At 72.4% G+C, this 113,364-nt stretch carries 92 protein-coding genes (2 of these 92 running past the window's edge); 43 read left to right on the top strand and 49 right to left on the bottom strand.

Annotated features, from left to right (window positions below; translation table 11 throughout):
* Nucleotides 1-638 carry the 3' portion of an AI-2E family transporter gene (locus FGE12_RS15880; RefSeq protein ID WP_228530814.1) on the top strand. Its footprint begins 490 nt before the window's first position, so only the last 638 of its 1,128 coding nucleotides appear in the window; its start codon lies beyond the left edge, outside the window; the stop codon is at nt 636-638.
* Between the two features lie 19 nt (nt 639-657).
* On the opposite strand, the gene FGE12_RS15875 is transcribed toward FGE12_RS15880, so the two are convergent.
* Both FGE12_RS15875 and FGE12_RS15870 read right to left on the bottom strand, forming a co-directional pair.
* Nucleotides 658-1,965 carry a pre-peptidase C-terminal domain-containing protein gene (locus FGE12_RS15875; RefSeq protein ID WP_153867309.1) on the bottom strand — a complete coding sequence of 436 codons (1,308 nt, stop codon included), beginning with the start codon at nt 1,963-1,965 and terminating at the stop codon, nt 658-660.
* A 167-nt stretch (nt 1,966-2,132) separates the two neighbouring features.
* On the bottom strand, nt 2,133-3,767 hold the full coding sequence (locus FGE12_RS15870; protein ID WP_153867308.1) for a sigma 54-interacting transcriptional regulator: 1,635 nt from the start codon (nt 3,765-3,767) through the stop codon (nt 2,133-2,135).
* A 307-nt stretch (nt 3,768-4,074) separates the two neighbouring features.
* Between FGE12_RS15870 and FGE12_RS15865 the strand changes: the two genes are divergently transcribed.
* The 5 genes from FGE12_RS15865 (at nt 4,075) to nrfD (ending at nt 10,635) form a co-directional block, all read left to right on the top strand.
* Nucleotides 4,075-4,629: a peroxiredoxin gene (locus FGE12_RS15865; protein WP_153867307.1), complete on the top strand. Its 555-nt coding sequence runs from the start codon at nt 4,075-4,077 to the stop codon at nt 4,627-4,629.
* A gap of 6 nt (nt 4,630-4,635) precedes the next feature.
* A complete protein-coding gene (locus tag FGE12_RS15860) occupies nt 4,636-5,160 on the top strand; it encodes a carboxymuconolactone decarboxylase family protein (protein ID WP_153867306.1) in 525 nt (174 codons plus the stop codon).
* A gap of 210 nt (nt 5,161-5,370) precedes the next feature.
* Nucleotides 5,371-8,622 (top strand): formate dehydrogenase, encoded by a 3,252-nt coding sequence (gene fdh / locus FGE12_RS15855; RefSeq protein WP_153867305.1) that lies wholly within the window; start codon nt 5,371-5,373, stop codon nt 8,620-8,622.
* A gap of 7 nt (nt 8,623-8,629) precedes the next feature.
* Nucleotides 8,630-9,460: a 4Fe-4S dicluster domain-containing protein gene (locus FGE12_RS15850; RefSeq protein ID WP_153867304.1), complete on the top strand. Its 831-nt coding sequence runs from the start codon at nt 8,630-8,632 to the stop codon at nt 9,458-9,460.
* Nucleotides 9,461-9,465: 5 nt separating this feature from the next.
* Nucleotides 9,466-10,635 carry an NrfD/PsrC family molybdoenzyme membrane anchor subunit gene (nrfD, locus tag FGE12_RS15845; RefSeq protein WP_153867303.1) on the top strand — a complete coding sequence of 390 codons (1,170 nt, stop codon included), beginning with the start codon at nt 9,466-9,468 and terminating at the stop codon, nt 10,633-10,635.
* 7 nt (nt 10,636-10,642) lie between these two features.
* On the opposite strand, the gene FGE12_RS15840 is transcribed toward nrfD, so the two are convergent.
* On the bottom strand, nt 10,643-11,575 hold the full coding sequence (locus FGE12_RS15840) for a sigma-70 family RNA polymerase sigma factor (RefSeq protein ID WP_153867302.1): 933 nt from the start codon (nt 11,573-11,575) through the stop codon (nt 10,643-10,645).
* A complete protein-coding gene (locus tag FGE12_RS15835; protein ID WP_153867301.1) occupies nt 11,572-12,837 on the bottom strand; it encodes an NAD(P)/FAD-dependent oxidoreductase in 1,266 nt (421 codons plus the stop codon). Before FGE12_RS15835 ends, FGE12_RS15840 begins: the two co-directional genes overlap by 4 nt.
* 181 nt (nt 12,838-13,018) lie before the next feature.
* Between FGE12_RS15835 and FGE12_RS30700 the strand changes: the two genes are divergently transcribed.
* Nucleotides 13,019-13,150 carry a hypothetical protein gene (locus FGE12_RS30700; protein ID WP_255449921.1) on the top strand — a complete coding sequence of 44 codons (132 nt, stop codon included), beginning with the start codon at nt 13,019-13,021 and terminating at the stop codon, nt 13,148-13,150.
* A 91-nt stretch (nt 13,151-13,241) separates the two neighbouring features.
* On the opposite strand, the gene FGE12_RS15830 is transcribed toward FGE12_RS30700, so the two are convergent.
* The 3 genes from FGE12_RS15830 to FGE12_RS15820 all read right to left on the bottom strand — a co-directional run bounded on the left by FGE12_RS15830 (nt 13,242) and on the right by FGE12_RS15820 (nt 24,648).
* Complete coding sequence (locus FGE12_RS15830) at nt 13,242-14,060, bottom strand: DUF5953 family protein (protein ID WP_153867300.1); 819 nt, start codon at nt 14,058-14,060, stop codon at nt 13,242-13,244.
* Nucleotides 14,061-14,070: 10 nt separating this feature from the next.
* The gene (locus tag FGE12_RS15825) at nt 14,071-17,298 is read right to left on the bottom strand and encodes a DUF6310 domain-containing protein (protein WP_153867299.1); all 3,228 of its coding nucleotides are present in this window, start codon (nt 17,296-17,298) and stop codon (nt 14,071-14,073) included.
* A gap of 90 nt (nt 17,299-17,388) precedes the next feature.
* On the bottom strand, nt 17,389-24,648 hold the full coding sequence (locus tag FGE12_RS15820; protein ID WP_194797916.1) for a carboxypeptidase regulatory-like domain-containing protein: 7,260 nt from the start codon (nt 24,646-24,648) through the stop codon (nt 17,389-17,391).
* A gap of 237 nt (nt 24,649-24,885) precedes the next feature.
* Between FGE12_RS15820 and FGE12_RS15815 the strand changes: the two genes are divergently transcribed.
* The 7 genes from FGE12_RS15815 to FGE12_RS15785 all read left to right on the top strand — a co-directional run bounded on the left by FGE12_RS15815 (nt 24,886) and on the right by FGE12_RS15785 (nt 33,572).
* Entirely contained in the window at nt 24,886-27,555 is a 2,670-nt protein-coding gene (locus FGE12_RS15815; RefSeq protein WP_153867297.1) for an ABC transporter permease, read from the top strand.
* Between the two features lie 46 nt (nt 27,556-27,601).
* Nucleotides 27,602-28,882, top strand: coding sequence for a pyridoxal phosphate-dependent aminotransferase (locus FGE12_RS15810; protein WP_194797915.1), 1,281 nt, complete (start codon nt 27,602-27,604; stop codon nt 28,880-28,882).
* Nucleotides 28,883-28,922: 40 nt separating this feature from the next.
* Nucleotides 28,923-29,267 carry an arsenosugar biosynthesis-associated peroxidase-like protein gene (locus FGE12_RS15805; RefSeq protein ID WP_153867296.1) on the top strand — a complete coding sequence of 115 codons (345 nt, stop codon included), beginning with the start codon at nt 28,923-28,925 and terminating at the stop codon, nt 29,265-29,267.
* Nucleotides 29,268-29,275: 8 nt separating this feature from the next.
* Entirely contained in the window at nt 29,276-30,325 is a 1,050-nt protein-coding gene (gene arsS / locus FGE12_RS15800) for an arsenosugar biosynthesis radical SAM (seleno)protein ArsS (RefSeq protein ID WP_153867295.1), read from the top strand.
* Between the two features lie 67 nt (nt 30,326-30,392).
* Nucleotides 30,393-31,088: a glutathione S-transferase family protein gene (locus FGE12_RS15795; RefSeq protein WP_153867294.1), complete on the top strand. Its 696-nt coding sequence runs from the start codon at nt 30,393-30,395 to the stop codon at nt 31,086-31,088.
* Between the two features lie 4 nt (nt 31,089-31,092).
* On the top strand, nt 31,093-32,295 hold the full coding sequence (locus FGE12_RS15790) for a YbfB/YjiJ family MFS transporter (RefSeq protein ID WP_153867293.1): 1,203 nt from the start codon (nt 31,093-31,095) through the stop codon (nt 32,293-32,295).
* On the top strand, nt 32,292-33,572 hold the full coding sequence (locus tag FGE12_RS15785; protein WP_153867292.1) for an MFS transporter: 1,281 nt from the start codon (nt 32,292-32,294) through the stop codon (nt 33,570-33,572). Before FGE12_RS15790 ends, FGE12_RS15785 begins: the two co-directional genes overlap by 4 nt.
* Here the strand turns inward: FGE12_RS15785 and FGE12_RS15780 are convergent.
* The 4 genes from FGE12_RS15780 to FGE12_RS15765 all read right to left on the bottom strand — a co-directional run bounded on the left by FGE12_RS15780 (nt 33,562) and on the right by FGE12_RS15765 (nt 37,350).
* The gene (locus FGE12_RS15780) at nt 33,562-33,969 is read right to left on the bottom strand and encodes a hypothetical protein (RefSeq protein ID WP_153867291.1); all 408 of its coding nucleotides are present in this window, start codon (nt 33,967-33,969) and stop codon (nt 33,562-33,564) included. The genes FGE12_RS15785 and FGE12_RS15780 overlap by 11 nt on opposite strands.
* 11 nt (nt 33,970-33,980) lie before the next feature.
* Nucleotides 33,981-35,126, bottom strand: a complete 1,146-nt coding sequence (locus FGE12_RS15775; protein ID WP_153867290.1) for a zinc-dependent alcohol dehydrogenase — start codon at nt 35,124-35,126, stop codon at nt 33,981-33,983.
* 138 nt (nt 35,127-35,264) lie between these two features.
* Nucleotides 35,265-35,753, bottom strand: coding sequence for a hemerythrin domain-containing protein (locus FGE12_RS15770; RefSeq protein WP_153867289.1), 489 nt, complete (start codon nt 35,751-35,753; stop codon nt 35,265-35,267).
* Nucleotides 35,754-35,781: 28 nt separating this feature from the next.
* A complete protein-coding gene (locus tag FGE12_RS15765) occupies nt 35,782-37,350 on the bottom strand; it encodes an FAD-dependent oxidoreductase (protein ID WP_153867288.1) in 1,569 nt (522 codons plus the stop codon).
* Nucleotides 37,351-37,617: 267 nt separating this feature from the next.
* On the opposite strand from FGE12_RS15765, the gene FGE12_RS15760 reads away from it, so the two are divergent.
* Together FGE12_RS15760 and FGE12_RS15755 are read left to right on the top strand one after the other, a co-directional pair.
* Complete coding sequence (locus FGE12_RS15760) at nt 37,618-38,952, top strand: sensor histidine kinase (RefSeq protein WP_370459006.1); 1,335 nt, start codon at nt 37,618-37,620, stop codon at nt 38,950-38,952.
* Nucleotides 38,949-39,353 (top strand): response regulator, encoded by a 405-nt coding sequence (locus FGE12_RS15755; protein WP_194797914.1) that lies wholly within the window; start codon nt 38,949-38,951, stop codon nt 39,351-39,353. Before FGE12_RS15760 ends, FGE12_RS15755 begins: the two co-directional genes overlap by 4 nt.
* Nucleotides 39,354-39,428: 75 nt before the next feature.
* On the opposite strand, the gene FGE12_RS15750 is transcribed toward FGE12_RS15755, so the two are convergent.
* Complete coding sequence (locus FGE12_RS15750; protein WP_370459005.1) at nt 39,429-40,775, bottom strand: TIGR01777 family oxidoreductase; 1,347 nt, start codon at nt 40,773-40,775, stop codon at nt 39,429-39,431.
* 68 nt (nt 40,776-40,843) lie between these two features.
* Between FGE12_RS15750 and FGE12_RS15745 the strand changes: the two genes are divergently transcribed.
* Nucleotides 40,844-41,803, top strand: a complete 960-nt coding sequence (locus FGE12_RS15745) for an L-threonylcarbamoyladenylate synthase (RefSeq protein WP_153867284.1) — start codon at nt 40,844-40,846, stop codon at nt 41,801-41,803.
* Nucleotides 41,804-41,921: 118 nt separating this feature from the next.
* Here the strand turns inward: FGE12_RS15745 and mutM are convergent, their stop codons facing one another.
* Nucleotides 41,922-42,788: a bifunctional DNA-formamidopyrimidine glycosylase/DNA-(apurinic or apyrimidinic site) lyase gene (mutM, locus tag FGE12_RS15740; RefSeq protein ID WP_153867283.1), complete on the bottom strand. Its 867-nt coding sequence runs from the start codon at nt 42,786-42,788 to the stop codon at nt 41,922-41,924.
* A gap of 167 nt (nt 42,789-42,955) precedes the next feature.
* Here mutM and FGE12_RS15735 point away from each other — a divergent pair, with 167 nt between their 5' ends.
* Together FGE12_RS15735 and FGE12_RS15730 are read left to right on the top strand one after the other, a co-directional pair.
* Nucleotides 42,956-44,527 carry a YdiU family protein gene (locus FGE12_RS15735; RefSeq protein WP_153867282.1) on the top strand — a complete coding sequence of 524 codons (1,572 nt, stop codon included), beginning with the start codon at nt 42,956-42,958 and terminating at the stop codon, nt 44,525-44,527.
* A 21-nt stretch (nt 44,528-44,548) separates the two neighbouring features.
* On the top strand, nt 44,549-46,321 hold the full coding sequence (locus tag FGE12_RS15730) for a DUF885 domain-containing protein (RefSeq protein WP_153867281.1): 1,773 nt from the start codon (nt 44,549-44,551) through the stop codon (nt 46,319-46,321).
* A gap of 3 nt (nt 46,322-46,324) precedes the next feature.
* Here the strand turns inward: FGE12_RS15730 and FGE12_RS15725 are convergent, their stop codons facing one another.
* Nucleotides 46,325-46,906 (bottom strand): hypothetical protein, encoded by a 582-nt coding sequence (locus FGE12_RS15725; protein WP_153867280.1) that lies wholly within the window; start codon nt 46,904-46,906, stop codon nt 46,325-46,327.
* Between the two features lie 154 nt (nt 46,907-47,060).
* Here FGE12_RS15725 and FGE12_RS15720 point away from each other — a divergent pair, with 154 nt between their 5' ends.
* The gene (locus FGE12_RS15720) at nt 47,061-47,447 is read left to right on the top strand and encodes a DUF423 domain-containing protein (RefSeq protein ID WP_153867279.1); all 387 of its coding nucleotides are present in this window, start codon (nt 47,061-47,063) and stop codon (nt 47,445-47,447) included.
* A gap of 316 nt (nt 47,448-47,763) precedes the next feature.
* Here FGE12_RS15720 and hemH read toward each other — a convergent pair whose 3' ends face one another.
* From hemH to FGE12_RS15690, 6 genes are all read right to left on the bottom strand, one after another.
* Nucleotides 47,764-48,828, bottom strand: coding sequence for a ferrochelatase (hemH, locus tag FGE12_RS15715; RefSeq protein ID WP_153867278.1), 1,065 nt, complete (start codon nt 48,826-48,828; stop codon nt 47,764-47,766).
* Between the two features lie 7 nt (nt 48,829-48,835).
* Nucleotides 48,836-49,219, bottom strand: coding sequence for a Co2+/Mg2+ efflux protein ApaG (gene apaG, locus FGE12_RS15710; protein WP_153867277.1), 384 nt, complete (start codon nt 49,217-49,219; stop codon nt 48,836-48,838).
* A 72-nt stretch (nt 49,220-49,291) separates the two neighbouring features.
* Complete coding sequence (locus FGE12_RS15705; protein ID WP_194797913.1) at nt 49,292-50,251, bottom strand: TerC family protein; 960 nt, start codon at nt 50,249-50,251, stop codon at nt 49,292-49,294.
* A gap of 92 nt (nt 50,252-50,343) precedes the next feature.
* Complete coding sequence (glgX, locus tag FGE12_RS15700; protein ID WP_153867276.1) at nt 50,344-52,518, bottom strand: glycogen debranching protein GlgX; 2,175 nt, start codon at nt 52,516-52,518, stop codon at nt 50,344-50,346.
* A complete protein-coding gene (gene treY / locus FGE12_RS15695; protein ID WP_153867275.1) occupies nt 52,515-55,670 on the bottom strand; it encodes a malto-oligosyltrehalose synthase in 3,156 nt (1,051 codons plus the stop codon). The genes glgX and treY overlap by 4 nt, the downstream gene beginning before the upstream one ends.
* A 192-nt stretch (nt 55,671-55,862) precedes the next feature.
* A complete protein-coding gene (locus tag FGE12_RS15690) occupies nt 55,863-56,183 on the bottom strand; it encodes an SWIB/MDM2 domain-containing protein (RefSeq protein WP_153867274.1) in 321 nt (106 codons plus the stop codon).
* A gap of 151 nt (nt 56,184-56,334) precedes the next feature.
* Between FGE12_RS15690 and FGE12_RS15685 the strand changes: the two genes are divergently transcribed.
* The 5 genes from FGE12_RS15685 to FGE12_RS15665 all read left to right on the top strand — a co-directional run bounded on the left by FGE12_RS15685 (nt 56,335) and on the right by FGE12_RS15665 (nt 65,271).
* Entirely contained in the window at nt 56,335-57,357 is a 1,023-nt protein-coding gene (locus tag FGE12_RS15685; RefSeq protein WP_153867273.1) for an NAD(P)-dependent oxidoreductase, read from the top strand.
* A gap of 98 nt (nt 57,358-57,455) precedes the next feature.
* Nucleotides 57,456-58,121, top strand: a complete 666-nt coding sequence (locus tag FGE12_RS15680) for an HAD family phosphatase (RefSeq protein WP_153867272.1) — start codon at nt 57,456-57,458, stop codon at nt 58,119-58,121.
* A 44-nt stretch (nt 58,122-58,165) separates the two neighbouring features.
* Complete coding sequence (locus FGE12_RS15675) at nt 58,166-59,779, top strand: lactate racemase domain-containing protein (protein ID WP_153867271.1); 1,614 nt, start codon at nt 58,166-58,168, stop codon at nt 59,777-59,779.
* Between the two features lie 18 nt (nt 59,780-59,797).
* Nucleotides 59,798-64,252, top strand: a complete 4,455-nt coding sequence (locus FGE12_RS15670) for an AMP-binding protein (RefSeq protein ID WP_153867270.1) — start codon at nt 59,798-59,800, stop codon at nt 64,250-64,252.
* Nucleotides 64,249-65,271, top strand: a complete 1,023-nt coding sequence (locus FGE12_RS15665) for an NAD-dependent epimerase/dehydratase family protein (RefSeq protein ID WP_153867269.1) — start codon at nt 64,249-64,251, stop codon at nt 65,269-65,271. The genes FGE12_RS15670 and FGE12_RS15665 overlap by 4 nt, the downstream gene beginning before the upstream one ends.
* Before the next feature lie 85 nt (nt 65,272-65,356).
* On the opposite strand, the gene FGE12_RS15660 is transcribed toward FGE12_RS15665, so the two are convergent.
* The 4 genes from FGE12_RS15660 to FGE12_RS15645 all read right to left on the bottom strand — a co-directional run bounded on the left by FGE12_RS15660 (nt 65,357) and on the right by FGE12_RS15645 (nt 70,372).
* A complete protein-coding gene (locus FGE12_RS15660) occupies nt 65,357-66,562 on the bottom strand; it encodes an MFS transporter (protein ID WP_194797912.1) in 1,206 nt (401 codons plus the stop codon).
* Nucleotides 66,563-66,649: 87 nt separating this feature from the next.
* The gene (locus tag FGE12_RS15655) at nt 66,650-68,305 is read right to left on the bottom strand and encodes a nitrous oxide reductase family maturation protein NosD (RefSeq protein ID WP_153867267.1); all 1,656 of its coding nucleotides are present in this window, start codon (nt 68,303-68,305) and stop codon (nt 66,650-66,652) included.
* Nucleotides 68,306-68,562: 257 nt separating this feature from the next.
* On the bottom strand, nt 68,563-69,339 hold the full coding sequence (locus FGE12_RS15650) for an MBL fold metallo-hydrolase (protein ID WP_370459004.1): 777 nt from the start codon (nt 69,337-69,339) through the stop codon (nt 68,563-68,565).
* A 100-nt stretch (nt 69,340-69,439) separates the two neighbouring features.
* A complete protein-coding gene (locus tag FGE12_RS15645) occupies nt 69,440-70,372 on the bottom strand; it encodes a GGDEF domain-containing protein (RefSeq protein ID WP_153867266.1) in 933 nt (310 codons plus the stop codon).
* A gap of 100 nt (nt 70,373-70,472) precedes the next feature.
* On the opposite strand from FGE12_RS15645, the gene glgC reads away from it, so the two are divergent.
* Nucleotides 70,473-71,702 (top strand): glucose-1-phosphate adenylyltransferase, encoded by a 1,230-nt coding sequence (glgC, locus tag FGE12_RS15640; RefSeq protein ID WP_153867265.1) that lies wholly within the window; start codon nt 70,473-70,475, stop codon nt 71,700-71,702.
* A 50-nt stretch (nt 71,703-71,752) separates the two neighbouring features.
* On the opposite strand, the gene FGE12_RS15635 is transcribed toward glgC, so the two are convergent.
* Together FGE12_RS15635 and add are read right to left on the bottom strand one after the other, a co-directional pair.
* Nucleotides 71,753-72,202 (bottom strand): hypothetical protein, encoded by a 450-nt coding sequence (locus FGE12_RS15635; RefSeq protein ID WP_153867264.1) that lies wholly within the window; start codon nt 72,200-72,202, stop codon nt 71,753-71,755.
* Nucleotides 72,203-72,241: 39 nt separating this feature from the next.
* A complete protein-coding gene (gene add, locus FGE12_RS15630; RefSeq protein WP_153867263.1) occupies nt 72,242-73,384 on the bottom strand; it encodes an adenosine deaminase in 1,143 nt (380 codons plus the stop codon).
* Between the two features lie 71 nt (nt 73,385-73,455).
* Between add and FGE12_RS15625 the strand changes: the two genes are divergently transcribed.
* Entirely contained in the window at nt 73,456-74,505 is a 1,050-nt protein-coding gene (locus FGE12_RS15625; RefSeq protein WP_153867262.1) for a PQQ-like beta-propeller repeat protein, read from the top strand.
* 60 nt (nt 74,506-74,565) lie between these two features.
* Nucleotides 74,566-74,889, top strand: a complete 324-nt coding sequence (locus FGE12_RS15620) for a WYL domain-containing protein (protein WP_194797911.1) — start codon at nt 74,566-74,568, stop codon at nt 74,887-74,889.
* A gap of 8 nt (nt 74,890-74,897) precedes the next feature.
* Here the strand turns inward: FGE12_RS15620 and FGE12_RS15615 are convergent, their stop codons facing one another.
* Nucleotides 74,898-75,329, bottom strand: coding sequence for a hypothetical protein (locus FGE12_RS15615; protein WP_153867261.1), 432 nt, complete (start codon nt 75,327-75,329; stop codon nt 74,898-74,900).
* A 206-nt stretch (nt 75,330-75,535) separates the two neighbouring features.
* On the opposite strand from FGE12_RS15615, the gene FGE12_RS15610 reads away from it, so the two are divergent.
* Nucleotides 75,536-77,518, top strand: coding sequence for an OPT family oligopeptide transporter (locus tag FGE12_RS15610; RefSeq protein WP_153867260.1), 1,983 nt, complete (start codon nt 75,536-75,538; stop codon nt 77,516-77,518).
* Between the two features lie 51 nt (nt 77,519-77,569).
* Here the strand turns inward: FGE12_RS15610 and FGE12_RS15605 are convergent, their stop codons facing one another.
* The 4 genes from FGE12_RS15605 to FGE12_RS15595 form a co-directional block, all read right to left on the bottom strand.
* Entirely contained in the window at nt 77,570-77,995 is a 426-nt protein-coding gene (locus tag FGE12_RS15605; protein WP_370459003.1) for an EVE domain-containing protein, read from the bottom strand.
* The gene (locus FGE12_RS30360) at nt 77,992-78,411 is read right to left on the bottom strand and encodes an SRPBCC family protein (protein ID WP_228530813.1); all 420 of its coding nucleotides are present in this window, start codon (nt 78,409-78,411) and stop codon (nt 77,992-77,994) included. Before FGE12_RS30360 ends, FGE12_RS15605 begins: the two co-directional genes overlap by 4 nt.
* 648 nt (nt 78,412-79,059) lie before the next feature.
* Nucleotides 79,060-79,764 (bottom strand): YafY family protein, encoded by a 705-nt coding sequence (locus FGE12_RS15600; RefSeq protein WP_153867258.1) that lies wholly within the window; start codon nt 79,762-79,764, stop codon nt 79,060-79,062.
* A 68-nt stretch (nt 79,765-79,832) separates the two neighbouring features.
* Nucleotides 79,833-80,510, bottom strand: a complete 678-nt coding sequence (locus FGE12_RS15595) for an FKBP-type peptidyl-prolyl cis-trans isomerase (RefSeq protein WP_153867257.1) — start codon at nt 80,508-80,510, stop codon at nt 79,833-79,835.
* A 184-nt stretch (nt 80,511-80,694) separates the two neighbouring features.
* Between FGE12_RS15595 and FGE12_RS15590 the strand changes: the two genes are divergently transcribed.
* The 3 genes from FGE12_RS15590 (at nt 80,695) to FGE12_RS15580 (ending at nt 84,951) form a co-directional block, all read left to right on the top strand.
* Nucleotides 80,695-82,131, top strand: a complete 1,437-nt coding sequence (locus tag FGE12_RS15590) for a radical SAM protein (protein WP_370459002.1) — start codon at nt 80,695-80,697, stop codon at nt 82,129-82,131.
* 94 nt (nt 82,132-82,225) lie between these two features.
* On the top strand, nt 82,226-83,785 hold the full coding sequence (locus FGE12_RS15585; RefSeq protein WP_153867256.1) for a DUF4070 domain-containing protein: 1,560 nt from the start codon (nt 82,226-82,228) through the stop codon (nt 83,783-83,785).
* Nucleotides 83,786-83,880: 95 nt separating this feature from the next.
* Nucleotides 83,881-84,951, top strand: a complete 1,071-nt coding sequence (locus tag FGE12_RS15580) for a S9 family peptidase (protein ID WP_153867255.1) — start codon at nt 83,881-83,883, stop codon at nt 84,949-84,951.
* 10 nt (nt 84,952-84,961) lie between these two features.
* On the opposite strand, the gene FGE12_RS15575 is transcribed toward FGE12_RS15580, so the two are convergent.
* Entirely contained in the window at nt 84,962-85,630 is a 669-nt protein-coding gene (locus FGE12_RS15575; RefSeq protein WP_153867254.1) for a type 1 glutamine amidotransferase domain-containing protein, read from the bottom strand.
* Between the two features lie 11 nt (nt 85,631-85,641).
* The gene (locus FGE12_RS15570) at nt 85,642-86,595 is read right to left on the bottom strand and encodes an aldo/keto reductase (RefSeq protein WP_153867253.1); all 954 of its coding nucleotides are present in this window, start codon (nt 86,593-86,595) and stop codon (nt 85,642-85,644) included.
* Nucleotides 86,596-86,886: 291 nt separating this feature from the next.
* On the opposite strand from FGE12_RS15570, the gene FGE12_RS15565 reads away from it, so the two are divergent.
* The 5 genes from FGE12_RS15565 (at nt 86,887) to FGE12_RS15545 (ending at nt 94,584) form a co-directional block, all read left to right on the top strand.
* The gene (locus tag FGE12_RS15565) at nt 86,887-88,494 is read left to right on the top strand and encodes a S8 family serine peptidase (protein ID WP_153867252.1); all 1,608 of its coding nucleotides are present in this window, start codon (nt 86,887-86,889) and stop codon (nt 88,492-88,494) included.
* A gap of 68 nt (nt 88,495-88,562) precedes the next feature.
* Complete coding sequence (locus FGE12_RS15560; RefSeq protein ID WP_153867251.1) at nt 88,563-88,718, top strand: hypothetical protein; 156 nt, start codon at nt 88,563-88,565, stop codon at nt 88,716-88,718.
* Between the two features lie 88 nt (nt 88,719-88,806).
* Nucleotides 88,807-89,220 (top strand): VOC family protein, encoded by a 414-nt coding sequence (locus FGE12_RS15555; RefSeq protein WP_153867250.1) that lies wholly within the window; start codon nt 88,807-88,809, stop codon nt 89,218-89,220.
* Between the two features lie 218 nt (nt 89,221-89,438).
* Entirely contained in the window at nt 89,439-92,654 is a 3,216-nt protein-coding gene (locus tag FGE12_RS15550) for a TonB-dependent receptor (protein WP_153867249.1), read from the top strand.
* A 148-nt stretch (nt 92,655-92,802) separates the two neighbouring features.
* Nucleotides 92,803-94,584 carry a bifunctional UDP-sugar hydrolase/5'-nucleotidase gene (locus tag FGE12_RS15545; protein ID WP_370459001.1) on the top strand — a complete coding sequence of 594 codons (1,782 nt, stop codon included), beginning with the start codon at nt 92,803-92,805 and terminating at the stop codon, nt 94,582-94,584.
* Nucleotides 94,585-94,655: 71 nt separating this feature from the next.
* On the opposite strand, the gene FGE12_RS15540 is transcribed toward FGE12_RS15545, so the two are convergent.
* Together FGE12_RS15540 and FGE12_RS15535 are read right to left on the bottom strand one after the other, a co-directional pair.
* A complete protein-coding gene (locus tag FGE12_RS15540) occupies nt 94,656-94,991 on the bottom strand; it encodes an HU family DNA-binding protein (RefSeq protein WP_153867248.1) in 336 nt (111 codons plus the stop codon).
* Nucleotides 94,992-95,136: 145 nt separating this feature from the next.
* On the bottom strand, nt 95,137-97,212 hold the full coding sequence (locus FGE12_RS15535; protein ID WP_153867247.1) for a prolyl oligopeptidase family serine peptidase: 2,076 nt from the start codon (nt 97,210-97,212) through the stop codon (nt 95,137-95,139).
* Between the two features lie 114 nt (nt 97,213-97,326).
* Between FGE12_RS15535 and FGE12_RS15530 the strand changes: the two genes are divergently transcribed.
* Both FGE12_RS15530 and FGE12_RS15525 read left to right on the top strand, forming a co-directional pair.
* On the top strand, nt 97,327-97,569 hold the full coding sequence (locus FGE12_RS15530; protein WP_153867246.1) for a hypothetical protein: 243 nt from the start codon (nt 97,327-97,329) through the stop codon (nt 97,567-97,569).
* Nucleotides 97,566-98,402: a hypothetical protein gene (locus tag FGE12_RS15525; protein WP_153867245.1), complete on the top strand. Its 837-nt coding sequence runs from the start codon at nt 97,566-97,568 to the stop codon at nt 98,400-98,402. Before FGE12_RS15530 ends, FGE12_RS15525 begins: the two co-directional genes overlap by 4 nt.
* Nucleotides 98,403-98,408: 6 nt before the next feature.
* Here FGE12_RS15525 and FGE12_RS15520 read toward each other — a convergent pair whose 3' ends face one another.
* Together FGE12_RS15520 and FGE12_RS15515 are read right to left on the bottom strand one after the other, a co-directional pair.
* Nucleotides 98,409-99,347, bottom strand: coding sequence for a phosphotransferase (locus FGE12_RS15520; RefSeq protein ID WP_153867244.1), 939 nt, complete (start codon nt 99,345-99,347; stop codon nt 98,409-98,411).
* A 16-nt stretch (nt 99,348-99,363) separates the two neighbouring features.
* Entirely contained in the window at nt 99,364-100,794 is a 1,431-nt protein-coding gene (locus FGE12_RS15515; protein WP_153867243.1) for a PLP-dependent aminotransferase family protein, read from the bottom strand.
* Nucleotides 100,795-100,910: 116 nt separating this feature from the next.
* Between FGE12_RS15515 and FGE12_RS15510 the strand changes: the two genes are divergently transcribed.
* Together FGE12_RS15510 and FGE12_RS15505 are read left to right on the top strand one after the other, a co-directional pair.
* The gene (locus tag FGE12_RS15510) at nt 100,911-101,360 is read left to right on the top strand and encodes a carboxymuconolactone decarboxylase family protein (protein WP_153867242.1); all 450 of its coding nucleotides are present in this window, start codon (nt 100,911-100,913) and stop codon (nt 101,358-101,360) included.
* A gap of 3 nt (nt 101,361-101,363) precedes the next feature.
* Entirely contained in the window at nt 101,364-102,008 is a 645-nt protein-coding gene (locus FGE12_RS15505) for an HD domain-containing protein (protein ID WP_153867241.1), read from the top strand.
* On the opposite strand, the gene clpP is transcribed toward FGE12_RS15505, so the two are convergent.
* From clpP to FGE12_RS15475, 6 genes are all read right to left on the bottom strand, one after another.
* Nucleotides 101,980-102,582, bottom strand: coding sequence for an ATP-dependent Clp endopeptidase proteolytic subunit ClpP (clpP, locus tag FGE12_RS15500; RefSeq protein WP_194797910.1), 603 nt, complete (start codon nt 102,580-102,582; stop codon nt 101,980-101,982). The two genes, FGE12_RS15505 and clpP, sit on opposite strands and share 29 nt — an antisense overlap.
* A gap of 83 nt (nt 102,583-102,665) precedes the next feature.
* A complete protein-coding gene (locus tag FGE12_RS15495; protein ID WP_153867240.1) occupies nt 102,666-103,100 on the bottom strand; it encodes an SRPBCC domain-containing protein in 435 nt (144 codons plus the stop codon).
* Nucleotides 103,097-103,423: a metalloregulator ArsR/SmtB family transcription factor gene (locus tag FGE12_RS15490; protein ID WP_194797909.1), complete on the bottom strand. Its 327-nt coding sequence runs from the start codon at nt 103,421-103,423 to the stop codon at nt 103,097-103,099. Before FGE12_RS15490 ends, FGE12_RS15495 begins: the two co-directional genes overlap by 4 nt.
* A gap of 83 nt (nt 103,424-103,506) precedes the next feature.
* Nucleotides 103,507-103,986 (bottom strand): hypothetical protein, encoded by a 480-nt coding sequence (locus FGE12_RS15485; protein ID WP_153867238.1) that lies wholly within the window; start codon nt 103,984-103,986, stop codon nt 103,507-103,509.
* 280 nt (nt 103,987-104,266) lie between these two features.
* Nucleotides 104,267-105,013 carry a DUF899 domain-containing protein gene (locus FGE12_RS15480; protein ID WP_153867237.1) on the bottom strand — a complete coding sequence of 249 codons (747 nt, stop codon included), beginning with the start codon at nt 105,011-105,013 and terminating at the stop codon, nt 104,267-104,269.
* A 49-nt stretch (nt 105,014-105,062) separates the two neighbouring features.
* The gene (locus tag FGE12_RS15475) at nt 105,063-106,280 is read right to left on the bottom strand and encodes a helix-turn-helix domain-containing protein (RefSeq protein ID WP_153867236.1); all 1,218 of its coding nucleotides are present in this window, start codon (nt 106,278-106,280) and stop codon (nt 105,063-105,065) included.
* 272 nt (nt 106,281-106,552) lie between these two features.
* Between FGE12_RS15475 and FGE12_RS15470 the strand changes: the two genes are divergently transcribed.
* Nucleotides 106,553-107,209 carry a PQQ-binding-like beta-propeller repeat protein gene (locus tag FGE12_RS15470; protein WP_153867235.1) on the top strand — a complete coding sequence of 219 codons (657 nt, stop codon included), beginning with the start codon at nt 106,553-106,555 and terminating at the stop codon, nt 107,207-107,209.
* 16 nt (nt 107,210-107,225) lie between these two features.
* Here the strand turns inward: FGE12_RS15470 and FGE12_RS15465 are convergent, their stop codons facing one another.
* A complete protein-coding gene (locus FGE12_RS15465) occupies nt 107,226-107,915 on the bottom strand; it encodes a class I SAM-dependent methyltransferase (protein ID WP_153867234.1) in 690 nt (229 codons plus the stop codon).
* Between the two features lie 105 nt (nt 107,916-108,020).
* Nucleotides 108,021-108,365, bottom strand: a complete 345-nt coding sequence (locus FGE12_RS15460; protein WP_153867233.1) for a VOC family protein — start codon at nt 108,363-108,365, stop codon at nt 108,021-108,023.
* A gap of 200 nt (nt 108,366-108,565) precedes the next feature.
* Between FGE12_RS15460 and FGE12_RS15455 the strand changes: the two genes are divergently transcribed.
* Complete coding sequence (locus FGE12_RS15455) at nt 108,566-109,423, top strand: NAD(P)-dependent oxidoreductase (protein ID WP_153867232.1); 858 nt, start codon at nt 108,566-108,568, stop codon at nt 109,421-109,423.
* Between the two features lie 13 nt (nt 109,424-109,436).
* Here FGE12_RS15455 and FGE12_RS15450 read toward each other — a convergent pair whose 3' ends face one another.
* The 4 genes from FGE12_RS15450 to FGE12_RS15435 form a co-directional block, all read right to left on the bottom strand.
* Nucleotides 109,437-110,603, bottom strand: a complete 1,167-nt coding sequence (locus FGE12_RS15450; RefSeq protein WP_194797908.1) for an FAD-dependent oxidoreductase — start codon at nt 110,601-110,603, stop codon at nt 109,437-109,439.
* Nucleotides 110,600-111,058, bottom strand: coding sequence for a VOC family protein (locus FGE12_RS15445; protein WP_153867231.1), 459 nt, complete (start codon nt 111,056-111,058; stop codon nt 110,600-110,602). The genes FGE12_RS15450 and FGE12_RS15445 overlap by 4 nt, the downstream gene beginning before the upstream one ends.
* A gap of 76 nt (nt 111,059-111,134) precedes the next feature.
* Entirely contained in the window at nt 111,135-112,367 is a 1,233-nt protein-coding gene (locus tag FGE12_RS15440) for a DUF1501 domain-containing protein (protein ID WP_153867230.1), read from the bottom strand.
* A gap of 39 nt (nt 112,368-112,406) precedes the next feature.
* On the bottom strand, nt 112,407-113,364 hold the 3' portion of the coding sequence (locus tag FGE12_RS15435; protein WP_228530812.1) for a DUF1800 family protein. The gene runs 587 nt beyond the window's last position; 958 of the gene's 1,545 nt are visible here — the last part of the coding sequence; its start codon lies beyond the right edge, outside the window — the gene reads right to left on this strand; it ends in the stop codon at nt 112,407-112,409.

The raw sequence follows: 113,364 nt of genomic DNA, 5'->3' as shown, positions 1-113,364 counted from the left end.
TCGCGGTGCAGGCGACGATGATGCTCATCGCCTTCTTCTTCTTCCTCGTGGACGGGCGCGCGCTGGTGGGCTGGCTCGAGGACGTGTCTCCGCTGCTCCCCGGCCAGGTGACGGAGCTCTTGGAGGAGTTTCGCAAGGTGAGCGTCTCGGTGATGGTGAGCACCATCGCCACCAGCGGCGTGCAGGCGGTGGCGGCGCTCATCGGCTACTTCATCGCCCGCGTCCCCTACCCCGTCTTCTTCGCGGTGATGACCTTCTTCGTCGCCTTCATCCCGGCCATCGGGGCGGCCGGCGTCTGCCTCTTCGCCGCGCTCATCCTGCTCGCGCTGGGCAAGACGTGGATGGCGCTGTTCCTGGCCATCTGGGGCGTGACGGTGGTGGGCCTGGTGGACAACCTGCTCAAGCCGGTGCTCGCGAAGAAGGGCATGGAGATGCACGGCGCGGTGGTGTTCTTCGCCCTGCTCGGCGGGCTCGCGGTGTTCGGCACGGTGGGCCTGCTCATCGGGCCCCTCATCGTGTCCTTCTTCCTCGCGCTGTTCCGCATGCGCCAGCGCGCGGTGGGCCGGGCGAAGCCGCCGCCCCCGGGCGCCGTGCCCTTGCCGCCGCCGGCCACGCAGACCCTGCCCCACCAGGGGTAGGGTCCGCGGGCGCGCGCCGCTACGGGTCGATGACCGTGGTGGAGGCCGTTACCTTGAGCGAGTAGCTCCCGGTGGCCCCCGAGTAGCCCACCACCTTCACCAGGTAGGTGCCGGCGGAGGGCAGCGTGGCGCTGCCGGTCTCGGGGTTGTTCGCGGTGTAGCCGCGCGCGAGATAGCTGGAGGTGTTGGAGGCCGGGTAGAGGTACCAGTCCAGGTCCGCGGTGCCGCTGATGCTCAGGCTCACGGTGACGCTGCCGCCCGCCTTGGCGTCGAAGCTGAACCAGTCCGCGTCCGTGCTGGAGCCCACCGCGCCGCTCACCGCCACGCCGTTGCCCACGCGCCCGTCCGCGCTCGCCGCGGTGCCGTTGTCCTCGCTCTCCGCGGTGATGGCGGTGGAGCCCGTGGGCGGAGGCGTCGTCGTGGTGTCGCTCGGGATGAGGAAGTCCTTCACCACGGCCATGTGCTGCATGTTGGTCGCGCCGCTGTCGGTAGAGCGCGCGGGCGTAATCTCACTGATGGGCGAGTACACGCGCGTGTCGGCGACGAGGCCGCCTGAGAAGCTGCTCGCGCCGATGACGGTGGCCGTCTGGTAGGCCTTGAGGTCCGCGTCCACCAGCACGTGATCGTAGGGCTTGGCGCGCGCGGCGTTCGTGTTGGTGTTGCCGTTGCGGTCCGCCGGATAGGGGCTCGCGGTGCTCACCACCTGCGAGAAGGTGGTGAGGCAGGCCTCCGAGCGCGAGTCGGTGTTGAAGTCACCGGCGATGGCCAGGTAGTCGCCCGTGGGGATGTTCGCCTTGATGAGGTTCACCAGCTGCTGGGCCTCGCCGTTGCGGGTCGCGGCGTCCGCCGTGAGCAGGTGCACGCTCACCACCCAGAGGTCCTTGGGGCCCGGCACGTCGATGCGCGCCCAGGCGAAGTCGCGGTTGGTGACGGCGGTGTCGTCCCACTCGCCCGCGGCGAGGATGGGCCAGCGGCTGATGACGCCGTTGGGGATCTGCGCGCCCGCCTCGCGGAAGTACGAGAAGCCGGTGCCGAAGGCCGTATTGACGAAGCCGCGGATGGCGGTGGCCGAGTTGTCCCCGTAGTTGAACTCCTGGATCATCACCACGTCCGGCTTCACGCCCTGGAAGATGCGGATGCCCTCGCCGGGGTCGTAGCTCTGCAGGTTGCCGCTCGAGATGTTCGCGGCCATCAGGCGCACGCGCGTGGTGGTGAGCGCGGCCTCGCTCTGGCCCACGGCGTCGGCGGGAGCGTCGAAGTCTTCGGGGCCTCCGCAGGCGGCGAGGGCGAGCAGGAGGGGCAGGACGTAACGGGGCTGCAGATTCATGGTGACCGGCCTTGCCCGCCCGGGAGGGCGCGGGCGCTAGGGGTGCGACGTGCGGTCTGCACCCCGCCCCGGATGGGGCGCCCAGGTGCTCTCCGCGGCCCGGCGTTATCCTCCGGACACCCACACCCCTGCCGTCACGGACGGGTCGAAACGTTCGATCTTGTGCGCTACTCCGTCGCGCTGAAGGCGGGCGCGCGCTCGATGCCCAGCTTCTTCATCCGACTCTGCAGGGTGCTGGGCTTGAGGCCGAGCAGCGCCGCCGCCCCGCCCTCCCCGTAGACCCGGCCCCGGGTGAGCGCGAGCACGCGCAGGATGTGCTCGCGCTGCACGGCGGCGAGCGTGGGCACCCGGCCGCGCTCGAGCGGAAGCGCCACGCTCGCCTGCATCTCCTCCAGCTCCTCCTCGCCCTCCTCCCCGGCCTCGCGCGTGGGCAGGTCGAAGGCGTCCGCACCCAGCTCCCTGCGGGTGGCGAGGATGGTGGCGCGCTCCAGCGCGTTCGCGAGCTCGCGGATATTGCCCGGCCAGTCGTAGGCGGCGAGCCGCTGCAGGCCGTCGCGCGTGACGCGCATCCCGCGCCTCCCCGTGCGCATCGCCTGCTCCTCGAGCAGGAAGCTGCACAGCAGCGGCAGGTCCTCGCGCCGCTCGCGCAGGGGCGGCAGGCGCAGCGGGAAGACGCTGAGCCGGTAGAAGAGGTCCTCGCGGAAGCGCCGCTGGGCAATCGCCTGCTGCAGGTCCACGTGGGTCGCCGCGAGGATGCGCACGTCCGCGCGCACCGTGCGGTCCGAGCCCACCGGCTCGAAGCTCTTCTCCTGCAGCGCGCGCAGGAGCTTCGCCTGCAGCTCCACCGGCAGCTCGCCCACTTCATCCAGCAGCAGCGTGCCCCCGTGCGCCATCTGGAAGCGCCCGGCTCGGTCGCGCGTGGCGCCGGTGAAGGCCCCCTTCACGTGGCCGAACAGCTCGCTCTCCAGCAGCCCCGCGGGAATCGCCGCGCAGTTGAGCGTCACGAAGGGGTGGTCCGCGCGCGCGCTCCAGCGGTGGATGGCGCGCGCGAGCCGCTCCTTGCCCGTGCCCGTCTCGCCCAGCAGCAGCACCGGCGTGTCCGTCTCGGCCACCTGGCGCGCGCGCCGCGCGAGCTCGCGCATCGCGGGGCTGCGGCTGGTCTCCAGCACGCCCTCGCTCTCGCCGCCCAGCTGCGCCTCGAGCAGCTTCGCGTGGTCGTGGTCCTGCTGGTGCAGCCGCTCGAAGGCCGCGCGCTGCTCGGCCGCCTGCAGCGCCGTGGCGAGCATCTGGCCGTACACCTCCACCAGGTCCACCACGCTCTGCGGGTAGGCCTCGCACTCGGCGCGGTCCAGGGTGAGCACGCCGTAGCAGCGCTCCCCCGCGCACAAGGGCACCACCATGCACGCGTGGCCCGGCGGCAGGTCCAGCACGCCGTCGAAGGGATCGCCATCCCCGTGCGCGTGGTCCTCTTCCGTGAAGGCGCGCGCGCGGCGGCTCTCCAGCGCGTCGCGCAGACTGGGGAAGTCCTGCAGGCTCAAGGCGTGCTCGCGCACCTGGGCGCTGGCCAGGGGGCCGCGCGCCGCGGTGGCCACCAGCCGGCCGTCCTTGAGGAGGAACAGCGTGGCCAGGTCGAAGCGCGCCACGCGCCCCAGCCACTCGAGCCCCCGCCGCAGCAGCTCCCCCACCGTGGGCTCGCTGCTCGCCAGCTCGGTCAGGTCCCGCACGTCCGGAGCCAGCGCGTTGGGCACCCTCGCGACCTGGGAGCCCTGAGCAGAAACCTGCGCAACCTTGTCGTCCGCCATGCGTCTTCTCTAGCGTGGAAACACCGAGATTGCAGTGGCGCCTCACACCGACATTTCGTTATCTACCGAGACGTCGGCGGCACCCCAGGGAGCCGGTTTCATAAGCCCCTGGAATCACGGCAGCGGCCCATGTGGCATGGCTGCTGCTTAAGTGAACCTCCGTTGCCGTCTGCAGTCGCAGTCCTCAACACAAGCCGCACTTCCCGGTGGCACTGACCGGTGGGTGCTGACAAGAAGCCACTCAACCCGGACTGGTCCCAGACACGTGGAAAGGGGCCGGCCTCAACCCCCCAAGGAGCACATCCAGATGCTTACCGTTGGCGACAAGATCCCCGAGTTCAAGGTCAAGGCCGTCGTGTCCATGGAGAAGGGCAAGGAGTTCCAGGACATCACGGACAAGGACTACAAGGGCAAGTGGAAGGTCATCTTCTTCTGGCCGAAGGACTTCACCTTCATCTGCCCGACCGAGATCGCGGAGTTCGGCCGCAAGAACAAGGACTTCCAGGACCGCGACGCGCAGGTCCTCGGCGTGTCCACCGACTCTGAGTTCGTGCACCACGCGTGGCGCACCCACCACGCGGACCTGAAGAACCTCCCCTTCCCGATGCTCGCGGACATCAAGCGCGAGATCTCCAGCGCCATGGGCGTGCTGCACAAGGAGGAGGGCGTCGCGCTGCGCGCCACCTTCATCGTGGACCCGGACAACATCATCCGCCACGTGACCGTGAACGACCTGAGCGCGGGCCGCAACATCTCCGAGACCGTGCGCACCCTGGACGCGCTCCAGACCGACGAGCTCTGCCCCTGCAACTGGGAGAAGGGTCAGGAGACCCTCACCCAGAAGCTCGCGAAGGCGGGGTAAGGAACCATGGCCTCGCTCGAAGAGATCCGCGGCTCGCTCGCGGACGCCCACAAGGACACGCGGCTCAACCTCTCCAGCGTCATCGAGAGCAACAGCCTCACGCCCGAGCAGCGCTGGGGCGTGGCGGTCGCGTGCGCCTACGCCGCCCGCAACGAGCGCCTGAAGGAGGCGATCCTCGAGGAGGCGAAGAAGGCGCTGCCCAATGCCGAGCCGGTCCTCGAGGACGCGCGCGCTGCCGCGTCCCTCATGGGGATGAACAACATCTACTACCGGTTCCGCCACATGGTGGGGAAGGAGAGCTACTCCACCAAGCGGCCCGGCCTGCGGATGAACCGCATGGCGCAGGTGCAGACCAACAAGGTGGACTTCGAGCTGGTCTGCCTCGCGGTCAGCGCCATCAACGGCTGCGAGATGTGCGTGCAGAGCCACGAGAAGGTCGTCATCGACGGCGGCCTGACCGAGGACCAGGTGCACGACGCGGTGCGAATCGCGTCGGTCATCCACGCCGCAGCGGTGGGGCTCGAGTCGTAGCCCCGAGCGTCTGCTGAAGCTTCACCTGGGCGCCCCCGCTCCTCTCGAGGACGGGGGCGCTCTTTTTTTGTCCCGCGTCCTCCCTCTCCCCCTGGGAGAGGGTCGGGGTGAGGGAGCCTGGTCTCCCACCAGGCAACCGTGCTCCCCCCTCCTGCCCCCCGGTCCCGCAGTCCCAATCCTCCCGGGAGGCCGTCTCGGGAGGAGCCCCGCATGAAGCTCAAGGATCTGTTGTCGCGCTGGCCCGTGGTGCGGCAGCTGCGCGACCGCGACCCCGCAGGGCTCGGCGAGAGCGCGAAGAGCGCCCGCACCCACGCGCTGCACCCGCGCACGCGGCGCGCCGACCGGGTTGCGAAGTCCATCTGCCCCTACTGCGCGGTGGGCTGCGGGCAGCGCGTGTACGTGAAGGACGAGAAGATCCTCGACATCGAGGGTGACCCGGACAGCCCCATCTCGCGCGGCCGGCTCTGCCCCAAGGGCGCAGCGAGCTTCCAGCTCGTCACCGGCACGCACCGCCTGCAGCAGGTGCTCTACCGGCGGCCCGGCGGGCTCGAGTGGGAGACGCTCCCGCTGGAGCGCGCCATGGACATGGTGGCCGAGCGCGTGAAGCGCGTGCGCGACGAGACGTGGGAGGAGAACTCCCCCTCGGGCGAGTCCGTGCGCCGCACGCTGGGCCTCGCGCACCTGGGCGGCGCGACGCTGGACAACGAGGAGAACTACCTCATCAAGAAGCTGTTCACCGCGCTGGGCGTCGTCCAGGTCGAGAACCAGGCGCGCATATGACACAGCTCCACGGTGCCCGGTCTGGGCATCTCCTTCGGTAGAGGCGGCGCCACCGACTTCCAGCAGGACCTGCAGAACGCGGACTGCATCGTCATCCAGGGCTCCAACATGGCCGAGTGCCATCCGGTGGGGTTCCAGTGGGTGATGGAGGCGAAGGCGCGGGGCGCGAAGGTCATCCACGTGGACCCGCGCTTCACCCGCACCAGCGCGATGGCGGACTCCTTCGTTCCCATCCGCGCAGGCACGGACGTGGCCTTCCTCGGCGGGCTCGTGCGCTACGTGCTGGAGAACGACAAGGTCTTCCGCGACTACGTGGTGAGCTACACCAACGCGGCCAGCGTCATCCGCGAGGACTTCCGTGACACGGAGGACCTGGAGGGGCTCTTCAGCGGCTTCCACGGCGAGGGCAAGTACGACATCCGCAGCTGGCAGTACGAGGGGCTCGAGGGCACGGTGCCGGCGGCCGGCCAGAAGCAGCTCTTCGCCGAGCAGGGCGCGGGCGCGGACGACACGAAGCGCACCCTGGCCACCGAGCACCTGCGCGACGAGACGCTGCAGCACCCGCGCTGCGTGTACCAGCTGCTGCGCAAGCACTACGCGCGCTACACGCCCGCCATCGTGGAGGAGATCTGCGGCGTCCCCGAGGCGCAGTTCCTCGAGGTGGCCGAGGCCCTGTGCCAGAACTCCGGCCGCGAGCGCACCAGCGCCTTCGTCTACGCGGTGGGCTGGACTCAGCACTCCATCGGCGTGCAGTACATCCGCACCGCGGCCATCCTGCAGCTGCTGCTCGGCAACATCGGGCGGCCCGGCGGCGGCATCTTCGCGATGCGCGGCCACGCCTCCATCCAGGGCTCGAGCGACATCCCCACGCTCTACAACATCCTGCCCGGCTACCTCTCCATGCCCAGCGCGGGGCAGCCGGACACGCTCAAGGCCTACCTCCACGCGCACCAGAGCGCGACCGGGTGGTGGAGCGAGCTGCCCAAGTACATGGTCTCGCTGCTCAAGGCGTACTTCGGCGACGCCGCGCAGCCGGAGAACGACTACCGCTTCAACTACCTGCCGCGCCTCACCGGCGACCACTCGCACATGACCACGGTCACGGACATGGCGGACGGCAAGGTGAAGGGCTACTTCGTGATGGGCGAGAACCCCACGGTGGGCTCCTTCCAGGGCACGCTCGAGCGCAAGGGGTTGCGCAAGCTCGAGTGGCTGGTGGTGCGCGACCTGACGCTCATCGAGACGGCGGAGTTCTGGCGCCGCAGCCCCGAGCACGAGCGCGGCGAGGTGCGCGCCGAGGACATCCAGACCGAGGTCTTCGTCTTCCCGGCCGCCGCGCACACCGAGAAGGAGGGCACCTTCACCAACACCCAGCGCCTGCTGCAGTGGCGCGAGAAGGCGGTGGAGGCGCCGGGCGATGCGCGCAGCGAGCTGCACTTCATGTTCCACCTCGGCCGCCGCCTCAAGCGCCTGTACGCGGGCTCCACCGACCCGAAGGACCGCCCGCTGCTGGACCTGAAGTGGGACTACCCCATGCACGGCCCGCGCGGGGAGCCGGACGCGGAGGCCGTGCTGAAGGAGATCAACGGCTACACCGTGCACGACGGAAAGCCCGTGCCCGGCTTCGCGCAGCTGAAGGACGACGGCTCCACCGCGTGCGGCTGCTGGATCTACTCGGGCTGCTACGCGGACGGGGTGAACCAGCCCGCGCGCCGCAAGCCTGGCCAGGAGCAGAGCTGGGTCGCCCCCGAGTGGGGCTGGGCGTGGCCCGCCAACCGCCGCCTGCTCTACAACCGCGCCTCCGCGGACCCCGAGGGCCGGCCCTGGAGCGCGCGCAAGGCGTACGTGTGGTGGGACGCCGAGAAGGCCCAGTGGACGGGCCACGACGTGCCCGACTTCATCAAGGACCGCCCGCCCTCCTACCGCCCGCCGAAGGGCGCCACGGGCACCGCGAGCCTCTCGGGCATCGACCCCTTCCTGATGCAGGCGGACGGCAAGGGCTGGCTCTTCGCGCCCTCGGGCATCCTCGACGGGCCCCTGCCCACGCACTACGAGCCGCAGGAGTCCGTGGTCCCCAACGCGCTCTACCCGCGCCAGCAGTGCAACCCGGCGCGCCGCGAGTGGCGCCGCAGGGACAACCCCTACCACCTCGCCTGGGGCGACCCGCGCTACCCCTACCTGCTCACCACCTACCGGCTCACCGAGCACCACACGGCGGGCGGCATGAGCCGCTGGCTCAGCTGGCTGAGCGAGCTGCAGCCCGAGATGTTCTGCGAGGTGTCCCCCGAGCTCGCGAAGGAGCGCGGCCTGGTGAATGGCGGCTGGGCCACCATCGCCACCGCGCGCGCGGAGATCGAAGCGCGCGTGCTCGTCACCGAGCGGATGCGCCCGCTGCGCATCCGCGGCCAGTGGGTGCACCAGATTGGCCTGCCCTACCACTGGGGCGCGGTGGGGCGCGTGCAGGGCGACAGCACCAACGATCTCACCGTGTACGTCGCGGACCCCAACGTCACCATCCAGGAGTCCAAGGCCTTCACCGGCAACATCACCGCCGGCCGGCGCAGCCGCGCAAGCAAAGCCTTCAGCTGGGAGCGCGCTCCGGAGCTGCCCGCCCACACCCGCATCCCGGACCGGGGCGCGGCCCACGCCGCAGCGCAGCCGCAGCAGGAGCCACGGGAGTAGCCACGCCATGGGTCAAGGTCAGAAGGGCTTCTTCACCGACACCACGCTCTGCATCGGCTGCAAGGCCTGCGAGGTCGCGTGCAAGCAGTGGAACCAGCTCCCCGATGACGGCTTCAACTTCACCGGGATGTCCTACGACAACACGGGACACCTGGGCGCGAGCACCTGGCGCCACGTGGCGTTCGTGGAGCGCTCGGCAGACAGCGGGCCGCAGCGCCCCGTGCCCACCCCGGGCGTGAACACCGCCCTGCCCGCCTCCTTCAGCTGGCTGATGGCGAGCGACGTGTGCAAGCACTGCCAGCGCGCGGGCTGCCTCGAGGCCTGCCCCACCGGCGCCATCATCCGCACCGAGTTCGACTCGGTCTACATCCAGCCGGACGTGTGCAACGGCTGCGGCTACTGCGTCACGGCCTGCCCCTTCGGCGTGGTGGAGCGGCGCGAGGACGACGGCCGGGCCTGGAAGTGCACCCTCTGCTACGACCGCCTCGGCGACGACATGACGCCCGCGTGCGCGAAGCACTGCCCCACCGAGTCCATCCAGTTCGGGGACCTGGACGAGCTCAAGGAGCGCGCGAAGGTGCGGCTCGAGCGCCTGCACGAGCTGGGCGTGAGCGACGCGTACCTCTACGGCGCGGACGCCGAGAGCCAGCCGGGCACCGGCGGCCTCAACGCCTTCTTCCTGCTGGTGGACAAGCCCGAGGTCTACAACCTGCCGCCCGACCCCGTCGTGCCCACCGTGAAGGGGCACCAGGCCTGGCGCCAGGTGGGCTGGGGCTCCCTGGGCATGGTGGCGCTCGCGCTGGGCGCGGTGCTCTTCGGGCGCGGGGCGGGGCGGTGAGGGACATGCGCGAGGACTCGGAGCAAGGGAAGAGCACGCTGCTCGAGCGCATGGAGCGCACGGGAGACGGGCGCAACATCGAGCCCGCGCTGGGGCTGCTCGAGGGCGAGGGCGCGCAGCAGCGCGTGCGCGGGGCCCCCGAGCCGCGGCGCGAGCGGCGCAAGACGGAGCACGCGATCGCCTCTCGCGCGGAGACGGCGGACCCGCTGCACCCCAGCTACTACGGGCTGCCGGTCATCAAGGAGACGGTGTGGATCTGGACCATCCCGCTCTACTTCCACGTGGGCGGGCTCGCGGGCGCCGCGAGCGTGCTCGGCGTCTCGGCGGAGCTGGCGGGGGGCCGCCGCTTCCGCCGGCTCCGCGCGCGCACCCGCTGGACGGGCGCGGTGGGAGACGCCGTGAGCGCGGTGCTGCTCATCACGGACCTCGGGCGGCCCGAGCGCTTCCTCAACATGATGCGCGTCTTTCGCCCCAGCTCGCCCATGAGCATGGGCTCCTGGGTGCTCTCGGTGTCGGGCGCGGCCAACGGGCTCGCCGCCGTGACGAGCGGCTTCGAGGGCGGCGTCCTCGGCCGCAGCGGCGACGCGGCGAGCGTGGTGGGAGGGGTGCTCGGCCTGCCGCTCGCGGGCTACACCGCGGTGCTGCTCGCGAACACCGCGGTGCCGGTGTGGCAGGGCACCCGCTTCGGCCTGCCCCTGCTCTTCATGAGCGCAGGCGTGGCGAGCGCCGCGTCGCTGCTCTCGCTGCTGCCGGGCACGCGCGCGGAGGGGCGCGCGCTGCACCTCTACGGCACCGTGGGGAGCGCGGCAGCGCTCGCGGCGACGTACGCGGTGGAGCGCGAGGCCGCTCGCTCCGAGTCCGTGTCCAAGCACCTGCATGCGGGCGTGGGCGGAGCGCTGTGGCGCGCGGCGAAGGCGTGCACCGCGGCGGGGCTCGCGCTCTCGCTGCTGCCCGGCCGCACACGTGCGAAGCGCGTTGCCGCGAGCGTGCTCACGCAGCTCGGCTCGCTCGGGATGCGCTACGGCATCTTCTACGCGGGCAAGGCGAGCGCGAGAGACCCGCAGGCCACCTTCCGCGCCCAGCGCGAGGGCCTGGGCGCCGCCGAGGTCCAGGGCCAGGTGGGCCCGCGCCCGGACCTGCGCCCCGACCGCTTCCCCCTCCCCGTCGTGCGCTGAAGCGCGTTCAGGGGGCGAACAGGTCCCCGCTGCCCTCGAGCTTGCGCGGGGCCATCTGGGACCAGAGCCGCCGGATGCGCCCCTTCGCGTCGACCTGCACCGCCGTCACCGCCCGCGTGGGATAGGTGGCCAGCGTGGCGGGCTGCGTCCAACGCATGACCAGCGCGGGAAGGCCGTTGAGCTCGCGCCAGGCGAAGGACTCGGGAAGCCCGCGCAGCGCGGTGATGCGCTGGAAGAAGAGCAGCGCGCGCTCGGGTCCCACCAGCGGCACGCGTGCGGCGTTGACCACCCCGCCGCCGTCCTGCAGCACCACCACGTCCTCGGCGAGCAGGCTGCGCGCGGCCTCCACGTCCCCCTGCGCCAGCGCCGTGAGGAAGCCCTCGAGCGCCTCGCGGGAGGCGCGCTGCCGCGCCCCCACCAGCGGCTCGCGGGCGGCGTCGTAGGCGGCCATGCGCGCGTGGGCCCGGTGATGGATGACGCGCACGTTGCCCTCGCTCAGGCCCAGCGCCTCGGCGACCTCGCCCACCTCCTGGTCGAACACGTCCCGCAGCAGCAGCACCGCGCGCTGCACGGGCAGCAGCGCCTCGAGCGCGAGCAGGAAGGCCCAGCTCACGCTCTCGAGCAGCTCGTAGCGCGCCTCGGTGGAGGCGCCGTCCGCGAGCCGCGCCTCCACGCCCGGCGGCACCTCCTCCTCCGTCGGCAGCGGTGAGGGAAGCCAGGGCCCCACGTAGCCCTCGCGACGCCGGCGGCGCAGCCGGTCGCGCGCGAGGTTGAGGGCCACCCGCGTGAGGTAGGGGCGCGGCTCGCCCTGGGGCGGGTGCTCGAGCGCGCGCAGGTAAGTCTCCTGCAGCAGCTCGTCCGCATCCGCGGCCACGCCCGTCATCCGGTACAGCAGGCCCCACAGGTGCCGCGCGTGCGGCCGCTGCTCTGCGCTCTTCATGCAGCGGCCTGCACGGCCACGAGCTCGAGCGCCCGCTGCGCCGCTTCGTGCGCGCTCGCCAGTGCCACGTCTACGAGCAGCCCCGGCTCCGCGCCCACCCAGTCGCCAGCCACCAGCACGCCCGGGCGCGCGGGCGAGGACACCGGCACCCGGGCGCCGCGCCGCGAGGCCTCGGGCAGCGCGTTCATCACGGTGAGCGAGGGCAGGAAGCGCGCGGACTCCACCTCCTCGCGCCAGCCGGGTTGCAGGGTGTCCAGCATCATCTCCAGCTCCTCCCGCGCGGGCGCCGGCTCGTCCGCCCGCAGGTAGCGCGCCGCCTGCACCACCGCGCCCCCGGGAGGCGCGAGCCGTGCGGCCAGCGAGTGCACGGACGTGTACAGCGGCGCGTCCACGCCGAGCAAGATGAGGTGGCGCGGCCGGGGCAGCCGGCGCAGGGCCACGTCGAGGCAGGCGGCGCGCACGGGGCGCACGGGCGCGGCGAGCGCCGCATCCTGCGGGACGAGCTGCGCGGCCTCGGCAGGCGGGACGGCGAGCACCACGCACGCCGCCCACACGCGGCCGCCGTCCGCGAGCTGTACCCCCTGCGCATCCGCGGCCACCGCGCGAGCGCCCGTGTGCCAGGCGACTCCCGCCTCCCGGGCGCGCGCGGCGAGCCCGTCAACCAGCGTCTGCCACCCGCCGTCCACGTAGAGGACGTTGCCGGAGAGCGCGTGCTGCAGCTGGGCCAGCGCGATGCCCGCGTCCAGGTGCTCGGCCTCCGCGCAGTAGGTGGCGAGGCGGAAGAGCATCGCGGCTACGGCGCGCGCGCGGTCGCCGCGCACGCGCATCTGGAGAATTTCGCTGAGCGGCAGCCCGCTGAACGCGCCGTGAGGGGTACGCATCAGCGCCGCGAGCGCCCGCGCGAGCTCGAGCTTCTGCAGCGGGGGGAGCAGGTCCGTGGTGAGCAGGGACACCGGGCCCGAGGGCAGCGTGTGCAGCCGCCCGCCCTGCAGCGCGAAGGCCCCGGCCCCCGGAACGCCGCCCGTGGCCTCGGCGCCCAGCTCCGCGAGGAGCCGCGCGGCCGCGCCGTGGCGGTACAGCGCATGCGGCCCCAGGTTGAAGCGGAAGCCGCCCTGCTCCTGGCTGCGCGCGCGCCCGCCCAGGGACTTCGCCCGCTCGAGCAACACCACGCGCCGCCCCCCGCGCGCCACGTGGACCGCCGCGCTCAGCCCCGCGAGCCCACCGCCCACCACCACCACGTCTGCGTCTGCATGCTGCGCCATCGTGCACCTTCCGGCAGAAGTGCTGCGTCTGCCGTGTCCACGTCTGGCGGGCCCCGCGCGTTACAGCGGCGCAACCCCCGAGGCCGGGACGCGCGGCGCAAAGGCTTGCCCTCGCACGGGCTCTCGCCTAAGCAGGTTTAGCCTGATTTGAAGGCTTTCCATCTCACACAGGTCGAGTCCCATGAACCTTCGCCGCCTCATTGTCCTCCTCGCCGGTGCCACCCTCACCGTCTCCACCTGCGCGCCGTCCACGGGCCGCACCGTCAAGGCCCAGGAGGACATGCAGCACGAGGGCCAGGTCTTCAACAGCTGAGAGCCATGGGCGGGTCACGCTCCGGCGCGACCCGCCCTCTGCTCCACGGGGTGCTCGAGATCTGGCGCTCCGCCCACCCGAGCGCTCCCGCTCAGGCCCCGATGCGCTCGAAGCGCCGGTACGCCCGGATGAGCAGGTCCAGATGCTCGGGGCGCTCCAGGTCCAGCGGCGCCTCGGTGAGCTGCAGCAGCCAGGCGCCCGCGGGCGTGCGGTGCGCCCGCGCGAGCCACTCGGCATCCCGCGCCGGGTCCGGGAAGCCGAGCCACTGCGCAGTCGCGTCCGACCAGTAGTTGAGCCACCCGATGGACGGCGGCGCCACGGCGCAGGACAGGCGCGCCGTGCCGCGCAGGCGCGGCAGCTCCGCCAGGCGGGGCGACTTCGCGAGCAGCGCCTGCACGCCCGGGCGCACGGGCCCCGGGGGAGCGCGCTGCACCTGCAGCGCGAGCACAGCGGACGCGGGCGGCGTCAGCGCACAGGTCCAGGCAGAGAGCGCATCACCCATTGCCTCGACGAGCGCCGGCACGGCCTGCATCGCGACCGAGCCCGGGGTGAAGGCCACGATCACCGTCCCCACCGACTCCCCGCTCGCGAGCTGCACGTCCAGCGCCGGCTGTGCCGTCACCGAGAGCCCGGGCAGCTCGGGGCCCCCGTAGAGCAACACGGTCCTGCGGGCCTGAAGCTGAGCGCCGACCCAGGCCTCCCGGTCCGGGACCTCCACCAGCTGGAAGGCCCTGCGCCAGCGCGGATCGTCGGTGGCCTCGAAGGCCCCCGCGACCTCGCCGCGCCACGCGAGGCGCACGGGCGCCAGCGCGCGCTCGAGCGCCTCGAGCAGGCGTAGCACGGAAGACGCCGGAGCGCCCCCGAGCGGGGCCACCTGGAACTCGATGCGCAGGGGCCCCGCGTTCGTCACGACGCCCTCCTCAGGGCTGGAGGCAGATGCTCTGGACGTTCGCGAAGTCGATCGACGGGGACATCGCCAGCGCGTAGCCGTTGTCTCCCGCAGCCAGGCCGAAGGAGTACTCGCACTTGTGGGCGATCGCCCGCTCCGACGCAAGCTCCGCGAGGTCCGCCGCGTACCACATGGGCTGCAGCTTCTCCTGGCAGAACTTCGAGGTGCAGTTGGCCGGATTGTAGGTCTTCGCCTCCCAGAGCGACCGCTCCAGCGCATTGAAGGCGTCGAAGTTCTTGCCATCCACCCGCGCGTCGTTGCCCGGGTAGTCGTTGGGGGGCACCACGTCCGCGCACATGTTGTGGACCAGGTTGCCGCCGAGGTGCGGCACGGGCTTGGGGATGCAGCAGACGCGGGGCTCGGCCGCGTACGCATTGCTGGGCGCGAGCATGATGCCGAACACGATCGCGGCCAGCCCCGCGGCGAGCGCGGGCTCCGCCGCCTGGGTGCCCGGGCCGAACGCCGCGGCGATCATCGCGAGGATGATGAACGCGGCGGCGAGGTACGCGAGGATCTTGAAGACCGGCACCCGCACCGGCTCCGGCTCCGGCTGCTGGTCGCACGACTCGCCCACGCCGCCGTTCGCGCCGCTGTCGATCATGTAGGCGCCGGCACCCGTCTCGCGGTCCTGGAGGATGTAGCCCACCACCCCGCGCGGCGCGTACTTCGGGATCACCACGATCTTGCCCGCGGCCACCGCCGCCGCGAGCTCGCTGCGCAAGTCCGCGGAGACCTGCAAGGTAGGCAGCACCGCCGCCACGTTGCCCGCATCCAGCGTGTAGATGGGCACCTGCTCGCGGGCGGCGTCGATCAACACCTGGGCAGTCGAGTGGGCCGCCCCCTGGCGCCGCGAGAAAACCTGGTCGATCACCGAGCCCTCCAGGTACGAGCCCTGCACCCCGCTCTGGGACATGAAGCGGAAGCGCTCGTCCGCCGTGCCTCCCGCGACGCCCACCAGCACGTGCTTCACGTCCATCATGGGGCCGTTGAACGAGCCGGAACGCGGCATGCCGAAGAGGTAGCGCACCTGCAGCGGCGCGGCGAAGAGGCCGGCGGAGGGCAGGCGGAGCTTGGTCACGCCGAGCGGGCGCGCGATGATCTCGTCGAACTGGTCGTACTCGGTGAAGTAGCGCAGCGCCACCTGGTGCATGTTCTCCGCCACGCTCAGCTCGTCGCGGGCCTGCTGCCGCGCCTGCACCGCCTCCGCCGTGAGGCCGTTGCCGTCGATGCCGAACACGCTCACGCTGCCGGCGGGGATGTCGTACACGTCCGGGATGCTCGAAGGCTCATTGGCCCCGCCCAGCGTGAGCTCCCAGCTCTGGCTGGTGCCCATGGTGGTCACGCTGCCGGTGGCGAGCACTGCGCCGTCCAGCTGCACCTGCGGCACCACATGCACCAGGTACACCGGCAGCGAGGAGGCGTGGGCGTCCTTGTAGCTCTGGATGAGCTGTGCGTCCGCGGCGCTCGCCGGCGCGTAGATGACGCTGAGGCGCCCGCTGCCCAGCCGCGCGAGGCTGAGCGTGGTCTCCAGGTCCGGGCTCTCCATCGCCCGGTCGAACTCGTTGGCATACAGCCGCAGCGTCACCGTGTGGCGCAGGCCCGCCGGCAGCGCGTTGAAGGTCGTGCCGCGCGCCACCACGTCATAGGGCAGGCTCGCATCCAGCACCTGCGCGCTGCGCGGCGCGATGCTCACCCCGCCCACCAGCTGCTCCAGGCGCAGGTCCGGGTACTTCGCGCTCAGCTGCGCCATCGCCTGCTGCGCCGCCTCCAGCCCCTTGACCTGCGCGTAGTCGGGGAAGAGCTGCGTCACGCTCCCGTCCGCGTTGCGCTGGGCCACGGCGAAGATGTCGTCGAACATGCCCTGCAGGCTGACGTCCGTCTCGGTGCGCAGGTCGAGCGGGGCCACGCGCGTGTGCGGCTTGAACGAGGCGTCCAGGGGTACCCACGTGTCCCCCTGCTTGTTCACCGCCCCGCGCGAGGGCTCGAAGTCCACCAGCGCCTCCACCCACACGTGCTCGAGCTTCAGCGCGGCGATGGTGCCGCCGGCCACCAGCGCCACGTTGGGGATGCCGCCGGTGGCCATCAGCTCCTGGGCCACGCCCACGCTCGGCGCGTCTCCTACCCAGGCGCGCACCTGGGCGGCCGGCACCTGCACCGTGCCATACACGTAGTGGGCCGGCACGTGGGCCGCGCGCAGCAGCGCGATGAGCAGGCTCGCCGTGTCGAAGGCGTTGCCCTGCTTGTTCACCAGGGTCAGCTCGGAGCCCTGCACCGAGCCGTAGGTGGGCACGTAGCGGATGTTGTCGCGCACCCAGTTGTAGATGCGCACCGGGCTGTTGCCGAGCGAGGCCGCGAGCTCGCGCACCGCGGGCGTCAGCTGCACATCCTCGGTGGCGGCGAGGTCCGGCGGCAGATCCGCGTCCAGCGCCGCGGCGGTGCCGGCGGGCGCAGCGGCCGCGCTGCCCGAAGTGGAAGCGCTGGGCGCCGCGCCGAGCGCCGAGACCTTGCCCCCGCGGGCGCTGCTGCTTCGGGTGCGGGCCGCCACCGCCAGGGTCGCCAGGCGGCGGGAGAGAGAGGCCACATCCAGCGCGGGCGCCATCGGCTCGCGGCTCGCCGAGCGCACCGGCAGGTGGGAGGGGTCCACCCGGCGCACGGGCGCCGCGCCGCGGTTGGAGGCGAGCAGCGCGCGCATGCGCTCGGTGAGCGCGTCGCGCGCCGCCGTGCTGCGCGCGCCCTGCACCGCCACCAGATCCGTGCGCAGCTGGCCCACCTTGGCCTGAAAGTCGCGCACTGCCTCGCGGTGGCGCTCGAGCATCAGCGGCGGCAGCTGCCGCGCGGTGAGCTCCTGCTCCACCTGCGCGAAGGAGGCGAGGCTGTCTCGCTCCACCGTGTCCAGCGTCTTGGCCAGCGTGGCCAGCTGCGCGTCGGCCTCGGCGCGCGGGGCCTTCTTCGCGAGCGCCTGGTCCAGCGCGCCGGTCACGTTCTCCATCGTGGCGGCGAGCACCAGCTCCTTGCTGGGCGGCAGCATCGCGCGCGGGCCCGCACCCACCGGGCGGCGCGGCGCCGAGGCCATCACCGCCTCGGCGAGCCGCAGCTGCGGCGGGTGGTAGCACATGCCCAGCATGGTGACGCTCACCAGCAGGGCGTTGAGCTTCATCGTGGAGCTGATGCGGCGCCGCTCGGCGTCAGGCTTCTTCATGAGAGGTGTCCCGAAGGTGGAGCCCCCCGCGGGGGGCCGGCAGAGAGGGGAAAGGGCGGGGGCGGGGGGAGCGGGCTCCCCCCGCTGCAATCACGGCTGCGAGTAGGCGCGGCGCATCCACTGGTCGATGGCGATGCGCAGCTCCACGGCCTCCGCGCTGGAGGTGTCCGCAAGCCGCTCGGTGGCCAGCAGCGCGTCCTTCACCGCGAGCTCCGGCGAGGTGCGCTTGAGCGCGTTGCGCACGTGGGTGGCCGCGTTGCTGAACACCCAGGCATCGTCGCGCGCCGCCTTACCCAGCGCATCCAGCTGGGCCAGCACCGGCTGCAGCGCCTGGGGCGCCGCCACCGCGAGCGCGAGCGAGACGGGCTGCACCTTGCTCTGGCCGCCCTGGCTCGCCGTCACCTGGCCCGCGAGCAGCAGCGGGCCGGGCGTGGTGGGCAGGCGCGCCCAGAAGGTGGAGGCGTGCGTCTCTCCCTCCGCGAGCGGGAAGGAGAAGCCGAGCACCCCACCCGAGACCGCGCCCGGCCCGGGGTCCACCACACGCAGGCCCGCGGGCAGGGCGAGCGAGGCGGCCACGCTCACCGCGATGCCCTGGTTCGCCACCTCGAGCCGCACCGGCACCACCGCGCCGCCCACGGCCGCGAGCGACTCCGGCTGCACCTTCTCGAGCATCGCGCGCAGCACCGTCGCCGCGGTGCTCGCCTGGCCGTCGCGGGTGGCGATGGCCAGCAGGTCCGCGCCCGAGAAGGCCGCCTGCCCCCGCCCGAAGGCGTTGAGCGAGAGCGCCGGCTCGGCGCCGTACTGGGTGGCCGGGAAGTAGGTGCCCAGCCCCTCCGCGCCCTCGAGCAGGAAGCGGATGGGCTTCTCCCCGGAGAGCGTGGGGATGCGGCCGTAGAGCAGCGGGAAGGAGGGCGCGGCGAGGTCCACCGCGCCGATGCCCTCGAGCCGCCCGGTGAAGCAGATGCCCAGCGCGTCGTCGTGGATGTAGTCGCGCGAGTCGTGGCCGCCCGACACGAGCAGCCCCTCTCCGCGGTACACCGCCTCGCGCAGCTCGCGCAACAGCTGGGTGTCCAGCTTCTCGCGCTCGTGGAAGAGCGCGTACTCGGAGTAGTCGCCGGTGCGCAGCTCGCGCGTGAAGGCGTCCGCCGTGTCCGTGAGGGTGAAGGACCAGCCCGCGCGGGTGAGCAACTCCACGAGGAAGCGGCGCTGCGCCACCAGGTCCGGAGCGCTCGCGGGCCCGTTGGGGTCCGCCGTGCCGCCGCCCACGTTGTCCACCAGCACCAGCAGCCGTCCGCGCCCGGCCTGCGAGAGCGCCGCGGTGAAGCGGATGGGGGGCTCCACCACCTGGAAGCCCGCGTAGCCCAGCGTGCGGCGGGTGCCGTCCAGCTCGGCGAGCAGGAGGCAGGCATAGCCGCCCACGGAGAGCCCCTGCGTGGAGACCCCGTGCGTGCGGGTGAGCGGCGCGCTGGCCGTGAGCGCCACCGTCTCGCTCGCCTCGTCCACCACGCGGCCGGTGTCCACCTGCACCACCTGGTGGAGGAGGCGCACCCCGCTCAGGCCCGAGGCCGCGCCGGTGCCCGCGGTGTCGGTGCACAGGTTGCTCTCGCCCAGGTACACGCTGCTCGCGCGCACCGAGACGCTGCCGCTGAGGCTCGCGGCCGGGTGGCGCACCACCTGGAAGCCCGCGGTGGCGCTCGCGAGCGGCTCGCGGGTGAAGGCGTCATCCAGCTGCAGGGTCACCCGGTAGTTGCCCTCGGGCGCGTCCTGCAGCGCGAAGGCGAAGGGCAGGTCCTCGAGCGCCCCGGGCAGCAGCTGGTTCACCGGCGCGCTGCCGGTGAACACCGTGTGGCCGTCCGGCGCCTGCACCGTCACCGTGGCCTGCGAGGCAGGCAGCAGCGCGTTGGGGGCCGCGTTGCGCACGCGCGCCAGCAGCCCCACCCGGTCCCAGGCCTCGTACACGGGCTTGTCGCTCGCCACGCTCGCGGCCGCGAGCTGCGCGGGCGCGTCGATGGAGAAGGGCGCCGATGCGCTCGCGAGCACGCGGCCCGCGGCGTCCAGCACCAGCGCGTCCACCTGGTAGTCACCGGCGAGCGCCGCGCCGCTCTCCCACGCGCTGAGCAGCGGGAGCTGGGCGCCCGGAGCGAGCCCCGAGAAGGGCAGCGCGGGCAGCAGCGCGAGCGGCTCCCCTCCCCCGCGCGGCACGATGCTCAGCGCCACCCGGCCCGAGGACGGGGCCGCGCTGGTGTTGGTCACCGTGGCGGCGAGCTGCACCGTCTCGTGCGCGCCGTAGCGCGGCCGGTCCGTGGCCACCGTCAGGGCCGCGCCGCTGGTGGTGCGCACCACCGGCACCTCCAGGGGCAGCTGCACGGGCTCGTCCACGAAGGAGTTCTTGAAGACGAGGTAGGCGCGGCTCGCGGCCGGGCGCTCCTCGCCCAGCTGCATGCCCAGCAGCCCGAGGTCGAACTGCACCTCGCGCCCATCCCCCGTCACACCCGGCAGCTTCCACAGGTGGGTGGCGCTGCCGCCCGCTCCCGGCGTGGTGGTGGGCGCCACGGAGGCGTTGGCCAGCTGGATGTTGCCCGGCGTCTCCACGTAGAGGTCGATGTCGATGCCGCCGAGGCGATCCAGCGCCTTGGGCATGAACACCATCACGAAGCTGGTGGACGCGAGGCGCGTGGTCAGCCCGTTGTCGTAGTTGTCCCAGGAGCCATCCTGCGTCTGCGCGTTGAGCAGGTAGGTGATGGCGTTGCGGATCTGCAGGTCCTTGGGGCTCGGGTTCGTGTACTCGAGCGCGATGCCCACCAGCGCCGTGGTGAGCGGGTCGCCACCGCCGTTGGAGTTGTAGCGGGACCAGGCGCCGGTGGCCTTCTGGCGCGCGCGCAGCAGCGCCGCCTCGGCGCTCACCTTCGCGTCCAGCTGCGCGAGCAGCGCCGTATCGGTGACGAGCGCGCGCCCCTCCTCGAGTCCGATGAGGCGCATCGCGTGCACGGTGTTGTCGTTGTCCGACTCGGTGTTCGCCGCGAGGTAGCGCACGGCGGGCGTCACCTCGTCGCGCAGCGCACCGAGCGCGAGGGTGTCCAGCGGGCTCGCCACCACCTCGCGGATGGCGTTCGTGCTGTTGTCCACCACGTAGACCCTGTCGCCCACCGCCGCCAGCCCGTACAGGGCGTTCGGTGAGTCGATGACGCGCTCGGCGGTGCCGTCCGGGCGCACCCGCAGCAGGCCACGGCCCGCGGGGGCTGCGTAGTAGATGCTGCCGTCGGCCGCGCGGGCCATGTGCGTGGGCTCGTAGCCCAGGCCGTCCGCGAGCTTGCTCACGCTGCGACTCGCAGCGTCCACGCGCAGCAGCTCCTTCGCGTAGTAGTTGGCGACCACGAGGTTGCCGGCCTGGTCGAAGGCCACCGTGTAGGGGCGGTTGAGGAGGCCGCCGCTCACGTAGGTCTCCACCTGGCCCGCCGGGCTCACGCGCACGACGCGGTTGCCGTCCCAGTCCGGCAGGTACAGCCAGCCGTCCGGTCCGAAGTTCGCGTTGGGGATGTTGCCGGAGACGGCGATGGTGCTGCGGGTGCCGTCGGGGAGGATCTTCCAGATGCTGCTCGCCGAGCCGTAGCGCGTGACGTAGAGCGTTCCGTCCGCCGCCACCGCGATGCCGCGGATGCTGCCCAGGCCGGTGGCCACCGTGGCCACCGCGCCCGTCGCGGGATCCATCCGGGTGATGGTGCCGCCGGTGCGCACCACGTAGAGCATCCCGTCGGGTCCCGTCGCCACGCCCTCGGAGGTGCCGCCCGCGCCCAGCGACATCGCGGCGCCCAGCGCGTAGTCGGGCACCTCGCCGGGCTGCAGCTTGCCGGCGTTCTGCACCACGTCCACGAAGCCCTTCACCGTGAGCGCGGTGAGCGCGGGGGACGTCGCCCACCAGCCCGCCGAGCCGTGGTCGTTGTCCCAGCGCGTCTGGTTGCCCACGCGCACCTTGCGGCCGTTGATGTACTGGGCCACGCGGTACTTCGCGCGGAAGGTGGCGGCCACGTCCGCCCAGGCGCTCAGCGACCACAGGCCCAGCGGCGCCTGGGTGAGCGCGAACTCCGGGTGCGAGAGGCGCAGCGAGCCGTCCGCGTTGAGCGAGGTGCTCACCGCGTTGAACAGGTACTGCACGCTCTGCGGATCGATGGTGGCCTTCTGCTGCGCCGAGGAGAGCCCCAGCAGGCTCTGGGTCTCGATGTGGCAGCCCAGGCAGCCCGCGCCGTTGTTGTTGGTGTCGTGCCAGGCGATGGCCTGGGCACCCGTGTACACGCCGCCGCGGCGCACCGCCTCCTTCACCAGCGCGAAGAGCGGGTCGGTGCCGGTGCCGACCGTGGTGTCCACGCCCTGCATCCGCACCGTGCCGCGCACCGTCTGGTTGCCCTCGGGGACCGCGGTGCGGCTCACCGTGAAGGTGCCGCTGGCCTTGTCACCCACGTAGAGCGTGCCGGAGAGCACGCCGGGCACCGCCGGGTCCTTCGCGCTCACCGCGACGGGCAGGTTCCCGTTCTCGGTGGGCACCCAGCTGCCGAACGCCACCGCGGCGCTGTTGCCCACCGGGAGCGCCTCGGCCTGCGCCTCGGCGGTGTAGAGCACCGCGCCCGTCTTCGCGCTCTTCACCGTGAGCACGTAGCGGCCGGGCGAAAGCGTCGTGTTGCCCGCGTTGCGCACGAGCGCGCCCAGGTTCACCGGCGTGGGCAGGCCCGCCTGGGTGAGGGGCGGGTCGATGCTCAGCGCGCCGCCGAGCGCCAGCGTGGAGGTGATGCGGGTGCTGCCGGCGTTCTCCGCGAGCACCTCGCCGTAGGGCAGCGCGCGGCTCGTGGTGCCCGGCTCGGACACCCGCATCACGAGCCGGTAGGTGCCCGGCGAGAACTGCTGCGTGTCCCACGCAACGGTGAGCTCCTTCACCTCGTGCGGGTCGAAGCCCAGCTGGCTCACCGGCACGCCCGTGCCGGGCGCGTAGGGGCGCACCGTGGCCACGGGGTTGCCGTTCACGTCCTGCACCTCGCCCAGCACGCCCACCAATTTCGCCCCGTTCAGCAGGCTCGCCACCCGCACGTCGAAGAGCGCGGTGCCCCCGCCCGGGTACTCCGCCTGGCGCGCCGCCACCGTGACGACCTGGAAGCTGTCGTCCGGCACGGGCGAGAGCGCCGCGTCCAGCGTGTACTGGCCGTGGGCCGAGAGCCGCACGCCCTGCTGCTGCTGGCTGTAGCCCACCGCGGAGATGCTCAGGGTGAACTCGAGCTTGTCGATGCCCAGCAGCGCGTAGTGCCCATCCGCGCCGGTGGTGGCGCTCAGGCTGCTGCCCGGCACCGCCACCTGCGCCCCGGCGAGCGGGGCGCCCGTCTCGGCGTCCGTCACCTGGCCCACCAGCTGGGTGGAGCTGGCGCCCGTGCCCGGAGGCGAGAGCTTCAGCGTCACGTCCGCCTCGCCGTAGGCGGCCACCTGCATCCCGTAGGTGGCGGCCACGTAGCCGCCCGCGCTCAGCGCGAGCTGGAAGCTCTTGAGCGTGATGCCGGAGAGCGCGAAGCGCCCGTCCGCGCCGGTGGTGGCACTCGCGCCCGTCTCCACCAGGGTGACCGTGGCGCCCGCGACCGGCGCGCCGCTCACCCCGTCCGCCACCAGCCCGCGCAGGGTGAGCGAGGTGGGCGGCGTGGTGGCCGTGGCCGGGTACAGCGTGAGCGTGCCCACGTCCCCGCTCGCCCCCGGCGCGAACACGAGGCTGAAGGTGACGGACTGGTAGCCCGCCGCGCTCAGCGTGCCCGCGTAGGTCCCGCGCGGCACGGAGGCGAGGCGCACGGTGCCATCCGCGGCCGACGTGCCGCTCAGCCCGCCGCCCAGGTCGAAGAGGGCTCCGGCGAGCGCGAGGCCCGTCTTGCCGTCCACCACCCTGCCGCTCACAACGCCGGGCGAGCCATCCACGGCGCCGCCCGCGCGGGTGAGGCCCAGCTGCGCGCTGAGCGGCTGGCCGGCCACCACCGTCACCGCGCCGCTCATCGCGAGGTAGCCCTGCTTCTCGAAGCGCAGCGTGTACGCCCCCGGAGCCACCGGGCCGAAGTCGAAGGCGCCCGCCGCGTTGGTCAGCACCGAGTAGCCGGTGGCCCCCGCGAGCGAGACCTGCACCGCCTGCAGCGGCTGGTGCGTCTCCGCGTCGAAGACGAGCCCGGACACGAGCCCCGAGCCGTCCAGCAGCTGCAGCACCAGCGCCGGCGCCACGCTCACCTGGCCCGACCGGGTGCTGACCACCGCGCTCGCGGAGCTGAGGCCCGCCTTCTGGGCCGTCACCGTGTAGCTGCCCTCGGGCAGCCCGCCCACCACGTAGTAGCCGTCACCGTTGGTTAGCACCGCCACGCCCGGCACCTGGTCCACCGTCACCGTGGCGCCCACCACTGGCTCGGTGCTGCCCGCGCGCACCACGTAGCCGCTCACCGAGCCCGAGGCCGCGGGGCCGGGGCCTGCCTTGCGCGCCGCGTACGCCTTGAGCGCCTGCAGCGCGAGCGCCGTGGTGAAGGGGTCCTCCGCCCAGCTGCCGTCCGCGAGCTGGCGCGCCTGCAGCGCGCCCGCGCTCGCCTCCACCAGCGAGAGGTCGCTCACGAAGGGCAGCAGCGCGAGCAGCACGGTGGCGCTCTTGTAGTCCTCGCCCCACAGCCCGTCCGGCCCCCGTGCGGAGAGGAGGAAAGCCTGGGCCCGGCCCAGTGCATCCTTCACGCCCACGGAGGTGTCCCGGTAGCCCACGAGCGAGCGCATGCCGAGCGCCGTGACGTACACGGACGCCGGGTTGCCCGGGCTCACCCACGCGCCGCTGGACTGCTGGCGCCCGAGCTGGAAGCCCACCGCGCGCGCCGCCGTCGCATCTCCGGCCGACGCCGCGAGCGAGAGCGCATCCAGCGCCACCGACGTGTCGAACGCGCTGGGGTCCCAGCCTGCGCGCGCGCCGAAGCCGCCGTTCGGGCGCTGGTTCGCGCGCAGCTGCGAGAGCCGCTGCAGCGCGGCGGGCGGCACGGGCAGGCCCAGCTGCGCGTCGAGCGCGATGCGGCGCGCGAGCACCTCAGTGTCGGCGTCGCCGTGCGAGTCGAGGTAGCCGAGCGCCTCGTTGAAGCCCACCGCCCCGCGCTCGCCCAGCAGCAGCCGGGCGCGCAGCACCTCGCAGGTGGACTGCACCGGCGTGGCCAGCGCGCCAGGGGATTGCCCGTAGCTGCCGTCTGCCGCCTGCTGCGAGGCAAGCCAGGCGAGCCCCGCGCCGAGCGCCGGCTCCTCGGCCCGGACCGCTGAAGCTCCCAACGACGCCAGCACCCCCAGCAGCACTGCGCTCAGGCGCAGCACGCTTCCCACGCGACGTCCAACTCCAGGCATGTCCCCTCCCAGCTCCCTGCGCCGGATGTGCTCTGCGATCCGACACCGGCGGGGTTGAAGCACATGCGTTCACAATGAGTCAAACTGCACCCAGCCCATGCCCCCCGCCCCGAGACGGGGGCCGGCCGCTTTTTCGCCGGATCGCGCAATACCTTGACGTCTAGGTATGCGCGGGCGCACTCTTGCCTAGACATCTAGGGAAGTCGGAGGTCCGCCATGTCCAAGAAGCGCTTCAGCCAGCAGCTCAAGGGGCTCATCTGGCGCAGCTCGGTGCCCGAGGAGGTGGAGGCCGAGCTCAAGTTCCACCTGGAGATGGTGACGAAGGAGCTGGTGGCGGGCGGCATGGCGCCCGAGGCCGCGCGCGCGGAGGCGCTGCGGCGCTTCGGGGACGTGGGCGAGGTGCGCAAGGAGTGCGAGCAGCTCGGTCAGTCCGGCGTGCGCGCGGAGGCCCGGGCCGCGTGGGCGTCGGAGCTGCTGCAGGATGCGCGCTATGCCCTGCGCCAGCTGCGGCGCTTCCCCGGCTTCACGCTCACCGCGGTGCTCACGCTGGCGCTGGGCATCGGCGCCACCACGGCCATCTTCAGCGCCGTGCGCAGCGTGGTGCTGCGCCCCTTCGCCTGGAGCGAACCCGAGCGGGTGATGATGGTCTCGGAGAGCTACCAGGGCCAGCGCACCAGCATGTCCGCGGGCAACTTCGTGGACCTGCGCGCCGCGGCCACCGGCCTCGAGCACATGGCGGCGGAAGGGTTCGACAGCTTCGGCCTGCAGGAGGGCGAGAGCCCGGAGCGCGTGCTCGCCGGCAAGGTGACGCACGAGTTCTTCGACGTGTTCGGGGTGCGCCCGGAGCTCGGCCGCACCTTCCTGCCGGAGGAGGACGCGGCGGGGCGCGCGGGCGTGGTGGTGCTCGGCCACTCGCTGTGGCGCACGCGCTTCGGCGCGGACCCCGGCATCGTGGGCCGCGCCATCCGCATGGACGGCGCCTCGTACACGGTGGTCGGGGTGATGCCGCGCGGGTTCGACCCCACGGTGAGCGGCGAGCAGCTCTGGGTGCCGCTCGTCTTCACCCCCGAGCAGCGCGCCTCCCATGACGGCCGCTCGCTGCTCGCGGTGGGCCGGCTCGCGAAGGGCGCGCACCCCGAGCAGGTACAGGCCCAGCTCGCCACGACCCTGGAGGAGCTCGCGCGGCGCTACCCCGAGGCGGACAGCGGGCGCGGCGCGAAGGTGGAGCCGCTGGCGGGCATCGTCATCGGCGACTGGAGCACGCAGCTGATGGTCACGCTGGGCGCAGTCGCGCTGGTGCTGCTCATCGCCTGCTCCAACGTGGCGAACCTCCTCCTCGCGCGCGGCGCCTCGCGGGCCCGCGAGCTCGCGGTGCGCGCGGCGCTGGGCGCGGGGCGCGGCCGCATCCTGCGCCAGCTGCTCACCGAGAGCCTCGTGCTCGCGGTGCTGGGCGGGCTCGTGGGCCTCGCGCTCGCGTGGGCCGGCATCCAGGTGCTGCTCGCGAGTGCGCCCGAGGGCATCCCGCGCCTGGACGAGACGCGCATCGACGGCAGCGTGCTGCTGTTCGCGCTGGGCGCGGCCCTCCTCAGCAGCCTCGCCTGCGGCCTCGCCCCGGCGGTGCGCGCCGCACGCTCGGACCTGGAGAGCGTGCTGCGCCAGGGGGCCCGCGGTTTGAGCCACGGGCGCGACGCGCTGCGCGGCGGGCTCATCGCAGCGGAGGTCGCGCTCGCCTTCACCCTGCTCGTGGGGGCAGGGCTGCTGGTGCGCACCGCGCTGCACCTGAGCCAGGTGGCGCCGGGCTTCGAGCCGCGCGGCGTGGTGGTGGGCCAGGTGACGCTCCCGCGCGACGCCTATCCCGAGGGCGCGCAGGTGGTGCGCGCCTTCGAGCGCATCCTCGCGAACCTCGAGGGCTCGCCCGCGGTGAAGTCCGCGGCGCTCTCCTCGCAGGTTCCGCTGATGGGCGGGGGTGGCAACAACTTCATGCTCCCCGAGGGGCGCCCGGACACGCAGGACCAGATGGTGATCGCCAACCGGCGCATCGTGTCCCCGGGCTTCTTCGAGACCCTGGGCATCCCGGTGAAGGAGGGGCGGCGCTTCGGGGCGCAGGACGTCACCGGTGCACCGCCCGTCATGCTGGTGAGCGGGCAGCTTGCGCGCACGGCCTTCGGGAGCACGCCGGCGCTGGGCCGCAAGCTCGCGTGCTGCACGCCGGACCCGCAGGGGCGCTGGCGCGAGGTGGCCGGCATCGTGGGCGACGTGCGCACCGCGGGGCCGATGGAGGATCCGGCTCCCGAGTTCTACCTGCCCCTGAACCAGGTGCCGCCGGAGGCCTGGGAGTGGGAGGGGCGCACGCTGACCCTGGTGGTGCGCCGCGCAGGCAGCATCACGGACGCGGTGGCGGCGATGCGCGCCGCCGTGCGCGAGGTGGACCCGGGCCTGCCCCTGTACGGGGTGACCACGCTCGAGGAGGCGCTGCGGGCCTCCACGGCGCAGGCCCGCTTCCACACCCTGCTGCTCGGGCTGCTGGGGCTCGTGGGGCTGGTGCTCGCAGCAGTCGGCATCTACGGCGTGGTGGCCTACTTCGTGGGCTTGCGCACGCGGGAGATCGGCGTGCGCATGGCCCTGGGCGCGAGGCCCGTGGACGTGATGCGCATGCTCGCGTGGCAGGGCATGCGCCCGGTGCTCGCGGGGCTGGTGCTGGGCGGCTTCGCGGCGGTGTGGACCACGCGCCTCCTGCAGGCCTCCTTGCGCGGGGTGAGCCCGGCGGACCCGTGGGCGCTCGCGGCCGCGCTGCTGCTGCTCGCGCTCGTCGCGCTGCTCGCCACGCTCACGCCTGCGCGCCGCGCCCTGCGCGTGGACCCGGCGCGCGTGCTCGGCGAGGGCTGAACCGTCCCCCCACGGTGCGCGCGCCTGGTCTAACGTCGCCCGCACCGTGAGCGACGAACTGCCGAACATCCCCGCCTTCCGCCAGGTGCCGCGCACCGGCGTCATCTACGTCACCACCGAGGCCACGCGCCGTGGCTACCGCCAGGGAGACCCCGCCTGGTGCAACCTCGGGCAGGGCATGCCGGAGACGGGGGAGCTGCCGGGTGCCCCGCCGCGCGTGGGCAGCGTGCAGGTCGCCGTGAACGACCTCGAGTACGCGCCGGTGGCGGGGCTCTGGGAGCTGCGAGAGACGATCGCGAGCCTCTACAACAGGCTCTACCGGCGCGGGATGCCGAGCCAGTACACGGCCGAGAACGTGAGCATCTCGGGCGGCGGGCGCGCGGCCCTCACGCGCGCGGCCGCGAGCCTCGGACAGGTGAACCTGGGCCACTTCCTGCCGGACTACACCGCGTACGAGGAGCTGCTGGACGTCTTCAAGGCCTTCACCTCCATCCCCATCCTGCTCGAGGGCGAGCGCGGCTACGCCTTCACCCCCGAGGACCTGCGCCGGGAGATTCAAGGTCGCGGCCTCTCCGCGCTGCTCTTCAGCAACCCCTGCAACCCCACGGGGAAGCTGGTGCACGGCGACGAGCTCGCGCGCTGGGTAGGCATCGCGCGGGAGCTGGAGTGCTCGCTGCTCATCGACGAGTTCTACAGCCACTACGTGTGGACGGGCCGCCCCGGGCAGCTCCCAGTGGAGAGCGCCGCACGCTACGTGGAGGACGTGAACCGCGACCCGGTGGTGCTCTTCGACGGGCTCACCAAGAACTGGCGCTACCCGGGCTGGCGCGTGACCTGGACGGTGGGGCCGCGCCAGGTCATCGACGCCGCGGCGAGCGCCGGCAGCTTCCTGGACGGCGGCGGCAGCGCCCCGCTGCAGCGCGCGGCCATCCCGCTGCTCGAGGAGAAGAGCGTGGTCGCCGAGACGCAGGCCATCCACGCGGCCTTCCGCGAGAAGCGCGACCGCTTCGTCAGCCGGCTCGAGCGACTCGGCATCCGCGCGGACCGCGCCCCGGACGGCACCTTCTACGTGTGGGGCAACCTCTCGCAGCTGCCCGCGCCGCTGAACGACGGCATGCGCTTCTTCCAGGCCTGCCTCGAGCAGAAGGTCATCTGCGTGCCGGGCGAGTTCTTCGACGTGAACCCCGGCAAGCGCCGCAGCCGGCGCGCGAGCCGCTTCCGCTCCTACGTGCGCCTCTCGTTCGGCCCCTCGATGGAGAGCCTGGAGCGTGCGCTGGGCCGCCTGGAGGCCCTCATCCTGGGGGCGAGCGGGGCGCCTTCACGTTAGGGTCCGGGGACACACCTGCTGTCCCAAGGAGCCAGCCCGCATGTCGGACGCGCACGACCACTACTACCACTCCGCTGACCTCGCCCGCTTCCCGGACATCGGCAAGAGCCGCCCCGAGCTCGCCGAGAAGTTCTTCGCCTGGTACGGCGCGGTGTTCGCGGACGGAGCCCTGAGCGCGCGCGAGAAGAGCCTCATCGCGCTCGCGGTGGCGCACGCGGTGCAGTGCCCCTACTGCATCGACGCGTACAGCAAGGACGCGCTCGAGAAGGGCTCGGACCTGGACCAGATGACCGAGGCGGTGCACGTGGCGGCGGCCATCCGCGGCGGCGCGAGCCTCGTGCACGGCGTGCAGATGCGCAACCACGCGACCAAGGTCGGGATGTAGAGCGCCGCATGGCCTCGAGCACCCCACCCTCGCTGCTCTACCGCCACTCGCCGCTGGCCTCGGCCGCGGCGCAGCGCGAGACGCTGCACACCCTGCCCCTTCCGCGCGAGTTCGACGAGGCGCTCGCGCAGGCGGGGCTGCCGCCGCTCGCCCCCGCGCGCCTGGACATCTTCCAGATGAACCTGGGGAAGATGTGCAACCAGACCTGCCGCCACTGCCACGTGGACGCGGGGCCGGACCGGCGCGAGGTGATGAGCCGCGAGACGATGGAGGCGTGCCTCGAGGCGCTGCGCACGACGGACATCCCCACGGTGGACCTGACGGGCGGCGCGCCGGAGATGAACCCGCACTTTCGCTGGCTCGTCGAGCAACTGCGGGCGCAGGGGCGGCACGTGATGGACCGCTGCAACCTGACCATCCTGGAGACGAAGCCGCACTCCGAGCTGCCCCACTTCCTCGCCGAGCACCGGGTGGAGGTGGTGTGCAGCCTGCCGCACTACCGCGCGCTCAACACGGACGCGCAGCGCGGCGAGGGCGTGTACGCGCAGTCCATCCGCGCGCTGCAGCGGCTCAACGCGCTGGGCTACGGGGACGGCACGAGCGGCCTGCGGCTGGTGCTGGTGACGAACCCCGTGGGGGCCTTCCTCCCCGCGAACCAGCGCTCGCTGGAGGCGGAGTGGAAGCGCGAGCTGCTCAAGAACCACGGGATCCGCTTCGATGCGCTCTTCTGCATCACCAACATGCCCATCAGCCGCTACCTCGAGTGGTTGCAGAACAGCGGCAACCTGGAGGCGTACCTGGGGCGGCTCGTGACGGCGTTCAACCCGGCAGCCGTGTCCGGAGTGATGTGCCGCAACACGCTGAGCGTGGGCTGGGATGGGCAGCTCTACGACTGCGACTTCAACCAGATGCTGGAGATGCCCCTCACGGGCGAGGCGCCGCGGCACATCCGCGACTTCGACCTGAAGCGGCTCGCCGAGCGGCGCATCGCCACGGACCGGCACTGCTTCGGCTGCACGGCGGGCGCGGGCAGCAGCTGCGGCGGCGCGACGACATAAGCGAAGCTGTCCCCGCGCTCTCTGCGAGTAGACAACATCCAGGTCCGCGGGCTTAGGCTCCGCCCACATGAGCCGCGTCCTCTACGATCTCGCCGGCGCCGAGTCCGACCGCCGCTTCAGCCCCTACTGCTGGCGCGCGAAGCTCGCGCTCGCGCACAAGGGCCTCTCCTTCGACACCATCCCCTGGCACTTCTCCGACAAGGCGGCGATCGCCTTCTCGGGCCAGGGCGCGGTCCCCGTGCTCGTGGACGGCGAGCGTACGGTGAGCGACTCCTGGAAGATCGCCCTGTACCTCGAGGAGACCTACCCGGACGCCCCGAGCCTCTTCGGCCCCGCCGCGCCCCTCGCCACCGCGCACTTCATCAACGAGTGGGCGGACCGCGTCTTCACCCCTGCGCTGGGCCGCTGCCTCGTGACGGACATCGTCGCCTGCCTGCAGGAGCAGGACCGCGCCTACTACCGCTCCACGCGCGAAGCGCGCTACGGCGGCACGCTGGAGCAGGTGGCCGCGGGCCGCGAGCAGCGCCTGCCGGAAATTCGCGCGCTGCTCGCCCCAGTGCGCACCGCCCTCGAGCACGCGCCCTACCTCGGGGGCACGTCCCCGCTCTACGCGGATCACATCCTCTTCGGCACCTTCCAGTGGGCGCGCTGCGTGAGTCCCTTCCAGCTGCTGCTCCCCGAGGACCCCGTCTACGCCTGGCGCGAGCGCATGCTGGATGCCTACGGCGGGCTCGCACGGCGCGCGAAGGGCTTCGCCGTCTAGCGCCATGGGCCCGGGCCACGGAGAGCTCGCGAGACAGCGCCCGGTCGCGACGGCGCTCGCGCTCTCGCTGGGCGCGGCGGTGTCGCTGGGCATCTCGCGCTTCGCCTACGGCCTGCTGCTCCCGCCGATGCGCGCGGACCTGGGCTGGAGCTACCTCGTCGCCGGCGGGATGAACACCGGCAACGCGCTGGGCTACCTGCTCGGTGCGCTCGCGACGCCGCGGCTGATGCGGCGCCTGGGCGCCCAGCCGCTGCTGCTGGGCGGTGCGCTGCTCACGGCGCTCTTCATGGCGCTCTCGGGCTTCGTGACGGCGACCTCCCTGCTGCTCGTGCAGCGCGTGCTCGCGGGCGTGGCGAGCGCGTTCATCTTCATCTCCGGAGGCCTGCTCGCCGCGCGGCTCGGGGCGCTGCACCCCCAGCGCGCAGGGCTGCTCATCGGCCTGTACTACGGGGGCACGGGGCTGGGCATCGCGCTCTCCGCGCTGCTCGTGCCGTGGGCGCTCGCGCGCGGCGTCGCCCACCCGTGGCAGGCGGCCTGGCTCGTGCTCGCGGGCACCTGCCTGCTCGCGACCTGCGCGATGGCGCTGCCGGTGCGCCACGTGGACGGCCGCTCTGCCGCACCCGCGGCCCACGAGCACTTCCGCGCCGCGCACGCGCTGCCCGTGCTGGGCAGCTACTTCCTCTTCGGCGTGGGCTACATCGGCTACATGACCTTCGTGGTGGCGCTCCTGCGCGAGCAGGGCATGGCACCCGCGCGCATCTCGCTCTTCTACGCGCTGCTGGGGCTCGCGGTGATGGCCTCCTCGCGCATCTGGGCGCGGATGCTGGACCACTTCCGCGAGGGCCAGTCGCTCGCGATCCTCGACGGGCTGCTCGCCCTGGCCACCCTGCTCCCGGTGCTCAGCCGCGCGGCGCCCCTCGTCTTCCTCTCGGGGTTGCTGTTCGGCGCGGTGTTCCTCTCGGTGGTGGCCAGCACCACGGCCTGGGTGCGCCACAACCTGCCGCAGTCCGCCTGGAGCGCGGGCATCAGCGCCTTCACCACCATCTTCGCGTTCGGCCAGATTGCCGGGCCCACGGCGGTGGGGTGGATCGCCGACCGCGCCGGGGGTCTCGAGCGCGGGCTCGTCTTCTCCTGCGGCGCGCTCGTGCTCGGCGCGCTGCTCGCCACGCGGCAGCAGGCCCTGCCCGCCCGGAGCCCCACCCCATGACATCTGCCTCGCCCCGCCGCGCGCCGCACACGCTCGCGCTGCTCTCGGCGCTCTACTTCGTGCAGGGCATGCCCTTCGGCTTCGTCACCGGCGCGCTCTCGCTCTACCTGCTCGAGCGCAAGGTGGACGCGAAGGCGCTGGGCTTCCTCGGCGCGCTCTTCGCCCCCTACTACCTCAAGGCCCTGTGGGCGCCGCTGGTGGACCGCTACGGCAGCGCGCGCCTCGGGCGGCGTCGCACGTGGCTGCTGCCGCTGCAGCTGCTGCTCTGCCTCACCTGCTTCGGCGCCTCCTTCGCCGCGCGCGGCGCGAGCCTCGGCGTGGTGCTCGGGCTGGTGCTCCTGATGAACCTGTGGGCGGCTGCGCAGGACGTGGCAGTGGACGGGCTCGCGGTGGACCTGCTGGGCCCGCAGGAGCTGGGCGGCGGCAACGCGGCGCAGGTGGCGGGCTACAAGCTGGGCAGCTGGATGGTGGGCGGGCTGCTGGTGTGGCAGCTGGACCGGGTGGGCGGCTGGCCCGGGCTGTTCCGCGCGATGGCCCTCTTCGCCCTGCTCGCCTTCCCCGCCGTGCTCCTCTTCCGCGAGCCGCCGCCGCGCGCGGCGCTCGAGGAGCCCGTGCCCGGCAAGACCCCGTGGCGCACCCGCATGGGCGAGGTGCTCGCGCTGCTGGGCCGTGCACTGCGCGTCCCCGGCGCGGGCTGGCTGCTCGCCTTCATCGGCAGCTACAAGTTCGGCGAGTACATGCTGGACGTGTACTTCCGCGCCTTCCTCAAGGAGGCGGGGGTGCGCACCACGGACATCGGCCTGTGGGTGGGCACGCTGGGCAACGGCGTCTCGGTGCTGGGCTCGCTCGCGGGCGGGCTGCTGGTCACGCGGCTGGGCCCCTGGCGCGCGGTGAGCCTCACGGCGGTGCTGCGGGTGCTGCCGGTGGCGGCGGAGTGGGCGCTCACGCACGTGGGCCCCACGCCCGAGCGGGTGCTCGCGGTGACGCTCGCGGAGAACCTCGTCGGCGGCGCGCTCACCACGGCGGTGTTCGCGCTGATGATGTCGCGCGTGGACGTGCGCGTGGGGGCGAGCCACTACACGGTGCTCGCCACGGTGGAGCTGGTGGGCAAGATGCCGGGCGGCCCCGTCGCGGGGCTCTTGCGCGCGAGCGGCTGGAGCTACTCGGCCATCTTCGCGCTGGGCACGCTCATCTGTGTCGCAGTGCTCGCGCTGCTCCCGCCGCTGCGGCGAACCGAGCCGCAGCGGGGAGCCGCACCTGCGCCGCTCAGCGGTTGAGGCGCCTCACCGCGACTCCTCCGACGACGAGGACCGCGGCCACCGCGGCAAGGGCTGGAAGACCCCTCCGAAGCTTGCTCTCCAGCACGTCCACGCGGTCGGCCATGAGCAGCATCATCCAGTGGCGCGTCCAGTGGTCCGGGTACTTGTAGGCGAAGGCGCGCAGCGCGCCCGAGAGCCCCTTGGGGGGCTGGGCGGTGCCGAACACGGGCGGGAACTCGCGCGCGGGCTGGCCGTGCTTGAACACCTTCACGTCCGAGTGCATGCGCTCGGGCGGGCCCTTCGCATCACCGATGAGGTGCGGGCGCAGCTCGCGCGGGTGGCCGGGGCGCTTGCCCGGGTCCGCATCCGCGCCGTAGCCGGGGATGCTTCGGGGGTCTCGGTTGGGGTTGAGCATGTTCGAATCTCCTAGGCCTTGCCGGGGGTGAGCACGCACTTGATGCAGCCGTCACGCTTCTGCGCGAACGTGTGGTACGCCTTCGGCGCATCCTCGAGGCTGAAGCGGTGCGTGATGATGCCCTTCGCGTCCACGCGGCCACTGCGGATGTGCTCCAGCAGGTGCGGCATGTAGCGCTTCACGTTGCACTGGCCGAGCCGGATGGTCTGGTTCTTGTTCATCGCGGTGCCGATGTCGACCAGGTTCCAGGGCGGCCCGTACACGCCCACCACGCTGATGGTCCCGCCCTTGCGCGTGGCGTGGAAGCACCAGTTGAGGGCGGTGGCGGCGCCCGCCTCCATCATCATCCCGAGGCCCACCACGCGCTGCAGCGCGCTGCCGGCGGCCTCGCAGCCCACCGCGTCGATGGTCACGTCCGCGCCGCGCCCCTCGGTGGCCTCCTTGATGGCGGTGATGATGTCCACCTTCTCGAAGTTCAGCGTCTCCACCTGCGCGTACTTCTCCGCGAAGGCGAGCCGGTAGTCCTCCTGGTCCACCGCGATGACGCGGCCGGCGCCCATGAGCCAGGCGCTCTTCATGGCGAAGAGGCCCACGGGCCCGGCGCCGAAGACGACCACCGTGTCGCCCGGGTGGATCTCGCCCATCTCCGCGCCCTGGTAGCCGGTGGGGAAGATGTCGGTGAGGAAGAGCACCTCCTCCTCGCTCATGTCGTCCGGGATCTTCATCGGGCCGACGTTGGCGAAGGGCACGCGCACGTACTCGGCCTGGCCGCCGTCGTAGCCGCCGGTGGTGTGCGAGTAGCCGAACACGCCCGCGGCGACGTCGCTGTTGGGGTTGGTGTTCTCACAGCAGGCGGTGAGGCCGCGCTGGCAGTAGAAGCAGGCGCCGCAGCTGATGTTGAAGGGGACGATGATCCGGTCGCCCACCTTGAGGTTCGTCACCCCGCGGCCCACCTCCTCCACCACGCCGGCGAACTCGTGGCCGAAGGTGCAGCCCACGCGGGTGTCGGGGATGAGCCCGTGCAGCAGGTGCAGGTCCGAACCGCAGATGGCGGTCTTCGTGACCCGCAGCACCGCGTCCTGCGGGTGCTCGATGCGGGGGTCCGGCTTGTTCTCGACTCTGACGTTTGAGGGTCCCTGGTAGCTCAGTGCGCGCATTCGGCGTCCTCTCCTTTTGTTCAATAGAGGTGAGGACCCAGCGCCCCTCCGGCAAGGCGCTGGCCGGCTGTCCGCTCGGGACTTTCCCCTGCCCGCTGCGCAGGGCAGTCGGGCAGGGGAGCCCTGCGGAGCCCGGCCCTACAGCGGCGCCGCCTCGTCGGTCTGGCTCGGGATCTCCTCGCGCGCGTCCGCGGCGACCATCTCGTCGAACACCGGCTTCATCTGCTCGCCGAGCGCGTCGAGGTCCTCCTTGGCGAAGATCTTCTTCACCTTGGGGAACATGTCCTTCTCCTCCTCCTTCACGTGGTGCTCCACCTGCTCCTTGAGCACCTTCATCTTCGCGTCGTAGTTCTCGTCCGAGGGCTGCATCTCGAGCAGGTCCGCGATGATGCGCTTGGCGCCCAGGTGCTCCTCGAGCGACTCGCGCAGGATGTCCTCCGTCTGCTTCGCCTTCACCGCAGGGTAGAAGAACTGCTCTTCGATCGCGGTGTGCGCGCTGAGCCGGTCGGCGATGGCCGCGAAGAGCTTGCGCTTCTCGGAGTCGGCGTCCTCGCCCAGCTTCTCGTACTTCTCGAAGAGCTTCTCCACCTCGTCGTGCTGCGCCTTGAGCAGGTCGATGGCATTCATCGGTTCGATGTCCTTTCTGCGTGTGGGCTCACTTCGGATCAGGTGCGTCTGTGATCTGGGGAGGAAGCGGCGCCGCGGCAAGGTCCTTCACCGCCGGCCCATTGAGCACGCGTCCCGTGGGGCTGTAGCGCGCGCCGTGGCAGGGGCAGTCCCACGAGCGCTCCGCGCCGTTCCAGTGCACGTGGCAGCCCAGGTGCGTGCACGCGGGGCTGAGCGCGTGGCAGCGCCCACCGGGCTCGCGGAACACCGCCACCTTGCGTCCCTCCAGCTCGAGGATGCGGCCCTCGCCCGGAGGCACCTCCTCGAGCGCGCGCGCATCCGGGCGGCGCAGCCGGTCCGCGACGAAGCGGTACGCCACGTCCGCGTTCTCCTGCACGAAGTCCTTCGCGCTCGCGGAGGGCGTGAGGCGCGAGGGCGAGAAGAGCTCCGCGTACGCGTTGGGCCTGCCCTGCAGCAGGTCCGCGAGCACCATCGCGGAGAGCGTGCCGAAGGTCATGCCGGTGCCGGAGAAGCCCGTGGCCACCCAGACGTGACGGCCTCCCGGGTTGAGCCCGATGAAGGGCAGCCCGTCCGCGGGCTCGATGACCTGCCCGCTCCAGCGCGCGACCTCCTCCCCCAGTGAGAAGCGCGAGCGCGCCCAGGCGTCGAGCCGCGTGAAGCACGCGTCCGTGTCGCTCACCTCCCCCACCTTGTGGTCCTCGCCACCGACGATGACCACCGTGCCCCCGCCGTCCGGCAGCGGATGGGTGCGCAGGTAGTGATAGGGGTCCGCGAGATCGTAGTAGAGCCCGGGTGCGAGCTCGCCTTCGAGCCGCGCCGCGATCGCGTAGCTGCGGTAGGGGTAGAGCTGCGTGTGCAGGCGCAGGCGGTTGAGGGGCGTGGTGGTGGCCTCCACCACGTCGTGGGCGACGAGGGTGCCGCGGTCGGTGAGCACGCGGGCTGGAGCCCCGTCCTTCACCTCCACCACCCGCGTGCGCTCGAACACGTGGCTGCCATCGCCCTGCACCGCGTCGGCGAGCGCGCGCAGGTAGGCGCGCGGGTGCAGCTGCGCCTGGTCCTCCACCCGCAGCGCGCCCTGCGTGGTGAAGGGCAGCGGCACCTCCTGCCCGGAGACGAGGTGCGCGGCGAGCCCCGCGTCGCGCGCCGCCCCCTCCTCGCGCTGCAGCTCCGAGAGCCCCCGCGGGTCCTCTGCCCAGAGAAAGGCCGGCACGCGCGCGAAGTCGCAGTCCGCCCTCAGCTCCTCGGCGAGCTGCGCCATCTGCTCGATCGCCGCGCGGCTGCCGCTCGCCGCGAGCCGCGCCCCGCGCAGGCCGAAGTCGCTCGTGAGCTGGTGGTAGCGCGAGTCCAGCAGCTCGGTGAGGTGGGACGTGGTCTGCCCCGTCTGCCCGGTGCCCACGCCGTGCATCTCGAGCACGCACACGCGGCGGCCGGCGCGCTTGAGCAGCAGCGCGAGCGTGAGGCCCGCGATGCCGGCGCCCACCACCACCACGTCCACCTCCAGGTCTCCGGGGAGCTGGGGATACGAGCGCAGCGTCGCCGTGCGGCTCCACAGCGAGGGATGCGTACGCTCCTCGGGCGGCGGCGCGGAACCGGGCATGGAGCGGAAGGTAGGGACGGCAGGCAGGCGCCGGAACCGCTGCGCAGTGCACATGCCGCCTGCCTGCCTGCTGCGCGACCCCTCCCCGGCTGTGAATGAGGCAACACCCCTCGCACGTGCATATTGGAATCCCATGCCGTGGGAACGACAACGCTCGCTGAAGCACCGGGAGCGCTCGAAGGGCTCCGGCCTGGGCGGCTTCAGGGAGGGCGACGGCGTGCGGCGCAGCGAGCAGGCAGGAACCGGAGACCGGGCGTGGTGAGGTCCGTGACGCCCTTGCCGGGGGCACTCGCGCCCGGGGAGTCCGGCCCGGCGGCCCGCCTGGCGCTCGCCGAGCAGCTGCTCGCGTGCGAGGACCCGCGCCAGTGCGCGCGCCATGCCGTCACCTGGCTGGCGCGCGAGGCGCGGCTCGGCCGGGCGCTCGTGGCCGGCCGCAGCCCCGAGGACGAGGAGCAGCTCGGCGGCTGGGCCGGGCACGGCCTGGACGAGGACGCGGTGGAGTCCTTCGTGCTGCCGCTCTCGCAGAGCAAGCACCCGCTGGTGGCGGCCTTCCGCACCGGGGAGCCCGCGGCGCTGCCCGCGGGCGCGCAGGCGCTCTCGCCGCTGGAGGGCGCGGCGCACGTGGCGGTCCCGCTCGCGGGCGCGGCGCTGCTGCTGGTGGAGGGGGACCTGCCGCTCGCGCCCGCAGTGGAGTGGTGCGCGGCGCAGCTCTCGGTACGGCTCGGCGAGCTGCTCGCGCGCGCGGCGGAGCGGCGCGAGTGGGCTGCGCGCGAGCGGGAGCTGGAGCGGCACCGGGCGCGCGCCCACGAGCTCGAGGACCGGGTGCAGGAGGCCACCGCCGAGCTCGTGGTGCAGAACGAGCGGCTGCGGCGTCAGGCCATCGCGCTCGAGCAGGCGAGCGCCGCGAAGAGCCAGTTCCTCGCGAACATGTCCCACGAGTTCCGCACGCCGCTCAACGCCATCCTCGGCTACACGACGCTGCTCTTGCAGGGCGTGGGCGGCGAGCTCTCGGCGGCGCAGCGGCGCAACCTGGAGCGCGTGGACACCAACGGCCGGCACCTGCTCGAGGTCATCACGGACATCCTCGACATCACCCGCATCGAGGCGGGGCGCATGCCGCTGCACGTCACCGAGTTCGAGGTGCCGGAGCTGGTGCAGGAGGTGGTGGCGGAGCTCGCGCCGCTCGTGCAGCGCTCGGGCCTCGAGGTGAGCACCCAGTTCGCCAAGCGCCTTCCCCCCGTGCATGCGGACCGGGCGAAGGTGAAGCAGATTGCCGTGAACCTGCTCTCCAACGCGCTCAAGTTCACCCACGCGGGCTCGGTGCGCATCACGGTGGGCTACCAGGCCGCCGGAGGCAACCTCGTCACCCTGGCCGTCAGCGACACGGGCATCGGGATCGCGCCGGAGAATCACGAGAAGATCTTCGAGGACTTCCAACAGGTGGACGCGAGCCCCACGCGGCCCTATGGGGGAACGGGCCTCGGGCTCTCCATCTGCCGCAGGCTCGCCGAGATGCTCGGGGGCAAGATCACCCTGGAGAGCCAGCCGGGCCAGGGCTCCACCTTCACGCTTCACTTCCCGCGCCGCACGCGGCGGACATGACCATGGCGACCAACCCGCAGAACAAGCCGCTGGTGCTGGTGGTGGACGACTACGCCGACGCGCGCGAGATGTACGCCGAGTACCTCGAGTTCTCCGGCTTCCGCGTCGCGGAGGCGAAGAACGGCGCGGAGGCGCTGGACAAGGCCTTCGCGCTCACGCCGGACGTCATCCTCATGGACCTCTCGCTTCCGGTGATGGACGGCTGGGAGGCCACGCGAAGGCTCAAGGCGGACGAGCGCACGCGCGCGATTCCGGTGGTGGCGCTCACGGGCCACGCCCTGAGCGGCCACTCCAACGGCGCGCGCGAGGCCGGCTGCGATGCCTTCGTCACCAAGCCCTGCCTCCCGGACGCGCTCGTGCAAGAGGTGAAGAAGCAGCTCGCCGCGCGCGCCACCCGGTAACGAAGAAAGCGCCCGCCGTGTCCTCCCTCTCCCTCTCGGAGAGGTCGGGGTGGGGGAGCCGGGCGAAGGGCGCGCTCACCGTCCCAGCAGGAACCGCAGTGCCCCCTCGAGCTCCGGGTGCAGGAACTGAAACCCCTGCGCGAGTGCCACCTCGGGCACCGCGCGCTGGCTCGCGAGCAGCAGCCCCTTCCCCATCTCGCCGAACGCCGCGCGCACGGCGAGCGCCGGCAGGGGCGCCACCGAGGGCCGGTGCAGCACGTGCGCGAGCGTGCGCGCGAGCTCCACCTGGCGCACGGGCTCGGGCGCTACCGCATTGAGCGGCCCGTGCAGCCGCTCGTCGTAGAGCGCGTGCTGCACCATCCCCAGCACGTCCTCGATGGACACCCAGCTCACCCACTGCTGTCCCGAGCCCACGCGCCCGCCCGCGCCGAAGCGAAACGCCGGCAGCAGCTTCGCGAGCGCACCGCCGCGCGGGCTGAGCACCATGCCCGTGCGCAGGTGCACCACGCGGATGCCCGCCTCGCGCGCGGGCGCCGTCGCGGCCTCCCACTCGCGCACCACCTCGGCGAGGAAGTCGCTGCCCGGGCCGCTCGCCTCGGTGAGCACCTCGTCGCCGCGCGAGCCGTAGAACCCCACCGCCGAGCCGCACACCAGCACGCGCGGGCGGCGCCGCATCCGGGCGAGCGTCTCGCACAGCACGCGCGTTCCCACGACGCGGCTGCGGCGGATGGCCTCCTTACGCTCCTCGGACCAGCGCCCGTCCGCGATGGAGGCGCCCGCGAGGTGCACCACCGCGTCCACGCCCTCCAGCGCCTCGCCGTCCACCATCTGCCGGTCCACGTCCCAGGCCACCTCGCCCGGGCCCGCGCTCCCGCGCACCAGGCGCCGCACCTCGTGGCCGCCGCCCCCGAGGAAGGCCGTGAGCTGGCTCCCGATGAGGCCCGAGGCCCCGCTCACCGCCACGCACAGCGGCCCCTGCGCGGAGAACGCCAGGTGGCGCTGCAGGTCGGCGCGCGTGATGGCGTGCCGGTACGCGAACATCCGCTCGAGCTGCCGGCGCGCGAGGCCCCCGCCCACCACGCGTCCCAGCGGCCCCGCCGGCAGCGCGTACTCGATGTGGTCCTCGAGCTCCGAGCTCTCCGGCCCGGTCGGGTGCATCCGGTGCGTGTGCACCCAGCTCGCGAAGGGGCCCGAGCGCTGCACGTCCTGGAACAGCACGTCCGGCTCGTAGCGCGTGTGCTCGGCCACCAGGCGGCGCGGCACGGGGCCCATCTGGAAGCGCACCTCCACGCGCGCGCCCACCTCGATGCCCGGCGGGCCGGAGCGCTCCAGCACCTCGATCGGCTCCCAGGGCGGGGTGAGCCGCTCGAAGGCCCCGGGCAGGGCATGCCAGGTGAAGAGTGCGTGAGCGCTCACCGGCATGGGACTTCGGGCTGTGAACAGCTGCGGCTTGCCCATTCCCTCTCCCGGGGCGACAGTGGCAGGTGCCCATGATTACCCCCGAAACCATCGCACATGCGGTGGATTTGCTGCGCCACGGTGGAGTCGTTGCCCTGCCCACGGAGACCGTGTACGGCCTGGCAGCCAACGCCGAGGACGAGCTGGCCGTGCGCCGCGTCTTCGCCATCAAGGGCCGCCCCGCCACCCACCCGCTCATCGTCCACCTGCCGGACGCGGCCGCCCTGCCCCTCTGGGCGCGCGAGGTGCCCGACACGGCGCGCAGGCTCGCGGAGGCCTTCTGGCCCGGGCCGCTCACGCTCGTACTCAAGCGCACACCGCGCGCGACGGACGCCGTGACGGGAGGCCAGGACACGGTGGCGCTGCGCGTGCCGCGCCATCCCGTGGCGCGCGCGGTGCTCAGCGCGCTCGGCGGAGGGCTCGCGGCGCCGAGCGCGAATCGCTTCGGACGGGTGAGCCCGACGACGGCGGCGCACGTCCAGGCGGACCTGGGCGGCGACGTGGACCTGGTGCTGGACGGGGGCCCCTGCGAAGTGGGGCTGGAGAGCACCATCGTGGATCTCACCGGGGAGGCGCCGGCCATCCTGCGGCCCGGTGGGCTCGCGGCGGAGGCGCTGGAGCGCGTGCTGGGCCGGCCCGTGCCGGTGCGCACGTCCACCACGGTGCGCGTGTCGGGGAGCCTCGAGAGCCACTACGCGCCGCGCGCGGGCGTGGTGCTCGCAGAGCGCCCCGAGGTGGCGGCGCGCGTGGCGGCGCTGCAGGCGCAGGGTTCGCGGGTCGCGGTGCTGGGCCCGCGCGAGCTCACGCTGCCCGCGGGCGTGCCGCGCTTCGAGGTCCCCGAGGCGCCGGAGGCAGCGGCGCAGGTGCTCTATGCGCGGCTGCGTGAGGCGGATGCCGCGGGCGCGGACGTGCTGGTGGTGTGTTTGCCGCGAGCGGAGGGGCTGGGGACTGCGGTGAGGGATCGCCTCGCCCGCGCAGCGGCTCCGCGGTAACGGAGTGGCGCGCCCTTCCCTCACCCCGTCCCTCTCCCAGAGGGAGAGGGGGACACTGACGCAGCTTCGTCCAGCACCCTCACGTCGACCGTCCCCGGAGGGAGCGGGAGGAGACGGCTCAGAACAGCCAGTCGGACTGAGCGGGCGCGGGGGCGGGGGGCGAGGCTCCTGCAGCCGGCTGACAGCGCGCGCAGTAGTGCGTGTTGCGCCCGCCGAGCCGCACGCGCTGCACCTCCTCGCCGCAGCGCGGGCACGCCTGCCCGTGGCGCTCGAACACGTTGCGCTGGTGCAGCGCGCGGCCCTTCGTGCCGTACAGGTCCTTCTGCGTACCGCCCAGCGCGAGCCCGTCCTCGAGCACCTGCCGCATCGTCCTGGCGAGCCGCACCACCTCTTCGCCGCTGAGTGACGCAGCGGTGCGGCGCGGGTCGATGCCCGCCTCCCACAGGCTCTCGTCCGCATCGCGGTTGCCCATGCCGGCGACCACGTTCTGATCCAGCAGCAGCGTCTTGAGCGGCGAGCGCCGGCGCGCGAGCCGCTGCGCGAGCACCTCGGGTCCCCAGCTCGGGTCCAACACCTCGGGCCCCAGTTCATCGAGCTTCAGCCGCTGCGCGAGCTCCGCGTGCCGCGCGAGCGCGGTGCGCGCGTAGCCGAGCGTGTCGGTGAAGTGCAACTCCTCGTCGCCCTCCAGCCCGAACACCACGAGGGTGGCGGGCTTCCGCTCTGCACCGGCGGGCCGCAGCTTGAGGTCTCCCCACAGCATCAGGTGCACCGCGAGCGTCTGCCCATCGTCGAGCGGCATGAGCAGGTGCTTCGCGCGGCGCGTGGCCGAGAGCACCTGCCGGCCTGCGAGCCGCGAGCCGAGCTCGGGGGCCGCGGGGAACCGCACGGCCTCGGGCACCAGCACCTCGGCGCCCGTCCACCGGCGACCCACCACCGCCTCGCGCAGCCCGCGCGCGAGCATCTCTACCTCGGGGACCTCAGCCATCCCCTAGCGGTAGTGCCCGGAGCGCCACGGCGCAGGCCTCGGGCTCCCCCACGCACGCGCCCGCCGGGAGGGCGGCCAGGCCGACGCTTCCCGGAGCCGCCGGGCCGTGACGCACGAAGTCACTCCAGGGCTTGCATCGCGCCGGCAGCTCGCGCATCCAAGGCCCCATGGTCCGCTTCGCTACCCGCTTCCTCGACTCCCTCCCGGGCGACCCCGTGCGCGACGACAAGCGCACGCGCCAGGTGCTCGGCGCCCTCTGGTCCCGGGTCTCCCCCACCCCGGTGGCCCAGCCGCGGCTCGTGGCCCTCTCGCCCGAGGTCGTCGCGATGCTCGGCCTCGACGAAGCGAGCCTGCGCTCTCCTGAGGGCGCACAGGTGCTCGGCGGCAACGCGCTGTGGCCGGGCATGGACCCGTACGCGGCGAACTACGGCGGACACCAGTTCGGCAACTGGGCGGGTCAGCTCGGTGACGGGCGCGCCATCGTGCTCGGCGAGCTGGTGGGGCCGGACGGGCGCCACCACGAGCTGCAGCTCAAGGGTGCAGGGCGCACGCCCTACTCGCGCCGCGCGGACGGGCGCGCCGTGCTGCGCTCGAGCATCCGCGAGTTCCTCTGCAGCGAGGCGATGCACCACCTGGGCGTGCCCACCACGCGCGCCCTCTCGCTCGTGGCCACGGGCGAGCCGGTCATCCGCGACATGTTCTACGATGGGCACCCCGAGGCGGAGCCCGGCGCCATCGTGTGCCGCGTCGCCCCCAGCTTCCTGCGCTTCGGCAACTTCGAGCTGTGCGCGAGCCGCGGCGACGTGGCCCTGCTGCGCCAGCTCGCGGACTACACGCTCACGCATCTCTACCCCCAGCTCGGTGCTCCCTCGAAGGAGACGTACGCGGCCTTCCTGCTCGAGGTCGCGCGCCGCACCGCGCGCCTCATCGCGCACTGGCAGGCGGTGGGCTTCGTGCACGGGGTGATGAACACGGACAACATGTCCATCCTCGGGCTCACCATCGACTACGGCCCCTACGGCTGGGTGGACGACTTCGATCCGGGCTGGACGCCGAACACCACGGACGCGGAGATGCGCCGCTACCGCTATGGCAACCAGGGCAACATCGGCCTGTGGAACGTGGAGCGCCTGGGCGTGGCGCTGCTGCCGCTCCTGGACGAGGACGAGGCACCCGTCGTCGCGGCGCTGCAGGAGTACCAGCGCGTCTTCGAGGCAGAGGTGATGGGGCGCTACGCGGCGAAGCTGGGGCTCTCCTCGCTCTCGCGCGAGGGCGACGCCGAGCTGCTGCAGTCGCTCTTCACCTGGCTCGCCGCGGAGGAGACCGACATGACGCTCTTCTTCCGCGGGCTCTCGCAGGTGGTGACGACCTCCGCCGAGCCCGAGGCCTTCCCGCCCGTGCTGCAGGAGGCGCTCTACGAGCCCGTGCAGGAGGCGCACGTCGCCGCGGGGCTCGCGTGGCTGCGCACCTGGTGGAAGCGCACGCGGGCAGAGGATGCGGCGCCCGCGGAGCTCGCGCGGCGCATGGACGCGGTGAACCCGAAGTACGTGCTGCGCAACTGGCTCGCGCAGGAGGCGATCGACGCGGCGCACGTGGGCGACGACTCGAAGGTGCACGCGCTGCTGGACGTGATGCGCCGGCCCTTCGAGGAGCAGCCGGGCCGCGAGCACTACGCGAGCCGGCGCCCGGACTGGGCCCGCTCGAAGCCCGGGTGCTCGGCGCTCTCCTGCAGCTCCTGAGCTGGGCTAGAACGGGGGGTCATGCCCCTCACGCCCCCCGTTCGCACCGTCCTGCTCGCCGCCTGCGTCCTCGGCGCCGCGTGCGCGAAGCGCCCCGACGCCGCCGCACCCGCCCCTGCTCCGGCGCCCGCCCCGGCGGCCGCGGCAGCCCCTGCGGCTCCAGCCCCTGAGCGCTTCAATCAGGTGGTGGACGCGGTCTTCGAGGCCTCCTTCCGCTTCTCCCCGTCCACTGCCACGGCGCAGGGCGTGCACACCTACGACGCGAAGCTCGAGGACCTGAGCCGCGCGCACATCGAGGCGCGCATCGAGGAGCTGGAGGCGCTGCGCGCGCGGCTGGGCGCCCTCGACCGGGGCAGCCTCTCCTTCGACGAGGCCATCGACCTGAAGGCGCTCGAGGCGCAGCTGGACGCGGAGCACTTCGAGCTGAGCGAGACGCGCAACTGGGAGAAGAACCCCATGCTCTACGCGGGGCTGCCCGGCGGCGCGGTGGACGTGCTGATGAAGCGCAACTTCGCGCCCGCTGCCGAGCGGCTGCGCAGCGTGGTGGCGCGCCTTCGCCAGGTGCCGGCGGTGTACGCCGCGGGCAAGGCCAACGTGAAAGAGCCTCCGCGCGAGTTCACGGACCTCGCGCTGCGCATGACGAAGGGCTCGGTCGGCTTCTTCGAGGGCTCGGTGGGCACCTGGGCCCGCGCGGCCGCGGGCGGGGACGCGGCGCTCCTCGCCGAGTTCGAGGCCGCCAACGCGGCAGCAATCGCCTCGGTGAAGGACTACGCGCAGTGGCTTCAGCAGGACCTGCTGCCGCGCTCCACCGGCAAGTACGCGCTGGGCGAGAAGGCCTTCCTCGAGAAGCTGAAGCTCGAGGAGATGATCGACCTGCCCCTGCCCGAGCTGCTCGCGCGCGGCCAGGCGAACCTCGAGAAGGACCACCGGGACTTCGTGGCGACGGCGAAGCGCATCAACCCGCGCCTCACGCCCGCCGAGGTCATGCACACGCTGGAGAAGGACCACCCCACGGCGCAGGACCTCATCCCCTCCGTGCGCCGCTCGCTCGAGGGCGTGCGCGAGTTCCTGGTGAAGAAGGACCTGGTGACCATCCCCTCCGAGGTGCGCCCGGCCGTGGAGGAGACGCCGCCCTACGCGCGCTCCGGCAGCTTCGCCTCGATGGACAACCCGGGCCCCTACGAGACGAAGGCCACCGAGGCCTTCTACTACGTCACCCCGGTGGAGCAGGACTGGGACGCGAAGCACCGCGAGGAGCACCTGCGCCTCTACAACAAGTACGTCGTGGCGCTCATCAACATCCACGAGGTGTGGCCGGGCCACTACCTGCAGTTCCTCTACGCGCAGCAGTTCCCCACCAAGGTGCGCAAGCTGGTGAGCGTGGGGAGCAACGCCGAGGGCTGGGCGCACTACGCCGAGCAGATGATGCTGGACCAGGGCTACGGCAACGGCGACCCGAAGCTGCGGCTCGCGCAGCTCTCCGAGGCGCTGCTGCGCGACTGCCGCTACGTGGCGGGCATCCAGCTGCACACCGGCGGCTGGAGCGTGGAGCAGGGCGCGAAGCTCTTCCACGAGCAGTGCTTCCAGCAGCCGGCCAACGCCTACGAGGAGGCGCGCCGCGGCGCCTACAACCCCACGTACCTCTACTACACCTACGGCAAGCTCGAGATTCAGCAGCTCGCGCGCGAGTACATGGCGAAGAAGGGCGGCACGCTGAAGCAGTTCCACGACGCCTTCGTCGCGCAGGGCAGCCTGCCGCTGCCCCTGGTGCGCCGCATCCTGCTCGAGCGCTGAGCGCTAGAAGAGCGGGTACGCCGCGTCGAACTGCACCTCGAAGTCGGCGCCCTCGGCCCCCACGACGCAGCCGGAGCCCCCGGGCTGCCCCTCCATGTGCAGCTCGAGGTGGCCCCGCCAGTGGTTGTCATCGTGCGCCTCGATCCGCAGCTCGCCGCGCACCTGCTGCACGGCGGGCTCCGGGTTCGGAGGGCCGAAGCAGCCCTCGGTCACCCACGCCGCGCGCACCTGGGGCGCGTGGCCCGCGCCGGGCTCGAACGAAGGGGACTGGCCCGGCACCTCGTTGCTCACCACCGCGCTGCCCTCGAGCTTCAGCGTCACCGCGCCCGGGCTCCTCGCCTCGAGCTCCGCCCTGTTCACGTCGAGGAGCGCGCAGAGGGTCGTCTCGTCGTCCTCACCGCCGGGCAGCGGGTCACTGAGGCCGCACACGCGCAGCTGCGTGATCCCGTTCGGAGCGAAGGCCAGGCTCGCGTGGGGCAGGTCGAAGAGGAGGTCGTCCCCGGCCGTGCGCAGCCGGATCGTGTCCGAGTCACCACAGGCAGCGAGCAGCGGGAGGACGAGGAACAGAAGGGGGCTCGAGCGCATGGGCGTCGTGCTCTGCAAGCGAGAGGCCCGCATCACCCGCCTGCACCCTCCGAGGGGACGCCCACGCCGCGTCCGGTTTTCCGAGGCTCTCGGCCCTCGCAGACCTCAAAAGTCTGAGGGGAGCGGAGCGCCCCGCCCTGCTAAGAACCGGCCCATGACGCGGCTCTGGCTCCTGCTCGGTGCGCTGAACGGCTTCCTCTCGGTGGCGGCGGGGGCGTTCGGCGCCCACGCCCTGAAGGCGCGGCTCGGCGCGGACCTGCTCGCCGTCTTCGAGACGGGCGCCCGCTACCACATGTACCACGCGCTCGCGCTGCTGGCCGTGGGGCTGCTCGCGGCGGTGCGGCCTGCGGGCGTCCCGCCGGGCCTGCTGGATGGCGCCGGGTGGGCCTTCCTCGTCGGCATCCTGCTCTTCTCCGGCAGCCTCTACGCGCTCGCGCTCACGGGCGTGCGCGGACTGGGCGCGATCACGCCACTCGGAGGGCTCGGCTTCCTCGCGGGCTGGGTACTGCTCGCCCTCGCGGCCCTCCGCCACGCACCCTGACCTGCACGCGCCGCAGCGCCTCCGCCCGCAGCGCGAGCAGCAGCAGCGCCATTGCCACCAGCACCAGCGCGCTCATGAGCGCCCCCCCGCGGCCTTCTCCTGCTTGCCTGCCTGCTTCATCTCGTGTTCCTCCTCGAAGTCCGGAAGACGGACTAGCGAGCCGCGTGCCAGACGCGCCTCTCCAGTCCTTTCGGATGCTTGGGAGGGAAAGGCGTCGCGCACACCGTGATTTCGGTGCGTTGCGCCACCGATACCGCGGTGAAGCACGCCCGGGCGGGTGAGAAGGACGCACCGGTATTCCGGTGGGACCTCCGGCTCACCCCACCCCGTTCCCAGCGGGAGCGGTGGCACGCACGAGCCGCACGACGGCCTCCACCCAGGCGGGGTGGGCGTTGAGGCTGGGCACGAGCAGCAGGTCCTCGCCGCCTGCCGCGCGGAACTGGTCGCGGGCGCGCAGGCCGATCTCCTCGAGCGTCTCGAGGCAGTCCGCGACGAAGGCCGGGCACATCACCGCGAGCCGGCGCACGCCCCTCTGCGCGAGCTCCGGGAGCACCACGTCCGTGTACGGGTGGATCCACGGCGTGCGCCCGAGCCGGCTCTGGAAGGACACGCTGCTCGCGCCCTCCGCGAGCCCGAGCCGCGCGGCGAGCGCGCGCGCCGTGGCGTAGCTCTGGGCGCGATAGCAGGTCCGGTTCACCGCCGTGAGCTGCGCACAGCAGTCCGCAGAGGAGAGGCAGTGCCCGCCACTCGGGTCGCTCTTGCGCATGTGGCGCTCGGGCAGGCCGTGGAAGCTGAAGAGCACGTGGTCCTGGCGAAAGCGCGCGAGCTCCGGCGTGGCCACCGCGGCGAAGGCATCCAGGAACCCGGCGTCGTCGAAGAACGCGGGCACCATGCGCACGGGCGTCGCGTCCCAGCCCCCGGCGAGCAGCTCGTAGACCCGCGCGCGCGTGGAACCCGAGGAGGAGGCGGCCTCCTGCGGGTAGAGCGGCAGCACCGTGAGCTCGCTCACGCCGCGCGCGCGCAGCCGCGCGAGCGCCGCCGGCAAGGACGGGTTGCCGTAGCGCATCCCCAGCTCCACCGCGTACTCGCCCGAGAGCCGCTCGGCCACCGCGCGCTCGAGGGCGCGGCTGTAGACGAGCAGGGGCGAGCCCTCGGGGGTCCAGATCTTCCGGTAGGCCTCGGCGCTCTTGGCCGGGCGGAACGGGAGGATGGCGCCCTCGAGCAGCAGCGTGCGCCCGGCCGCCGGCAGGTCCAGCACGCGCGGGTCTCCGAGGAACTCGCGCAGGTAGCGGCGCACCGGGCCCGCCTCGGGCGCATCCGGCGTGCCCAGGTTCACCAGCAGCAGGCCCTTCTTCGGAGCGTCGGGAGCAGGCGCGCGCATGGGGCCTTCAGTGCAGGGCGTGGGGCTGGGTGAGCGCGAACTCGCCGATGCGCGCCTCGAAGCGCGCGCCGTCCGGGCGCACCATCAGGTACTCGCCGCGCATGGTGCCGAAGGGGGTGCGCAGCATCGCCCAGCTCGTGTACTCGAAGCGCTCGCCGGGGGCGAGCGAGGGCTGCTTGCCCACCACGCCCTCGCCGCGCACCTCCTCCACGTGGCCGTTGCCGTCCGTGATCACCCAGTGCCGGCTGCGCAGCTGGGCGGGGAGGCTGCCCTCGTTCACGAGCTCGACGGTGTACATGAACGCGAACTGGCCGCTCTCGGGCTGGCTGCGCTCGGCCCAGTAGGCGGGCCGCACGGTGACGCGAATGCCATCGGTGAGGGTCGAGGACATAGGTGGCCCCACCCTATGGCGCGCAGCCCCCGGGCACGCAAGCGAAACGCGACGCGCGCGCCCCCGCTCTTGCTACTGCTCCACGTCCCGCGGCCCCTCGCGCGTCGGCTCCTCGGCCGCCTGCGGCCAGATGAGCGAGGCCACGATGGAGAGCAGCAGGATGCCGGCGATGGTCCCCAGCGACCAGCCGATGGGCACGTGCACGTCGAAGTAGGTGATGAGCATCTTCACCCCCACGAACGCGAGGATGGCGCTGAGCCCCACCTTGAGCAGGTGGAACTTGTCCATCAGGCTCGCCACCACGAAGAAGAGCGAGCGCAGGCCGAGGATGGCGCACACGTTGGACGTGTAGACGATGAAGCTGTCCTGGCTGATGCCCAGCACCGCCGGGATGGAGTCCAGCGCGAAGAGCAGGTCGGTCGCCTCCACCACCAGCAGCACGATGAACAGCGGCGTCACCTTCAGCCGCCCGTCCTCGCGCACGAAGAAGTGGGAGGTCTCGCGCGGGGTCTTGGACACCGGCAGCACCCGCCGGCTCCAGCGCACGATCAGCTGCTGCTCCGGGTCCTCCTCCTCCTCGCTCTCGAAGAACATCTTCACCGCGGTGAAGACGAGGAAGGCGCCGAACAGGTAGATGAGCCAGTTGAAGCGCTGCACCAGGCTCGCGCCCACGATGATCAGCGTGGCGCGCATCACGAAGGCGCCGAGGATGCCCCAGTACAGCACCCGGTGCTGGTGCAGCGGCGCCACCCGGAAGTAGCTGAACACCATCAGGAAGACGAAGAGGTTGTCCACCGACAGCGCGTACTCGACCACGTACGCGGTGAGCCACTGCATGCCCACCGCCGGGCCCCGGTAGTGCCAGATGCCGGCGCAGAAGATCAGGCTGAGCGTCACCCACACGCCCGTCCAGACCCCCGCCTCCTTCGGCGTGGTGACGTGCTCCTTGCGGTTGAACACGCCCAGGTCGAGCGCGAGCATCGCCAGCACGAAGAGGTTGAACCCGACCCACAGGGCCGCTGTCGTATTCACGGATGGTTCCTGACCTGCCCCGGCGCGGTCCTGGACCGCCGCGCACCGGGAAATGGGCGAGCACCCTACCCGCCAGGTGCGGGCGCGTCGATCTATTCGGTCGCCGGACGGCGCAGCACCACCAGCCCCCGCGCCGCCACCTGCAGCTTGCCGCCCGCCGGCGTGTGCCCCCGCAGCACCTCGCCGCTCGCCGTGTCCACCACCTGCTCCCAGTCCGCGCCCCACTCGATCGCCGGCAGGCTGAACGTAATGGGCTCGTAGTGCGCGTTCAGCAGCACCAGCAGCGTGTCCCCCACGATGCGGTTGCCCTCGTCGTCCGGGGTGGGCAGCGCATCGCCGCCGAGCAGGAAGCCCAGCGAGCGCACGTAGGGCTTCTCCCAGTCCTCCTTGCGCATCTCGCGCCCGTCCGGCCGGAACCAGGCGAGGTCCTTCAGCTCGCTGTCCCAGATGTACGCGCCGCGGAAGAAGCGGCGCTTGCTGAGCACCGGCTGCTCGCGCCGGATGCGGCTCATGGTCGCGGTGAACTCGAGCAGCGCCCGACCCGCCTCGTCCGGCTCCCAGCTCACCCACGAGAGCGGGTTGTCCTGGCAGTACGCGTTGTTGTTGCCCTTCTGCGTGCGGCCCATCTCGTCGCCCGCCACGAGCATGGGCACGCCCTGGCTGAGGAAGAGCGTGGCGAGGAAGTTGCGCTTCTGCTGCTCGCGCAGCGCGCGGATCTTCGGGTCCTCGGTCTCGCCCTCCACGCCGCAGTTCCAGGCGTGGTTGTCGTTCGCGCCGTCGCGGTTGTCCTCCTGGTTCGCCTCGTTGTGCTTCTGCGAGTAGGTGACCAGGTCGTGCAGGGTGAAGCCGTCGTGCGCGGTGATGAAGTTCACGCTCGCGGTGGGCCGGCGGCCGGAGAGCGCGTACAGGTCCGAGGAGCCGGTGAGCCGGTAGCCGATCTCCGCGGCCTGCCGGTCATCGCCCTTCCAGTACTTGCGGATGGTGTCGCGGTACTTGCCGTTCCACTCGCTCCAGAGCACCGGGAAGTTGCCCACCTGGTAGCCGAAGTCCCCCACGTCCCAGGGCTCCGCGATGAGCTTCACCTGGCTCAAGACCGGGTCCTGGTGGAGGATCTGGAAGAAGGCCGCGCGCGTGTCGTAGCCCATGCGGTCGCGGCCCAGGGTGGTGGCCAGGTCGAAGCGGAACCCGTCCACGTGCATCTCCTGCACCCAGTAGCGAAGCGAGTCCGCCACCAGCTTCAGCGCCTGCGGGTGCGTGGCGTTCCACGAGTTGCCGCACCCGGTGAAGTCCATGTAGTAGCGCGGGTCCTTCTCGGTGAGCCGGTAGTACGCCGCGTTGTCCAGGCCCTTGAAGCTGAGCGTGGGCCCCAGGTGGTTGCCCTCGCAGGTGTGGTTGTAGACCACGTCCAGCAGCACCTCGATGCCGGCCGCGTGCAGCAGCTTCACCATCCCCTTGAACTCGGCGAGCACCCCGGCCGGGTCCTTCGCGCTCGCGTAGGCGGCGTGCGGCGCGAAGTAGCTCAGCGTGTTGTAGCCCCAGTAGTTCGTCAGCCCCTTCTCGCTGAGGAAGGGCTCGCTGATGAAGGCGTGGATGGGCAAGAGCTCCACCGCCGTCACCCCCAGGCGCTTGAGGTGCTCGAGGGAGGCGGGGTGCGCGAGCCCCGCATAGGTGCCGCGCAGGGGCTCCGGGATCCCCGGGTGCAGCTTCGTGAAGCCCTTCACGTGCAGCTCGTAGAGCAGGCTGCGGTTCCAGGGCGTGCGGGGGGCGCGGTCCTCGCCCCAGTCGAAGGCGTCCGTGAGCACCACGCCCTTGGGCACGCCCGCGGCGCTGTCGCGCGGGTCCGCCAGCAGGTCCAGCTCCGCGTCCGCCGCGGGCGTGGCCGCAGGGCTCGCGGCGGCGGGCTTCTGGGGGCGGTAGCCGTAGATGGGGGCGGAGAAGTCCACCTGCCCGGCGAGCGCGCGCGCGTACGGGTCCACCAGCAGCTTCGCCGGGTTGTAGCGCAGCCCCTTCTTCGGCTCGTAGGGGCCGTGCGCGCGCAGGCCGTAGAGCGCGCCGGGCTTCACGCCCGGCACGTACCCGTGCCACACGTGCCCCGTCTGCTCGAGCAGCGGGAGGCGGCGCAGCTCGCGCGAGGGCTCGGCGGGGTCGAAGAGGCACACCTCCATCCGGCGCGCCCCCTCGCTGTACACCGCGAAGTTCACGCCCTGCCCGTCGAAGGTGGCCCCCAGCGGATGGGGGCGCCCCGGCAGCACCTCCACGCGCCTCATCCGCCGCCCCCTCCCGCGCCCTCCAGCAGCACCACCGGGAAGCGCTCGAGCAGCGGCGCGAGCTCGAGCGCGCCGTCCGCAGGCACCTGCACCTCACGCCCCGTGAGCGTGCAGCGCAGGGTGCGCCCCGCCCAGCTCGCGGGCAGCCGCAGGCGCGTGCCCTCGGAGGCGCGCGCGAGCCCCTGCTCCTCCAGCGCCGAGAGCGTGAAGCGCGGCGCGGACGCGAGCAGGCAGGCCCCGCCGCCCTCGCGCACGAAGGAGACCTGGGCGCTCGCGCGCGGGCCCTCGGCCGCGAGGGCCACGTAGTTGCCCTCGCGGAAGAGCTGCGGGTGGCGCTGGCGCAGCCGCAGCCCCGCGGCCAGGAGGTAGAGCTTCGCGCGGCCGTCCGTCATGTCCGCGGCGAGCGCCTGCGCGAGCCCCGCCGCATCCTGCTTCGCCTCCTGGTCCAGCGCCTCCAGCAGGCGCGCGCGCAGGGCGAAGTCCACCGGCCGGCGGTTGTCCGGGTCCACGAGCGAGAGGTCCCACAGCTCGCAGCCCTGGTAGGTGTCCACCGCGCCGGGGCTCGCGAGCTTGAGCAAGAGCTGCCCCAGCGCGTTGTGCTGCCCCGCGCGCTCGATGCGCCGCTTGAAGGCCTGCACGTCGCGCAGGAAGACGGGGCTCTTCTTCGGGTCGAGGCAGGCGTCCACGAACCGGGCCACCGCCGCGTCGTAGGCCTCGTCCGGGTTGGTCCAGGAGCTGTTCTCCTTCGCCTCCTTCACCGCCTTGGCCATGTACTCGCGCATGCGGCGGCGGAAGTCCTCGAAGGCCTCGCCGGAGAGGCTCTCGAGCGCGTCTCCCATCGGCCAGGCCCCCACCACCGTCTGGAAGAAGAGGTAGGTGTCGTTGGGGCTGGGGGCCTCGCGCCCCTGCAGGTCCGTCACGTGCTTCTGCGTCTGGCGCGCCCAGCGCCGCACCTGGTGGCGCCACGCGTCCGGCAGCTCGCTGAGCACGAAGAGCCGCGCGCGCACGTCCTCGCTGCGCTTGGTGTCGTGCGTGCTGCTGCTGAGCATGCTCGCGGGCCAGTTCTCCGCGCGCTCCACGTTGCGCTGGTGGAAGGTCTCGGGAGAGGTGCCGAAGTGCTCCGGCTCGCCGCCGACCTCGTTGAGCGCGACGAAGCGGTTGTAGACGTAGAAGGCGGTGTCCTCGAGCCCCTTGGCCATCACCGGGCCCGTCACCTGCTGCAGCTTCATCGCGAAGCGCAGCATCACGCTCTTCTCGCGCTCGTCCAGGTGCTCGGGGTAGCGGCGCAGGAGGATGTCGCGCAGGAAGTCGTAGATGGAGGCGTTGGTCGTGGTGTTGCGCGCCTTGGCCCGCGCGATGGTCCACTCCACGTACTGCACGTCGCGCGCGTCCAGCTCGGGGCGCCAGCCGTCCACGTAGGTGCGGTACACGGGGAACAGCGCGATGAACTCCACCAGCGCGCGGCGCAGCGCATTGAGCGTGAAGTCGCGGCTGCGCCGGTTCATCTCCGAGATGCGGTTGAGCTCGCGCGCGAGCACGTTGATCTCGGAGGCCATGCTCACCCGCATGATGAGCTGCTTCTTCGTGTAGACCAGCTCCTCGAAGTCCTCCGTCCCCGCCGCCCGGTCCGCGTAGCGCTCGTAGGTCTCGGTGAGGGCGCGCTCGGCCGAGGGGTCCACGAACACGCCGCCCACCGCGTTCGCGTAGCGGTAGCCCGTGGTGCCGTGCACCGCCCAGTCCTCGGGGATGCGCTCCTTGCCGCCCTGGATCTTCTCCACCACCACGTACAGCGCCTTGCGCAGCGGGGACGCCGGGTCCTGCTCCACCTCGCGGCGCCAGCGCGCCTTGAGCGCAGGCACCAGCGACTCGAAGGGCGCCCCGTCACGGGCGTTGCCACTGCGGGTGTGCAGCGCGCGCGCGTGCTCGAGGAAGTAGCGCTCCTGCAGGTTGAGGAAGTAGGCCGTCGGGTCGAAGAGGCCGTCCGGGTGGTCGATGCGCAGGCCCGTCACCTTGGCCTCGCACAGCCACTTGAAGACGAGCGCGTGCGCCTCCTCGAACACCTCGGGGTCCTCCACGCGCAGCGCGGCGAGGCCGTTGATGTCGAAGAAGCGCCGGTAGTTGATCTCCTCGCCTGCCACCCGCCAGTGCGCGAGCCGGTAGCTGCAGCCCTGCAGCAGCGCGTCCAGCCGGTCGAAGGAGCGCGCATCGCCGGGCGTGCCGTTGAAGGTCCGCACGTTCTCCGCGATGTACGCGGCGACCGGGGGGCTCGCCGCAGCCACCGCCGCGAGCCGCCGCTTGATGACCTCCTTCTCGCGCGCCCGCTCGCGCACCCGGGCGCGCTCGGTCTCGGTGCGCGGCGGCAGGTGGTGCAGCGCGGTGAGGATGGACTGCAGCTCCACGAAGTGCGGGTCGCTCTCGCCCAGCTGCGCCTCGAGCCGCTCGAGCCCCAGCTCCAGCACCCGCGCGTACTGGCGCGGCGCCACCGGGAAGCGGTGATCGTAATAGTTCACGCTGAAGGCGCCGTCCTGGAAGGAGAGCTTCAGCTCCCCCTTCTCCAGCACCACGCCGTACTGGTCTCCGAGGATGGGCAGCAGGACCTTGTCCTTGAGCTCCGCCTTCACCGGGTCCCAGTCCACATCGAAGAAGGCCGCGTAGACGCTGGAGGGGCCGTTCTCCAGCACGTCGAACCAGAGCGGGTTGAAGCGCTCGATGCCCATGTGGTTGGGCACCACGTCCAGCACCTGCCCCAGCCCCGCCTCCTGCAGCGCGGCGCACAGGCGCGCGTGCTGCTCGGGCGTGCCCACCTCGGGGTTGAGCTGGGTGTGGTCCACCACGTCGTAGCCGTGCGTGCTGCCGGGCGCCGCCTTGAGGTAGGGGCTCGCGTACAGGTGGCTCACCCCGAGCGCCTTCAGATAGGGCACCTGCGCGAGCGCGTCCTCGAAGCGGAAGCCCGCGTGGAACTGCAGCCGGTAGGTGGACAGGGGCGTCGAGCGCCGGGCGAGCAGGTCCTCGCGCGCGCGGGCGTAGAGCGCCTCGGCCCCGGCGTCGGCCGGAGCCTCGGCCGGCCCCTGCTGCGCGTGCACGGCCTGCGGCCCCTCCGGGGCCGTGAAATGGGTCTCGGGGCTCACCTCGTCCAGCTCCTCGCGTGCCATGTGAGGCACAGGTAGGTCGGCGGGGGGCGGTTGACCACCCCGGCGCGTGGCGCAGCGCCGCAAAAAGAACGTTCCCCAGCTCACATCGCCCAAAAGCGAGGGGCCCGCCACCTGCACGGTGGCGAGCCCCTCCGGCACCTCAGGCCCCGGTGCCCCGCGAGGGGCGCGCCGCGGCCGGTGCGGCTTGCGGCACTAGCTCAGCTGCTTGTTCACCAGCGCGGTCATCTCGAACATGGTGACGTTCTTCTTGCCGCCGAAGATCGGCTTGAGCTTGTCGTCCGCGTTGATCTGACGCTTGTTCTTGGCGTCCTGCAGGTTGTTCTTCTTGATGTACGCCCAGAGCTTCTTCACCACCTCGGTGCGAGGCAGCGGCTTGTTGCCCACGACCTCCGCGAGCACTGCAGAGGGGGTCATCTCCTTCATGAAGGAGGCGTTCGGCTTGCGGCCCCCGGCGGCAGACTTCTTGGCGGCAGGCTTCTTCGCAGCAGCAGTGGTGGTCTTCTTGGCGGCCATTCTGTTCGAGTCTCCTCCCCACGTGGGGGCGTTCGCGGCTCGTAATCAAGACGAAGCCAGGTGTGTTGGTAGCACGCCCGGAGCCGAAAAACAGCCTCTGGATGCGTTTTTCCCTCTGGAGTTCAGTGGGAGAACGCTGCATTGAAGACGCATGCCCCCCTCTGAGGAGCTCCCACCGCTGCCCTTTTCACGCGCCCTGGTGACCGGCGCGAACGGCTTTCTCGGCGCCCATCTCGTCCGCCGGCTCGTCGCGCGCGGCGTGCAGGTCACCTGCCTCCTGCGCCCCACGAGCGACGTGAGCGCCCTCTCGGGAATGGCCTATTCCCGCGCGGACGGGGACATCACGGATGCCGGCTCGCTCGCCCGCGCGGTGGCCGGTCAGCAGGTGGTGTTCCACCTCGCGGGCATCCGCCGCGCCGCGGTGCGCGAGGAGTTCCTGCACGTGAACGCCGAGGGCACCCGCCTCCTGTGCGAGGCGCTGGTGGCCGCGGCGCCCGAGGGGCAGCGCGCGCGCCTCGTCTTCTGCGGCAGCCTCGCCGCGAGCGGCCCCTCCAGTTCCGGGCGCCCCCGCGTGGAGGAGGACCCGCTCGAGCCGCGCGAGTGGTACGGCGAGAGCAAGGCAGAGGGCGAGCGCATCGCGCTCTCGTACGCGCCGCGCCTCCCGGTCACCGTGGTGCGCCCGCCGCGCATCGTGGGACCCGGGGACCGCGAGAACCTCGTGTTCTTCAAGCTCGTCACGCGCGGCCTCAAGCTGCACCTCGCCGGCGGCCCCCGCCCCCTCTCGCTCGTGGACGTGGAGGACGTGGCGGATCTCCTGCTGGTGCTCGCCGAGCACCCGCGCGCGCTGGGCGAGGCCTTCTTCGTGGCCGGGGACACCACGCTCACGCTCGAGCAGCTCGAGGACCTGGGCGCCGAGGCGCTGGGGCTCCGGCCCCGCACGCTCACCCTGGGGCCCCGCACCCTCACGTGGCTCGCCAGCGCCTGTGACGTGGCCACCCGGGTGAGCGGCCGGCGCCTGCCCCTGAACCGCAAGCTCGCGCGCCAGCTGCTCGCCCCGGCGTGGACCTGCTCCGCGGCCAAGGCCGAGCGGCTGCTGGGCTTCACGCCGCGGCGCGGCGTGGTGGACTCCGTCCGCCGCAGCGCATTGTGGTACCGGGAGCAGGGCTGGCTCTAGCGCCCCCGTGCTAAACGCGCGGCGCCGCTGGGGATTGTCCGGCCCACCGGCGTCGTTGACACACACACTCCGGCAGTGTCAGGAAGCCCGCAGTCCCCATGACCGCCAAAGCCGCCTTCTACGACGTCGACGGGACGCTGGTCCGCACGAACGTCGTGCACGTCTACTCCTACTACGCCATGAACCGCGGCTCGCTGCTGGGCATGGCCGGGCGCAGCCTCGCGGTGGGCGCGAGCCTGCCGCTCTTCGGCGCGCTGGATACCTTCAACCGCAAGGTGTTCAACGAGTTCTTCTACCGCTACTACGCGGGCCTGTCCGAGGACCGGCTCATCGAGGTCGCCGAGGACATGTTCGAGGACGTGCTCAAGCCCGCCCTCTTCGAGCAGACCCAGGACCTCATCGACGAGGCGCGCCGCTCCGGCTGCCGCATCGTGCTCGTCACCGGCGCGCTCGACTTCACCATGCGCCCGCTGGCCCGCTACCTCGGCGCGGACGACCTCATCGCCAACAAGATGCAGTACGTGGGCGGGGTGGCCACCGGCAAGGTCATCCCCCCCATCATCGAGGGGGCGAACAAGGCCCACGCCATCCGCCAGTACTGCGTGAAGCACGGGCTCTCGCTGGACCAGAGCCACGGCTACAGCGACAGCGCCTCGGACTACCCGATGCTCGCCGTGGTCGGCCGCCCCACCGCCGTGAACCCGGACATCCGCCTGCGCTCGCTCGCGCGCGCCTACAACTGGCCCATCCTCGACCTGAAGTAGCCCTCCTCCCCGAGGCCCCCCAGACGGGGCCTCCACAGGCCCCTATGCGCCCGCTCAAGACGCTCCAGAAGCTCTACGACGAGGAAAGCCACATCGTCATCACCGAGAAGGGCAGCCCCCCGCGCGCCCTCTTCTCCGGCGAGAACTTCCTCCTCGAGGACCTGCCGGTCGGCACCCGCGTGATCTTCCCCCGGCCCCCGCTCGCGGGCGTGCCCAACGTGAAGGCCGCCATCCGCTGGGCGATCAACCACCCGGAGGAGATGGAGCCCCTGCACGCGCTGCTCAAGCCGGGCATGAAGCTCACCTGCGTCATCGACGACATCTCGGTGCCCTTGCCGCCCATGGTCACGCCGGACGTGCGCCAGAGCATCCTCGAGGTGGTGCTGGAGCTCGCCGCGGACAGCGGCGTGGACGACGTGCACCTGGTCATCGCCAACGCCCTTCACCGCCGCATGACCGAGGGCGAGATGAAGCGCATGGTGGGCCAGAAGATCTTCGACGCCTACTACCCCGAGCGCTACTACAACCACGACGCCGAGGACCCGGACGGCATCGTGGAGTTCGAGCGCACCGCGAAGGGCGAGGTGGTGGCGCTCAACCGCCGCGTCGCCGAGAGCGACCTGGTGGTCTACGTGAACGTGAACTTCGTGCCCATGAACGGCGGGCACAAGTCCATGGCCACCGGCGTGACGAACTACGCGTCCCTGCGCGCGCACCACAACCCCAAGACCATCCGCGAGTCGGACAGCTACATGGAGCCGAAGGCGAGCGAGCTGTACCGCAAGAACGCGCGCATCGGCGAGGTGGTGGACAAGAACCTCAAGGTCTTCCACATCGAGACCACGCTGAACAACCGCATGTTCGGCGCGCCCACCGAGTTCCTCGCTAAAAAAGAAGAGGACTACTCGGAGACGGACCGGCTCAAGTTCCAGGCGCTGCGCTTCGCCCTCGGCAAGATGCCGCGCGCCATGGCGCGCACCGTGCTCAACAACATCCCCGCGCCGTATGAAGTGACGGGCGTGTTCGCGGGCAAGACCGAGCCTGCGCACGCGAAGACGCTGGAGATGAGCTACCGGCAGTACTCGGTGCCGGTGCAGGGGCAGAGCGACATCGTCATCTTCCCCATCCCCTTCATCAGCCCCTACTCGGTGAACTCCATCCTCAACCCCCTGCTCGTGCAGGTGATGGGGCTGGGCTACTTCCACAACCTGAACCGCGGCACGCCCCTGCTCAAGAAGGGCGGCTGCCTCATCCTGCTGCACCCGGCCTACGACGAGTTCGACCCGGTGCAGCACCCCAGCTACATCGAGTTCTTCCACCGCCTGCTGCCCGAGACGCGCGACTCGATGAAGCTCGAGCACAAGTACGAGCGCGAGTTCGCGGAGAACCCCAGCTACGTGCACCTGTACAGGAAGGGCAACGCCTACCACGGCGTGCACCCCTTCTACATGTGGTACTGGGGCGAGAACGGCCGCCAGCACGTGGGCAAGGTCATCTGCGCCGGCGCGGAGAACAACCACGTGCCTGCGCTGCTCGGCTGGGAGCGCACCGACACGCTCACCGAGGCGATCGAGGAGGCGCGCGGCTTCATGGGCCGCAACGCCTCCATCAGCCTGCTGCGCATCGCCCCCACCGTCATGGTGGACGTGAAGCCCTAGAGAGTCCCCGGTCCCTACATGAGCCCGCTGCCCGAACAGCTCCCCGAACTGAACGTCACCCAGCTCTTCACGGGCAAGCGCCTGCTCTTCGCGGGCTCCACCGGCTTCGTGGGCAAGGTGACCCTCTCCATGCTGCTCGCGCGCTACGGCGAGCAGCTGGAGACGCTCTACATCATCGTGCGCAAGGGCAACGCCGCGAGCGCCGAGCGCCGCTTCTACGACAAGGTCGCCGTCAGCGAGCCCTTCCAGCCCCTGCGCGACCTGCACGGCGGCGAGGCCGGCTCGCTCGAGTTCCTGCGCAAGAAGTGCGTCATCCTCGACGGTGACATCACCGACCCGCGCATGGGGCTCACCGAGGAGCAGGCGAAGGAGCTCACCGGCAAGGTGCAGGGCATCGTCAACTGCGCGGGCCTGGTGTCCTTCAACCCGAGCCTCGAGGTGGGCCTCAACGTCAACACCTACGGCGTGAAGCACTCGGTGGACCTCGCGCTCGCGTGGGACTGCCCGCTCATCCACATGTCCACCGCCTTCGTCGCGGGCAACCGCTCCGGCCTCGTGTTCGAGGACGAGGCGGAGGACGTGGTCGGCTACTTCCCCAAGCAGGACGAGCTGGACGGGCGCGACTTCAGCCTCGAGCAGGAGCTCGCGGACGCGGAGAAGATCGTCGCCCGCCTGCGCGAGCAGGCGGACGACAAGGCCCTGACCAGCCTCTTCCGCAAGAAGGCCCTGCAGCGCCTCGAGGAGGAGGGCCGCGACGTCAACGACGAGAAGACGCTGCGGCTCGCGGTGGGGCGCGAGCGCAAGCTGTGGCTCACCACCGAGCTCACCCGGGTGGGCATGGAGCGCGCCCAGCACTGGGGCTGGCCCAACACGTACACGTACACCAAGAGCCTCGGCGAGCAGGTGATGGCCGCGACCCCCGGCCTGCGCTACGCCATCGTGCGGCCCTCCATCGTGGAGAGCGCCTGGCGCTTCCCCTTCCCCGGCTGGAACGAGGGCTTCACCACGAGCGCCCCGCTCGCCTTCGCGGGCATCAAGGGCCACCGCGGCATCCCGGCGGGTGAGCGCACCATCCTGGACATCATCCCGGTGGACCAGGTGGCCGCGGCCACCATCGCCGCCACCGCGCAGGCGCTGGACGCGCAGGCGCGCGGGGTACTCGAGCGGCGCGTGTACCACCTCGCCTCCGGCGACGTGAACCCCTTCTATGCGAGCCGCTCGGTGGAGCTGGTGGGCCTGTACCGCCGCCGCTTCTACCGCCGCAAGGAGGGCGGCAACTCGCTGCTCAACGAGATCAAGAGCCGGCTCGAGCCGCAGCCCGTCACCCGCCGCGCCTTCGAGACGCGCAGCGCGCCCGCCTTCATGAAGGGCGCGCGCTGGCTCAAGGCCACGCTGGACGAGGTGAAGCCCGCGTGGGGCGCCCCCGTGGTGCAGGCGCTGGTGGAGCGCGCCAAGACGAAGCTCGACGACGTGGAGCAGCAGGCGGCGAGCCTGAACATGCTCATCGAGATCTTCCTCCCCTTCCTCTGGGACAACCGCTACGTGTTCCGCTGCGACAACACGCGCAGCATCTACGCGCGCATGGCGGCGGCGGACCGGGCGAAGATTCCGTGGGACCCGGACACGCTCAACTGGCGCGAGTACTTCCTGGACGTGCACCTGCCGGGCCTCGAGAAGTGGGTGTTCCCGGGCCTCGAGGAGGAGACGAAGCGGCGCACCGTCATCCCCGCGCACCGCGACCTGCTCGAGCTGCTCGAGGCGAGCGTGCACGCCTTCCGCCACCGCGTGGCGTTCCGGTTCGCCGCGGGCGAGAAGGAGGAGCGCTTCACCTACGGCGAGGTGCACCGCTACGCGAGCCGCATCGGCTCCTTCCTGCTCAAGCAGGGGCTGCAGCGCGGCGACCGCGTGATGCTGCTCAGCGAGAACCGCCCCGAGTGGGGCACCGCCTTCTTCGGCATCCTCAAGGCGGGTGGCACCTGCGTGCCGGTGGACCCGGGCCTCACCGAGGCCGAGGTCTTCAACATCGCCAAGCGCGCCGAGCCCCGCGTGCTGCTCGTCTCGGACGACGCCGCGCGCGACTTCGCGGGCCTGCACGCGCTGCTCGCCCAGGCGGGGCTGCAGACCCAGGTGCACAGCCTCGCGCAGGCCATGGAGGGCGACCCCGCCTTCCCGGACCGCATCGGCCACGTGCGCAAGGCGGCCGCCGCGGACGACGTGGCGAGCCTCATCTTCACCTCGGGCACCACGGGCAACCCCAAGGGCGTGATGCTCACCCACCGCAACTTCGCGAGCCTCGTCGCGAAGATCGCGGGCGCCTTCAACATCGGCGTGGGTGACGGGCTGCTCAGCGTGCTGCCGCTGCACCACACCTTCGAGTTCAGCGCGGGCTTCCTCACGCCCTTCAGCCGCGGCGCGGAGATCACCTACATCGACGAGCTCACCAGCGACCGGCTGGGGGACGTGTTCGAGACGGGCCGCGTGACGGCGATGATCGGCGTGCCGGCGCTCTGGCAGCTGCTGCACCGCAAGATTACGCAAGAGATGGCCACGAAGCCGCCGCTCATCGAGCAGGCGATGAAGGCGCTGATGGCCACCCACGGCGAGCTGCGCAACCGCAGCGAGCTGAACCTGGGCAAGCTGCTCTTCTGGCCGGTGCACCGCAAGTTCGGGGGCCGCGTGAAGTTCCTCGTCTCCGGCGGCAGCGCGCTGCCCGAGGAGGTGCACAAGGCCTTCCACCAGCTGGGCTTCAACATCACCGAGGGCTACGGCCTCACCGAGGCCGCACCGGTGCTCGCGGTGAGCGACAGCACGAGCAACAAGCGCGTGCCGGGCCAGGTGGGCAAGGCGCTGCCGGGCATCGAGCTGCGCATCCGCGAGCCGGATGCGGAGGGCGTGGGCGAGGTGCTCGCCAAGGGCCCCAACATCATGGCGGGCTACTACGGGGACCGCGAGGCCACCGACGCCGTGCTCAAGGACGGCTGGCTCTACACCGGGGACCTGGGGCGCCTGGACGACCAGGGGCGGCTCTACCTCATGGGCCGCCAGAAGGACGTGATCATCGATGCCAACGGGAAGAACGTGTACCCGGACGAGCTCGAGGATCTCTACGGCAACCACCCCCACGTGAAGGAGCTGTCCATCGTGGGGCTGCCGGACGAGGCCGGCGGCGAGAAGGTCGCCTGCCTCTGCGTGCCCGACTACAAGGACCGCCCCCGCGAGGAGGTGCGCCGCGAGCTGGAGGAGCACTTCCGCCTGGTGGGCGCCGAGATGCCCTTCTACCGCCGCGTGAAGGTGCTCCGGCTGTGGGACGGCGAGCTCGCCCGCACCAGCACCCGCAAGGTGAAGCGCAAGCTGGTGGTGGAGGAGCTGCAGCGGCTCGAGCGCGCGAGCCACTCCGGCGAGAAGGCCCGCGAGAAGGTGCAGGCGGCCGGCACCGGCGGCATCGCCGAGTGGCTCTACCCGCTCATCGCCGAAGTCGTCAGCCGCCCCGTCTCCGACGTGCGCCCCGAGGCGCAGCTCGCCGGAGACCTGGGCTTCGACTCGCTCATGCTCACCGAGCTCTCGGTGGCGCTCGAGCAGGCCGGCGTGCCCCTGCCCGCGGTGAACGACCTCACCCAGGTGCAGACGGTGGACGACCTGCGCAAGCTCATCGCCTCGAGCGGCAAGCGCGCGAACGTGGAGGCTCGCGAGGAGCAGGCGGAGGAGCCGAAGAAGAGCAGCGACGAGGTGGAGATCCCGGTGCCCGACAGCGTCGCGGCGCTGGGGCGTGGGCTGCTCTCGCTGGGTCAGCGGGCGCTTTACGGCGGCGTGTTCGACGTGAAGGTGACGGGCCGCCCCTTCGTGCCCCAGAACCGCAACTTCCTGGTCATCGCGAACCACGCGAGCCACCTGGACGCGGGCCTCATCCGCACGGTGCTGGGCGAGCAGGGCCAGAAGCTCACCGCGCTCGCCGCGCGCGACTACTTCTTCGACACCCCGCTCAAGCGCGCGTACTTCGAGAACTTCACCGACCTCATCCCCATGGACCGCCACGGCTCGCTGCGCGAGTCCTTGCGGCTCGCGGGCGAGGCGCTGCGCCAGGGCTTCAACCTGCTCATCTTCCCGGAGGGCACGCGCTCCACCTCCGGCGAGCTGCTCGAGTTCAAGCCCACCCTGGGCTACCTCGCGCTGACCTACGGCGTGGACGTGCTGCCCATCTACCTGGAGGGCACCTACGCGGCGCTGCCCAAGGGGCGGCTGTTCCCCAAGAGCAAGAAGCTGGGCGTGCACATCGGCCCGGCCCTGAGCGTGGAAGAGCTGCGCGGGCGCGTGCACGGCATGGCGCGCTCCGAGGGCTACCGCTACGCCACCCGCGCCGCGGAGGAGGCGGTGCGCGCGCTGAGCCAGGGCCGCACCCTCACCTTGCGCGACGTGCCCGCGCCCGAGCCGCGCCGCGAGCGCCGCGCCCACAGCAGCACCGGGAGTGAGTCATGAAGCTGCTGGTCACCGGAGGCACCGGCTTCCTCGGCACGCACCTGGTCCCCAAGCTGCTCGCGCAAGGCCACCAGGTGCGCCTCATCGGGCGCAGCAAGCCCAAGGGCATGGACGCCGCCGAGTTCGTGCAGGGCGACCTGCAGGACCGCGACGCCGTGCGCCGCGCGCTGCAGGGCGTGGAGGGCGTGTACCACCTGGCGGGGCTCGTCTCCTTCCAGCCGAAGGACGCGCGCCGCATGTTCGCGCTGCACGTGGACGCCACGCGCGAGCTCGTGCGCGACGTGCGCGAGGCGGGCGTGAAGCGGGTGGTGCTCGCGAGCACCTCGGGCACCATCGCGGTGAGCGAGAAGGAGCGCGTGGGGCGCGAGACGGACGACTACCCCATCACGGTGGTGGGCCGCTGGCCCTACTACCTCTCCAAGATCTACGAGGAGAAGCTCGCCCTCGAGTACTGCAAGAAGCACGAGATTCCCCTGGTGGTGCTCAACCCGAGCCTGCTGATGGGCCCCGGGGACGACCGGCTCTCGAGCACCTGGACGGTGGTGAAGTTCCTCAACGGGGAGATTCCGTCGCTGCCCACCGGCGGCATGTCCTTCGTGGACGCGCGCGACGCGGCGGACGCCTTCGTGGCGGCGCTCACCCGGGGCGAGGTGTACGGGCGCCACCTGATGGGCGTGAACATGAGCATGTCCGACTTCTTCGGGCGGCTCTCGCGCCTCACCGGCGTGCCGCTGCCCCGGCTGCGCCTGCCCAAGCAGGGCAACATCCTGGGCGCGAAGCTGCTGGAGAAGTGGGCCGAGATGCGCGGCACCTCCCCTGCCCTGGATCCGCAGGAGGTGGAGATCGGCGAGCACTTCTTCTACCTCGACGCCTCCAAGGCCGAGGCCGAGCTGGGCTTCCACGCGCGCGACCCGATGACCACGCTGCACGACACCGTGCAGTACGTGTACACGCGCATGCCGCCCAAGAACCTGCCCGGCACCAAGGGCCGCCTCGCGGACCTGCGCGAAGGCACGTAGCTCCTTCGAAGCACTGCTCGAAGGAAAGAGATCGACAGTGTCCCCTCTCCCCCTGGGAGAGGGTCAGGGTGAGGGAAGCTCGCCCCTACTGCGCGCCCTGCCTCACCACCGCGCCGCGGCGCCGGATGGCAAATCCCAGCACGGCCACGGCTGCCATCAGCAGCGGCCACGCGCTGAGCCACCCGCGCTCGATGAGCGCACCACCGAGCAGCGGACCGAGAATCTGCGCCACGCTGAGCAGCGACTGATTCAGCCCCAGCACCGTGCCCTGCTCGCGCCGCCCCACCTGCTGGGTGATGAGGCTGGTGAGCGTGGGTCGCAGCACGCCTTGGCCGAAGGCCGCGAAGGTCGCAGCCACGAGCAGCAGCGGAATCCCGAAGGTCCCGGCGAGCAGCGCGTAGCCCACCGCGAAGCCCACGAAGCCCGCGCTCGAGAGCGCCTTGTCGCCGAAGCGCCGCACCAGCCGCTTGATGAGGCCGCCCTGCAGGATGATGCCGAGAAAGCCCGAGTACGCGAAGAGGTACCCGGTATGCCGCGCGTCGAACCCGAGCCGCCGCTCGGCCCACAGCGCGAAGCCGCCGGTGAAGACGGCGAAGGCGAGCGTGAAGCAGAAGAACTGCGAGAGCAGCCGCGCCAGGTCCGGCCGCTGGAAGTACTGCGCGTACGTGCCCCACGCGAGCAGCGAGAGGCGCTTGCCGCCCGGCCCCGCGGGGCCCTCCTCTTCGGCCGCGGCCCCTTCCGGGCGCGGCGGGTTCGCCGGGAGCAGCAGCGCGGTGGCGAGGATGCTGACGAGGCTCAGCCCCGAGGCCGCATAGAAGGGCACGTGCAGCCCGTAGACGGACAGGAAGCCGGACGCCGCGGGCCCCACCAGAAAGCCCAGGCCGAACGCGATGCCGATGATCGCGAAGCTGCTGGAGCGGTTCTCCGGCGTGGTCACGTCCGCGATGTACGCCTGCGCGAGCGAGAGGTTGCCCGCCGTGAGCCCGTCCAGGATGCGCGCGAGGAAGACGAGCCAGAGCACCTCGGCGTTGGCGAGCACGAGGAAGCCCGCGAGCGTGCCCACCTGGCTCACCAGCAGCAGGGGCTTTCGGCCCGCGCGGTCGCTCATCCGGCCTAGCAGCGGCCCCGAGACGAGCTGGCAGGCCGCGTACACCGACACCAGCAGCGAGGCCACGAAGGGCGAGGCCCCGAGCCGCTCCGCGTAGAAGGGCAGCAGGGGCAGGACGATCGTGAGGCCGAGCACGTCGACCAGCACGATGAGGAAGATGGGAAGCAGGGGCGAGCGCCGCACGGCCCCGTGCGCTAGCGCGCCTTCTCCCCGAGAGCAAGCGCGATGCGGCCTCCCTGCTGGCAGGGAGGCCGCTCGCTCGCAGCGCGGCTACGGCGTGCCGACGGTGGCCACCGGGCCCGTGCAGCCGGTCTCGAGCGCCCCCTGGTCCGGCGCAGGGCCGCAGTAGGGCAGCCCCACGCTCACCCCGGCCTCGCGCGCGGGCGAGCTCGCGGCGAGGCTCAGGTCGCGCGAGGCCACGTTGGTGAATGCCGGGTCGCGCTCGCTGGAGGCCGAGTCCCAGCCGGTCGCGCGCTTCCACGCGTCCAGGCTCTTCACGCTGCCGTCCAGCAGCAGCTGCGCGCTGGCGTTCGGGCGCCAGTAGAGGTTCGCCTCGATCGAGACGTTGGAGCGCAAGGGGCCCGCCTTCACCGCGTAGGTGCAGCCGGCGAAGACGTTGTTGCGCACGTCCAGCTTGTCCGTGTTGCCGCTGTCGCCGCTGCCGAAGCCGAGGCAGTTGGCCGGCATCCCGTACACGGTGTTGTTGTAGATCTGCACGTTCCACGCGGTGTTGATGCGCAGCGCGGTGCCCTCGTCGCCGTTCACCGTGGAGCCGTCCGTCAGCTGGTTGCGGCGCAGGGTGATGTTGGTCGGCGGGTCGCCCTCGCGGTTGCCGCCCACGCTGACGCCGCGCCCGTTGTCGCGCAGCACGTTGTCCTCCACCACCACGTCCTTCGCGGACATGTGGATGACGATGCCCTCGCCCTTCGAGCTGCTCGAGGTGTGGTGGCCGTAGATGGTGTTGCCGCGCAGCGTGACGTGCGTGCAGGTCTTCACGTCCACGCCGTTCTCCACGTTGTCGTGCAGCGTGTTGTTCTCCACCAGCAGGTTGTCGTGCGGGGTGCCGGCGATGGTGGCCGCGCCCTCGGGCCCGATGCACTGCACGGCGTCACCCGAGTTGTGGTGGATCTTCGAGTTGCGCACGACCACGTTCTTCGTGGTGGTCTGCACGATGACGCCGTGGCTGTCGTCGAGCGGCACCTTCTGGAAGTTGGAGATCTCGCAGTTCTCCACCGTCACGTTGCTCGCGTACTCGGCGATGTTCACGCCGGCGCCCGCCGAGCCGTTCTTCGCGACGCAGTTGCGCAGCAGCCCGTGGTGCGCCGCGGCCGAGCGCCAGATGGCCGCGAAGGCCTTGTCGCCGCCCACGTCCAGGGTGAGGCCCTCGAAGCGCCAGTAGGCGCGGCGCACGTCCAGCAGCGCCGCGGTGCTGCCGGTGCCGCCCTTGAGCACCACGGTGGCGCCGGGGGCCGCCGCCACGGTGATCCACTTGTCCGCGGTGCCGTCGCGGCCCGTGACGCTGAGCCGCTCCGCGTAGGTGCCGCCCTTGGCGAACACCGCCTCACCCGGCTGCACCAGGCTCAGCGCCTTGCCGAAGGTGCGGAAGGGCTGGGTCTCGGTGCCCGCCGCCGTGTCACTGCCGGTGGGCGAGACCCAGAGCACGCGGCTGAAGCTCGAGGCGCTGAGCGTGGAGGCCACGGGGCCCTGCGTGGCCGTGAGGGTCGTGCCCGGGCTGGTCCCGGTCACCGGGGTGCCGGCGTCCGGAGCGGGGGTCTTGGGCGCCTTGGGAGCCTCGGCGGCGGGAGCGGCCGGGTCGGCGGCGAGGTTGTCGGGGGCCTGCTCGGAAGCGGGGTCCTGCGCCGCGCAGCCGGCCGTGAGGGTGAGGGCGGTGGCGCACAGGGAGAGGAGCGACTTGGGTCGGAACATCCGTACTCCGGGTGGGGGAGGCGGTGGGGAGACGGCCGCCTCGGCGTTGAGCGTCGGCACCCCTTGTCCCGGTGATTTGCTTTGAACACAAATCAGGCGCTGCCTGCCGCCTCGCTCTCCAGAGAGGGTGGCAGTGGCATTACGGCGGCTTACGCGCGCGGCCGTGTGCGACAACTCCAGCGAGGGGCGAAGTTGCCTACACCTCCAGCAGTTGCGGGAGGTTGGCTCGAACGCCCGCGGCGCTTCACGGAGCGCAGCTACTCGAGCGCCTCGCGCAGCTTCGCCTTCGCGTTCTCGGTGAGGCCGGTGTGCCCGTCCGCGATGCGGGTGAAGGGCAGCTCCAGCAGCACGCGCAGGCTCTCGCGCGCCTGCGCCGCGTCCTCACAGAGGAAGAAGGGCGGAGGCCCCACGCCCCCGCGGCGGGCCATCAGCGCATCGCCGGTGAAGAGCAGGTCGTGCCAGAGGAAGGCCACGCTGCCCGGGGTGTGCCCCGGCAGGTGCAGGACGCGAAGCCGCTCTCCGTCCAGCTCCAGCACCTGCCCGTCGAACAGGGTCTCCATGCGCGCGGGCGGCTGCGGCGCGGGCGTGAGCTGGTCGAAGAGCCGCACGAGCGGGGCGTGCAGCTTCACCACGCCCGCGATGACGTCCTCCTCGCCGGGCCCCACCAGCACGCGCGCGTCCGGGAAGAGGTGCGCCGCGCCCCAGTGGTCGCGGTGCCCGTGGGTGAGCAGCACGGTGTGCACGTCGCGCAGGCCCAGGCCCTCGGCCGCCAGCTCGCGCAGCAGGTGCTCCCCGTCCGGCTCCATGCCGGTGTCGATGAGGGCGGCGCCGTTCTTCGTGCGCAGGATCCACGCGTACGACTGCCCGTCGTACACGCCCACCACCTCGGGCGCCGCCTCGATGCGAGCGTCTCCGGCGCGCGGCAGCTGACTCACCAGCGCCGCGGCCAGCAGCAGCGCCACCCCGCCGAGGATGAGCACGGCGCGCGCCAGCGCCCCCGCCAGTGACCTTCCCGTCTTCACACCCCGCGCCACGCCTGCCTCCCTGCTGCCGTGCCCGCGAGAGGGCGGGCGGCCTCGCGGAGGATAACGCTCCGCAGGGCCCGCGCTTGCATCCCTGCGCCGTGCACCCGCCCTACCCCGCCACCCGGTTGCGCCCGCCGCGCTTGGCCTCGTAGAGCTGCGCGTCGGCCGCCTGCAGCAGCTGCTGGGGCTCGGTCATCTGCGCCGTGAGGTCCGCCACCCCGATGGACACCGTCACCGGGATGCGCACGCCCTCGAAGCGGAAGGCGCGCTCGGCCACCTGGCGGCGCAGCTTCTCGGCGAAGTGGCGCGCCTTGTCCGGCCCGTCCTCGGGCAGCACCAGCGCGAACTCCTCGCCGCCGTAGCGCGCGAAGCACTGCTCGCGGCGCACCAGCGGCAGCACCCCCTGCGCGAGCTCGCGCAGCACCTGGTCCCCGGCCACGTGGCCGTGCATGTCGTTGATGCGCTTGAAGTGGTCCAGGTCGAAGAGCAGCAGCGAGAGCGCGCGCCCGTAGCGGTGGCAGCGCCCCAGCTCCCGCTCCAGGTACTCGAGCAGGAAGCGCTTGTTGCTCGCCCCGGTGAGCCCGTCCGAGATGGCCAGCTGGTAGAGGGTCTCGTGGTACTGCACCTCCACGTCGCCGCCCGAGAGGAACTTGAAGAGGGCGCCGCCCACCTTGAGCAGGTCCCCGCTCTCGAGCCGCGCGGGGCCCGGCAGCGGGGCGTGGTTGAGCCAGGTGCCGTTGGTGCTGCCCAGGTCCTCCACCCACACGTCCGCGCCCTCGCACCACAGCCGGGCGTGGTGCCGGCTCACCGTGTCCAGCTCCACCGCCACCGCGTTGTCCGGGTCGCGCCCGATGCCGACCGCTTGAGCGCCGGGTGCGCCGTCACCGGGGGCGCCGCCACCCAGCGCGCCTCCCCCCAGCGCCACCTTGCGCCCCAGCTGCGGCCCGTGGATCTGCACCAGCCAGCCCCCGGGGGCAGCGCCTTCGTTCCCTGCACCGGGGCGGGGCGCCATGCTCGTCACGCGCGTCTGCTCAGCGGCCATGCGGACGAGGCTTAGCACAGCGCATCGGCTATCGAACGCTTACCCCCGTCCGCGGACCAGAGGGCTTGAGGGCTGAGCCTCCGCAAGTACTGTGGCCCGCATGGCCAAGACGATGGCAATGATCCTCGCCGGTGGTGCCGGCACCCGACTCGAGCCGCTCACGCGCGAGCGCGCGAAGCCGGCGGTCCCCTTCGGCGGGCGCTACCGCATCATCGATTTCGTTCTCTCCAACTTCGCCAACTCCGGCATCTACCGGATGAAGGTGCTCACCCAGTACAAGAGCGACTCGCTCAACAACCACCTGTCGCGCGCGTGGCGCATGAGCAACTTCCTCGGCCACTACGTCGACATCGTGCCCGCGCAGATGCGCACCGGGCTGGACTGGTACAAGGGCAGCGCGGACGCCATCTACCAGAACCTCAACCTCATCACGGACGAGGAGCCGGACCACATCTTCGTGTTCGGCGCGGACAACATCTACCGGATGGACTGCCGGCAGATGCTGGACTTCCACGTGAAGAACCGCGCCGACTGCACCGTGGCCGCCATCCCCGTGCCCATCGAGCAGGGCAAGGAGTTCGGCATCATCGACGTGGGGCCCAACGGGGAGATGCTCAACTTCCTCGAGAAGCCGAAGAACCCGCCGCCCATGCCCGGCAACCCGAAGATGTGCCTGGCCTCCATGGGCAACTACCTCTTCAGCACCGAGCCCCTGGTGCAGGAGATCGTGCGCGACGCCGCGAACGACGCGAGCGCCCACGACTTCGGCAAGAGCATCATCAGCGAGATGTACAAGAAGAGCCGCGTCTTCGTTTACGACTTCGCCCAGAACCAGGTGCCCGGGCAGGAGGCGAAGGAGCGCGGCTTCTGGCGCGACGTGGGGAACATCGACGTCTACTACCAGTCCAACATGGACCTGGTGGAGGTGGACCCCATCTTCAACCTCTACAACGACAAGTGGCCCATCTACACCCAGCCCAACAACCACCCGCCCGCGAAGTTCGTCTTCGCGGACCGGGAGAACAAGCGGGTGGGCCACGCCACGGACGCGCTGGTGAGCGAGGGCTGCATCATCTCGGGCGGCCACGTGCACCGCTCGGTGCTCAGCCCCAAGGTGCGGGTGAACAGCTTCTCGGAGGTGGAGGACAGCATCCTCTTCGAGAACGTCACCATCGGGCGGCGCTGCCGCATCCGCCGCGCCATCATCGACAAGAACGTGGAGATCCCCCCGGGCACCACCATCGGCTTCAACGTCGAGGAGGACCGGCGCCGCTTCCACGTGACGGCGGACGGCGTGGTGGTCATCCCCAAGGGGATGAAGGTCACCTAGCGCGCGGTCCGGGTGGGGGACGCAGGGGTCCCCCACCCCGCCTTCTGCGGCTAGCCGCGGAAGGCGCCCTTCACCTCGGGCCGCATCAGCACCACGAGCGCCCAGATGCCCACCGGCATCCCGATGCAGCAGCAGCCGTTGACGCCCATGCAGGGGATCACGGCCACGATCGCGCCGGTGAGCGCGAGCGCGTAGCTCTGCAGGCCCTTCATCTTCAGGCCGCCCAGGAGCATCAGGCCCGAGAGCACGATGCCCGGCAGGTTGAGCCAGCGGCCGTGGTTCGCGAAGCCCTGGACGACGGAGCGCGCCTGCTCGGGCAGCTCCGGGTTGTCCAGCAGCGGGCCGTACTGGTTGACGCTGTGGCTCGCGACGCCGATGAGGCCGAAGATCAGCCCGAGGGCGCCGAGCACGATGAGCAGGATGGCCGGGACCTGCACCTGCTTCTGCGCGGCGATCGGGTCGGGCCCGGGGGTGGGCGGAGGAATCGGGGTGCCTTCCATGAACTCTCCCTGCATTGAGACGGGGTGTGGGAGGGCACTCTAGATCGGCTTCTGCCCGAAGGCCTCGAGCGTCTTGCCGATCTCCGCGTTGACGTGCTTGAGCAGGTCCTGCTTCTCGCGCTGCGGGAGGAAGGCGCTCTTGAAGCCCGCGACGATGCAGGTGGTGAGGTCCTCGAGCGTGAGGCCCAGGTGCCGGTGGCTCGTCCACAGCTCCTTCGTCACGGTGGTGTCGGTGATGAGCCGGTTGTCCGTGTTGATGGTCACCCGCAGGCCGTAGTCCAGGTAGAACTTGAGCGGGTGGCTCTCGAGCGCGTCCACCGCGCGGGTCTGCACGTTGGAGGTCGGGCAGATCTCCAGCGGGATGCGGTGGTCGTTCACGTAGTTGAGCAGGTCGCCGTCCTCGCGCAGGCGCGTGCCGTGGCCGATGCGGTGCGCGCCGAGGAAGTGGATGGCCTGCGCGATCGACTCGGGCCCGTAGGCCTCGCCCGCGTGCGCGGTGCAGTTCACGTTGTTCTTGAGGATGAGCTGGAAGGCGTCCTTGTGGTCCTTGGCCGGGAAGTTCATCTCGGCGCCTGCGAGGTCGAAGCCCACCACGCCGCGGTTCTTGTACGCGACGCACAGCTCGGCGAGCCGCACGCTGGTGCGCGGGCTCATGTGCCGGATGCCGCACAGCAGCACCCCGTACTTGATGCCCACCTCGCGCTTGGCGGCGCGCAGGCCCTCGAGCACCGCGTCCACCACCACCGTCTCGCGCAGGCCGCCCTTCAGGTGCAGCGCGGGGCTGTAGCGCACCTCCAGGTAGCGCACGTTCTCGGCCGCCGCATCCAGCGCGAGCTCGTACGCCGCGCGGTACAGCCCCTCCTCCGTCTGCAGCACGCTGAGCGTCACGTCGAAGGCGACGAGGTAGTCCTCGAGGCTCTCGCACACCTGGCCCATGTGGATGGCGCGCGCGAGCCCGTCCTCGGTGTCCGCCGGCAGCTTCACCCCCTGCTTCTCGGCGAGCTCGAGGATGGTCTTGAGCCGCATCGAGCCGTCCAGGTGGCAGTGCAGGTCGGTCTTGGGCAGGGCGCGCAGGAGCTCCTCCGTCACGCTGAGCGTGGGCGGAGGGCTGAAGTCGCCCCGGCGGGCGGTGGAAGGAATCCCGGTGGCGCTGGGCAGTTCGTCGTCGCGGATGGGAGCCATGGTGTGGATTTCCTCTGGTTCCCGTGCATCCTAGGGAGCGCCCCCGCTCCCTGCCACCCGCGCCTGTGCCGATGCCCCCTTCCCTGCGCTCCCTCCCGCTGCTGCTGATGCTGCTCGCGCTCGCCGGCTGCAAGCGCCCCGTGGAGCAGGTGGTGGCGTACAGCTCGGATGCCTCGAGCCGCACCGGCCTGCTGCCGCTCGCGGACGGGGTGCTGCTGGGCAACGAAGCAGGGGCACTGCTGCGGCTGCGCGCGGACGGCACCGTGCTGTGGCGCGCGATGCTCGGGCGCGAGGTGGCCGCCCGCCCCGCCGTCTCGGGCGGCCACGTGCTCGCGGGCACGGTGGGCGGAGACCTGGTGTGCGTGGACCTGCAGACGGGCGCCGAGCGCTGGCGCCTCACCGGGCAGCCCCCGGTGCTCGCGGACCTCGCGGCGGACGAGGGCGCGGTGTACGTGATGGCGCCGGACGGCAGCGTGCGCGCGCACGCGGTGGACACCGGCGCCCTGCGCTGGCGCCGCCCGGGGCTTCCCCCGCAAGTCGCGGCCCGCTTGCCTCCGCCGCTGACCCCGGTGCTCGGAGCCGGCACGCTGGTGCTCGTGCAGGGAAACAAGGTGCTCGGCCTCTCGGCGCAGGATGGCGCGGAGCGCTGGCGCGAGGCGAAGGGCGAGGTGGTGGGGCTCACGGGGGATGGCCAGTCGGTGTTCCTCAGCACGCGCACCGGAGGGCTCCTGCGCCTGCGCCCCGCGGACGGGAGCACGGTGTGGGAGGTGAGCCCCGCGGTGGGCGCCACCAGCGCGCCCTCGCTCGCGGGCGGACGAGTGTGGATGGGCGCGCCCCCTTCGGAGCTCGTGGGGGTGAAGCTCGAGGACGGCAGCCTCGCGTGGAAGAGCCACCTGCCCGCGCCGCTCTCCGGTGGAGTCGCGGTGCTGGGCGACACGGTGCTCGTGCCGCTGCAGGGCCCGGAGGGGCTGCTGCTCGGCCTGCAGCAGCCCGGTGAGGACCCGGTCTTCGAGCAGCGCCTGGACACGCGGCTCTTGAGCGCGCCCGCCGTGCTGGGCGACACGGCGCTGGTGCTGGGGCGCGACGGGCGCGTGCTCGGCTACCGGCTGCGCCGCGACTAGCGCCCCGCACTTCCCCCGGCGCTCCCCCGCCCCCATCTTCCAGGTTGGAGGAGGTGCAGCGTGGTCGAGGCGCTCTCCCGGGCCGTGCGCGGCCGCCGGGTCGTGGTGTTCATGTACGACGGGCTCCTGCGCACGGTGGAGCCGCACGCGCTGGGGCTGAGCAGCGCCGGGGACACCCTGCTCAGCGGGTACCAGACGGCGGGCTTCTCGCACTCCAGCGAGCAGCCGGGCTGGCGCCTGTACCGCCTGGACCGGATGCAGTCCCTCGCGGTGACGCCGTACACCTTCGCGGGACGGCGCCCCGGCTTCAACCCGCAGCACCCGCTGCTCGCCACGGTGCTGGCGATGGTGCCCGAGGAGGAGGGGCTCCTGACCGGGCCCTGAGCCCGCGGCTACTGGCGGGTCATCGTGAGCGGCGCGCGGTCGATCTTGCAGGGGCTCGCTGCGCCCGTGGCCTGGGGCGTGGCGGAGAAATAGCCCGCGAGCACGTCCCCGCTCACCTGACCGGTGATCGCCACCACCGTCATCTCCGAGGTCGACCCGGACCCCGACGCAGTCATCGTCACCGAGGTATCCGCGAGCCCACCCAGCAGCCGTCCGCTGTTGAAGCAGCGCGGGTCGCTGAGGGTGAGGATGCCGCCGAAGCTCGAGCCCTGCTCGCTGTCGATGCGCGCCTCGACGACGAGCCCGCTCACCGTCCCGCGCCACGTGCCCTTCAGGGTCGAGGCATCGCCCGTGTCACCGGATCCGCCGCCGCACGCGAGCAGCACGCAGGTGGCCAGGGGAAGGAGGCGGGACAGAGCGGGAGTCGCGCAGGGGCTCATGCGGGGCGTGTCTCGTGCGGGAGGAAGGTGGCGCGCAGCTATGCACAGCCGCGGTGCTCCGGACAATGACGGCGCGGTGCGCCGCGGCGCCGCAGGCGGCTCTGGCGTCCCGAGCGTCCGGTAAATCCATTTCTTTGAAGGACGCCTGTATCATCCGCGCCCCGCAGTACCCGTTCCCCCGCCGTCCCCCTTACGGAGTCCTCAGGATGAAGGCCGACACCCAGTCCACACCGAAGGAAATCACGCTGCGAGGAGTCGTCCTCGGCGTGCTCATCACCCTGGTGTTCACCGCGGCGCAGGTCTACCTCGGGCTGCGCGTGGGCCTCACCTTCGCGACGTCCATCCCGGCGGCCGTCATCTCGATGGCGCTGCTGAGCGCCTTCAAGGACGCGTCCATCCAGGAGAACAACATCGTGCAGACGCTGGCCTCGGCGGCCGGCACCCTGGCCTCGGTCATCTTCGTGCTGCCCGGCCTGCTGATGATCGGCTGGTGGACGCACGTGCCCTTCTGGCCCACCTTCGGCGCGTGCGCGATCGGCGGCGTGCTGGGCGTGATGTACACGGTGCCCCTGCGCCGCGCGCTCGTGTCCCAGTCCGACCTGCCCTACCCCGAGGGCGTGGCGGCCGCCGAGGTGCTCAAGGTGGGCACCTCCTCGCGCAGCGGCGCCGAGGAGGGCCGCGCGGGCCTCATGGCCGTCATCTGGGGCAGCGTCGCCTCCGCGCTCTTCGCCGCCGGCGCCGCCATCAAGGTCATGGCCGGCGAGGTGAGCGTGTACTTCCGCGTCGGCCGCGGGGCCACGGGCATCGGCGCCGCGAGCTCGCTCGCGCTCATCGGCGCCGGGCACCTGATGGGCATCACCGTGGGCATCGCGATGCTCGTGGGTCTGATCATCGCCTGGGCCCTGCTCGTGCCGATGCTCACCTCCATGAACCCCATGCCGGACATGGAGGCCGCGGGCCACGCGCTGCGCGTGTGGAGCACGCAGGTGCGCATGATCGGCGCCGGCGCCATCGGCGCGGCGGCCATCGTGACGCTGGCGGGCCTGGCCAAGCCGGTCATCGGCGGCCTCAAGAGCGCGCTGGATGCCGCGCGCAAGGCGAAGACCCAGGGCAGCGCCCCCCCGCGCACCGAGCAGGACATGCCCATCGCCACGGTGGGCATCGTGACGCTGCTCGCGCTCGTGCCCGCCGGGTGGCTGCTGGGCAGCTTCCTGAGCGGCACCGCGCTGGCGAGCGTGAGCATGCCCCTGGTCGCGGTGGGCATCGCCTACGTGCTGCTCGCGGGCGTGTGCGCCGCGGCGGTGTGCGGCTACATGGCCGGCCTCATCGGCTCCTCGAACTCGCCCGTCTCGGGCATCGCCATCCTTACCATCCTCGGCGCCGCGCTGAGCGTGGGCGTGGTGGGCCGCAGCCTCACCGGCCCCGAGGTCTCCCACGCGCTGGTCGCCTACGCGCTCTTCGTCACCACCGTGGTGCTCGCGGTGGCGGTCATCGGCAACGACAACCTGCAGGACCTCAAGACCGGACAGCTCGTGGATGCGACCCCCTGGAAGCAGCAGGTGGCGCTGCTCATCGGCGTGGTCGCGGGCTCGGTGGTGGTGCCGCCGGTGCTCGAGCTGCTGAACAAGGCCTACGGCTTCGCGGGCGCGCCCAACGCGAACGCCATCTCCAACCAGCCGCTCGCCGCGCCCCAGGCCACGCTCATCTCCACCCTGGCCAAGGGCGTCATCGGCGGTGACCTGCGCTGGGACCTGGTGCTGTGGGGCGCGGCGCTGGGCCTGCTGCTCGTGGTCATCAACTTCGGCCTCAAGGCCGCGACCAAGGGCCGCTACAGCCTGCCGCCGCTCGGAGTGGGCCTCGCCATCTACCTGCCCAGCGCCGTGACCGCGCCCGTGGTCGTGGGCGCCTTCGCCGGCTACTTCTTCGAGCGCGGCGTGGAGAAGCACCCCTGGGGCGAGACGGCCAAGCGCCTCGCCGTGCTGGTGATGTCCGGCTTCATCGTGGGCGAGAGCCTCTTCAACGTCGCGCTCGCCGGCCTCATCGTCTCCACCGGCAAGGGCGAGCCGCTGGCGCTCAACGTCAACTTCAGCGAGGTGACCACCATGCTCGTCGCGCTGGTGGTGGGCATCCTCGTGGTCGCGGGGCTGTACCGCTGGACCTCGCGCACCGCGCGCAGCATCGAGGTGTGAGCCTCTCTCGCGCTGCGCGGGCCCGCGGGCTCGCGCAGCGCGCCGCAGCACTCAGGGCGCCTGCACCCCGAGCGCCCCGGCGATGAGCGCGAGGTCCTCGAGCGGGATCTCGAAGTGCCCGCGCCGCGCGAGCATCCCCCAGTTGGGATGCTCGCGGATGAAGGCGAGGCGCGCGGCGAGCGCGTCCACCTTCGCCTCCCGGCGCACGGGAAGGTAGGCGATGCGGCGGCGGTAGGGCCGGAAGTCTCCGCCCAGGTCCACCTGCTCCACCCCCTCCCCCTCCACCCGCCCCAGCGCGGTGAAGGCCTTGAGGGGCTCGCCCTCCTGCATGTCCGTGCGCGGCGAGTAGTAGACGAGCCAGTCGCCCACGCTCATCCGCCGCAGCGCTTCCGCGCGGCCATGGCACAGCTGCGCGAAGCCCCCCGCCACCCCGCGCTGCACGTGCGAGCGCGAGACGACGCCCACCCAGGCCCTCACGGCTGCGCCTCCGCGAAGCGCGCGAGCGCGTGCGTATTGGCCTCGCTCCCCGCCGCCTGCTTGCGCGCCACCGCGCGGTCCCAGAGGAGCGAGAGCGGGCCCGCCACCTCGATGGTCACGCGCACCCGCGTGCCCTCCGCGCAGGGGAGCAGGTCGTGCCGCGTGCGCATGCGGGCGAGCGGCAGGTGGGCCACATCCGTGAACGAGGCCGGCGCGCTCGCCTCCTCCACCGTCATGCGCACCCGGGGGCCACCGCGGGGCGTGAGGCTGAAGGCGGCCCCGCGGGTGAGGGACGCCGGGGCCTCGGTGGAGGCGAGCTCCGCATCCCATTGCGGCCAGCGGGCGATGTCGGTGAGGGCGCGGTAGAGCTTCCCGGCCGGGGTGGGGACGACGGTCTCGTGGACGTAGCGGCGCATGCGGCTTCTCCTCTGCGGTGGGTACGCAGGGCAAGCTACGGGGCCCTGGTGACAGATTCTGTCAGCAGTGCGCATGCAGCGCTTCCGTCCTCTCCGGACACGCGAGAGTGGCGCGAGGGGGACGGCCTCGAGAAGGAGAGGCCGGGTAGGGGACGAGGCTTCTCCGGGTGGCAGAAGCCGTCCACGACGCGTGGACTCCTGTCCCGAAAGGAGACGCCCCTCCCGGGCGCGGACGGGCGCGCGATGCAAAAACGTAAAATCCTATTTTACGATTTTGCGCGACGCAGCCTTCGGCTCCCGAGGGGGCCCGCACGCAGAGTGAAGCTGCACTCGGGGCCGGAGCGTTGGTGCGTGGAACGGACGTTTCGCTCCACGCGGGAGGCTGCGTGGGCGGACGTGGAGGGAAGCTTCAGCCCTGGCGGTGCGCCGCGAGGGCCGCCCTCATGCGCGCAGCGCAAATGGGTCACCCCTGAGCGACGCGGAGTCGGCGACGCCCCACCGCGAGCGGCCGCAGCGTTCCGTCACCCTTCCAGCCCTGACGCCCCATCTGCAGCGAGGACGCGGCCCAAGGAACCGCGTCCTGCGCCGCCTCCACGGCGCGGCTACCCTTGGTGCCGACATGCTCCGTCGTCGGCCCACCCGATGGGTCTAGGTACCGCCCGGCAGCTGCGCGGGGATGTGCTCGCGCTCGCGCCACTCCCGCAACAGGGCCATCCGCGAGCGCGGCAGGCGCTCCTGCAGCGTGGCCCAGCGCGTGATGCGGTCCGCGCGGAAGGAGCGGAAGTCCCCCTTCGCCTCGCACCAGGCGATGAGCACCCGCGAGCGCTCGAAATAGCCCAGGCCCAGCGGCCACACGGTGCGCTCGCTCGCGTCCCCCCGCTCGTTCACATAGGCGAGCCGCGCCTTGTGCTGGGTGCGGATGGCCGCGCGCACCTCCGCGAGGTCCACCGTCTCGGGCGGGCGCTCGCGCGCGGGGCCCGCGAGCAGGGCCGTCTCGTCCACGAGCTGGCGCAGGTCGCGCGGCAGCACTGCGCGCAGCTTCGCCACCACCTCCGCGGAGGCCCGGCCCAGCGCCGCGTCCCCGTGCTCCGCCGTGAGCCGCAGGCCCAGCACCAGCGCCTCCAGCTCCTCGTCGCTGAACATGAGCGGCGGCAGCAGGAAGCCGGGGCGAAGGAGGTAGCCCACGCCCGCCTCACCCTCGATGCTGGCCCCCTGCGCGCGCAGCGTCTGCACGTCGCGGTACACCGAGCGCACGGAAACCTCGAGCTCCTCGGCGAGTGCCGCGGCGCTCACCGGCGCGCGGTGGCGGCGCAGCACCTGGATGAGGCGGAGGAGGCGGTCGGCGCGGGCCATGGCGCCCCACTGTGCCACACGGGCCCGGGCGGGGCGCTCGCGCGAGCGGCCCCGGTAGCGGACGGGCGCTACTTCCCGCTGATGCCCACCAGCTCCACGTCGAACTGGAGCACGGCATCCGGCGGGATGCGCGAGCCGGGAGGAGGCTGTGAGCCGTAAGCCTTGCTCGCAGGGCACGTGAGTTTCGCCTTGCCGCCCACCTTCATCCGCTGCAGCCCCTCGGTCCAGCAAGAGATGACGCCGTTGAGCGGGAACTCCGCGGGCTCGCCGCGCTTGTACGAGCTGTCGAACTCCTCCCCGGTGATGAGCGTGCCGCGGTAGTTGACCTTCACGGTGTCGCTCGCGGCTGGAGCGCGGCCAGAGCCCGCCTGCAGCTCGCGGTAGACCACGCCCGAGGGCAGCTTCTGCGCGCCCTTCTCCTGCGCCGCCCGCGCGAGCGTCGCCTCGTTCGCCTTGCCCTGGCGCCCGCGGGCGATGTCCTGCAGCTTGGGCTCGTACTGCGCGAGGTCCACCGCCGCGGGGGCGCCCGCGCGCGCATCACCGAGGCCGCGCTTGAGCACCTCGAGCTCCGAGGGGCTCAGCTGCAGCACCGCGAGCGACTCGCCGAAGCGGAAGCCCAGCGCGTAGAAGGCCTTCTCGTCCTCGGTCTTCGGCTGCGCGGAGGCGGCGGGCTTCGCCGTGCCTTGGGCGTGGGCGGTGGACATCAGGACGCTGCTCGTCACCAGCGCCAGCAACATCGTTCGCATGGGGGCTCCGCTGCTCGGGGGTATCTCGTGACGCTACCCCATCGCGCGGCCCCTCCGGCGTACAGGGACCCGAGGTGTCCGGCATCCGGGCCCCTCGCGCTCCGACCACTCGGGTTCGCGGGGCAGCCGCTCGCGGGCCTCCGCCGGCCGCTCGTGCGGCGCGACGCCCTTCGCCCTGCTGCCGGTGGCTACCTTCGTGCGCATGAAGATCGACATCGTCGTCGTCTACGTGCAGCGCTACCGGCAGGGGCACGAGCTGGACTTCGTGCCGCCCATCACCGGCATCCACCTCGCTGCGCTCACGCCGCCGGGCCACGAGGTCCGGGTCATCCACCAGCAGGTGCAGCCGGTGGACCTCGACACGGATGCGGACCTCGTGGCGCTGTCCTTCTTCTCCGGCTTCGCCCCCGAGGCGTACCGGCTCGCCGATGCCTTCCGCAGCCGCGGCAAGAAGGTGGTCGCGGGCGGGCCGCACGTGACGTACGCGGCGCAGGAGGCGCTGCGGCACGTGGACGCCGTGGTGCTGGGCGAGGCCGATGCCGTATGGCCGACGCTGCTCGCGGACGCGGAGCGTGGCGCCCTGCAGCGCCGCTACCAGGGCGGCCCACACTCCATGCGCGGCCTGCCCACGCCGCGCTACGACCTGCTCGGCGACCGCTTCTTCGTGCCGCGCGTGGTGCAGGCGACGCGCGGCTGCCCCTACCGCTGCTCGTTCTGCACCGTGCCCACGCTCAACCCGGGCTTCCGGATGCGGCCCGTGGAGGAGGTGCTGCGCGACATCCGCTACGACGACTTCGAGCACGCCTGGCAGCGCAAGGTGGTGTGGTTCTGGGACGACAACCTCACCATCCACCGGCCCTACGCCCACGCCCTGCTGCGCGCCATGGTGCCCGAGAAGAAGTGGTGGCTCACCCAGGCCAGCCTCGACATCGCGAATGATCGCGCGCTGCTCGACGACCTCGAGGCCTCCGGCTGCATCGGCATCTTCTTCGGCATCGAGAGCTTCGGCGCGGAGAGCCTGAAGCAGGCCAACAAGCGCCAGAACAAGATTGCCACCTACCGCGCCTCCGTCGAGCGGCTGCACGAGCGCGGCATCTGCGTGATGGCGGGCTTCATCTCCGGCTTCGACGGCGACACGCCCGAGAGCATCCTGCAGATGGCCGAGAACCTCGACGAGATCGGCGTGGACGTGCCCTTCCTCTCCATCCTCACCCCCTTCCAGGGCACGCCGCTCTACGACGAGCTGCTCAGCGAGGGCCGGCTGCTCGAGGACCGCGGCTGGGAGTTCTTCAACGGCTACAACGTGGCCTTCCGCCCGCGCGCGATGACGCCCGGAGAGCTGCTCAACTCGCACCGCCAGCTCTGGCGCAGGGCGTTCTCCCTGCGCGCCTCCGCAGCGCGGGTCGCGAAGCGGCTGGGGAGGCTGCGCGCCGGCGCACAGCTGATGAGCGCCTGCATGAACGGCTTCTACGCGCTCAAGGCGCTGCGCGGAAACGAGCCCGTGGACATGGCGACGCGCACGGCCTACCGCGACGCTGCGCTGCCCGAGCACGTCCGCATCGACGCGAGGCCCGCGCCGGTGAAGCTCACGGTCCCCGTCCCCACGAGCGCAGCGCGCTGACTGGCGGGCCGCAGGGCGAGCGGGCGGGGCCCGCCGCGCAGGGCAATGGCGCGCGGGCCAGGGGCGCACCCACGCTCCGGGCAGGAGGCCTGCCATGGCCGACATCGTCCTGGTCAACCCGCGCTTCGAGCCGTCCTTCTGGGGCATGGAGCACGTGCTGCCGCTGCTGGGCAAGCGCGCGAGCATGCCGGTGGCCGCGCTGCCGCTGCTCGCTGCGCTCACCCCCGCCCCCCACCGGGTGCGCATCCTGGACGAGAACGTCACTCCGCTGGATCTGGACGCGCTGGCGCGCGCGGACATCGTGGGCCTGACGGGGATGGTGGTGCAGCGCGAGCGGATGCGCGAGCTGCTCGCGGCGCTCAAGGCGCGCGGTGCGTTCACGGTGGTGGGCGGGCCCTGGGCCTCGGTGCACGAGGAGGACTTCCAGGGCCTCGCGGACGTGGTCTTCGTGGGCGAGGCGGAGGGGACCTGGCCGCGCTTCCTCGCGGAGTGGGCCGAGGGGCGCCACTCCGCGCGCTACCAGCAGCTCGAGCGCACGGACCTCACCCGCCTGCCCACCCCACGCTACGACCTGCTGGACCTTCGCCCCTACCTCTTCGGCTCGCTGCAGTTCACGCGCGGCTGCCCCTTCCAGTGCGAGTTCTGCGACATCATCGTGACCTTCGGCCGCAAGCCCCGCCTCAAGCTGCCCGGGCAGGTGGTGGCGGAGCTCGAGGCCCTGCGCGCGCGCGGGGTGCGCCACGTGTTCGTGGTGGACGACAACCTCGTGGGCAACAAGCGTGCGGTGCGCCCGCTGCTGGACGCGGTCGCCGCGTGGCAGCGCGAGCGCGGCTACCCGCTCGTCCTCTTCACCGAGGCCTCGCTGGACCTCGCCGAGGACGCGGACCTGATGGCCCGCATGGTGGAGGCCAACGTGGTGAGCGTCTTCGTGGGCGTGGAGAGCCCGGACGAGGCGGCGCTGCTCGAGGCGAAGAAGCTGCAGAACGTGCGCCCGCGCGCAGGCACCCTGCTCTCGCGCGTGCGGGCCATCCAGGACGCGGGGCTCGAGGTGTGGGCGGGGATGATCGTGGGCTTCGACGCGGACACGCCCGAGGTCTTCGCCCGCCAGGTCGCGTTCGCCCGCGAGGCGCGCATCGCGCACGTGATGGCGGGCATGCTCTCCGCCATCCCCAAGACGCCGCTGCACGCGCGGCTCGCGCGCGAAGGGAGGCTGGACCTGGCGGAGCGGCCCGCCTACGGCACCAACGTCATCCCGCTGCGCATGAGCCGCGAGGCGCTGCGCGACGGCTACATCGGGCTGATGGAGGCGCTCTACCAGCCCGAGGCCTACTTCGAGCGGGTGGAGGCGCTGTTCCTCGAGGGAAGACTGGACTACGGACGCGGGCGCGCACGCTACTGGCAGACGCACCCGTGGCGGCGGCGCGCGAGCCAGGCCCGGGATCTCGCGACGGCGCTGGTGCTCGCGGCGCGCCTGCTCGCGCGGCTGCCGGACCCCGCGCTGCGGCGTGAGTACACGCGCAGGCTCTCCCGCGCCTGGGCGCAGCGCCCCGAGCCCGAGCTGCTCCTGCTCTTCGTGGTCAAGTGCGCCTGCCACTTCCACTACCACCAGCTGGTGCGGCGCCTGCGCGCGGGCGAGCTGCGCAACTCCTTCTGAGCGCGCAGCTCGGACCGTGGTCCCCGGAGCATACGTCCCCCCGCTCGGACCGCGGGGCAGCTCGGGCGGCGCACAGGCGCTGCTACCTTCGGCGCATGCGTTCTGCCCTGCCTGCGGTGACCCTGCTCCTCGTGCTCTGCGGCTGCGCCTCCACGCCGGCAGCTCCTTCCGCTCCGAAGGAGGCCTCCGACGGGGACGTGGTCGCCCGCGAGCCCTGCCCCGTCCCGCAGGACCGCGCTGCCTTCGATGCGGAGATGCGGGACTACCTGCAGGAGGACCTGGAGCAGGCCGGCCTCCAGGCGGAGCTCGCCGCGCGCCCGGTGGAGAGCCTCTTCCCACCCGCGGACTTCACGCGCCTGCAGGCCGCGGCCCGCGAGGGGCGCTGCGAGCGCGTGCTCTACCGGGTGGGCGCGCTGCGGGTCAGAGGCTTCGTGCTGCGGCCGCCCCAAGCCTCGCAGGGGCCCCACCCGGTGCTGCTGTGGCTGCGCGGCGGCAACGCGGACTACGGCCGCATCGGCACCTTCGGGCTCGTGCAGATGCAGGACTTCACGGACGCGGGCTTCGTGGTCGTCGCCACGCAGTACCGCGGAGCGGATGGAGGCGACGGGGCCGACGAAGTGGGCGGCGCGGACCTCGCGGACGTGCGCGCGCTGGTGCCACTGGCTCGCGCGGTGCCCGGCGCGGACGTGTCCCGCCTCTACCTGCTGGGCGGCTCGCGCGGCGGGATGGAGGGGCTGATGGCCATCCGCGCGGGCCTGCCGGTGCGCGCCGCCGCCATGCGCAGCGGTCAATACGACTTCGAGATGTCGCTCGCCGACCGCCCCGACCTCGAGGCCGAGGTCTACGCGAAGCGCATCCCCGAGTGGAGCCGCGACCGCGCCGCAGCCATTGCGCGCCGCAGCGCCCGGCAGTGGGCGGGCGAGCTACACGTCCCCCTCCTCCTGCTGCACGCCGAGCAGGACTGGCGCGTGCGCCTCGCGCAGTCGCAGCGCTTCGCCGAGGCGCTCCAGGCCGCGGGCACTCCGCATGCCCTGGTCGTGTACCCGCGCGACGAGCACCAGCTCGCGCTGCACCGGCGCGAGTGGGTGCAGGCGGCGGTGGACTGGTTTCGCCGCTACGGCGCCTTCGGCCCTCCTGCGGACGCCGCGCCGCGCGCGGCGCCCTGAGCGCGCGCCCCTACCCCCACGCGAGCGCGCCGGCGCGGCGCTGCCGCAGCGCGAGCCCCGCGAGCCCCAGCGCGGCGAGCCCCGCGGCCCTGCGCGCCCAGCGCGCACGCACCCGGGCCCGGGCGCGCGCCGCGGCCTCGCTCTCGGCGTAGAGCGAGAGCAGCGCGGGCACGAAGTGGGTGAGGTCCTGCGGGCCGCGGCTGGACACCCAGTTGCCGTCTCGCACCACCGAGAGGTCCTCCCAGCGGGCGCCGGCGTTCGTCAGGTCGTCGCGGATGCCGGGCCAGGAGGTGAGGTGCCGGCCGCGCGTGAGGCCCGCGGAGGCGAGCACCCAGGGGCCGTGGCACAGCGTGCCGATGGGCAGGCCCGCCTCGTCGAAGGCGCGCACCAGCTCCCGCACGGCGTCGCTCTGGCGCAGCAGGTCCGGGCTGACGAAGCCGCCCGGGATGAAGAGCGCGTCGTAGTCCTGCACGCCGACCGCGCTCACGCGCCGGTCCACCCTCACCTCCTTGCCGGGCTCGAGCCCGTTCATCCCGCGCAGCGAGCCCGCGTGCACGCTCACCACCTCCACGTGCGCGCCCGCGTTGCGCAGGGCCTTCAGCGGCACGGTGAGCTCCACCTGCTCGAAGCCGTCGGCGGCGAGCACCGCCACCCGCAGGCCCCTCAGTGTCTTCGCCATGGATGGGTCTCCTAGCTCCCCGCGCCCGCCAGCACGCGGTCCACCTGCGCGACGGCGTCCGGGGTGAGGCGGAAGTCCGCGGCCTGGAGGTTCTCCTTCATCTGCTCCGGCCGTGTCGCCCCCACGATGGTGCTGCTCACGCCCTTCTGGCGCAGCGCCCACGCGAGCGCGAGCGTGCCGCGGCTCACGCCGAGCCCGTCCGCGATGGGCTTGAGGCGGCGCACCTTCTGCAGGTTCTCCTCGGAGAGCAGGCGCTTGGCGAAGGTGTCCTCGCGCGAGAGCCGGGCGTCGGCGGGGCGCCCCGCGTCGTACTTGCCGGTGAGCGCGCCCATGCCCAACGGGCTCCAGACGACGAGGCCCATGCCCAGGGGCTCGGTGACCGGAAGGATCTCCTGCTCCACGCGCTCGCGCCAGAGCATGGAGTACTGCGGCTGCTCCACGACGGGGGCGTGCAGGCCGCTCGCGCGCGCGAGCTCCACGGCCTCGGTGATCTGCTCGGCGCTCCACTCGCTGGTGCCCCAGTAGAGGATCTTCCCCTGGTCCACGAGCTGGCTCAGCGCGCTCAAGGTCTCCTCGAGCGGGGTCTCCGGGTCGTAGCGGTGGCAGAAGTAGAGGTCGAGGTAGTCGGTGCCGAGGCGCTTGAGGCTCCCCTCGATGCTGTGGCGCACGTGCTTGCGGTGCAGGCCGCGGTCGTTCACGTCGTCGCTCATCGGCCAGAACAGCTTGCTGGAGACGACGAGCCGGTGGCGCGGGAGCTCCTTGAGCACCGCGCCCATCATCTGCTCGCTCTTGCCGTTGGCGTACACGTCCGCCTGGTCGAAGAAGTTCACCCCGCCCTCGAAGGCGGTGTGAATGATGCGCCGCACGACCTGGTCGTCCTGGACGCTGCCGCCGAAGGTGGTCCAGCCGCCGAGGCTGAGGGCCGAGACCTTGAGACCGCTGCTGCCGACTCGCCTGTACTCCATGGGGGTGCCTCGCAGAGAGGAGGGGGACGCACGGGGCAAGCTAACGATGGCGCCCGTCCCCGCCACCGAGAGTGCAGGCGAGCGCCACGCCCTCCTGCTCCCGCGTGGGGTTGCACCCGGGTACAGCGCCTGCGTCCGGGTCCGCGCAGAGCGGCTGCGCTGAAACCGCCACTTCGCTGCCACGCCGTCCGCCAGCGCGCAGTCCGGATTGCCCCGCTCCCGCGTCGCCACACCTTTCTGCCCTCCCAGGAGCGCCCGTGCGGCGCGTCACCGGGAGAGAGGAGAGGGACGATGAAGCAGATCGGGTGGGTGTTGCTTGCGCTCCTGGGAGCACAAGCGGGGGCGGCCTCGGCCGCGACGCAGCGCTACGTGGTGGTCTTCAATCAATCCAACAACCTGCCGTCCAACGCCGAGCGCGCCGTCCAGGCCGCGGGCGGCAGCATCCAGGGACGGCTCGACGCGGTGGGCGCGGTGGCGGTGGAGTCGAGCAATCCGAACTTCATCGCCGACATCGAGGCGAACCCGGTCGTCAAGGCCGCGAGCCTCGACGAGCTGCTGCTGACGATTCCGGAGAGGGGGCTCTCTGCGCTCGACCGGGACGCGGCCGCCACGGAGAACAACGGCGGCACCATCACCTCGCCCGGCGCGGATCCACAGCCCATGCCCGACTCGCTGGGCAGCCAGCAGTGGGACAAGATGCGGATGAACTCCACCCTCACCGGCTCCTACGCCGTGCAGCGCGGGCGCCGGGACGTGCGGGTCGCCGTGCTCGACACCGGCGCCGAGGTGCTCCCGGTGCCGCACCCGGACATCGCGCCCAACCTGAACTTCGCCGAGAGCCGCTCCTTCGTGCTCCCCTCGGGCGCCTACAACGGCCTCGCCGAGGGCGACCCGAACCCGGCGAGCTGGGACGACAAGGTGGGCCACGGCAGCTGGTGCCTCAGCGCGGTGGGCGCGCCGATCAACGCCATCGGCGTCTCGGGCGTCGCTCCGAACGTCACCCTGGTGGCGCTGAAGGTGCTCGGTGACACCGGCTCCGGCAGCTTCTTCGCGCTCGCCGCGGCGCTCGTCTACGCGGGCAACCACCACTACGACGTGGCCTCCATGAGCCTCAGCGGCTTCCTGCAGCACGCGAAGCACGGCCAGGCGCTGGTCACCATCGTGCAGCGCGCCTCGGACTACGCGCGCTCCAACGGCGTGCTGCCCATTGCCGCCCTGGGCAACGACGGCTTCAACCTGAGCGACGGCAACTTCGTGCAGAGCTTCCTCAACGTGCCGGCGGAGCTGCCGGGCGTCGTCGGAGTGGCCGCCACCGGCTACTACAACCAGAAGGCCTTCTATTCGAACTACGGCGTGGACGCGACGGACGTGTCCGCGCCCGGCGGCTCCACGCGCAACTACACCGGCGTCCCGGGCAGCGGCGCGCCGCCGCCGCCCTACCTTGGCATCGGGCGCGTGCTCGGCGCCTGGTCGGCGGAGAACACGGATGCGCTGCCCTCCAACCCGGACAACTACTTCCAGCACTGCGTGGACCCGGACGGCAGCGGCGTGGTGTGCGCGTACTACGCCTGGGTGCAGGGCACGTCCATGGCGACGCCGAACGCGGCGGGCGTGGCGGCGCTGATCATCTCCCAGTACGGCGACTTCGCGGGCAACAACCCCAACAAGCCGCACATGTCGCCGCAGCAGGTGGAGTCCTTCCTGCAGACCTCCGCCAACAACCAGCCCTGCCCGGACCCGCGCACCGTCATCCAGGGGCCGGGCCTGCTCATCCCGACCGCGACCTGCTCGGGCGCGAGCGGTGGGGGCAACGGCGCCGGGTACACGGACTTCTTCGGCAAGGGGATCGTGGACGCGCTCAAGGCGGTGACCCTGAAGCCGGGCCAGGCCGCGCTGTAGCGGCGCTGCGGGCCGGGGCGCGCGTGCACACCTTCCTCGAACGACGAGTCGAGAGGAGGAGTGCCCGCGTGCCCCAGCCGCCCCAGGAGCTGCCACCGCCGTCCCCACCCACCCTGCCGGAGCGGCCACCCGACGTGGCGCCTCCTGCTGCGCCCCCGGAGGTGGAGCCGCCGCGGCCCCCCGAGGTGCCCGGCCATCCGGACGACGTGCCCGCCCCGCGCTGAGCCGCGCCTGGGCAACGCCCGGCGCGCAACAGTGGCGTCCCTCCGGGCGACGCGGGGGCCTGCGGGGCGGAGCATGCTGCGCGCCACCATGCGCCTTCACACCGGACGCCTCATCGACCACGTGCACCTGCGCGTCGCGGACCTCGAGAAGAGCCGCGCCTTCTACCGCGCAGCGCTGGCGGCGCTCGGCCGCGCCTTCACCACCGAGAGCCCGCGGCACTTCAACTCGGACGAGCTGTGGGTGGACGCCGCGGGCGACGCCGCCCCTTCGCGCGTGCACCTCGCCTTCCAGGCGGAAGGGCCCGAGGCCGTGCAGCGCTTCCACGCCGCGGCGCTGGCTGCGGGCGGGCGCGACCACGGCGCGCCCGGAGAGCGCAGCTACCACCCCGGCTACTACGCGGCCTTCGTGCTGGACCCGGACGGCAACAACGTGGAGGCGGTGTTCCACGGACCCGCCGACCGCAGCGCCGCGTCCGTGGAGATCACCCCGCGCGCCGGCTAGGGTTCGCCCGCGCGCATCCCCCCGCAATCCGGCCACAATCTGCCGGAGTCGGACCCAGGCCCACATCCGCGGCGCCTGGCACACATCACCCCCGGTGGGACCTTCGCACGGGGTGCGTGATGAAAAAGTGACGGCCCCATCTTCGCAGCGGGGCCCTGATCGGGCTAGACGAGCGACGCCGGCTGTCCCCCCACAGCCGCGCAACCCGGGAGGGGTTCTTGCGTCACTTCATTCATCCATCGCAGCTCAGGGTCGCGGCGTTCGCCGCGGTCCTGGCCTTCGCATTCACATCGCTGGCCCAAGGCGTCACCGGCTCCGCACTGTTCGGCAAGATCACCGAGCCGGGCGGTCAGCCGATCCCCGACGCGGTCGTCGAGATCCGCAACGAGAGCACGGGCGCGACCTTCGTCGCCGTCACGGACGGCTCGGGCGGCTACATGCTCGACAACGTGCCCCCCGGTGGGCCGTACACGGTGAGCGTCAGCGCCACGGGCTTCTTCGGAACCCAGGGCAAGGGCTACCAGCTGCTGCTCGGCAACCGGCTGAAGCTGGATGCGAAGCTGCAGAAGCAGGAGGAGATGGGCGAGCAGCTGACGGTGGTCGGCCACGAGCTGGACGCCTTCTCGGACCGCGGGCGCAACGGCCCCTCCACCACGGTGACCGGCAAGCAGATGGTCGAGCTGCCGCTGCAGGGCCGTAACTTCTCGGACCTCATCTCCACCGCGCCCCAGGCCGCCAACGGCTCCATGGCCGGCCAGAACACCAAGTTCAACAACATCCAGATCGACGGCGCGTCGTACAACGACATGTTCGGCCTCGCCAGCAACGGCACGCCGGGCGGCCAGGCCGGCGCCAAGGCGCTGTCCATCGAGGCCATCGACTCCTTCGTCGTGCAGGTGTCGCCCTTCGACGTGCGCTACGGCAACTTCGCCGGCGGCATGGTGAACGCCATCACCAAGAGCGGCAGCAACGAGTTCCGCGGCTCGCTCTTCGGCTACTGGCAGAACAAGAAGCTGGCCGGTGACCGCGACGACCCGACCTTCCTCGACTACAACGTCCTGCAGTACGGCGTGAGCCTGGGCGGTCCGATCATCAAGGACAAGCTCCACTTCTTCATCACCACGGACCTGCAGTCGCGCAAGAGCGCCTTCGGCAACGCCTTCCAGCTGAGCGGCGACCCCACGGACGACCTGGCCCGCGCCGGCTTCACCAACGCGGAGGCCGAGCGCTTCCAGTCCATCCTCACCAACAAGTACGGGATGCAGAACCCGGGCACCGCGCTGGGCACCTCGCTCCACAACCCGGACCACAACCTGTTCGCCAAGCTGAGCACCAGCGCCATCCCGAACAGCTACGCGGAGGTCTCCTACAACCTGGTGACCGCGGACCAGGACAACCTGACCCGCTCGCCCACCTCGCCGAGCATCCCGGGCCGCCTGCGCGACGGCTACCAGCTGTCCAACGCCGGCTACGCCCAGTCCACCGCGAGCCACGTGGCGCGCGTGAAGCTCACCAGCAGCTGGCTGGACGGCAAGCTCTCCAACGAGTTCCTCACCGGCTTCTCCATCCTGCGCGACCAGCGCGATCCGAGCGACAACTCGCCGCTCATCCTCGTGAAGTCCGGCAAGCTCGGCACGGCCGACTCCTGGCTCGCCGCGGGCGCCGAGCGCTTCAGCCAGCTCAACACGCTGGACCAGGACATCTACCAGCTGCAGGACAGCCTCACCTACAAGATGGGCAGCCACGCCCTCACCGCGGGCACGAGCACCGAGTACCTGAAGATCCGCAACGCCTTCCTCCAGGCGTCCACCGGCGTGTGGGCCTTCAACAGCCTGGACGACCTGGAGGCGGGTCGCGCGGCCTCCTTCCAGCGCCGCTTCGGCGTGAGCGACGTGCAGGACCCGGGAACGGCCGCCTTCAGCGTGTTCCAGCCCGGCTTCTACGTGCAGGACAACTGGACGCCCTTCGAGGGCCTGAGCATCACCCCGGGCCTGCGCGTGGACATCCCGCTCCTCTCCAAGGCGAACGCGAACCCGCGCCTGGTGGACAATGCGGCGCTCGCCATCGACACCAGCAAGGTGCCCTCGGGCAACCCGCTCTGGTCGCCCCGCCTCGGCTTCAACTGGGACGTGGACGGCGGCAACACCGTGCTGCGCGGCGGCACCGGCATCTTCTCCGGCCGCCCCCCCTACGTCTGGGTCTCCAACGCCTACGGCGTGAACGGCCTGTCCCAGGTGGAGCTGACCTGTAACCGCAACGCCACCACGGGTGCGGGCGTGCCGGCCTTCACCACCGACCCGAACGCCCAGCCCTACGACTGCGCCGGCGGCACCAGCACGCCCACCGCGCCGACGAACCAGGGTGAGATCGACTACTTCGACGCGAAGACCAAGTACCCGCAGAACTTCCGCGTCGCGCTCGGCATGGACCGCCGCCTGCCGCTGGGCCTCGTGGGCACCGTGGACCTGCTCTACACCCGCGACATCAACGGCTGGTACACCACGGACGCGAACCTGGTCCGCCAGGACGACCTGAGCGGCGAGGGCCGCGCGCTGTACGGCACCTTCGGCGCCACCGGCTTCTCGGCCGCGCCCAAGCGCTTCGACCCCGTCAACCTGCGCCAGGCCGTGAAGGTCTACAACAAGAACGGTGGCTACGTGACCAGCGCCACCTTCGGCGTGCGCAAGACGCTCGCGGACATCGTGGACGCGCGCGTGGCCTACACCTACTCGCGCTCGATGGACCGCATCTCGCTCACCAGCTCCCAGGCGCTCTCGAACTTCCAGTTCTCGCCCGTGGACGGCAACCTCGAGGATCGCAACGTGCGCGCCTCCGCGTTCGACCGCCCGCACCGCCTGACGGTCACCGGCACCACGTCGCTGCCGCTCGGCTTCAACCTGGGCCTCATCTACATCGGCCAGTCCGGCACGCCCTACACCTGGACCGTCAACGGCGACGTGAACGCGGACGGCATCAGCGGCAACGACATGGTGTTCGTCCCCAAGGACGAGAGCCAGATCACCCTGCAGGACCCGACGCAGTACGCCGCCCTGGCCGCCTTCATCGACAAGCACCCCTGCCTCGCCGACTCGCGCGGTGGCTTCGCGGAGCGCGGCGCCTGCCGCAACCCGTGGCAGAACCAGCTCGATGCACGCCTCGGCTGGAACTCGCCCGAGTTCATCAAGGGCCAGCACCTGGAGCTGCAGGCGGACTTCTTCAACCTGCCCAACATGCTCAACGCGGACTGGGGCCTGTTCCGCCAGGACGCGAACTTCGAGACCCACGCGGCGCAGTTCCTCAAGGCGGTGGGCTACGACGCGGCGAACAACCGGCCGATCTACACCTTCACCGAGCCCACCGAGACCACCACGGTGGTCCACTCGCCGACCGCGTCGCGCTGGCGCGTGCAGGTGGGTGCGCGCTACGTCTTCTAGCGCCCACACCGGGCGCCGGGGTCACCTTCCCGGCGCTCGCGTGAGCTTCGTTTGACCTCGGGGGTGCGCGGGAGGAGTCCTCCCGCGCACCCCTGCTGCTTTTCGCGCAGCCCTTGTCTGCGGACGGCCCCCCGTTCTAGACGGACACGTGCTCCGCTCTCCGCCCGCCCTCCTCGCCGCGCTGCTGCTCACCCCGCTCTGTGGCTGCGCGCCGGCCACGCGCGCCCCCGCCCTGCCCCCGGCGCCCGTGCGCCTCACGCTGGTGGGCACCAACGACCTGCACGGCTGGGTGATGCCGCACGAGGGCAAGCTGCCGGACGGCACGCCCGTCACGCAGGGAGGGCTCGCCACCTTTGCGGGCTACGTGGCGGCGCTGCGCCAGGACAACCCGGACGGCGTGCTGCTGCTGGACGGCGGAGACCTCTTCCAGGGCACGCTCGCCTCCAACCTCACCGAGGGCGAGGTGGTGGTGCGCGCGATGAACCAGCTCGGCTACGTGGCCGCAGCGCTCGGCAACCACGAGTTCGACTTCGGCCCCGTGGGCGCGCGCTCGGTGGCGCAGGCGGGCGACGACCCGGTGGGGGCGCTCAAGGCCCGCATCGCCGAGGCCCACTTCGCGGTGCTCGCCGCCAACGTGCAGGAGGCCGCCACCGGCGCCGCGCCCGCGTGGCTCAAGGGCGACGGCACCCTGCTGGTGGAGCGCAACGGGGTGCGCATCGGCGTGCTCGGGCTTGCCACGCCCACCACCCCCAGCGTGACCAACCCGGTGAACGTGGCCGGGCTGCGCTTCAGCCCCATGGCGCCCGCGGCGCTCGCCGCGGCCCAGCGCCTGCGCGCGCGGGGCGCCGAGGTGGTGGTGGCCGTGGCCCACGCGGGCGCGGTGTGCAAGCGCCTGGACGACCCGCACGACACCTCCTCGTGCGACCGCGGGGACAGCGAGATCTTCGAGCTGCTGGAGGCGCTGCCCGCGGGCACGCTGGACGCGGTCATCGCGGGCCACACCCACCAGCCGGTGGGCCACTTCGTGAACGGCACGCCGGTCATCGAGACCTCCGGCCAGGGCCGCGCCTTCGGACTGGTGGAGCTCGAGCTGGACCCGAAGACGCACCGCGTGCTGCCCGAGCGCACGCGCCTGCAGGCGGCGCTGCCGGTGTGCGAGCGCGTGGAGGCGCGGCTGGGCACCTGCGACGAGCGCGCGCTGAAGGAGGCCGGCGCGGGCGCGCAGCTCGTCCCGGCGCGCTTCCGCGGCCACCCGGTGCAGGCGGACCCGGCGATGGGGGCGCTGCTCGGCGAGGCGCTCGCGCGGGTGCAGCAGGAGCAGCAGCGCCCGCTGGGCGTGCGCGTGCCGGCGCCGCTCAAGCGCGCCTACGAGGCGGAGAGCGACCTGGGCAACGTGCTGACGGACGCGCTGCGCGCGGTGGCCGGGGTGGACGTGGCGCTGCTCAACAGCGGAGGCCTGCGCGCGGACCTGCCGGCCGGAGAGCTGCGCTACGGGGACGTGTTCGAGGTGCTGCCCTTCGACAACACGCTCGCCACCCTCACCCTCTCCCCCGCCGAGCTGCGCCAGCTGCTGGACGCGGCGTACGGGCACAAGGGCGGCATCCTCCAGGTCTCGGGCCTGCGGGTGACGCTCGCGGGCTGCGCGGGCCAGGCCCACGTGGAGGCGGTGACGCGCGAGGACGGCCGCCCGCTGCCCGCGAGCGCCCGGCTGCGCGTGGCCATGCCGGACTTCCTCGCGCGCGGCGGCTCCGGCCTGGACGCGGTGACCCGGGCGCTGCCGCCGGGCAGCATCGACCTGGGCGAGCAGCGGCCGCTCACCGTGCGCGACGCGCTGGTCGAGTACTGGAAGGCGCAGGGCCAGCCGCTCGTCGCGCCGCCCCGCGGCCGCATCACGCGCCTGCCGGCGCCGCGCGAGGGCTGCAGCCCCTGAAGACGCGCGAGGCCCCTGCTCCCCGTGGGGAGCAGAGGCCTCTGGTGCGGCAGGGGGCTGCGAGGCCCCGCTCAGACCATCGACTTGAGGGCCTTCATCGGCTGGATCTTGACCACCTTGCGGGCGGGCTTCGCCTTGAAGATGGTCTCCTCCTTGGTGAAGGGGTTGATGCCCTTGCGCGCCTTGGTGGCCGGCTTCTTGATGACCTTCACCTTCATCAGGCCGGGGACCACGAACTTGCCCGAGCCACGGCCGCCCAGGTTCTTCTTCAGCTCCTCGGCGAACGCGTCGAACACCGAGCCGACCTGCTTGCGGCTCAGGCCGGTCTCCTCCGCGATGGAGGTGTAGAGCTCGGACTTCGTGGGGGGCTTGGCCCCGGGGGCCGTCTTCTTCGCCTTTGCAGCCATCTGTGTGACTCCAGGTCGAGGGGGAAAGTGCCTCTGCGGGCCCCGGAATCCCGGGGCGCCAGGGCCGCCATACCACTCCCTGGGCCCCTGAAGTCGAGCAACTCATGCTCGCACGGCGGGTCAGCCGGCGGGGGGCGCCCCCGCGTCAGGGCCGCCCGGGTGCGGCGGCAGGCCCTGCGGCCGGTGCCTTCACGTACTGCTCGAGGAAGCGGGCGATGCGGGCCTGGGCCTCGATCTGGTTCTCCCGGCGCGCGAGCGAGTGGCCCTCGTTGGGGGCGACCATGTACTCCACCGGCACGCCGCGCTGGCGCAGCGCCGCGACCACCTGGTCGCTCTCGCTGCGCGGCACGCGCGGGTCGTTCGCGCCCGCGTAGACGAAGAGCGGGTCCACGATGCGGTCCACCTGGGCGAGCGGCGAGAGCGACTCGAGCAGCGCGTCGTCGCGGCCCAGCTCGCCGAACTCCTCGCGGAAGATGTCCCGGATGACGCCCGAGGTGGACGCGAGGAAGGTGCGCATGTTGGCGACGCCGAAGAGGTCCACGCCTGCGCGCCAGAGGTCCGGGTTGCGCTCGAGCGTGATGAGCGTGGTGTAGCCACCGTAGCTGCCGCCGTACACCACCATGCGGCCCGCGTCCGCCCACGGCTGCGAGGCGGCCCAGCGCGCCGTGGTCTCGATGTCCTTGAAGGCCTCGAAGCGCTTCGGGCCGTTGTCGCCCATCTCGTAGGCGCGGCCGAAGCCGCTGGAGCCGCGCACGTTGGGCTCCACCCACGCGTAGCCCTGCGAGAGGAAGAAGCCGATGGCGGGCGACCAGCGCACGGCGTACGAGCTCGCGGGGCCGCCGTGGTAGCTCACGATGACCGGCATGCGCTTGCCGGCCGTGGCGCCGCCGCGGGGCAGGTACACGTTGACCGGGAGCTTCAGCCCGTCGTGGGCCCTCACCTGCACGATGCTCGCCTCCACCGGAGGAAGGCTCGCGAGCCCCGGGCGCTGCTCGCGCCGCAGCGGCGTCACCCGGCCCGAGCGCGCGTCCACGCCATACACGTCCGTGGGCTGCGAGGGCGTACTCCACGTCACCGAGAGGTGCTGGCCATCCTGCGAGAAGCGGCCCAGGGCGCCGAAGCCCAGGGGCAGCTGCACCCGGGTGCGCGGGCGCAGCGTGCGCGCATCGAGCAGGCGCAGCTCGTGGCGGTTGCCCGCGTTGACGTCCACCGCCACGGCGTCGCCGCGCGGAGAGACCTCCAGGCCCGCCAGCTCCGCCGTCGCGGGCTGCGTCTCCACGTAGCGCGCGAGCTCGTGTCCATCGCGCGCGTCGAGCGCGAGCAGCACCGCCTGCTCGCCGCCCGCGTCGGTGGCGAGCAGCACCCGCTGCCCATCCGGGGTGAAGCGCGCGTCGCTGACGGCCGCCTGGGTGTCCCCCGCCGGGTACAGCCTTCGCGCCTCGCCCGTGTGCAGGTCCACCCGCATCAGCTCGAAGTTGGACGCGGAGTGCATGCGCAGCCACAGCCCGGCGCGCCCGTCCTCGCTCACGTCGGTGAGGAAGCCCGACTCCGTGTCCTCGTACACCCGCCCGGGCGCCCCGCCGGAGAGCGGCAGGCGGTACAGGGCGCTCGCCTTCTCGGCCATCTTGCGCGCGGAGAAGAAGACGGCCTCGGGCGCGCGCTCGGGCAGCTGCGGGTCGTCGCGCTGCAGCACCTCGCCGGGGGTGAGCCCGGTGAGCTCGCCTGTGGCGAGCTCCACCCGGTACAGGCGCCAGTTCTCGTCCGCGCCCGTGTCCATGCGCACGAGGGCGCTCGTGCCGTCGGGCAGGGGCAGCGCGCCCGTCACCCGCTCGGTGGTGCGCGTGAGCCGGCGCGCCGGTGCGGTCGGGTGGGCGACGTCCGCCACGTAGAGCTGCGGGAGCCCGTCGCGGTTGGACACGAAGAGCACCTGGCGGCCGTCGCGGCTGAAGGCGGCCTCCTGGTTGACGAAGGCGTCGAAGAAGGGCGCCACCGCCTGGGCCAGCGCCGCCTCGCGCTCGGGGGACTGCTTTCCCGCCGGGTCCGGTGCGGCCTGCGCAGGCGCCGCTGCGGGCGCGGGCGCAGGCGGGGCGGCCGCTGCAGGTGCCGGGGCTGCGGCAGGGGGCGCGCGCTGAGCCTGGGTGTCAGGAGGAGGGGCGGAGGCGCGGGTCCCGGAGCAGGCGGAACCAGCGAGGAGCACGGCCAGCCAGAGCGGAGTTCGCATGGTGCGGGCGACGCTGCACCCACACTGCCCCACCCTGAATGGCCTCCGGGTACCAGGCCGAGGGCAGCCCACCTTTCGCTCCGGGGGGGGACTGAGGCTAGGTTAGGCAACTGAATGGAATCGAACAGAGCCGTCGAGATCCTCACCGTCCGCCTCGCCCAGTACCTCGGGCCCGCGGCCGCCGCGAACACGGTGCACAGCCTCTGCCTGCGCGAGGCGAGCGCTGCGCCGGGCGCGCTCTCGCCCGCCCAGCTCGCGCGCGTGGTGCCCTCGCTGCAGCCCCTGCTCTCGGTGCTGCTGGGCAGCATGAAGACCGAGCTCCTGCTCTCGCAGCTGGTGAAGGACCTCTCCCGGTGAAGGGCGCCGGGTTCACCGCGGCGCTCCCCTTCGTCGGCGCGCTGGGCGCGTACGCCGCGCTGCGCGGCCTGCACGGCGGGCTCGCGGAGGAGACGATCTACTTCATCGTCGGCATCCTCGCGGTGGGGTCCGCCGCCCTGGGCAGCTTCGTCGCGGCGCTCACGCTCGATGCGGGCGACTACATGCGCAGGCCCTGGGCGCTGATGGGGACCTGCTACGGGCTGCTCGCCCTCAACGCCCTGCTCTTCCGCACGACGAGCCGCTTCGAGGCGCAGGACATCTCGGCGCTCTCCGTGGCGCTGAGCGGCGTGCTGCTCTTCGTGGGCAACGCGGCCAGCGTGTGGGGCACGGTGCAGATCGCACGCGCGTACCGCGTGGCGGGGCTGGACCTGCAGGTTCCCCCCGCGCTGCGCTGGCTCGCCGTGAGCATCTCGCTCGCCATCGCGCTCGCGCTGGTCGGCGAGCTCACGCTCGACGACCTGAAGACGCTGGCGGGTGGGAACCTGCACGTGCTGCCCTCGCTGGCCTCGAACACGGGCGACGTGGTCTCGCTCACCCTCATCGCGCCCATCCTGCTCACGGCGTTCGCGCTGCGCGGCGGCAACCTCGGCTGGCCGTGGTCGCTGCTCGCCTTCGGCAGCCTGGGCTGGCTCCTGTACGGCGCCGCACCCATGGTGGGGACCGCGCTGGGCGTGGACGAGAGCCTGATGCGCGCCTTCGGTGCCTCGCTGCGCACCTTCGCCTGCCTCTCCCAGATGTCCGCCGGGCTGCTGCAGGCCCTGGTGGTGATGGAGCCGGAGCGCCCGCTGCCCGCGTACCTGCTGGCTCCGTGAGCGCGCTCACACCGAGAGGCCGTGCTTGAGCAGGGCAAGCCCGAACCACCACTGCCCCTCGGGCGTGCCGAGCTTCAGCTCGCCCTTCATCATCCGCTGGTAGAACTCGCCGAGCGCGGGCGTGGAGGCGAGCGTCTCCGCGCCCGTGGCTCCCGCATGCTTCGCCTGGCGGGCGAGCAGGAGCGCGACCGCGCCCGCGAGCGTCGCCGCGAGGCGGCGGTGGTAGACGAAGCCCGCGGGCAGCGCGGTGCAGGGCGCGCCGTCGTAGGCCGAGAGCAGGCGCAGGCAGGTGGCGTCGTCCAGGCGCAGGAAGACGGCGAGCACCGCGAGATCGTAGGAGCCATCCTGCGGTCCGGCGGTGGCCCAGTCGAGGAAGAGGATCGACTCGCCGTCGTAGACGAGGTTGCCGGGGTTGAGGTCGTTGTGGCTGAACACCGGCGGGCCTTCCTCCGCGGGCGCCGGCTCGGCGAGCGCGCGCTGGATCCCGTCGCGCACGAAGGCCGGCAGCGCGAACCCCGCGAGCTGCTCCCACGTCTGGGCGAGGAACTCGAGCGGCTGCCTCCCGGAGGCGTTCGCCGGCAGGGGCACCTCGTGCAGCCGGCGCACGGTGCGGCCGAGCTGCGCGAGCGCGGCCTCGTGAGTGCCCGGGTTGCGGAGGTAGCCCACGAACGAGCGGTCGACGATGAAGGGCGTGAGCACGGCGCGCCGGGCCTCGTCCACGTGGAGGACGCGCGGCGCGAGCCCCGCCTCCGCGGCGAGCCGCTGCATCTGCAGCGCGTGGTGCCAGTCCGCGTCGCGCTCCGACGCACCGGCAATCTTGAGCACATACTGCGCGCCCGCGGCCTCGACGCGGTACACCGCGGCGCCCGACAGGCCCCGGACGAGCGGCGTGAGCGTGGTGGTGGGTCCTCGCAGCGCTGGGGGCAGGCACTCGTCGGCGTTCATGGCGGGCTCCAGCGTGTCATCCCTTCCAGAGACTTGGGAGTCGGCAGTGCTTGCGGATCAGCCGATGCAGGCGCTCGCAGGCCGCCGGGAGCTCCGCATCGGGCGCCGTGGCGATGCCCAGCAGGAGGCCCGGTGACGCCCTGCTGCCCGGGCTGAAGAAGCGCGAGAGCGGCTCCGGCGCGAGCCCGCTGCGACGCGCCTCCTGCGCGATCGCCGCATCCGGCGCGCCCTCGGGCAGCCGCAGCACGGCGGCGAGGCCTCCGACGTGGACGGAGTACCCCTTGCGCTCCAGCGCGGCCCGCAGCGCCTCGCCCCGCGCGGCGTAGACCCGCTTCATGCGCCGCAGGTGCCGCAGGTAGTGCCCCGCGCGCATGAACTCGGCGGTGGCGTGCTGCACGGCGGGGCCGGGCGCGGAGCCGAGGCACATGACGGTCTCGGTGAAGCGCGCCTCCAGCGCCTGCGGCACGACGACGAAGCCGAGCCGCAGCGCGGGGCTGATGGTCTTGCTGAACGACCCGAGGTGGAGGACGCGGCCGCGCTGATCCAGGGACGCGAGCGCCGGAGCGGCGCGCCGCTCGAGCTGCAGCTCCCCCAGGTAGTCGTCCTCGAGGATCCACGCGCCCGTGCGCTGCGCCCACTCGAGCAGCGCGACCCGCCGGCGCAGCGACAGCGTCGCACCCAGCGGCGCCTGCTGGCCCGGCGTCACCAGCGCGAGCGCCGCCCCGGGCGCGTGCAGCGTGGCGTGGGCGACGTCGAGGCCCTCCGCGTCCACCGGCACCGGCACGGGCGTCACCCGGGCCAGCTCGAGCGCCCGGCGGCTCTGGAAGAAGCCGGGGTTCTCCATCCAGCAGGTGCTGCCCTCCTGCCCCAGCACCCGCAGCGCGAGGGCGAGGCCACCGGCGAAGCCCGCCGTGACGAAGACCTGCGAGGGGCGGCAGCCGAGCCCGCGCGCGAGCGCCAGGTGCGCGGCGATCTCCCGCCGCAGCGCCGGCTCCCCGCGCGGGTCCGGGTACAGGGCGGGCGCGGCCACCTCGTCGCGCGCGGCGTGCGCGCGCAGCCGGGCGAGCAGGCGGGCTGGGAAGCCGTCCGATGCGGGGACTCCCATCTGGAAGACGGCAGGACCGGCGAGCAGGTGCTGGTACAGCGCGGGCGGCGCCTCGGCGTCCGCGGCGGGCACCGGCAGCCCCGCGCGCGCCGGGGAGTCAGCCACCCGTGTGCCCCCCGGTCGCGACGCGACGATGACCTGCTCGTCGGTCAGGCGCTCGTAGGCGGCCTTGACGGTCCCGCGGGCCACGCCCAGCTGGGCCGCGAGGGCGAGCCACGAGGGCAGCCTCGCCCCGGGCGCGAGCGCCCCGCTGCGGATCGCCGCCAGCACGCCGAGGCGGATCTGCTCCGAGAGGTGGGTCCCGGCCGAGCGATCGAGCCGGATGTCGAGCGGGGACGGCATGCCTCATGGTACAGCCAAATGAGCACTTTCTGGTTCTTTTCGATGCACCTCTCGGGGCGCACTATCGCGGCATCCACAGCGAGCCATCCCTGGCTCCGGAGGCACGAGGAACCGCCATGTCCCAACGCATCGACTACCAGAAGGTCTCCCCCGCCGGCATGAAGGCGATCGGCAGCGTCTACGGCCACGTGATGCAGTCCGGCCTCGAGGCCCAGCTCGTCGACCTGGTCTACCTGCGGGTGAGCCAGATCAACGGGTGCGCCTACTGCCTGGACCTGCACACGCGCGACCTGCTCAAGCTCGGGGTCCCCTACGAAAAGCTCGCGCTCGTCCAGGCCTGGCGCGAGGGCGGCAAGGTCTTCAGCGAGCGCGAGCGGGCAGCGCTCGCCTGGGCCGAGACGGTGACGCTGGTGGCCCAGACCGGCGTGCCCGACGCGGACTTCCGGGCCGCCTCGGCGGTCTTCGGCGAGAAGGAGCTGGTGGACCTGACCATCGCCATCGGGCTGATGAACGTCTACAACCGGCTCGCCATCGGCTTCCGCACCCCGCCCGAGGCGGCGCGCTAGCCCATGCCCTCGCTCGCCCTGCTCGACGTGACCGTCCCGGACAGCCGCCTCGCGCGCGAGGTGGCGCAGCTCGTGCGCCACACCGCGAGCGACCTGCTCTTCCACCACTCCACCCGCGTCTACTACTGGGCCGCCCTGAGCGGGAGGCGCAAGGGGCTCGCGTACGACCCGGAGCTGCTCTACGCCGCCGCGATGTTCCACGACCTCGGGCTCACGTCCCACTTCCGCCAGAGCCGGCTGCGCTTCGAGGTGGACGGGGCGAACGCGGCGCGCGACTTCCTGCGCGGCCACGGCATCGCCGAGGCGGACGTGGCGAAGGTGTGGGAGGCCATTGCCCTGCACACCACGCCAGGCATCCCCGAGCTCATGCACGCGGAGGCCGCGCTGCTGCAGCTCGGCGCGGGCATGGACGTGACGGGCCGCACCTACGAGCAGTTCACGGACGAGGAGCGCGCGGCGGTGACCGCGGCGCATCCGCGTGGGAGCGACTTCGAGCGCGAGCTCATCGACGCGTTCTACGAGGGCCTGAAGCACCGCCCCGACAGCACCTTCGGCACCTTCAACGACGACTTCCTCGCGTGCAAGGACCCCCACTTCCAGCGCGGGGACCTCTGCCACCTCATCCTCCACTCGCCGTGGACGCGTTGAGCCGGTCCACCACGGTGTCGATGACGCCGTACTGCCGCGCCTCCTCCGCGCTCAGGTAGTAGTCGCGCTCGGTGTCCTGCTCGATGCGCTCGAGCGCGTGTCCGGTGTGCCGGTGCACCAGCGCGTTCACCAGGCTCTTGAGCCGGAGGATCTCCTTCGCCTGCAGCGCGATGTCCGTGGCCTGCCCCTGCGCCCCGCCGTGCGGCTGGTGCAGCATGATGCGCGCGTGGGGCAGCGCCTGGCGCAGGCCCTTCGCCCCGGCGAGCAGCAGGATGGAGGCCATGCTCGCCGCCTGCCCCACGCAGATGGTCGCCACGGGCGGCCGCACGTGCTGCATGGTGTCGTAGATGGCGAGCCCCGCCGTCACCACGCCGCCCGGCGAGTTGATGTACAGGCTGATGGGCTTCTCCGGGTCCTCGCTCTCGAGGAAGAGCAGCTGCGCCACGATGACGTTCGCCACGTCGTCGTCGATCGCCGTGCCGAGCATGATGATGCGGTCCTTGAGCAGCCGGCTGTAGAGGTCGTAGCTGCGCTCGCCGCGGTGGGTGTTCTCGATCACATAGGGGATGTTCACGGCGGCCTCCAGACAGGGACGAGGGCACACGCCGGGCGTCCCCGCGCGCGCGGGCCGTCCGGCCTTCAGGCGATGGGAGCGGGTCAGGCCGCGCGGCGCAGGCAGCGCACGGGCGGGATGCGCGCCGGGAAGGCGAGGACGGAGAGGTCGCGGCCGCGCGGTCCCGGAGGCCCCGCGACGACCCTGCGCTCGGCGCGCCCGTGCGTGAGGACGAGGCGCGTGTCCTCCCCCTCCGGGTGCAGCTCGAGGGTCACCTCCGAGGGGGGCGCATCGCCCTCGTCCCAGGTGAAGGCGAGCACGCGGGAGGGCTCCCAGCGGGTGATCACGCCCTGTACCTCGGGGCCGTGGGGACCCTCGGGGCGCAGGGTGACGGCGCCGCCCTCGCGCGGCTCGAGCCGGGTGACGGGCAGCCACTGCGAGAGCAGCTCGGGCTGCGTGAGGTGCTCCCACACGCGCTCGGCGGGGCCGGGCAGCAGCCGCTCGAGCTCCACCGTGGCGTCTTCGACGATCTCGATCATCGGCTCCGTCCCTTCCTCGGCGCGTCCGCGTCGCGCAGCTTCCGCTCCAGCACATCCAGCCGGCCCGTCCAGAAGCCGCGGATGCGCCCCATCCAGGCGTCCAGCTCCTCGAGCCCGCGCGTGTCCAGGGTGTAGATGCGCCGCTGCCCCTCCGCGCGCACCTGCACGAGCCCCGCGTCCCGCAGCACCTTGAGGTGCTGCGATACCGCCGGGGCGCTCAGCTCGAACGCGTCCACCACCTCGCCGGCCGAGCGCTCGCCTCGCGCGAGCATCTCCACGATGGCGCGGCGGGTCGGGTCGGCGAGGGCAGTGAGGGCTTGCACGGGGACATGATTAATCCCTCGCTTAATTAAGTGCAAGCTTAAGCCTTACCCGGGCCGCGCGCCCGGGCCGGTGCGGGAGTGCGCTAGCGCTGGCAGGACACGTCCGCCGCGCAGGCGCTGAGGCTCGCGTAGCACTTGGACGACGCCGAGCAGGAGTAGGGGTAGCCCGAGCTGCAGCCCTGGGCGGTGCCGCTCGTGTTGCAGTTGTTGGCCGGGGTCTGGGTGCCACCACCCCCGCCGCCGCCGCTGCTCCCGCCCGAGCAGTAGGGGCAGGCCACGGTGGCCTCGAGCGAGTCGTACACGAGGCAGTTCTGGTCCGCCTTCGAGGAGTCGTGCTGCACGCAGCGGTAGTTCCACACGGACATGCACTGGGTGCTCACCTGCGGGTCGCCCGTGGGGCCCTGGTAGCTGGAGGTGCAGCCGTTGGCGTTGGAGCCGCCGCCGGTGGCCACGCACGCGCTCGCCGACGTCACCTGCTCGCTGAAGCCGCACGCGGAGTCGTCGAGTGAGGCGTTGCAGCTGCCGTCCGTCGGGCACCAGTAGCAGCCCTCCTCCACGTACATCGCAGCACAGCCCTCACAGGTCGACGCCTGGGGGCAGGGTCCGGCAGGACACGCGGTGAGGAGCAGGAGCAGGGCGGGGGCCAGGGCAAGGCAGAAGCGGCGCAGAATCATGGGGTTCCTTCGAGGCGCCACCCGGCGGAGTCCGGGAGGCGGAGCGAGAGCGCACCGAGCCTCGAAGTGAAAAGTTACCGTGACACAGGGTGTGCGAGTCAAATCTACCCCAACTATTCCGACATCAGCGCAATTCAGGGGTGCCCCCCACCCCCCGGGCGGAGCGCGCTCAGGGCCCTTCGTACCGGTCGTGGTGGCGCACCCACGCCATCCCTCCCGCGTCCGCGTCCTCCTGGCGGCCGAGCGGCGTGAGGTCCAGGTAGTTGTACGTGTTCATCAGCAGGTCGAGCCCGCGCGCGTAGGTCGAGTAGGTGTGGAAGACCGCATCGCCCTCGCGCAGGAACACGCTCACGCCCGGGGCCTCGGAGTGCGGGAACGAGGTCCGCGCGTAGTTGTACTCCACCTCCTTCGCCGCCAGCTCGCCGGGGCGGAAGGACACGTGGAAGTCGTAGTTGAAGTCGCTGCCCGCGGAGGAGAGCCACCGGAAGCTCCAGCCCATGCGCTGCTGGAAGGCGCGCAGCTTCGCGAGGGGCGCGCGGGAGATGGCCGCGAAGGCGGTGTCTCGCGCCGCGAGGTGGACGAGGCCGCCCGCGAAGTTGTCCGCGACGTACGAGCAGCTCCTGCAGCCCTGCTCCCAGTCGGGGCCGAACATGAAGTGGTACACGATGAGCTGGCGCCGCCCCTCGAAGAGCTCCGCGAGCGTGCGCGGCCCCTCGGGTCCATCGAAGACGTAGCGCTTGCCCACCCGCACCATCGGCAGCGCGCGGCGTGCGGCGCTCAGCGCATCGCGCTCGCGGGTGAAGGCCTTCTCCCGCGCGAGCAGGGCCTTGCGTGCCTCGAGCCACGCCTCGCGGCCCACCTCTGCCGGCCGCAACCGCTGCTCCACTTCACCCACCCTCGCCTGGACCTGGCTCATCTCGTCACTCCGTGTTCGGGACGGCGCGATTGCCGCCACGCGCAGAGCTCTAACGCTGCGGCACGAGCCCCAGGAGTAACAACCGTGACGCGAGCGGCAGGCCGGGCCGCGCGTAGCGCACCTGCTTCCCGCTTCCCGTGCGGAGCGCGGCGCCGCTCGACACCAGTGCGGCGAGCGCGCGCTGCGCGGTGCGCGGCGAGACGCCCGCGTGCTCCGCGAGCCCGCGCGCCGACCACGCCGCGCCGTTGGCGAGCAGCAGCGAGAGCCTCGCGGCCTCACCGTCCGAGAGCGGCAGGAGCAGCGCCACCTCGCGCGCCGCGGTGAGCGCGTAGCCCTCCCGCGTCGCCACCGGCTCCACGCCGAGCGAGGCCAGGGCCTTGCGCAGCCGGCCCACCTCCACGCGCAGCCGCGCGCGGTACGAGTCGTTGACGAGGCGGGTGTCGAAGGCCTGCGCGGCGAGGAGGTCGCGCGCGACGGGCGCCGGCCAGGCGCGCGCCAGGAGGCCCAGCAGCGAGAACAGGATGGGCCTGCGCGCGAGCGAGCACGACGCGGGGCCCGCGACGACGAGGCGCCGGCAGGCGTCGACGAGGACGAGGTCTCCTCCCGCTGCCGCCTCGACGGCGAAGAGGTCCACCTCGCGCAGCGCGCCCGCCCGCAGCAGCCGCGCCACGGGACGCGAGAGCTCCTGCTGGAGCGCGGCGAGCTCGCGCTCGAGGAGCGGATTCGGAGCCTCCTGGAGCCTGCGGCGGGCCGAGAGGAGCGCGTCGCGCGCCTCGCTCGGGGCGATGGCGCGCAGGGCGAGCTCCGCCCGGGCGAGCAGCGCGACCGCCTGCAGGTCCGCCGTGGGCGCGGCCTCGAGCACCTCCTGGACCGTGCGGCGCGCCTCGTCGAGCCGGCCGAGCAGCACCTCGGCGCGCGCGAGCACGAGCCGCTGCATGGCCGCGTTGCGGGCATCGCCGAGCGCCGCCAGCGCGTCGGCCGAGGCACGTGCTTCGCGCGCAGCGGTGGCTGCATCGCCCTCGCCCAGCGCGACCTCCACCCGCGCCGCGCGCGCCCGGGCGCGAAGGAGCGGCTCTCCCGTGAGTGCCAGCGCCCGCTCGAGCGAGCGCCTCGCCAGCTCCAGGTCTCCGAGCTGCGCGTAGGCGATGCCCCGCAGCGTGAGCCCGAGCGCATCCTCGCTGCGCCCCACGAGCCCCAGCGCCCTCAGCGGCTCGCCGCGCGAGAGCGCGCGTCCGGCCTCGACGAGCGCTGTGGGAAGGAGGAGCACGGCGGGAGGATCGGCCGGCGCGGCCCGCTTGTCACCTGGCCGGCGCCGGGCTGCGGCTTGCGCGCCACGAATGTTACGCGCCAGCGCGGGCCTCGCGCGCGTACACGTCTTCCACCACCCTCCGGGAGAGACCATGTGCCCTGCCTGCTGGACGTCCCTTGCCCTCACCGCCGCTTCGACGACGGGCGCCGGTGCAGCCGTGGTAGCACTCGCGCTGCGGGTGAAGCGCTGGTCGACGAAGCGCCCCGGGCCCGCTGCCCAGACGGAGTCCCATGAGCAAGCCTGACGCGAGTGCCGAGGTCGTCCGTGAGTACATCCCGCTCGACGACGGGCGGATCCACGGCGTCACCTTCGATGGGAGGCTCGTCTGGTTCGCGCGCAACGACGAGCTGGTCGCGTTCGATCCCGAGTCGGAGCAGGTGGTGCGGCGCTTCGCCGTGCCCGGAGCCAACGCCGGCACCGCGTTCGACGGAGAGCACCTCTACCAGCTCGCGCGCGGAGAGATCCTCGTGCTCCAGCCCTCGGACGGCCGCGTCGTCCGGAGGCTGCCTGCTCCCGGGCAGGGACAGGACACCGGGATGGCGTGGGCGGACGGCTACCTCTGGGTAGGCCAGTACGCGAGCGCGAGGATCCACAAGGTGGACGCGCGGACCGGCGCGGTGGTGAAGACGCTCGCGTCGGACCGCTTCGTCACCGGGGTGTCCTGCGTGGACGGTGCGCTCTGGCACGCCGTGAGCGAGAGCGGCAAGCCGTGCGAGCTGCGCCGCCTCGCCCCCGATGGAACGGTGCAGGAGGCGTGGTCGCTCCCGGTGGAGTTCGTGGCCGGCGTGGAGGGCAACGGCGCCGGGGGCTTCTGGTGCGCCGGAGAGCGCGGCACGCTGCGGCTGGTGCGGAAGGCCTCCGCTCGCCGCGGCAGCGCGCCGGGTTGAAGGCCGCGCGCGCGCCTCAGGGCCGCGACGCGCGCACGTCCAGCAGCACCGGGAGGCCGCGGTGCTTGCGCAGCTTCGCGCAGCGCGCCTCGGCCTCCTGCGTCGCGTACCACTCGCACACGGCGCCCAGCTCGAGCCCGGCCTCGTCGAACGCTGCGACGTACGCCTCCGCCGCGTGGGGGTAGCTCGCGAGGCGGTACTCGCGCCCCTCGTGCCAGAAGTGCGCCTGCGTGCCCCGCTCCACCAGGCGCGGGTGGATCTCCAGGCAGCGCACGCTGCCCCCGGGGGCGAGCAGCCGCTGCACCTCGCGAAAGAGCGGCCCGAGCTCCGCGACGTGCTCCAGCACGAGGCAGAGCAGCACCTCGTCCGCGCTCCCGTCCGGCAAGGGCACCGGGCTCGAGAGCTCCGCCTGCAGCCAGCGCACGCGGGGCCCGGTGAGGCGCTCCTGCGCGCGCGCGAGCATCCCGGGGGAGCCATCCACGCCGACGTAGGCCGACGCGCCGAGCGACAGGATGCGGCGCGCATTGCGTCCCGTGCCGCAGCCGAGCTCCACCACGCGCCGGCCCTCCACGCGCAGCGGAGCCGCGTCGAGCGCGTGCTCCGTCATCGCGATGAGCGGGTTGTCGAAGCCGTCGTAGGCCTGCGCCCACACGTCGTAGGCGCCGAGGGTCTCGGCGGGAGGAACGGGAATGCGGGGGTCGTGCATGGCAGGGCTCGCAGCGGCCAGCTCACCTGGGCCGAGAAGGAGCAAGTAACGTCCGCCAGACGTGGGCCCTGGCGATAGCGCCTCCAGACGGCGCGCGCAAGCTCCCTACCGCTGCCAGAGCCCGTGCTGCACGCCGCCCTGGATCACGATCGCGAAGGTCCCGCGCTGTCCCTGCTTCGTCGGCCCGTAGGCGACGAGCGCTCCGGCGGCCTCCGCCTCCTTCGCAGCCTTCTCGATGTCGGCGACCTCGAGGTAGGTGCGCAGGATGGGCGCCTCGTGCGCGGCGAGCGGCTTGCGGATGCCGACCAGGGAGCCGTCCGCGCGCGTCGCCACGCGGGCCTGCCCGAGCTCCGGGTCTGGCGGGCCGAAGCTCAGGCCGTGCACGCGCGCGTAGAGCGCGCACGTGGCGTCCACGTCGGGGGTGACGATCTCCAGGTAGTGGACTCCCATGCTCGACCTCTCCTCCGTGTGGGTCACCGACTCCGAACGCTGAACGGGGCGGCACCCGAAGGAGCTCGACGCCACCACCGCTAGCAAGGCCGCACTCGCCATCCGTCTCGTGAACACCATGGGCGCCGGAGGGTAGCCCATCCGGCGCTCGAAGCGGAGCGCGCTTCTCCACGGGGAGGGCGCTCACTACAGTCCCCTGCATGATCGCCTTTCTCGGAATGGGACTGCTCGGCTCGAACTTCACCCGCGCGCTGCGCCTCAAGGGGCACGAGCTCAACGTCTGGAACCGCTCGCCCGAAAAGGCGCAGGCGGTGGCGGCGGAGACGGGGGCGAGGGCCTTCACGGACCCCGCGGAGGCCGTGCGCGGCGCGGAGCGCGTGCACCTCACGCTCTCCGACGATGCAGCCGTCGACGACGTGCTCGAGCGCGCACGCCCGGGCCTCGCGACCGGCGTGGTCCTGGTGGACCACACCACCACCACGGCGTCCGGGGCGAAGGAGCGCATCGCGCGCTGGAAGGAGCGCGGGGTGGACTTCGTGCACGCCCCCGTCTTCATGGGGCCGCAGAACGCGCGCGAGTCCACCGGTACCATGCTCGTCTCGGGAGACGAGGCCCCGCTCGCGCGCGTGCGGCCCGCCCTGGAGGCGATGACCGGCAAGCTCGTGCATCTGGGCCCGCGCCCGGAGGCGGCGGCGTCGATGAAGCTCATCGGCAACATGTTCCTCATGTTCCTCACCTCGGGCTTCGCGGACATGCTCTCGCTCGCGAAGGCACTGGAGGTGGCGCCCGCGGACGCCGCGAAGCTCTTCGAGTACTTCAACCCGGGCGCGACGCTCGGCGCGCGCATGGCGCGGATGCTGAGCGGCAGCTACTCGGACCCCTCGTGGGAGCTCGCCATGGCCCGCAAGGACGCACGCCTCATGCAGGAGGAGGCGGCGCGCGCCGGCGTCCCGCTCGCCGTGCTCCCGGCCATCGCGAGCCGCATGGACGAGGTCATCGCCGAGGGCCACGCGCACGCCGACTGGACGGTGCTCGGCAAGGACCCGCTCGGGAAGTAGCGCGCCGGCACCGTCACAGGATTTCTCGCACCACGACCGGCTCCTCGTCGAAGCGCTCGGGGCGCAGGGCGCGCAGCACCGCGGGGTCGATGCTCGTCGCCCGCCCCTCGACCATCAGCTCCGCGAGCAGGCGCCCCAGCGCGGGGCTGTGCATGACGCCGTGCCCCGAGCTGCCGTTGGCGAGCCAGAGGTTCGTGAGCCCGGGGGCGCGCCCGAGGATGGAGAGCTTGTCGGGCGAGAGCTCATAGAGCCCCGCCCAGCAGCGCGCGGGGTCCACCGGCACGCCCGCGAGCGCAGGCACCCGCTCCCCCGCCTTGCGCGCGGCCTCGGCCACCCAGGCGGGCTCCACTGCGCAGCTCCAGGGGTCCACCGGGTCTCCGGCGGTGGGCCAGGCGTAGAGCGCGCGGCCCTCGCGCGCGCGCAGGTGGAAGCCGTCGTCGGCGACGATGGTCATCGGCACGTCCGGCGGCAGCGCGTCCGTGGGCACCGTCATCGCGACCTGACGGCGCAGCGGCGCCACGGGCACCGCGGTGCCCGCGAGCGCACCCAGCGCGCCGGCCCAGGCGCCCGCGGCATTCACCACGGCGCCGCAGGCCACCGTCTCGCCGGCGCGCGTGCGCAGCGCCGTGAGGCGCTCGCCCGAGCGCTCGACCGCGACCACCTCCGCGCCGTACGTGAAGACCGCGCCCTGGCGCCGCGCCGCCTCGGTGAAGCCGCGCAGCACCTCGAGCGGCCGGACGTAGCCGTCCGTGGGGCACCAGGCGGCGGCGAGCACGTCGTCGGTGACGACGCCGGGGTTCACGGCGCGGATGCCCTCGCGGTCCAGCTCCACCGCCTCGGTGAGCCCCGCCGCCCTCTGCACGCGCTGCGCGGCGCGCAGGGTCTCGAGCACCGGCGCCGAGCGCGCGAGCCACAGGTAGCCCACTGGCTCGTAGCCGGGGTCCACGCCGGTGCGCTCGCGGAAGCTGCGCAGCGTCTCGCGCGCGAGCAGCGAGAGCCGCACGTTCACCTCGGTGGCGAACTGCGCGCGAAAGCCCCCGGTGGCGCGGCCCGTGCTCCCCTCCCCCGGCACCGCCCCGCGCTCGAGCACGCGCACGCGCACGCCGCGCTCGGCCAGGTGGAGGGCCACGCTCGCGCCGACGACGCCGCCGCCCACCACCACGACCTCGGGCGCGCTCACGCGCGGTCCGCCTTCGCCTGCACCCAGTCGAGGAAGATCTCCTCCTCGCGGCGGAAGGCCTTGAACTCGAGCGCGTTGCCCGCGGGGTCGCGGAAGAACATCGTCATCTGCTCGCCGGGCTTGCCCGCATAGCGCAGGCGCGGCGCGATGATGAAGGCGGTGCCTGCGGCGCTCAGCCGGTCGGCGAGGCGCGCGAACTCGTCCCAGCCGATCACGGCGCCGAAGTGCGGCATCGGCACGAGCACGTCGTCCACCTTGCCGGTGTCTCGCGTGACGGGCATCGCGCCCGTGAGGTGGCAGGAGATCTGGTTGCCGAAGAAGTCGAAGTCCACCCAGGTGCCGGTGCTGCGCCCCTCCGGGCAGCCGAGCAGCGTGCCGTAGAAGCGCCGCGCCTCGTCCAGGTCGCGCACGTAGAAGGAGTAGTGGAACGGGCGGGCGGCGGGCGGGGTCGTCATGCGCAGAGGATACTGCCTCCGCAGGCGGCCGCAGGGCCATGGCCCCGGGCCCTGCCGCCCCAGCGCCATCGAAGTGTCAGCCCCAGAGCCCCAGCGGCGCGGCGGGGGTGAAGCCCGGGAAGACGCGCGCCAGGTCCACCCCCGGCCGGCTCGCGGCCAGCGCCTCGCCCAGCACGGTGCGGTGGTCGGTCCACGCGGGCACGTCGCGCCCGTCCTGCAGGCGCGCCTCCTCCAGCGGCTCGAAGCGCCCGTGCACGCGGCCCCCGCGCACCCCGCCGCCCAGCGCGAGCATCGCGCTGCCAAAGCCGTGGTCCGTCCCGTGGCTGCCGTTCTCGCGCACCGTGCGGCCGAACTCCGTGAGCACCACCACCACCACGCGCTCCAGCAGCGGGCCCAGGTCCTGCGCGAACGCGGCCAGCGCTCCCGCGAGCTCCTCGCAGCGCCGTGCGAAGGCCCCCTGCGCGCCGCCCTGCTGCACGTGCGTGTCCCAGCCCGTCATCTCGGTGGCCGCCACCTCCAGCCCCACGTCCGCGCGCAGCAGCCGCGCCACGTCCTGCAGCCTGCGGCCCAGCGCGCTGCGCGGGTACTCGGCCCCGTGCTCCGGCGGACGCTCTGCGAACGCGCTCGCGCCCAGCGACTGCAGTGCGCGCGCGGCGTCCGCCCCGGTGCTGCGCAGCGCGGCGTCCACCGCCCCCGCGTAGAGCGCGGCAAAGCCCGCTCCGGCCTGCTCCGAGCGTGCCCCGGCCCGGACCCGGAAGCCCTCGAGGTCCGCCAGCGCGAGCGCGTCCACCTCCCCCAGCAGCGCGCGCGGCAGCGTGGGCTGCAGGGCCACCGCGCGCAGGGGGCTCCCGCCGGGGGCCGGCGCGAGCGCGAGCGCGCGGTTCATCCAGCCATCCGGCGTCGCCTTGCGCCCCGGCGTGCCGGACTCCACGAAGTCCTGCGCGTCGAAGTGCGAGCGCACCGGCACCGGGAGACCCACGCCGTGCACCAGCGCGAGCCTCCCCTCGCCCCACAGCGGCATCAGCGGCGCGAGCCCGGGGTGCAGGCCGAAGACGCCGTCGAGCCGCAGCGCCGCGCCCTCGCCGCGCTCGGGCAGCGCGAGCGAGGGCCGCGCCCGGTGGTACGCCGCATCCCCCACCGGAGGCACCAGCGACAGCCCATCCGCCCCGCCGCGCAGGAACACGGTGACGAGCGCGCGCCGCGCGGGGCCCGCCTGGGCGAGCGCACGCTGCAGGAAGGAAGGCAGCAGCGCGCCGCCCGCACCGGCGAGGGCGAGCGTGCGCAGGAGGTCTCGGCGCGACAGGGGCATGGCAGGCTCCGGAGGCAGTGGGGGGAAGGGGCTCGCGCGTCAGCGCTTCTGGAACTCCGGCGAGCCCAGCAGCAGGCCTGCCACCAGCGGCGCCGGCGGCGGAGGGCCGAGGGCGTCCCCCGTCGCGGCGGTGGGCGCCTGCAGCGCGGCGAGCAGCGTGTCGCGCGTGGCGGACGAGAGCGGCCGGTGCAGCAGCGCGAGCGCGAGCGCGTCCGGGTCCGTCGCGGGTGGCGGCCCGCCCTCGGGAAGGTGCACGCCGGGCAGCCGCCCGCTCGCCAGCGCGAGGCCGAAGTTGACCCGCGCCACGAGCGACCCCGAGCTCACCCAGGCCTGCGCGCGGTCCGCGAAGCCCGTGGGCGCGGGGGCGCGGTAGAGGGGCTGGCCCATGCGCGCCAGCGCCGCGAGCAGTGGGCGCGCGCTCTCCACGCGGGCGTCGGTGGCGCGCAGCGCCGAGGCGACGAACTCCAGCGGCGTCTTCGTCTTCGCGCCCCGCGCCTCCGGAGCCCAGAACTCGGGCGCGTGGAACAGCGCGCGGTACACGCTCGGGAGGTCTCCGCCCGTGTCCAGGAACACGCGGGCCACGCGCTCCACCAGCGCCTCGGGCGGCGCGTCCGAGACGAAGCGGCGCGCGAGCTTCAGCGCCACGAGGTGCGCGGTGGCGGGCTGGCGCGCGAGCAGGTCCAGCACCGCCTCGCCATCGCGCGCTCCGCCGGCGTCGATCTCGTGGCCCAGCACCCGCTTGGCGCCCGGGTCGTGCGCGGCGGCGCGGAAGACGAACGCGGGCTCGCGCCGCGGCGCGCGCAGGCTCCACCCGGTGAAGCAGCGCGCCACCTCGCGCACGTCCTGCTGCGTGTAGCCGCCGTCCACGCCCAGCGTGTGCAGCTCCAGCAGCTCGCGCGCGTAGTTCTCGTTCAGCCCGGTGGGCGCCCGAGCGCCCCCGCGCGCGAAGCCCTCGCGCGTGCTCTGCCAGTTGTCCAGGTAGAAGAGCATCGCGGGG

Source organism: Aggregicoccus sp. 17bor-14, from assembly GCF_009659535.1.
Taxonomy (GTDB): Bacteria; Myxococcota; Myxococcia; order Myxococcales; family Myxococcaceae; genus Aggregicoccus.
The sequence above is the reverse complement of the archived record's forward strand: the minus strand, read 5'-3'. Positions and strand labels throughout refer to the sequence as shown.

Bases quoted from the DNA above. Each gene is read 5' to 3' on its own strand.
- FGE12_RS15875 (WP_153867309.1), bottom strand. From the start codon at position 1,965: ATGAATCTGCAGCCCCGTTACGTCCTGCCCCTCCTGCTCGCCCTCGCC.
- FGE12_RS15870 (WP_153867308.1), bottom strand. From the start codon at position 3,767: ATGGCGGACGACAAGGTTGCGCAGGTTTCTGCTCAGGGCTCCCAGGTC.
- FGE12_RS15865 (WP_153867307.1), top strand. From the start codon at position 4,075: ATGCTTACCGTTGGCGACAAGATCCCCGAGTTCAAGGTCAAGGCCGTC.
- FGE12_RS15860 (WP_153867306.1), top strand. From the start codon at position 4,636: ATGGCCTCGCTCGAAGAGATCCGCGGCTCGCTCGCGGACGCCCACAAG.
- FGE12_RS15850 (WP_153867304.1), top strand. From the start codon at position 8,630: ATGGGTCAAGGTCAGAAGGGCTTCTTCACCGACACCACGCTCTGCATC.
- nrfD (WP_153867303.1), top strand. From the start codon at position 9,466: ATGCGCGAGGACTCGGAGCAAGGGAAGAGCACGCTGCTCGAGCGCATG.
- FGE12_RS15840 (WP_153867302.1), bottom strand. From the start codon at position 11,575: ATGAAGAGCGCAGAGCAGCGGCCGCACGCGCGGCACCTGTGGGGCCTG.
- FGE12_RS15835 (WP_153867301.1), bottom strand. From the start codon at position 12,837: ATGGCGCAGCATGCAGACGCAGACGTGGTGGTGGTGGGCGGTGGGCTC.
- FGE12_RS30700 (WP_255449921.1), top strand. From the start codon at position 13,019: ATGAACCTTCGCCGCCTCATTGTCCTCCTCGCCGGTGCCACCCTCACC.
- FGE12_RS15825 (WP_153867299.1), bottom strand. From the start codon at position 17,298: ATGAAGAAGCCTGACGCCGAGCGGCGCCGCATCAGCTCCACGATGAAG.
- FGE12_RS15815 (WP_153867297.1), top strand. From the start codon at position 24,886: ATGTCCAAGAAGCGCTTCAGCCAGCAGCTCAAGGGGCTCATCTGGCGC.
- FGE12_RS15805 (WP_153867296.1), top strand. From the start codon at position 28,923: ATGTCGGACGCGCACGACCACTACTACCACTCCGCTGACCTCGCCCGC.
- arsS (WP_153867295.1), top strand. From the start codon at position 29,276: ATGGCCTCGAGCACCCCACCCTCGCTGCTCTACCGCCACTCGCCGCTG.
- FGE12_RS15795 (WP_153867294.1), top strand. From the start codon at position 30,393: ATGAGCCGCGTCCTCTACGATCTCGCCGGCGCCGAGTCCGACCGCCGC.
- FGE12_RS15790 (WP_153867293.1), top strand. From the start codon at position 31,093: ATGGGCCCGGGCCACGGAGAGCTCGCGAGACAGCGCCCGGTCGCGACG.
- FGE12_RS15785 (WP_153867292.1), top strand. From the start codon at position 32,292: ATGACATCTGCCTCGCCCCGCCGCGCGCCGCACACGCTCGCGCTGCTC.
- FGE12_RS15780 (WP_153867291.1), bottom strand. From the start codon at position 33,969: ATGCTCAACCCCAACCGAGACCCCCGAAGCATCCCCGGCTACGGCGCG.
- FGE12_RS15775 (WP_153867290.1), bottom strand. From the start codon at position 35,126: ATGCGCGCACTGAGCTACCAGGGACCCTCAAACGTCAGAGTCGAGAAC.
- FGE12_RS15770 (WP_153867289.1), bottom strand. From the start codon at position 35,753: ATGAATGCCATCGACCTGCTCAAGGCGCAGCACGACGAGGTGGAGAAG.
- FGE12_RS15765 (WP_153867288.1), bottom strand. From the start codon at position 37,350: ATGCCCGGTTCCGCGCCGCCGCCCGAGGAGCGTACGCATCCCTCGCTG.
- FGE12_RS15755 (WP_194797914.1), top strand. From the start codon at position 38,949: ATGACCATGGCGACCAACCCGCAGAACAAGCCGCTGGTGCTGGTGGTG.
- FGE12_RS15750 (WP_370459005.1), bottom strand. From the start codon at position 40,775: ATGCCGGTGAGCGCTCACGCACTCTTCACCTGGCATGCCCTGCCCGGG.
- FGE12_RS15745 (WP_153867284.1), top strand. From the start codon at position 40,844: ATGATTACCCCCGAAACCATCGCACATGCGGTGGATTTGCTGCGCCAC.
- mutM (WP_153867283.1), bottom strand. From the start codon at position 42,788: ATGGCTGAGGTCCCCGAGGTAGAGATGCTCGCGCGCGGGCTGCGCGAG.
- FGE12_RS15735 (WP_153867282.1), top strand. From the start codon at position 42,956: ATGGTCCGCTTCGCTACCCGCTTCCTCGACTCCCTCCCGGGCGACCCC.
- FGE12_RS15730 (WP_153867281.1), top strand. From the start codon at position 44,549: ATGCCCCTCACGCCCCCCGTTCGCACCGTCCTGCTCGCCGCCTGCGTC.
- FGE12_RS15725 (WP_153867280.1), bottom strand. From the start codon at position 46,906: ATGCGCTCGAGCCCCCTTCTGTTCCTCGTCCTCCCGCTGCTCGCTGCC.
- FGE12_RS15720 (WP_153867279.1), top strand. From the start codon at position 47,061: ATGACGCGGCTCTGGCTCCTGCTCGGTGCGCTGAACGGCTTCCTCTCG.
- hemH (WP_153867278.1), bottom strand. From the start codon at position 48,828: ATGCGCGCGCCTGCTCCCGACGCTCCGAAGAAGGGCCTGCTGCTGGTG.
- apaG (WP_153867277.1), bottom strand. From the start codon at position 49,219: ATGTCCTCGACCCTCACCGATGGCATTCGCGTCACCGTGCGGCCCGCC.
- glgX (WP_153867276.1), bottom strand. From the start codon at position 52,518: ATGAGGCGCGTGGAGGTGCTGCCGGGGCGCCCCCATCCGCTGGGGGCC.
- treY (WP_153867275.1), bottom strand. From the start codon at position 55,670: ATGGCACGCGAGGAGCTGGACGAGGTGAGCCCCGAGACCCATTTCACG.
- FGE12_RS15690 (WP_153867274.1), bottom strand. From the start codon at position 56,183: ATGGCCGCCAAGAAGACCACCACTGCTGCTGCGAAGAAGCCTGCCGCC.
- FGE12_RS15685 (WP_153867273.1), top strand. From the start codon at position 56,335: ATGCCCCCCTCTGAGGAGCTCCCACCGCTGCCCTTTTCACGCGCCCTG.
- FGE12_RS15680 (WP_153867272.1), top strand. From the start codon at position 57,456: ATGACCGCCAAAGCCGCCTTCTACGACGTCGACGGGACGCTGGTCCGC.
- FGE12_RS15675 (WP_153867271.1), top strand. From the start codon at position 58,166: ATGCGCCCGCTCAAGACGCTCCAGAAGCTCTACGACGAGGAAAGCCAC.
- FGE12_RS15670 (WP_153867270.1), top strand. From the start codon at position 59,798: ATGAGCCCGCTGCCCGAACAGCTCCCCGAACTGAACGTCACCCAGCTC.
- FGE12_RS15665 (WP_153867269.1), top strand. From the start codon at position 64,249: ATGAAGCTGCTGGTCACCGGAGGCACCGGCTTCCTCGGCACGCACCTG.
- FGE12_RS15655 (WP_153867267.1), bottom strand. From the start codon at position 68,305: ATGTTCCGACCCAAGTCGCTCCTCTCCCTGTGCGCCACCGCCCTCACC.
- FGE12_RS15645 (WP_153867266.1), bottom strand. From the start codon at position 70,372: ATGGCCGCTGAGCAGACGCGCGTGACGAGCATGGCGCCCCGCCCCGGT.
- glgC (WP_153867265.1), top strand. From the start codon at position 70,473: ATGGCCAAGACGATGGCAATGATCCTCGCCGGTGGTGCCGGCACCCGA.
- FGE12_RS15635 (WP_153867264.1), bottom strand. From the start codon at position 72,202: ATGGAAGGCACCCCGATTCCTCCGCCCACCCCCGGGCCCGACCCGATC.
- add (WP_153867263.1), bottom strand. From the start codon at position 73,384: ATGGCTCCCATCCGCGACGACGAACTGCCCAGCGCCACCGGGATTCCT.
- FGE12_RS15625 (WP_153867262.1), top strand. From the start codon at position 73,456: ATGCCCCCTTCCCTGCGCTCCCTCCCGCTGCTGCTGATGCTGCTCGCG.
- FGE12_RS15615 (WP_153867261.1), bottom strand. From the start codon at position 75,329: ATGAGCCCCTGCGCGACTCCCGCTCTGTCCCGCCTCCTTCCCCTGGCC.
- FGE12_RS15610 (WP_153867260.1), top strand. From the start codon at position 75,536: ATGAAGGCCGACACCCAGTCCACACCGAAGGAAATCACGCTGCGAGGA.
- FGE12_RS30360 (WP_228530813.1), bottom strand. From the start codon at position 78,411: ATGCGCCGCTACGTCCACGAGACCGTCGTCCCCACCCCGGCCGGGAAG.
- FGE12_RS15600 (WP_153867258.1), bottom strand. From the start codon at position 79,764: ATGGCCCGCGCCGACCGCCTCCTCCGCCTCATCCAGGTGCTGCGCCGC.
- FGE12_RS15595 (WP_153867257.1), bottom strand. From the start codon at position 80,510: ATGCGAACGATGTTGCTGGCGCTGGTGACGAGCAGCGTCCTGATGTCC.
- FGE12_RS15585 (WP_153867256.1), top strand. From the start codon at position 82,226: ATGGCCGACATCGTCCTGGTCAACCCGCGCTTCGAGCCGTCCTTCTGG.
- FGE12_RS15580 (WP_153867255.1), top strand. From the start codon at position 83,881: ATGCGTTCTGCCCTGCCTGCGGTGACCCTGCTCCTCGTGCTCTGCGGC.
- FGE12_RS15575 (WP_153867254.1), bottom strand. From the start codon at position 85,630: ATGGCGAAGACACTGAGGGGCCTGCGGGTGGCGGTGCTCGCCGCCGAC.
- FGE12_RS15570 (WP_153867253.1), bottom strand. From the start codon at position 86,595: ATGGAGTACAGGCGAGTCGGCAGCAGCGGTCTCAAGGTCTCGGCCCTC.
- FGE12_RS15565 (WP_153867252.1), top strand. From the start codon at position 86,887: ATGAAGCAGATCGGGTGGGTGTTGCTTGCGCTCCTGGGAGCACAAGCG.
- FGE12_RS15555 (WP_153867250.1), top strand. From the start codon at position 88,807: ATGCGCCTTCACACCGGACGCCTCATCGACCACGTGCACCTGCGCGTC.
- FGE12_RS15540 (WP_153867248.1), bottom strand. From the start codon at position 94,991: ATGGCTGCAAAGGCGAAGAAGACGGCCCCCGGGGCCAAGCCCCCCACG.
- FGE12_RS15535 (WP_153867247.1), bottom strand. From the start codon at position 97,212: ATGCGAACTCCGCTCTGGCTGGCCGTGCTCCTCGCTGGTTCCGCCTGC.
- FGE12_RS15530 (WP_153867246.1), top strand. From the start codon at position 97,327: ATGGAATCGAACAGAGCCGTCGAGATCCTCACCGTCCGCCTCGCCCAG.
- FGE12_RS15520 (WP_153867244.1), bottom strand. From the start codon at position 99,347: ATGAACGCCGACGAGTGCCTGCCCCCAGCGCTGCGAGGACCCACCACC.
- FGE12_RS15515 (WP_153867243.1), bottom strand. From the start codon at position 100,794: ATGCCGTCCCCGCTCGACATCCGGCTCGATCGCTCGGCCGGGACCCAC.
- FGE12_RS15510 (WP_153867242.1), top strand. From the start codon at position 100,911: ATGTCCCAACGCATCGACTACCAGAAGGTCTCCCCCGCCGGCATGAAG.
- FGE12_RS15505 (WP_153867241.1), top strand. From the start codon at position 101,364: ATGCCCTCGCTCGCCCTGCTCGACGTGACCGTCCCGGACAGCCGCCTC.
- FGE12_RS15495 (WP_153867240.1), bottom strand. From the start codon at position 103,100: ATGATCGAGATCGTCGAAGACGCCACGGTGGAGCTCGAGCGGCTGCTG.
- FGE12_RS15485 (WP_153867238.1), bottom strand. From the start codon at position 103,986: ATGTACGTGGAGGAGGGCTGCTACTGGTGCCCGACGGACGGCAGCTGC.
- FGE12_RS15480 (WP_153867237.1), bottom strand. From the start codon at position 105,013: ATGAGCCAGGTCCAGGCGAGGGTGGGTGAAGTGGAGCAGCGGTTGCGG.
- FGE12_RS15470 (WP_153867235.1), top strand. From the start codon at position 106,553: ATGAGCAAGCCTGACGCGAGTGCCGAGGTCGTCCGTGAGTACATCCCG.
- FGE12_RS15465 (WP_153867234.1), bottom strand. From the start codon at position 107,915: ATGCACGACCCCCGCATTCCCGTTCCTCCCGCCGAGACCCTCGGCGCC.
- FGE12_RS15460 (WP_153867233.1), bottom strand. From the start codon at position 108,365: ATGGGAGTCCACTACCTGGAGATCGTCACCCCCGACGTGGACGCCACG.
- FGE12_RS15455 (WP_153867232.1), top strand. From the start codon at position 108,566: ATGATCGCCTTTCTCGGAATGGGACTGCTCGGCTCGAACTTCACCCGC.
- FGE12_RS15445 (WP_153867231.1), bottom strand. From the start codon at position 111,058: ATGACGACCCCGCCCGCCGCCCGCCCGTTCCACTACTCCTTCTACGTG.
- FGE12_RS15440 (WP_153867230.1), bottom strand. From the start codon at position 112,367: ATGCCCCTGTCGCGCCGAGACCTCCTGCGCACGCTCGCCCTCGCCGGT.